Origin of the sequence: Shinella sp. BE166, assembly GCF_051201095.1 — a bacterium.
In the GTDB taxonomy this organism is placed as follows: domain Bacteria; phylum Pseudomonadota; class Alphaproteobacteria; order Rhizobiales; family Rhizobiaceae; genus Shinella; species Shinella lacus.
This window is the reverse complement of sequence record NZ_JBPEHL010000017.1, coordinates 1-113,830: the sequence shown is the minus strand read 5'-3', so window position 1 is coordinate 113,830 and position 113,830 is coordinate 1. Positions and strand designations below refer to the sequence as shown.

General features: G+C 64.2%; 99 protein-coding genes. 49 read left to right on the top strand and 50 right to left on the bottom strand.

The genetic code is table 11. The features are described 5' to 3' along the window. The first annotated feature begins 86 nt into the window (after positions 1–86). Positions 87–1,196 carry a 3-isopropylmalate dehydrogenase gene (gene leuB, locus J2Y63_RS29180; protein WP_256120486.1) on the top strand — a complete coding sequence of 370 codons (1,110 nt, stop codon included), beginning with the start codon at positions 87–89 and terminating at the stop codon, positions 1,194–1,196. A gap of 123 nt (positions 1,197–1,319) precedes the next feature. Continuing rightward, positions 1,320–2,018 (top strand): phosphatase PAP2 family protein, encoded by a 699-nt coding sequence (locus J2Y63_RS29175; RefSeq protein ID WP_435268985.1) that lies wholly within the window; start codon positions 1,320–1,322, stop codon positions 2,016–2,018. Positions 2,019–2,076: 58 nt separating this feature from the next. Here J2Y63_RS29175 and J2Y63_RS29170 read toward each other — a convergent pair whose 3' ends face one another. Further along, positions 2,077–3,966: an MFS transporter gene (locus tag J2Y63_RS29170; protein WP_435268984.1), complete on the bottom strand. Its 1,890-nt coding sequence runs from the start codon at positions 3,964–3,966 to the stop codon at positions 2,077–2,079. Positions 3,967–4,458: 492 nt separating this feature from the next. Between J2Y63_RS29170 and J2Y63_RS29165 the strand changes: the two genes are divergently transcribed. Further along, complete coding sequence (locus tag J2Y63_RS29165; RefSeq protein ID WP_435269002.1) at positions 4,459–5,493, top strand: aspartate-semialdehyde dehydrogenase; 1,035 nt, start codon at positions 4,459–4,461, stop codon at positions 5,491–5,493. Positions 5,494–5,729: 236 nt separating this feature from the next. Beyond that, positions 5,730–6,551 carry a lytic murein transglycosylase gene (locus J2Y63_RS29160; RefSeq protein WP_256120483.1) on the top strand — a complete coding sequence of 274 codons (822 nt, stop codon included), beginning with the start codon at positions 5,730–5,732 and terminating at the stop codon, positions 6,549–6,551. A 56-nt stretch (positions 6,552–6,607) separates the two neighbouring features. On the opposite strand, the gene J2Y63_RS29155 is transcribed toward J2Y63_RS29160, so the two are convergent. Both J2Y63_RS29155 and pdxY read right to left on the bottom strand, forming a co-directional pair. Next, complete coding sequence (locus J2Y63_RS29155) at positions 6,608–7,249, bottom strand: carbonic anhydrase (RefSeq protein ID WP_435268983.1); 642 nt, start codon at positions 7,247–7,249, stop codon at positions 6,608–6,610. A 91-nt stretch (positions 7,250–7,340) separates the two neighbouring features. Continuing rightward, positions 7,341–8,216: a pyridoxal kinase PdxY gene (pdxY, locus tag J2Y63_RS29150; protein WP_256120481.1), complete on the bottom strand. Its 876-nt coding sequence runs from the start codon at positions 8,214–8,216 to the stop codon at positions 7,341–7,343. A gap of 277 nt (positions 8,217–8,493) precedes the next feature. On the opposite strand from pdxY, the gene J2Y63_RS29145 reads away from it, so the two are divergent. Both J2Y63_RS29145 and J2Y63_RS29140 read left to right on the top strand, forming a co-directional pair. Next, positions 8,494–13,275, top strand: coding sequence for an NAD-glutamate dehydrogenase (locus tag J2Y63_RS29145; RefSeq protein ID WP_435268982.1), 4,782 nt, complete (start codon positions 8,494–8,496; stop codon positions 13,273–13,275). Between the two features lie 89 nt (positions 13,276–13,364). After that, positions 13,365–14,744, top strand: a complete 1,380-nt coding sequence (locus J2Y63_RS29140) for an MFS transporter (protein ID WP_435268981.1) — start codon at positions 13,365–13,367, stop codon at positions 14,742–14,744. 188 nt (positions 14,745–14,932) lie between these two features. On the opposite strand, the gene purH is transcribed toward J2Y63_RS29140, so the two are convergent. The 4 genes from purH to htpX form a co-directional block, all read right to left on the bottom strand. Further along, positions 14,933–16,543, bottom strand: a complete 1,611-nt coding sequence (gene purH / locus J2Y63_RS29135) for a bifunctional phosphoribosylaminoimidazolecarboxamide formyltransferase/IMP cyclohydrolase (RefSeq protein ID WP_435268980.1) — start codon at positions 16,541–16,543, stop codon at positions 14,933–14,935. 100 nt (positions 16,544–16,643) lie between these two features. After that, positions 16,644–18,326, bottom strand: a complete 1,683-nt coding sequence (locus J2Y63_RS29130) for a heparinase II/III family protein (protein WP_435268979.1) — start codon at positions 18,324–18,326, stop codon at positions 16,644–16,646. Between the two features lie 116 nt (positions 18,327–18,442). Then, entirely contained in the window at positions 18,443–19,858 is a 1,416-nt protein-coding gene (locus tag J2Y63_RS29125; RefSeq protein ID WP_435269001.1) for an RsmB/NOP family class I SAM-dependent RNA methyltransferase, read from the bottom strand. Beyond that, on the bottom strand, positions 19,849–20,811 hold the full coding sequence (gene htpX / locus J2Y63_RS29120) for a zinc metalloprotease HtpX (RefSeq protein WP_256120476.1): 963 nt from the start codon (positions 20,809–20,811) through the stop codon (positions 19,849–19,851). Before htpX ends, J2Y63_RS29125 begins: the two co-directional genes overlap by 10 nt. 158 nt (positions 20,812–20,969) lie before the next feature. Here htpX and J2Y63_RS29115 point away from each other — a divergent pair, with 158 nt between their 5' ends. Next, a complete protein-coding gene (locus J2Y63_RS29115) occupies positions 20,970–21,167 on the top strand; it encodes a DUF1674 domain-containing protein (RefSeq protein ID WP_256120475.1) in 198 nt (65 codons plus the stop codon). A gap of 223 nt (positions 21,168–21,390) precedes the next feature. Here the strand turns inward: J2Y63_RS29115 and acs are convergent, their stop codons facing one another. Further along, complete coding sequence (gene acs, locus J2Y63_RS29110) at positions 21,391–23,346, bottom strand: acetate--CoA ligase (protein WP_435268978.1); 1,956 nt, start codon at positions 23,344–23,346, stop codon at positions 21,391–21,393. A 234-nt stretch (positions 23,347–23,580) separates the two neighbouring features. Between acs and J2Y63_RS29105 the strand changes: the two genes are divergently transcribed. Continuing rightward, complete coding sequence (locus J2Y63_RS29105) at positions 23,581–24,282, top strand: DUF1013 domain-containing protein (protein WP_256120473.1); 702 nt, start codon at positions 23,581–23,583, stop codon at positions 24,280–24,282. Between the two features lie 184 nt (positions 24,283–24,466). On the opposite strand, the gene J2Y63_RS29100 is transcribed toward J2Y63_RS29105, so the two are convergent. Then, on the bottom strand, positions 24,467–26,371 hold the full coding sequence (locus tag J2Y63_RS29100) for a propionyl-CoA synthetase (RefSeq protein ID WP_435268977.1): 1,905 nt from the start codon (positions 26,369–26,371) through the stop codon (positions 24,467–24,469). Between the two features lie 136 nt (positions 26,372–26,507). Next, positions 26,508–27,167, bottom strand: coding sequence for a YggS family pyridoxal phosphate-dependent enzyme (locus J2Y63_RS29095; RefSeq protein ID WP_435268976.1), 660 nt, complete (start codon positions 27,165–27,167; stop codon positions 26,508–26,510). 198 nt (positions 27,168–27,365) lie between these two features. Between J2Y63_RS29095 and leuS the strand changes: the two genes are divergently transcribed. The 3 genes from leuS to holA are packed head-to-tail and all read left to right on the top strand — an operon-like array spanning position 27,366 to position 31,549. Next, a complete protein-coding gene (gene leuS, locus J2Y63_RS29090) occupies positions 27,366–29,996 on the top strand; it encodes a leucine--tRNA ligase (protein WP_435268975.1) in 2,631 nt (876 codons plus the stop codon). Then, entirely contained in the window at positions 29,983–30,507 is a 525-nt protein-coding gene (lptE, locus tag J2Y63_RS29085) for an LPS assembly lipoprotein LptE (protein WP_435268974.1), read from the top strand. The genes leuS and lptE overlap by 14 nt, the downstream gene beginning before the upstream one ends. Positions 30,508–30,514: 7 nt before the next feature. Further along, entirely contained in the window at positions 30,515–31,549 is a 1,035-nt protein-coding gene (gene holA, locus J2Y63_RS29080) for a DNA polymerase III subunit delta (protein ID WP_435268973.1), read from the top strand. A 16-nt stretch (positions 31,550–31,565) separates the two neighbouring features. Here the strand turns inward: holA and J2Y63_RS29075 are convergent, their stop codons facing one another. The 8 genes from J2Y63_RS29075 to hemE form a co-directional block, all read right to left on the bottom strand. Further along, positions 31,566–32,456 (bottom strand): ParB/RepB/Spo0J family partition protein, encoded by an 891-nt coding sequence (locus J2Y63_RS29075; protein WP_435268972.1) that lies wholly within the window; start codon positions 32,454–32,456, stop codon positions 31,566–31,568. 24 nt (positions 32,457–32,480) lie between these two features. Continuing rightward, a complete protein-coding gene (locus J2Y63_RS29070; protein ID WP_435268971.1) occupies positions 32,481–33,275 on the bottom strand; it encodes a ParA family protein in 795 nt (264 codons plus the stop codon). Positions 33,276–33,291: 16 nt separating this feature from the next. Next, positions 33,292–33,924: a 16S rRNA (guanine(527)-N(7))-methyltransferase RsmG gene (gene rsmG / locus J2Y63_RS29065; RefSeq protein ID WP_435268970.1), complete on the bottom strand. Its 633-nt coding sequence runs from the start codon at positions 33,922–33,924 to the stop codon at positions 33,292–33,294. Next, entirely contained in the window at positions 33,921–35,795 is a 1,875-nt protein-coding gene (gene mnmG, locus J2Y63_RS29060; RefSeq protein ID WP_435269000.1) for a tRNA uridine-5-carboxymethylaminomethyl(34) synthesis enzyme MnmG, read from the bottom strand. The genes rsmG and mnmG overlap by 4 nt, the downstream gene beginning before the upstream one ends. A gap of 76 nt (positions 35,796–35,871) precedes the next feature. Continuing rightward, the gene (gene mnmE / locus J2Y63_RS29055) at positions 35,872–37,197 is read right to left on the bottom strand and encodes a tRNA uridine-5-carboxymethylaminomethyl(34) synthesis GTPase MnmE (protein ID WP_435268969.1); all 1,326 of its coding nucleotides are present in this window, start codon (positions 37,195–37,197) and stop codon (positions 35,872–35,874) included. Between the two features lie 124 nt (positions 37,198–37,321). After that, complete coding sequence (gene rho, locus J2Y63_RS29050) at positions 37,322–38,587, bottom strand: transcription termination factor Rho (protein WP_256120463.1); 1,266 nt, start codon at positions 38,585–38,587, stop codon at positions 37,322–37,324. 188 nt (positions 38,588–38,775) lie between these two features. Next, positions 38,776–39,315: a protoporphyrinogen oxidase HemJ gene (gene hemJ, locus J2Y63_RS29045; protein ID WP_435268968.1), complete on the bottom strand. Its 540-nt coding sequence runs from the start codon at positions 39,313–39,315 to the stop codon at positions 38,776–38,778. Continuing rightward, positions 39,312–40,346 (bottom strand): uroporphyrinogen decarboxylase, encoded by a 1,035-nt coding sequence (gene hemE, locus J2Y63_RS29040; protein ID WP_435268967.1) that lies wholly within the window; start codon positions 40,344–40,346, stop codon positions 39,312–39,314. The genes hemJ and hemE overlap by 4 nt, the downstream gene beginning before the upstream one ends. 404 nt (positions 40,347–40,750) lie before the next feature. Between hemE and J2Y63_RS29035 the strand changes: the two genes are divergently transcribed. From J2Y63_RS29035 to dnaQ, 5 genes are read left to right on the top strand one after another with little or no spacing between them, the layout of a single operon-like run. Then, positions 40,751–41,572 (top strand): pyruvate, water dikinase regulatory protein, encoded by an 822-nt coding sequence (locus J2Y63_RS29035; protein ID WP_256120460.1) that lies wholly within the window; start codon positions 40,751–40,753, stop codon positions 41,570–41,572. A gap of 27 nt (positions 41,573–41,599) precedes the next feature. Next, positions 41,600–42,196 (top strand): Maf-like protein, encoded by a 597-nt coding sequence (locus J2Y63_RS29030; protein ID WP_435268966.1) that lies wholly within the window; start codon positions 41,600–41,602, stop codon positions 42,194–42,196. Then, entirely contained in the window at positions 42,189–43,049 is an 861-nt protein-coding gene (locus J2Y63_RS29025) for a shikimate dehydrogenase (RefSeq protein ID WP_435268965.1), read from the top strand. The genes J2Y63_RS29030 and J2Y63_RS29025 overlap by 8 nt, the downstream gene beginning before the upstream one ends. Further along, entirely contained in the window at positions 43,046–43,636 is a 591-nt protein-coding gene (coaE, locus tag J2Y63_RS29020) for a dephospho-CoA kinase (protein ID WP_435268964.1), read from the top strand. The genes J2Y63_RS29025 and coaE overlap by 4 nt, the downstream gene beginning before the upstream one ends. Then, positions 43,636–44,340, top strand: coding sequence for a DNA polymerase III subunit epsilon (gene dnaQ, locus J2Y63_RS29015; RefSeq protein WP_435268963.1), 705 nt, complete (start codon positions 43,636–43,638; stop codon positions 44,338–44,340). Before coaE ends, dnaQ begins: the two co-directional genes overlap by 1 nt. An 85-nt stretch (positions 44,341–44,425) precedes the next feature. On the opposite strand, the gene secB is transcribed toward dnaQ, so the two are convergent. Together secB and J2Y63_RS29005 are read right to left on the bottom strand one after the other, a co-directional pair. Beyond that, the gene (gene secB / locus J2Y63_RS29010; RefSeq protein ID WP_256120455.1) at positions 44,426–44,902 is read right to left on the bottom strand and encodes a protein-export chaperone SecB; all 477 of its coding nucleotides are present in this window, start codon (positions 44,900–44,902) and stop codon (positions 44,426–44,428) included. Positions 44,903–44,996: 94 nt separating this feature from the next. Next, on the bottom strand, positions 44,997–45,467 hold the full coding sequence (locus J2Y63_RS29005) for an FxsA family protein (RefSeq protein WP_435268962.1): 471 nt from the start codon (positions 45,465–45,467) through the stop codon (positions 44,997–44,999). A gap of 144 nt (positions 45,468–45,611) precedes the next feature. On the opposite strand from J2Y63_RS29005, the gene J2Y63_RS29000 reads away from it, so the two are divergent. The 5 genes from J2Y63_RS29000 to gyrB all read left to right on the top strand — a co-directional run bounded on the left by J2Y63_RS29000 (position 45,612) and on the right by gyrB (position 50,941). Then, complete coding sequence (locus tag J2Y63_RS29000) at positions 45,612–46,316, top strand: Tim44/TimA family putative adaptor protein (protein WP_256120453.1); 705 nt, start codon at positions 45,612–45,614, stop codon at positions 46,314–46,316. Positions 46,317–46,329: 13 nt separating this feature from the next. Next, complete coding sequence (gene mltA, locus J2Y63_RS28995; protein ID WP_435268961.1) at positions 46,330–47,445, top strand: murein transglycosylase A; 1,116 nt, start codon at positions 46,330–46,332, stop codon at positions 47,443–47,445. After that, entirely contained in the window at positions 47,432–47,998 is a 567-nt protein-coding gene (locus J2Y63_RS28990; protein ID WP_435268960.1) for a Smr/MutS family protein, read from the top strand. Before mltA ends, J2Y63_RS28990 begins: the two co-directional genes overlap by 14 nt. Continuing rightward, positions 47,995–48,375: a helix-turn-helix domain-containing protein gene (locus J2Y63_RS28985; RefSeq protein WP_256120450.1), complete on the top strand. Its 381-nt coding sequence runs from the start codon at positions 47,995–47,997 to the stop codon at positions 48,373–48,375. Before J2Y63_RS28990 ends, J2Y63_RS28985 begins: the two co-directional genes overlap by 4 nt. 133 nt (positions 48,376–48,508) lie before the next feature. Next, positions 48,509–50,941, top strand: coding sequence for a DNA topoisomerase (ATP-hydrolyzing) subunit B (gyrB, locus tag J2Y63_RS28980; RefSeq protein WP_435268959.1), 2,433 nt, complete (start codon positions 48,509–48,511; stop codon positions 50,939–50,941). A gap of 42 nt (positions 50,942–50,983) precedes the next feature. On the opposite strand, the gene J2Y63_RS28975 is transcribed toward gyrB, so the two are convergent. Next, positions 50,984–51,577, bottom strand: coding sequence for a nitroreductase family protein (locus J2Y63_RS28975; protein ID WP_435268958.1), 594 nt, complete (start codon positions 51,575–51,577; stop codon positions 50,984–50,986). 163 nt (positions 51,578–51,740) lie between these two features. Between J2Y63_RS28975 and gabD the strand changes: the two genes are divergently transcribed. Then, positions 51,741–53,192, top strand: coding sequence for an NADP-dependent succinate-semialdehyde dehydrogenase (gene gabD, locus J2Y63_RS28970; RefSeq protein ID WP_435268957.1), 1,452 nt, complete (start codon positions 51,741–51,743; stop codon positions 53,190–53,192). Between the two features lie 68 nt (positions 53,193–53,260). After that, on the top strand, positions 53,261–54,058 hold the full coding sequence (locus J2Y63_RS28965) for an aldolase/citrate lyase family protein (protein WP_435268956.1): 798 nt from the start codon (positions 53,261–53,263) through the stop codon (positions 54,056–54,058). On the opposite strand, the gene J2Y63_RS28960 is transcribed toward J2Y63_RS28965, so the two are convergent. Together J2Y63_RS28960 and J2Y63_RS28955 are read right to left on the bottom strand one after the other, a co-directional pair. After that, positions 54,052–55,143: a mannitol dehydrogenase family protein gene (locus J2Y63_RS28960; RefSeq protein WP_435268955.1), complete on the bottom strand. Its 1,092-nt coding sequence runs from the start codon at positions 55,141–55,143 to the stop codon at positions 54,052–54,054. The genes J2Y63_RS28965 and J2Y63_RS28960 overlap by 7 nt on opposite strands. Before the next feature lie 10 nt (positions 55,144–55,153). After that, complete coding sequence (locus J2Y63_RS28955) at positions 55,154–56,032, bottom strand: FCD domain-containing protein (RefSeq protein ID WP_435268954.1); 879 nt, start codon at positions 56,030–56,032, stop codon at positions 55,154–55,156. A 190-nt stretch (positions 56,033–56,222) separates the two neighbouring features. Here J2Y63_RS28955 and J2Y63_RS28950 point away from each other — a divergent pair, with 190 nt between their 5' ends. From J2Y63_RS28950 to J2Y63_RS28910, 9 genes are all read left to right on the top strand, one after another. Beyond that, positions 56,223–57,242 (top strand): aldo/keto reductase, encoded by a 1,020-nt coding sequence (locus tag J2Y63_RS28950; RefSeq protein WP_435268953.1) that lies wholly within the window; start codon positions 56,223–56,225, stop codon positions 57,240–57,242. Positions 57,243–57,269: 27 nt separating this feature from the next. Beyond that, positions 57,270–57,716, top strand: coding sequence for an RbsD/FucU family protein (locus J2Y63_RS28945; RefSeq protein ID WP_435268952.1), 447 nt, complete (start codon positions 57,270–57,272; stop codon positions 57,714–57,716). Between the two features lie 209 nt (positions 57,717–57,925). After that, complete coding sequence (locus tag J2Y63_RS28940) at positions 57,926–58,912, top strand: ABC transporter substrate-binding protein (RefSeq protein WP_435268951.1); 987 nt, start codon at positions 57,926–57,928, stop codon at positions 58,910–58,912. 88 nt (positions 58,913–59,000) lie between these two features. Beyond that, positions 59,001–60,554 (top strand): sugar ABC transporter ATP-binding protein, encoded by a 1,554-nt coding sequence (locus tag J2Y63_RS28935; protein ID WP_435268950.1) that lies wholly within the window; start codon positions 59,001–59,003, stop codon positions 60,552–60,554. A gap of 87 nt (positions 60,555–60,641) precedes the next feature. Next, positions 60,642–61,616, top strand: coding sequence for an ABC transporter permease (locus tag J2Y63_RS28930; RefSeq protein ID WP_256120439.1), 975 nt, complete (start codon positions 60,642–60,644; stop codon positions 61,614–61,616). Between the two features lies 1 nt (position 61,617). Then, positions 61,618–62,634 (top strand): zinc-binding alcohol dehydrogenase family protein, encoded by a 1,017-nt coding sequence (locus tag J2Y63_RS28925; RefSeq protein ID WP_435268949.1) that lies wholly within the window; start codon positions 61,618–61,620, stop codon positions 62,632–62,634. Positions 62,635–62,831: 197 nt separating this feature from the next. Further along, positions 62,832–64,121: a polyhydroxyalkanoate depolymerase gene (gene phaZ, locus J2Y63_RS28920; RefSeq protein ID WP_435268948.1), complete on the top strand. Its 1,290-nt coding sequence runs from the start codon at positions 62,832–62,834 to the stop codon at positions 64,119–64,121. 128 nt (positions 64,122–64,249) lie between these two features. Beyond that, entirely contained in the window at positions 64,250–64,687 is a 438-nt protein-coding gene (locus J2Y63_RS28915) for a DUF2852 domain-containing protein (protein WP_435268947.1), read from the top strand. 100 nt (positions 64,688–64,787) lie between these two features. Next, complete coding sequence (locus tag J2Y63_RS28910) at positions 64,788–65,549, top strand: M48 family metallopeptidase (protein ID WP_435268946.1); 762 nt, start codon at positions 64,788–64,790, stop codon at positions 65,547–65,549. A 13-nt stretch (positions 65,550–65,562) separates the two neighbouring features. Here the strand turns inward: J2Y63_RS28910 and J2Y63_RS28905 are convergent, their stop codons facing one another. Then, positions 65,563–65,757 (bottom strand): YqaE/Pmp3 family membrane protein, encoded by a 195-nt coding sequence (locus tag J2Y63_RS28905; protein WP_256120434.1) that lies wholly within the window; start codon positions 65,755–65,757, stop codon positions 65,563–65,565. 141 nt (positions 65,758–65,898) lie between these two features. Here J2Y63_RS28905 and J2Y63_RS28900 point away from each other — a divergent pair, with 141 nt between their 5' ends. Genes J2Y63_RS28900 through J2Y63_RS28880 form a run of 5 tightly spaced genes read left to right on the top strand, consistent with a single transcriptional unit; the run spans position 65,899 to position 70,950 of the window. Then, entirely contained in the window at positions 65,899–66,573 is a 675-nt protein-coding gene (locus J2Y63_RS28900; protein WP_256120433.1) for a phosphoribosylanthranilate isomerase, read from the top strand. Continuing rightward, on the top strand, positions 66,570–67,790 hold the full coding sequence (trpB, locus tag J2Y63_RS28895; RefSeq protein WP_435268945.1) for a tryptophan synthase subunit beta: 1,221 nt from the start codon (positions 66,570–66,572) through the stop codon (positions 67,788–67,790). Before J2Y63_RS28900 ends, trpB begins: the two co-directional genes overlap by 4 nt. Position 67,791: 1 nt before the next feature. After that, entirely contained in the window at positions 67,792–68,631 is an 840-nt protein-coding gene (trpA, locus tag J2Y63_RS28890; RefSeq protein WP_435268944.1) for a tryptophan synthase subunit alpha, read from the top strand. Between the two features lie 39 nt (positions 68,632–68,670). Next, on the top strand, positions 68,671–69,582 hold the full coding sequence (gene accD, locus J2Y63_RS28885) for an acetyl-CoA carboxylase, carboxyltransferase subunit beta (RefSeq protein ID WP_435268943.1): 912 nt from the start codon (positions 68,671–68,673) through the stop codon (positions 69,580–69,582). Positions 69,583–69,606: 24 nt separating this feature from the next. Further along, positions 69,607–70,950 (top strand): bifunctional folylpolyglutamate synthase/dihydrofolate synthase, encoded by a 1,344-nt coding sequence (locus tag J2Y63_RS28880; RefSeq protein WP_435268942.1) that lies wholly within the window; start codon positions 69,607–69,609, stop codon positions 70,948–70,950. A gap of 53 nt (positions 70,951–71,003) precedes the next feature. Here J2Y63_RS28880 and trxA read toward each other — a convergent pair whose 3' ends face one another. From trxA to J2Y63_RS28820, 12 genes are all read right to left on the bottom strand, one after another. Beyond that, a complete protein-coding gene (gene trxA / locus J2Y63_RS28875; RefSeq protein WP_160861395.1) occupies positions 71,004–71,324 on the bottom strand; it encodes a thioredoxin in 321 nt (106 codons plus the stop codon). A 107-nt stretch (positions 71,325–71,431) separates the two neighbouring features. Next, positions 71,432–74,983, bottom strand: coding sequence for a double-strand break repair helicase AddA (gene addA / locus J2Y63_RS28870; RefSeq protein WP_435268941.1), 3,552 nt, complete (start codon positions 74,981–74,983; stop codon positions 71,432–71,434). Continuing rightward, positions 74,976–78,161, bottom strand: coding sequence for a double-strand break repair protein AddB (gene addB / locus J2Y63_RS28865; protein WP_435268940.1), 3,186 nt, complete (start codon positions 78,159–78,161; stop codon positions 74,976–74,978). Before addB ends, addA begins: the two co-directional genes overlap by 8 nt. Further along, complete coding sequence (locus J2Y63_RS28860; RefSeq protein WP_435268939.1) at positions 78,158–78,892, bottom strand: nucleotidyltransferase family protein; 735 nt, start codon at positions 78,890–78,892, stop codon at positions 78,158–78,160. The genes addB and J2Y63_RS28860 overlap by 4 nt, the downstream gene beginning before the upstream one ends. A gap of 13 nt (positions 78,893–78,905) precedes the next feature. Beyond that, entirely contained in the window at positions 78,906–80,402 is a 1,497-nt protein-coding gene (gene tsaE / locus J2Y63_RS28855; RefSeq protein ID WP_435268938.1) for a tRNA (adenosine(37)-N6)-threonylcarbamoyltransferase complex ATPase subunit type 1 TsaE, read from the bottom strand. Positions 80,403–80,406: 4 nt separating this feature from the next. Next, complete coding sequence (locus J2Y63_RS28850; RefSeq protein WP_435268937.1) at positions 80,407–82,953, bottom strand: ATP-binding protein; 2,547 nt, start codon at positions 82,951–82,953, stop codon at positions 80,407–80,409. Positions 82,954–83,154: 201 nt separating this feature from the next. Beyond that, positions 83,155–84,555 carry an adenosylhomocysteinase gene (gene ahcY, locus J2Y63_RS28845; RefSeq protein ID WP_435268936.1) on the bottom strand — a complete coding sequence of 467 codons (1,401 nt, stop codon included), beginning with the start codon at positions 84,553–84,555 and terminating at the stop codon, positions 83,155–83,157. A gap of 167 nt (positions 84,556–84,722) precedes the next feature. Then, positions 84,723–84,995, bottom strand: a complete 273-nt coding sequence (locus tag J2Y63_RS28840; RefSeq protein ID WP_256120422.1) for an HPr family phosphocarrier protein — start codon at positions 84,993–84,995, stop codon at positions 84,723–84,725. A gap of 15 nt (positions 84,996–85,010) precedes the next feature. Beyond that, entirely contained in the window at positions 85,011–85,412 is a 402-nt protein-coding gene (locus tag J2Y63_RS28835) for a PTS sugar transporter subunit IIA (RefSeq protein WP_256120421.1), read from the bottom strand. 149 nt (positions 85,413–85,561) lie between these two features. After that, on the bottom strand, positions 85,562–86,017 hold the full coding sequence (locus tag J2Y63_RS28830) for an HPr kinase/phosphorylase (protein WP_435268935.1): 456 nt from the start codon (positions 86,015–86,017) through the stop codon (positions 85,562–85,564). After that, a complete protein-coding gene (locus tag J2Y63_RS28825; protein ID WP_435268999.1) occupies positions 86,014–87,804 on the bottom strand; it encodes a stimulus-sensing domain-containing protein in 1,791 nt (596 codons plus the stop codon). The genes J2Y63_RS28830 and J2Y63_RS28825 overlap by 4 nt, the downstream gene beginning before the upstream one ends. Positions 87,805–87,893: 89 nt before the next feature. Beyond that, a complete protein-coding gene (locus J2Y63_RS28820) occupies positions 87,894–88,625 on the bottom strand; it encodes a response regulator transcription factor (RefSeq protein ID WP_256120419.1) in 732 nt (243 codons plus the stop codon). Positions 88,626–88,938: 313 nt separating this feature from the next. Here J2Y63_RS28820 and J2Y63_RS28815 point away from each other — a divergent pair, with 313 nt between their 5' ends. From J2Y63_RS28815 to J2Y63_RS28800, 4 genes are all read left to right on the top strand, one after another. Continuing rightward, positions 88,939–90,549: a phosphoenolpyruvate carboxykinase gene (locus J2Y63_RS28815; protein WP_435268934.1), complete on the top strand. Its 1,611-nt coding sequence runs from the start codon at positions 88,939–88,941 to the stop codon at positions 90,547–90,549. A gap of 114 nt (positions 90,550–90,663) precedes the next feature. Beyond that, positions 90,664–91,098 carry an alternative ribosome rescue aminoacyl-tRNA hydrolase ArfB gene (gene arfB, locus J2Y63_RS28810; protein ID WP_435268933.1) on the top strand — a complete coding sequence of 145 codons (435 nt, stop codon included), beginning with the start codon at positions 90,664–90,666 and terminating at the stop codon, positions 91,096–91,098. Between the two features lie 107 nt (positions 91,099–91,205). After that, a complete protein-coding gene (gene lysM / locus J2Y63_RS28805; RefSeq protein ID WP_435268932.1) occupies positions 91,206–91,718 on the top strand; it encodes a peptidoglycan-binding protein LysM in 513 nt (170 codons plus the stop codon). Between the two features lie 24 nt (positions 91,719–91,742). After that, positions 91,743–92,360 (top strand): alpha-ketoglutarate-dependent dioxygenase AlkB family protein, encoded by a 618-nt coding sequence (locus J2Y63_RS28800; protein ID WP_435268931.1) that lies wholly within the window; start codon positions 91,743–91,745, stop codon positions 92,358–92,360. An 18-nt stretch (positions 92,361–92,378) separates the two neighbouring features. Here the strand turns inward: J2Y63_RS28800 and coaA are convergent, their stop codons facing one another. From coaA to J2Y63_RS28760, 8 genes are all read right to left on the bottom strand, one after another. Next, positions 92,379–93,374 (bottom strand): type I pantothenate kinase, encoded by a 996-nt coding sequence (gene coaA, locus J2Y63_RS28795; protein ID WP_256120414.1) that lies wholly within the window; start codon positions 93,372–93,374, stop codon positions 92,379–92,381. After that, positions 93,374–93,694, bottom strand: coding sequence for a phosphoribosyl-ATP diphosphatase (locus J2Y63_RS28790; RefSeq protein WP_319323645.1), 321 nt, complete (start codon positions 93,692–93,694; stop codon positions 93,374–93,376). Before J2Y63_RS28790 ends, coaA begins: the two co-directional genes overlap by 1 nt. 10 nt (positions 93,695–93,704) lie before the next feature. Beyond that, positions 93,705–94,481 (bottom strand): imidazole glycerol phosphate synthase subunit HisF, encoded by a 777-nt coding sequence (gene hisF, locus J2Y63_RS28785; RefSeq protein WP_319323646.1) that lies wholly within the window; start codon positions 94,479–94,481, stop codon positions 93,705–93,707. Next, positions 94,478–95,212, bottom strand: coding sequence for a 1-(5-phosphoribosyl)-5-[(5-phosphoribosylamino)methylideneamino]imidazole-4-carboxamide isomerase (gene hisA / locus J2Y63_RS28780; RefSeq protein ID WP_435268930.1), 735 nt, complete (start codon positions 95,210–95,212; stop codon positions 94,478–94,480). Before hisA ends, hisF begins: the two co-directional genes overlap by 4 nt. A gap of 1 nt (position 95,213) precedes the next feature. Further along, on the bottom strand, positions 95,214–95,855 hold the full coding sequence (gene hisH, locus J2Y63_RS28775) for an imidazole glycerol phosphate synthase subunit HisH (RefSeq protein WP_435268929.1): 642 nt from the start codon (positions 95,853–95,855) through the stop codon (positions 95,214–95,216). A 1-nt stretch (position 95,856) separates the two neighbouring features. Next, on the bottom strand, positions 95,857–96,327 hold the full coding sequence (locus J2Y63_RS28770) for a DUF2628 domain-containing protein (protein ID WP_435268928.1): 471 nt from the start codon (positions 96,325–96,327) through the stop codon (positions 95,857–95,859). 25 nt (positions 96,328–96,352) lie between these two features. Next, positions 96,353–96,946: an imidazoleglycerol-phosphate dehydratase HisB gene (gene hisB, locus J2Y63_RS28765; protein ID WP_256120408.1), complete on the bottom strand. Its 594-nt coding sequence runs from the start codon at positions 96,944–96,946 to the stop codon at positions 96,353–96,355. A 157-nt stretch (positions 96,947–97,103) separates the two neighbouring features. Continuing rightward, the gene (locus tag J2Y63_RS28760; protein ID WP_256120407.1) at positions 97,104–97,232 is read right to left on the bottom strand and encodes a hypothetical protein; all 129 of its coding nucleotides are present in this window, start codon (positions 97,230–97,232) and stop codon (positions 97,104–97,106) included. A 227-nt stretch (positions 97,233–97,459) separates the two neighbouring features. Between J2Y63_RS28760 and hslV the strand changes: the two genes are divergently transcribed. From hslV to J2Y63_RS28735, 5 genes are all read left to right on the top strand, one after another. Beyond that, entirely contained in the window at positions 97,460–98,017 is a 558-nt protein-coding gene (gene hslV, locus J2Y63_RS28755; RefSeq protein WP_256120406.1) for an ATP-dependent protease subunit HslV, read from the top strand. Then, the gene (locus J2Y63_RS28750) at positions 98,007–98,549 is read left to right on the top strand and encodes a GNAT family N-acetyltransferase (RefSeq protein WP_435268927.1); all 543 of its coding nucleotides are present in this window, start codon (positions 98,007–98,009) and stop codon (positions 98,547–98,549) included. The genes hslV and J2Y63_RS28750 overlap by 11 nt, the downstream gene beginning before the upstream one ends. Next, positions 98,546–99,856, top strand: coding sequence for an ATP-dependent protease ATPase subunit HslU (gene hslU, locus J2Y63_RS28745; RefSeq protein ID WP_435268926.1), 1,311 nt, complete (start codon positions 98,546–98,548; stop codon positions 99,854–99,856). Before J2Y63_RS28750 ends, hslU begins: the two co-directional genes overlap by 4 nt. A gap of 193 nt (positions 99,857–100,049) precedes the next feature. Continuing rightward, entirely contained in the window at positions 100,050–100,985 is a 936-nt protein-coding gene (locus J2Y63_RS28740) for a DUF1402 family protein (protein WP_435268998.1), read from the top strand. A gap of 56 nt (positions 100,986–101,041) precedes the next feature. Next, positions 101,042–102,451, top strand: coding sequence for a cytochrome P450 (locus J2Y63_RS28735; protein WP_435268925.1), 1,410 nt, complete (start codon positions 101,042–101,044; stop codon positions 102,449–102,451). Here J2Y63_RS28735 and J2Y63_RS28730 read toward each other — a convergent pair. Next, positions 102,396–102,947, bottom strand: coding sequence for a hypothetical protein (locus J2Y63_RS28730; RefSeq protein WP_435268924.1), 552 nt, complete (start codon positions 102,945–102,947; stop codon positions 102,396–102,398). The genes J2Y63_RS28735 and J2Y63_RS28730 overlap by 56 nt on opposite strands. 123 nt (positions 102,948–103,070) lie before the next feature. Between J2Y63_RS28730 and J2Y63_RS28725 the strand changes: the two genes are divergently transcribed. Together J2Y63_RS28725 and J2Y63_RS28720 are read left to right on the top strand one after the other, a co-directional pair. Then, the gene (locus J2Y63_RS28725) at positions 103,071–105,074 is read left to right on the top strand and encodes a hydantoinase/oxoprolinase N-terminal domain-containing protein (RefSeq protein ID WP_435268923.1); all 2,004 of its coding nucleotides are present in this window, start codon (positions 103,071–103,073) and stop codon (positions 105,072–105,074) included. A 138-nt stretch (positions 105,075–105,212) separates the two neighbouring features. Continuing rightward, positions 105,213–107,372 (top strand): malate synthase G, encoded by a 2,160-nt coding sequence (locus J2Y63_RS28720; protein ID WP_435268922.1) that lies wholly within the window; start codon positions 105,213–105,215, stop codon positions 107,370–107,372. Between the two features lie 75 nt (positions 107,373–107,447). Here the strand turns inward: J2Y63_RS28720 and J2Y63_RS28715 are convergent, their stop codons facing one another. Next, positions 107,448–108,107, bottom strand: a complete 660-nt coding sequence (locus J2Y63_RS28715; protein ID WP_256120399.1) for a L,D-transpeptidase — start codon at positions 108,105–108,107, stop codon at positions 107,448–107,450. A 79-nt stretch (positions 108,108–108,186) separates the two neighbouring features. Continuing rightward, complete coding sequence (locus J2Y63_RS28710) at positions 108,187–108,510, bottom strand: hypothetical protein (protein WP_435268921.1); 324 nt, start codon at positions 108,508–108,510, stop codon at positions 108,187–108,189. On the opposite strand from J2Y63_RS28710, the gene J2Y63_RS28705 reads away from it, so the two are divergent. Continuing rightward, a complete protein-coding gene (locus J2Y63_RS28705) occupies positions 108,494–109,024 on the top strand; it encodes an MmcB family DNA repair protein (RefSeq protein WP_435268920.1) in 531 nt (176 codons plus the stop codon). The two genes, J2Y63_RS28710 and J2Y63_RS28705, sit on opposite strands and share 17 nt — an antisense overlap. Positions 109,025–109,027: 3 nt before the next feature. On the opposite strand, the gene J2Y63_RS28700 is transcribed toward J2Y63_RS28705, so the two are convergent. The 3 genes from J2Y63_RS28700 to hrpB all read right to left on the bottom strand — a co-directional run bounded on the left by J2Y63_RS28700 (position 109,028) and on the right by hrpB (position 113,475). Next, positions 109,028–109,600 (bottom strand): ActR/PrrA/RegA family redox response regulator transcription factor, encoded by a 573-nt coding sequence (locus tag J2Y63_RS28700; RefSeq protein ID WP_256120397.1) that lies wholly within the window; start codon positions 109,598–109,600, stop codon positions 109,028–109,030. Positions 109,601–109,677: 77 nt separating this feature from the next. Continuing rightward, positions 109,678–110,979, bottom strand: coding sequence for an ActS/PrrB/RegB family redox-sensitive histidine kinase (locus tag J2Y63_RS28695; RefSeq protein WP_256120396.1), 1,302 nt, complete (start codon positions 110,977–110,979; stop codon positions 109,678–109,680). 27 nt (positions 110,980–111,006) lie between these two features. Continuing rightward, on the bottom strand, positions 111,007–113,475 hold the full coding sequence (gene hrpB / locus J2Y63_RS28690) for an ATP-dependent helicase HrpB (protein WP_435268919.1): 2,469 nt from the start codon (positions 113,473–113,475) through the stop codon (positions 111,007–111,009). Positions 113,476–113,830 lie beyond the last annotated feature (355 nt).

Below are 113,830 nucleotides of genomic sequence, written 5' to 3'. Positions count from 1 at the left end.
CAAAAATCTTTCGTCCCGGCGATTTTCCTTGAACGGAAGTTGCGCTAAGAAGCGCGCGACCATTCCATGACATCAAGGAAAATGCCATGACAGCGCGTACCCTCCTTCTCCTGCCCGGCGACGGCATCGGCCCGGAAGCCATGGCGGAAGTCCGCAAGATCATCGCCTATATGAATGCCGAACTCGGCGCCGGTTTTGAGACCGACGAAGGCCTCGTCGGCGGCTCGGCCTATGACGCCCACGGCGCGGCGATCTCGGAAGGCGACATGGAGAAGGCGCTTGCAGCGGATGCCGTGCTGTTCGGCGCCGTCGGCGGCCCGAAGTGGGATGACGTTCCTTATGAAGTCCGCCCGGAAGCCGGCCTGCTGCGCCTGCGCAAGGACCTGAAGCTGTTTGCAAACCTGCGCCCGGCCATCTGCTACCCGGCGCTCGCCAATGCCTCCTCGCTGAAGGCCGAGCTCGTCGAGGGCCTCGATATCCTGATCGTGCGCGAACTCACCGGCGGCGTCTATTTCGGCGAGCCGAAGGAGATCATCGATCTCGGCAACGGCCAGAAGCGCGGCATCGACACGCAGGTCTACGACACCTACGAGATCGAGCGCATCGCCGGCGTCGCCTTCGAACTCGCCCGCACGCGCGGCAACCGCGTCTGCTCGATGGAAAAGCGCAACGTCATGAAGTCCGGCGTGCTGTGGAACCAGGTCGTGACCGAGACGCACAAGCGCGCCTATTCCGACGTGCAGCTGGAGCACATGCTGGCCGATGCCGGCGGCATGCAGCTTGTGCGCGCTCCCAAGCAGTTCGACGTCATCGTCACCGACAACCTGTTCGGCGACATGCTCTCCGACGTCGCCGCCATGCTCACCGGCTCGCTCGGCATGCTGCCGTCCGCCTCGCTCGGCGCGCCGGACGCGAAGGGCCAGCGCAAGGCGCTCTACGAGCCCGTGCACGGCTCGGCACCGGACATTGCCGGCAAAGGCATCGCCAACCCGATCGCCATGATCGCCTCGTTTGCCATGTGCCTGCGCTACTCCTTCAACATGGTCGCGGAAGCCGACAACCTCGAAAAGGCGATCGCCGACGTGCTCGACAGCGGCGTGCGCACCGGCGACATCATGTCGGAAGGCAGCCGCCAGGTCGGCACGACCGAAATGGGCGACGCCATCCTCGAAGCGTTCAAGAAGCTCTCGGCCTGAGACGGATATCTTCGCTGAAAAGGCTCCCGGCGCAGGCGCTCAGGGAGCCTTTTTCGTTTGCGCTCCCTTGAAATGCCGGCTGCCGCCAACACATGGAAGCGACGCTGTTTTCAAAGGATGACCATGAACCGATCGTTTGCGACCTCCTCGCTCTGGATCCTCGCCACCACCGTGCTCCTCGTCGTGGCCCTCGTGCCCTTCGATCCCACGCTCTCCGAGCGCGCCCAAGGCCTTCCGGGCGGCATCGTCACCTTCAACGAGCGCATCACCGATTTCGGCACGTTCAGCTGGATGATCTACGGCTCCGGCCTGGTTGTCATCCTCGCCTATATCGTGCACCGGGTCAGCCGCAACGAGACGCTGGCGGGTCGCGCCCGCACGGCGCGGCGGCTGTCGCTCTATTTCCTCGTGACGATCGGCGCGACGAGCGCACTGGTGCATCTCTTCAAGCTGATCGTCGGGCGGGCGCGGCCGGAACTCTTCTCCGAACTCGGAGCCTACAGCCTGACGCCCTTCGCCTATGACAATCTCTATGCGAGCTTCCCGTCCGGCCATTCCGCCGCCGTCGGCTCGTTTTTCGGCGCCTTTTCCATGCTGGCGCCGCGGCTGCGGCCGCTGTTCCTCGTCGGCGCGCTGATGATCGGCATCTCCCGCGTCATCGTCGGCGCGCATTATCCGAGCGACGTCGCCGCCGGCCTGCTGCTCGGCCTCTGGACCGCCGTCGCCACCGCTTTCGTCTTCGCCCGCAGGGAATGGCTCTTCCGCTTCAACGAGCACGGCTGGCCGTTGCCGAAGGCGCTGCTGCCACCCAAGCCCCAATAAAGAACCCGGCCCGTGTTGCCACGAGCCGGGTCCGCCATGAACAATCGGAAGGGGGAGATCAATCCATGGCGTGGATGTCGCGGTCCTTGGTTTCCGGCAGGAACAGGAGACCGATGACCAGCGTGATGCCGGCGAACACGATGGGATACCAGAGGCCGTAGTAGATATCGCCCTGGGCGGCGCTCATCGCGAAGGCCGTTGCCGGAAGCAGACCGCCGAACCAGCCGTTACCGATATGGTAGGGCAGCGACATGCCGGTGTAGCGGATGCGGGTCGGGAAGAGTTCGACCAGCAGGGCGGCGATCGGGCCGTAGACCATCGTGACGTAAATCACGAGGACCGTCAGCACAGCGATGGTCATGATCCAGTTCACATTTGCCGGATCGGCGACCATGGTGAAGGCACCGCCCTTGTCGACCGTGTAGACCGCCATCTCGGTGACGCCGGCGGCTTCTTCGGCCGTCAGCAGCTTGGCGGTGACGAGGTCGGCAGCGGGCGTCGTCGCCTTCTCGCCGGCGCGGATGGCGGCAGCATCGAGCGCGAGTTCCGGGTTGGCCGTGACGAAGGCGTCGAGCTTGGAGTCCGGCACCTTGATCGCACCGCGCACCAGCGGGTAACCGCCTGCCTGCAGGGCAAGGTTGGTTTCCTTCTGGAAGGCAGCGTCGAGCGCCTTGGCCTGGTCGGCCGAAGCGATGGCGTCGTAGCTGTTGATCGTCTTGTCGCCGATCTGGACGGTCGCAGCCGTACCGGCAGCCGCCGTGGTGACGACGTCATAGGGCACCGAGTTGCGGGTCAGGAACGACGTCGCGATATCGCACGAGGTGGTGAACTTCGCCGTGCCCGTCGGGTTGAACTGGAACTTGCAATCGCCCGGGGCGGCGGTGACCGTCGCGCGGATCGATTCCTGCGCCTGAGCGAGCGCCGGGTTGCCGGCCCAGGTCATGGCCTTGAACAGCGGGAAGTAGGTGAGCATGGCGAGCAGCAAGCCGGCCATGATGATCGGCTTGCGGCCGATCTTGTCCGACAGCCAGCCGAACAGCACGAAGAAGCCGGTGCCGATGAGCAGCGAGCAGGCGACCATGATATTGGCCGACTGGCCGTCCACCTTCAGCACGCCGGTCAGGAAGAACAGCGCGTAGAACTGGCCGGAATACCAGACGACGGCCTGGCCGACGACGGCGCCGAACAGCGCCAGCAGCGCGATCTTGGCGTTGCGCCACTGGCCGAAGGCTTCCGTCAGCGGTGCCTTGGAGCCCTTGCCCTCTTCTTTCATCTTCGCGAAGGCCGGCGATTCGTTCATCTTCAGACGAATCCAGACGGAAACGCCGAGCAGGATGGCCGAAAGCAGGAACGGAATGCGCCAGCCCCATTCGGCGAAGGCTTCCTTGCCGAGAATGAACTGCACCAGCAGGATGACCACCAGTGACAGGAACAGGCCGAGCGTCGCCGTTGTCTGGATCCACGAGGTGAAGTAACCGCGCTTGCCGTCCGGGGCGTGTTCGGCGACGTAGGTCGCGGCACCGCCATATTCACCACCGAGCGCCAGGCCCTGGAGCATGCGCAGGATGATGAGGATGATCGGAGCAGCGATGCCGATGGTGGCAGCACCGGGCAAAAGGCCGACCACGAAGGTCGAGAAGCCCATGATCAGGATGGTGACGAGGAAGGTATATTTGCGGCCGACGAGGTCGCCGAGGCGGCCGAACACCAGCGCGCCGAACGGACGCACGAGGAAGCCCGCAGCAAAGGCCAGAAGTGCGAAGATGTTGCGCGTCGTTTCCGGATACTGGCTGAAGAAGGTGGCGCCGATATAGATCGCCAAGGAACCGTAAAGATAGAAATCATACCACTCGAAAACAGTGCCGAGCGAAGAGGCGAAGATCACCTTCTTCTGCTCGCCGGTCATGGGCGTCGATTTGGCCGCGCCCACTGTCGAAACATTTGCCATTTCATTGTCCTCCACAAAAACGGCGTATCGGGCAGCCCATGATCGTCCGGAGTTTCTCCCTTAAAACCCAGGACAGGGTGCGCCTGATTGGAAGGATGGCAGAAAAAGAACTGTGACAGCAGCGCTGCTTTGGGCTTATGACTTTGGGTGTACGACTTTGGTCGAAGATGAAACGTCTTCGCCGAAGCGCCGCTTTGCGCACGCGCAAGGCTTGACTCTTCGTGAGATGAGCGTATTCAGCACCCACGCAAAGGAACCGCCATGTCCCGCCTTGGTCTCACCATCGCCAGCATGATCGATCCGGCCTTCAACGCCGGACGGGTTCGCCATTGCGCATCCATTTCCAAAACAACGGCCAAAACGACGACGAAAACCGTCTGACGTCTCTGGCCCACCGCTCTCTCCCCGGTATGGCCGGGGACCGAAACCCGCGTCGAGGCCGGCGGGTTTCCCTCCAGAACCCGCGGAGAGACAGAGAAAGAGAGCATGAGTATGGGTTTCAAGATCGCAATCGCCGGCGCGACCGGCAATGTCGGCCGTGAAATGCTGAACATCCTGGCCGAGCGCGGCTTCCCGGCCGACGAAGTCGTCGCCCTCGCTTCCAGCCGTTCGCTGGGCACCGAAGTCTCCTTCGGCGACAAGACGCTGAAGGTCCAGAACCTGGAAAACTACGACTTCTCCGACACGGACATTTGCCTGATGTCGGCCGGCGGCACGGTTTCCCAGAAGTATTCGCCGAAGATCGGCGCCAAGGGCTGCGTCGTCATCGACAATTCCTCGGCCTGGCGCTACGACGCCGACGTTCCGCTGGTCGTTCCGGAAGTGAACCCTGACGCCATCACGATGTTCACCCGCAAGAACATCATCGCCAACCCCAATTGCTCGACCGCCCAGCTCGTCGTCGCGCTGAAGCCGCTGCATGACCGCGCCACGATCAAGCGCGTCGTCGTCTCGACCTACCAGTCCGTCTCCGGCGCCGGCAAGGAAGGCATGGACGAGCTCTTCCAGCAGACCCGCGCCGTCTTCGTCGCCGATCCGGTCGAATCGAAGAAGTTCACCAAGCGCATCGCCTTCAACGTCATTCCGCACATCGATTCGTTCATGGAAGACGGCTACACGAAGGAAGAGTGGAAGGTTCTGGCCGAGACCAAGAAGATCCTCGACCCGAAGATCAAGGTGACCTGCACGGCCGTGCGCGTGCCCGTCTTCATCGGCCACTCCGAATCGGTCAACATCGAGTTCGAAAACGAGATCACGGCGGACGAGGCCCGCGAGATCCTGCGCGAGGCGCCGGGTTGCCAGGTCATCGACAAGCACGAGAACGGCGGCTACATCACGCCATACGAATCGGCCGGTGAAGACGCCACCTACATCTCGCGCATCCGCGAGGACGCGACCGTCGAAAACGGCCTCAACATCTGGGTCGTCTCCGATAACCTGCGCAAGGGTGCCGCGCTCAACGCCATCCAGATCGCGGAACTGCTCGTCGCCCGCGGCCTGATCAAGGCGAAGAAGCAGGCTGCCTGATCACGGGAGCGGACGGTAAAATTGGAGTGTTTCCGCGTTTCTGGCAAATGTGGCAACGTTCCGGTAACCAATTTTAAATAAAAGTCCCGGTTGTTCCGTTTGAGAACGATCGGGACTTTGCTTTGAACCATGCCGGCGGACAGGCCGGAACGGCTTCACGGCAAGGTGCGATGACAGGAACGGCGGGGCATGGCATGCTCCCGCAGCGGAATTTGATTTAGATCACGGGGTTTTTCATGGGCATGACACGGAGCGTGGCCAAGGTGCTGGCCGCAATGATCGCCACGGCAGCAGTGCCGGCGGCGGCTGAAGCTGCCAAGTGCGGCAACGATGCAGGCGGTTTTCCGGCCTGGGTAGAGGCATACAAGGACGAGGCCGCCGGCCGCGGCATCAACCGCGCGACGCTGGACAAGGCATTCGCCAATGTCAGCTATGCCCGCGCGACGATCCGCGCCGACCGCGGCCAGAAGAGTTTCAAACTCTCCCTCGAACAGTTCATGCAGAAGCGTGGCGGCCAGGCGATCATCCGCCGCGGCAAGGGCCTGAAGAAGCAGAACGCAGCACTGTTCGAGCGCATCGAGGGCCGTTACGGCGTGCCGGCCGGCCCGCTCTTGGCCATCTGGGGCATGGAAACCGGCTTCGGCGGCTTCCTCGGCAAGGAACACACGATCTCGGCCGTGGCGACACTCGCCTATGATTGCCGCCGTTCGGAATATTTCACCAATCAGCTCAACGCCACGATGCAGCTTGTCCAGAAGGGCATTCTCTCGACGTCCGCACGGGGTGCCGCGCATGGCGAAATCGGCCAGACGCAGTTCCTGCCGGCAAACGTGCTGAAATACGCCGTCGACGGCGACGGCAACGGCCGCATCGACCTTGTCGGCTCGAAGGCCGACGCACTCGCCTCCACCGCGAACTTCCTGCGCGGCCACGGCTGGAGCGCCGGCGGCGGCTACCAGCCGGGCCAGGGCAATTTCGGCGCCCTGCAGGGCTGGAACGCGGCCAGCGTCTACCAGCGCGCGATCGCCATCATCGGCGCGGAAATCGACGGCGAATAAGTCGGGACAAGATCGAATGCAGGAAACCCGGTGCGAGCTTCGCGCCGGGTTTTTCTTTACGTGCCCGGGCGCACGAAATCGCCGGTCTTGGCGTCCATGATCCAGAGCTCGCCGGTCGAAATGTCGAACCATGAGCCGTGCAGCTGGATGCGGCCCTTTTCTTCCAGGATGCGCACGCAGGGGAAGGTTCTGAGATTGGCGAGCGAGTTGCGGATCGAGACGCGCTCGAGCGCACGCTGGCGTTCCGCCTGCGTCAGGAGTTCGGCACCCTGGATCTGTTCGGCGACGGGCCTCAGCATGCCCATCCACTTGCCGATGAAGTCGCCGGGCGAGAGCGGCTCGGCATCGAGCGCGAGCGCTGCCGAAATGCCGCCGCAGCGGCCATGGCCCATCACCACGATATCGCTGACCTTCAGCGACTGCACCGCAAATTCAAGCGCCGCCGACGTCGAGTGGTACTGCCCGTCCGGCTCATAGGGCGGCACGAGGTTGGCGACGTTGCGAATCACGAAGAGTTCGCCCGGTCCGCTGTCGAAGATCGTCTCGGGTGCTGCCCGGGAGTCACAACAGGCAATCACCAGCGTCTTCGGCTTCTGGCCGGTCTCGGCCAGCGCCCGGTAGCGCGCCGACTGTTCGGCATAACGGCCGGACATGAAATTGCGGTAGCCATTCAGAAGACGGTCGGGAAAGCTGTTCATGGTGTCAAAATACCCCCGTGCAAACGATCTGCCGGATGAGGCCCCATCCGGATGTGCATAAACCACTCCGCACGGGATGGCGCAAGACGATTCAGGGCCGTTTGGTCTGCGCCGGATGCAGGAGGCGGCGCATGTGCACCATGGCCATGGGCGTGGAAATGCTGCCGGCATCCTGTTCCAGCGTCAGCTCGTCCGCACCGCGCTTGGCGGTGCGCGCGACGATCTCGAAGACGCTGGCCGTCGCCATCATCAAGGCCCGTTCTTCCGCCAGGCCTTCCATCAGCCGGGAGAGGAAGATCGCCGAAAGCAGGTCGCCGGTGCCGTTCGGCGGGTTGGGCACAAGGCGGTGTTCCGCCAGAAGCGCGCTGCGCCCGGAAAGATAGAGATTGCCCGTACTGCCCGCCATCAGCGGCAGCGAAGAGGTGACCAGCATGCGCGACGGGCCGAGCGACAGCGCCGCCTCCATGACCGCCGCATTGGTTTCCAGCGGCGCGCCGGAAAGCCAGGCCAGCTCGAACCGGTTGGGCGTGGCGATCGAGGCGAGCGGAATCAGCCGGTCGCGGATCGCCACCGCCGTCTCTTCCGCGATATAAAGGCCGCTCTCATCGCCGCAGACCGGATCGCACATATAGAGAAGGTCCGGATTTTCCGCCTTGAGCCCCGACACAAGGCGCGCCACGGAAGCCACCTGCGCGGCACTGCCGAGATAGCCCGACAACACCGCCTTCACCTCGCCGCGCCAGGGCGCGCGCAAAAGGTCGGAGATCATCGCATCGAAATCCTCGGCTGAGATCGCCACGCGGGTCGATTTTCCGTGTCCCGGATGCCAGGGCAGGATGACCGTCGGCAGCGCCCAGACCGGGTGCCCGAGCGTCTCGAGCGCGAAGACGGCGGCGCGGTTGCCGACCGTGCCGCGCACCACATGGCTCGAAATCACGATGACCGTGCCCTTGTCGCTCTCGTTCATAAGCCGGCTCCCTTTCGTCCCGTCGAGTGATGACAAGGGGGTCCGAGCCTGTCAACGCCCGCCCTGCCATCCACCTCTCGCGCGACACCGCCGATCGCCCCGCATGACCGGTTTGTGACGTCTTTTCGTCAAAAAAACCGGAATTCCTGGGCGAAACGACAGTGTAACTGACCTATTCCGGACAAAATCGATTGAATTTTCTGACGATTCCACAAATTTCGTCGCAGGTATTTTTTCTTCTGCTAACGTCCGGCCATCGGATTCGAGGGAGAATTCCATGGGTGCCCGGACCAACGTGAAACGAGAAAAACACATCGAAGCCGCAAAGGCTGCAGCTGCCGCCCTCGGCGCAAAAACACTAAACCCCGACATCCTGTTCGGGCGTGCCAGCAAGGACGACATCGAGCTTTATACCGGCCCGATGCTGGCGGTTGCCGCCGCCCATGCCATGGCCGAAATCGAGGCCTGGGACGGTGCCACGCCGCGCGTCACCGTCACCACGCTGCCGGAGGTTCGCCCGGAGGGCGAGCCCGTCTCCGTGCTCTCGGTCACCGACCGCAACCAGCCGTTCCTCTACGATTCGGTGATGGGCGAAGTGACGAGCACACACCGCGACATCCACCTCGCGGTCCACCCGATCCTCGTCGTGACCCCCGGCGAAACGCCGAAACTCTTCTCGCCGGACGAGGAAAGCGACCCGGCACACCGGGTCAGCCATATCGAGATCCACCTGTCGGAACTCGCACCGGGCGAGGCCGCCTTGCTCGTCGAGCGCGTGAACACCGTGCTGAACCAGGTTCACCAGGCCGTCGACGACTGGCCCGCCATGGTGGAAAAACTCGACAGCGCCATGGCCGACATGGAGCGTTACGCCAAGGCCAAGGCCGACAAGGATGAAGCCCTCGCCTTCATGACCTGGCTGCGCAGCAACAACTTCACCTTCCTCGGCATGCGGGAATACAGCTATTCCGGCAAGGGCGAGCAGGCGACCGTGGAGCGCGGCGGCGAAGGGCTCGGCATCCTCTCCGATCCCGACGTGCGCGTGCTGCGCCTCGGCAAGGACGCCGTGACGACGACGCCGGAAATCCTCGAATTCCTCGAAGGCCCGGATTTCCTGATCGTCACCAAGGCCAATGTGAAATCCCTCGTGCACCGCCGCGCCTATATGGATTATATCGGCCTGAAGCGGTTCAACGAGAAGGGCAAGGTGATCGGCGAACTGCGCATCGTCGGCCTCTTCACCTCTACCGCCTATACGCATGCCGCCGGCCAGATCCCGCTTTTGCGTTCCAAGGTGGCTCAGGTCATCGAGCATTTCGGCTACGACCCGAAGAGCCATTCCGGCAAGATGCTGATCAACACGCTGGAATCCTACCCGCGCGACGATCTCTTCCAGATCGACACCGGCCTGCTCGCCACCTTCTGCGAGCAGATCAACGAACTGTCCGACCGCCCGCGCATCCGCGTGCTGCCGCGCATCGACCGGTTCGACCGCTTCGTCTCCGTCATCGTCTACGTGCCGCGCGAACAATATGATTCCGACGTGCGCGAAAAGATCGGCAACTATCTGAAGTCGGCTTACGATGGCCGCGTCTCCGCCTATTACCCGGCTTTCCCGGAGGGTGGGCTTGCCCGCGTGCATTTCATCATCGGCCGTTCCGGCGGCAAGACGCCACGCATTCCGCAGCCGAAGCTGGAACAGGCCGTGCGCGAGATCGCCACGCGCTGGACGGATCGCTTCGAAACGCTCTCCGGCGGCGATGGCCTGCGTCTGGTCACCGATCGCGGCTACCAGGAGGACTTCATGCCCGCCGAGGCCCATGCCGACCTCGCCCTCATTTCAACGGCGACGCCGGACGACCCGATCCGCATTTCCTTCTACCGCAAGGCCTGGAACAACGACCTCAGCACGGTCGAGCTGAAGATCTTCCATGCCGGCGAGCCCGTTTCGCTGTCGCGCCGCGTGCCGCTGCTGGAAAACCTCGGCTTCAACGTCGTCAGCGAACAGACGCACGACCTCACGGTCGCCGGTTTCGACGGTGAACAGCGCCGGGTCATCCTGCACGACATGGAGCTCAAGCACCGCGACGGCATCGAGATCAATCTCGACAAGCTGAGCCCGATGCTGGAGGAAGCGTTCCTTGCGGCCTGGCATGGCGAGGTCGACGACGACGCGCTGAACCGCCTCATCCTGACCGCTGGCATTTCCGCCCGCGAGATCATGGCGCTGCGCACCTATTCGCGCTACCTGCGCCAGACCGGCATTCCCTATTCGCAGGGCTATATCGCCGATACGCTGAACAAGTACCCGCCCATCGCCGCCAACCTCTTCCGCCTGTTCAAGACCCGCCTCGACCCGAAATTTTCGGATCGCCAGCGCGAGAAGAAGACCGGCGAGACGGCCACGGCGATCGAAGAAGCGCTCGCCAACGTGCCGAGCCTCGACGAGGACCGCATTCTCCGCCGCTACGTCAACGCCATCCAGGCGACGCTGCGCACCAACTATTTCCAGCGCGACGCCGACGGCAAGCCGCGCAAGACGCTGGCGATCAAGCTCGATCCGAAAGCGCTGGACGGCCTGCCGGAACCACGGCCCTTCCGCGAGATCTTCGTCTACGGCGCCGAGGTGGAAGGCGTGCACCTGCGCTTCGGCAAGGTCGCCCGCGGGGGTCTCCGCTGGTCGGACCGCGCGCAGGACTACCGCACGGAAGTGCTCGGCCTCGTGAAGGCGCAGCAGGTCAAGAACTCGGTCATCGTGCCGGTCGGCGCAAAGGGCGGCTTCTATCCGAAGCAGCTTCCCGCCGGCGGCAGCCGCGATGCGATCTTCAAGGCCGGCACCGAGGCCTACAAGACCTATATCCGCACGCTGCTCTCCGTCACCGACAACATCGTCGGCCAGGACGTCGTGCCGCCGGCCGATACGGTCCGCCTCGATGGCGACGATCCCTATTTCGTCGTCGCGGCCGACAAGGGCACGGCGACCTTCTCCGACACGGCGAACGGGTTGGCGCAGGAAGCCGGCTTCTGGCTCGACGACGCTTTTGCCTCCGGCGGTTCGGCCGGCTACGACCACAAGAAGATGGGCATCACGGCCCGCGGCGCCTGGGAGACGGTCAAGCGCCACTTCCGCGAGATGAACATCGACATCCAGAAGACGCCCTTTACCGTCGCCGGCGTCGGCGACATGTCGGGCGACGTCTTCGGCAACGGCATGCTGCTGTCGCGAAAAATCCGGCTCGTGGCCGCCTTCGACCACCGCGACATCTTCATCGATCCGAATCCGGATACCGATACGTCCTTCGCCGAGCGCCGCCGCATGTTCGCTTTGCCGCGCTCCAGTTGGCAGGATTATGACCGCTCGGTGCTCTCCAAGGGCGCGATGATCATTCCGCGCACGGAGAAATCCGTGACGCTGACGGCTGAAGCCATGGCCGTCATCGGCATCGACAAGGCCAAGGCGACGCCGTTCGAGATCATGACGGCGATCCTCAAGGCGCCGGTCGACCTGATGTGGTTCGGCGGCATCGGCACCTATATCCGCGGCCAGAACGAGACGGACGCGGAGGTGGGCGACCGCGCCAACGACCCGATCCGCATCGTCGCTGACGATCTTCGTGCAAAGGTGATCGGCGAGGGCGCCAACCTCGGCGTCACCCAGCGCGGCCGCATCGCCTTCGCCATGAAGGGCGGACGCTGCAACTCGGATGCCATCGACAACTCGGCCGGCGTGAATTCGTCGGACGTCGAGGTCAACATCAAGATCGCGCTCGCCTCCGCCATGCGCGACGAGCGGCTGACGCGCGCCAAGCGCAACGTGCTGCTCGCCTCGATGACGGACGAGGTGGGCCACCTCGTGCTGCGCAACAACTACCTGCAATCGCTGGCGATTTCGCTGACGGAAAAGCAGGGTGCCGCCAACCGCGCGCCGCTGACACGCCTGATGGACCGCTTCGAGGCCGCCGGACAGCTCAACCGCAAGGTCGAGACGCTGCCCGACGACCGCACGGTCGCCGAGCGCTACCAGGCCGGCAAGCCGCTGACCCGGCCGGAGATCGGCGTGCTGCTCTCCTATGCCAAGCTCGTGCTGTTCGATGAACTCGTGCATACCGGCCTGCCGGACGAGCCCTATTTCGAGCCGACGCTGATCAGCTACTTCCCGGCGAAGATGCAGAAGACTTATGGCGACGACATCCGCTCGCATCGCCTGCGCCGCGAGATCATCGCGACGATCCTCGCCAACGAGGTGATCAACCGCGGCGGCCCGGCCTTCATCAATTCGCTGACCGACGGCACCGGCTTCGGCCCGGCGGATGCCGTGAAGGCCGCCGTCATCGCCCGCGATGGCTACGGCCTCGCAGCCCTCTATGCCGGTGTCGACGCGCTCGACACGCTGGTGGCGGGTGCCGTTCAGAACGAACTCTACGAGGAGATCGGCCGCATCTACGCCACCGTTACCAGCTTGCTGCTGACGACCGGTGCGGTGTCCGGCCCGCTGGACCAGGCGGTGCACAAGCTCAAGCAGGCACTGAAGCAGCTTCGCCCGCAGCTCTCGACGCTGATCTCGGAAGCCGCCGGCGACGAGGCACGCCGCAAGGCCCACGCCTATGAGGACGAGGGCGTGCCGGCGGACCTGGCGGAGGAGATCGCCACGCTGTCCATGCTGACCTTCGTGCCGGAGGTGATGCTGATCGCATCGGCGACCGGCGACACGCTCGGCAAGACGGCGCAGACCTTTGCCGGCATCAGCGCGGCGCTCAATATCGGCCGACTGCTTTCCGCGGCAAGCCGCATCCCGACCGGCGATCTCTACGAGTCGCTCGCCCTGCAGCGCAGCCTCACCGACATCGCCAATGCCCGCCGGGATCTCGCGAGCGTCGTGCTGACCGGCCACAAGGGCGAAAAGGCGCCGCTTGCGACCTGGCAGCAGGCCGACAAGGAACGGCTCGCCCGCGTGACGGCAAACCTCTCGGCGCTGACCGAAACGGGCGAAGCCACGCTCGCCAAGGTGAGCGTCGCCGCCGGCATCCTGAGCGACCTTGCACAGGCACGGTCGAAGTGACAAAGTCCCGTGCCGGCTGATGGAGCGAAGGCTCCGTTAGCCGGCATCGGACGGGCGCACAGTCGTCGCCCCCGCGAATTGGAGGGGCGATGACGATCGCGACGGAAAGCCGGGAGCCGCGCACAAGCCGGGCCGGCATCACGGGCTGGATGCTGTTCGACTGGGCGGCGCAACCCTTCTTCACGGTCATCACCACCTTCATCTTCGGCCCCTACCTCGTCTCGCGCCTCACCGAGGACCACGCCGCTGGCCAGGCGGCCTGGAGCTATACGCTCACCCTTTCCGGCACCCTGATCGCACTGCTCGCCCCCATCATGGGCTCGATCGCCGACGCCTCCGGCGCGAGAAAACCCTGGATAGCTGTCTTTGCGGTGATCAAGATCCTGTCGCTCGCCGCACTCTGGAATGCCGCACCGGGCTCGGGCCTGCTGTTCGCCATGGCGATGATCGTGCTGGCGACAGTCGCGGCCGAATTCTCCATCGTCTTCAACGATTCGATGATGCCGCGCCTCGTGCGTCCCGAGGATGCCGGCCGCATCTCCAACATCGCCTGGGGCCTCGGCTATCTCGGCGGCATGATCGTGCTGATCGCCGTCGTCGCGCTCCTCGCCGCCAATCCCGAGACCGGCAAGACGGCAATCGGCATCGCCCCGCTCTTCGGCCTCGACACTGCCGCCGGCGAGGACGCCCGCATCACCGGGCCGATCTCGGCGCTGTGGTATCTCGTCTTCATCCTGCCGATGTTCTTCTTCACGCCGGATCAGGAGAAAGGATTGCCGATCGCCGCTGCCGTGCGCGCCGGCCTCGCCGATCTTTCCGCGACGCTGCGCGATCTTAAGAAGAAGCCCGGCATCCTGCGCTTCCTCATCGCCCGCATGATCTACCAGGACGGCGTCAACGGCCTGCTGGCGCTCGGCGGCACCTTCGCCGCCGGCATGTTCGCCTGGCAGACCTTCGAACTCGGCATCTACGGCATCATTCTCAACGTGGTGGCGATCGGCGGCTGCCTTTATGCCAGCCGGCTGGACAAGCGGCTCGGCTCCAAGACCGTCGTGGTAATGAGCCTCGTCTGCCTGACCATCGCCACCGTCGGCATCGTCTCCACCGGCCCCGGTTTCACCCTGTTCGGCCTGATCCCGCTGCCGACCGCCGATTCCGGCGGCCTGTTCGCCACCGCCGCGGAAAAGGCCTATATCCTCTACGGCCTGCTGATCGGCGTCGCCTTCGGCCCCGTCCAGGCCTCGGCCCGCTCCTATCTCGCGCAAAGCATCCATCCGGACGAGGCGGGCCGCTATTTCGGCCTCTATGCCCTGTCCGGCCGCGCCACGTCGTTCCTCGCGCCACTCTCCGTCGCCCTCATCACCACCGCGACGGGTTCCGCCCGCATCGGCATGATGGCGCTGATCGCCTTCCTCGTCGTCGGCTTCCTGCTCCTGCTGCGCACGCCCTATCCGGCCAACAAGACCTGAAACGCAAAACGCCCCGCAAGCGGGGCGTCAGCTTCATGACAACCTTGCCGCACCCCCAACGTCATCCTCGGCCTTGAGCCGAGGATCCACGTCTCGTCCGCTGCGGTGGATGCTCGGGTCAAGCCCGAGCATGACGGAGGAGGGGTTGCGGTTAACGCCGACGTTTTAAGCCCCGCGAAGAATCCGGCTCAATGCCGGAAGTGGCGCATGCCGGTGAAGACCATGGCGACGCCGGCCTCGTCGGCGGCGGCAATCACTTCCGCATCGCGCATCGAGCCGCCGGGCTGGATAACGGCCGTGGCGCCCGCGGCGATTGCCGAAAGCAGGCCGTCGGCGAAGGGCAGGAAGGCTTCCGAGGCAACGGCCGACCCGCGCGTCAGCGGCTCGGCAAGGCCCATCGCCTTTGCGGCGTCCTCGGCCTTCAGGCCGGCGATGCGGGCGGAATCGACGCGGCTCATCTGGCCGGCGCCGATGCCGGCGGTCTGGCCGTCCTTGGCATAGACCACGGCGTTCGACTTGACGTGCTTGGCCACCTTGAAGGCGAACTTCATGTCCACCAGCTCCTGCGCCGTCGGCGCGCGCTTGGTGACGACCTTGAGTTCGAGATCCTCGACCATGCCGTTGTCGCGGCTCTGCACGAGCAATCCGCCGGAGACCGTCTTGGCGGAAAGGCCGGGCGTACGCGGATCGGGCAGGGCACCGGTCACCAGCAGGCGAAGGTTCGGCTTGCCGGCAATGACGGCGCGCGCCTTCTCATCCGCATCCGGCGCGATGATGACCTCGGTGAACAGCTTGACGATCTCCTCGGCCGTCTCGCCGTCGAGCGTCGAATTGAGCGCGATGATGCCGCCGAAGGCCGAGACCGGATCGCAGGCGAGCGCCCGCGCATAGGCATCCTTCAGCGTCTTGCCGGTGGCTACACCGCAGGGATTGGCGTGCTTGATGATCGCGCAGGCCGGGCCGTTTTCCGGCATGAACTCGGCGACGAGCTCGAAGGCGGCGTCCGTATCGTTGATATTGTTGTAGGAAAGCTGCTTGCCCTGCAGCAGCGTCGCCGTCGCGACACCGGGACGGTTCTCGCCGGTGACGTAGAAGCCCGCCTTCTGGTGCGGGTTCTCGCCGTAGCGCATCTCTTCCTTCAACACACCGCCGAGCACGCGGTGGCGCGGCATGGCGATGTCGAGCACTTCGGCAAACCAGTTGGAGATCGCGGCGTCATAGGCTGCCGTGCGGGCATAGGCCTTGGCCGCGAGACGCTGGCGGAAGGCATAGGAGGTTGCGCCGTCGGCGAGTTCCTCGATGAGGGCAGGGTAGTCGGCCGGGTCTGTGACGATGGTCACATAGGCGTGGTTCTTGGCGGACGCGCGGATCATCGCCGGGCCGCCGATGTCGATGTTTTCGACGGTCGTCGGGTAGTCGCCGCCCTTGGCGCGCACCTCTTCGAACGGGTAGAGGTTGATGACGGCGAGGTCGATCGCGCCGATGCCGTGCGCCTTCATCGCCTCGACATGTTCCGCGTCATCACGGATCGCCAGCAAGCCGCCATGCACGGCGGGATGCAGCGTCTTGACGCGGCCGTCCATGATTTCCGGAAAGCCCGTGACCTCGGAAACGTCGGTCACCGCGAGGCCGGCGTCGCTCAGCGCCTTGTGCGTGCCGCCGGTCGACAGCAGCCGCACGCCCTTTTCGGCAAGGGCGCGGGCGAGATCGACGATGCCCGCCTTGTCGGACACGGACAGCAGCGCCGTGCGGATGGCGACGCGATCGGGGGCGGGGATTTTCTTGGAAATGACGGCCATGGGGCGCTCCGTTCTGCGGCCCGGGAGGGAGGGGCCGGATGGTCATGCGCCCCGTTATCACAGGCGCGCCCGCGAGAAAACCGCGAAACGTCCTGACGTCTCAGCGTTGTCGCGCCAGCGACCATTGAATTTCCGCCACCCTGGCCAGCGGCATGGTGAGCGTCAGTTGGCGCGAGGCGCGCACGCCGGAGGGATCGGCGAAGAAGACGTCCTCCTCCTCTTCCACCGGCACATCGACGCAGGTCAGCGCCCAGGCCTCGCCATCCACCGCGATGAGCCGCGTCTCGTTGGCGGAGACCCGGTAGAGCTGGATGGTCGGGTGGATGTGGAAGCGTACCACCGCCGTGCCCTTCTCGATGGCGCCATCCGGGTCGCTCGGCTTGTAGAACCGTTCGCGGCCGCGAATCTCGCTGCCCGTCGCTGCGACAAGGATGTCGCGCTCATAGAGCAGGCCGAAGCGCTTGAGGTAGCCGTCATGGGTCGCCGTCACGCTGTCGGCGCCGGACTGGCGCTCGGCACGCGACACATCGACCTTGGAAATACCGCCGACGACGATCGGCCCGATGAAGCGCGAGGTGGAGATGCGTGCGGAAGACGTGTCGTTGAGCGTCGCGACCGAATGGGCCGCCGTGGTGCGCGACAATTGCCGCAGCGCCTCGCCGGCAAAGCGCGGCCGGCCGGAATTGACGATGAAGCGGTTCTTCCCCGACGACATTTCGAGGGACAGCGCGCCGGCGGCGGCCGTTGCCGAAAGATCGACCGAGCGCGGCACCCCGGTATCCATCAGCACGACCGTCTCCTTCACCGCCAGGCGATCGTAATTGCTCGACGGCAGGGCCTTGAAGGGCGACCCGCCGGTCTCGTCGTAGCGCAGCGCCGACATCAGCTCGTGCGCCAGTGTATAGGTCGCGCCGTTGAACAGCGCGAGTTCGCCGCCCTGGTGGCGGAAGAAGCGCAGCGCCGGATAGATGCGGTCGATGGAGGGAATGAGCTGCGCCGGCATGTCATGGCCGAGATTGACATAGGTCTGGCGCAGCGGCAGCAGGTCGAGCAGCACGTCGAGGGCTGCCCGCGGATTGCGTGAGCAATGGCCGCCATCGGGAAGGATCTGCCGGTCGAGCTCCTCGTCGAGATGGCGCGCGGCCTTGCGCATGCGCGAGGGGGAGGCCGGCATGGCGATGGAGGCCATGGCGAGCGCGATGCGCACCCGAAGCCGCGGCTCGCCATCACGCGTCGTATCGGCGACGTGGCGAAGGTAGCGCACCTGGAAGGCGAGGCTCTTCAGGAAGCGGCGATAGAAGGGGTAATCGGCATCCTTCAGCACGACCGGCGAATGGGACAGCCACGCAATGATGCGCTGCGCCGCGACATCCGGCCGCCAGGCCAGCCCGCCGATGTAACGGCCGTGGCTCTGCAACCAGTCATCGACGATGAAGCGGGCCGTCAGCGCCGCCTTTTCCGGATCGACGAGGCGCATATGGCGAAGCCAGCCGAAGGAATGCAGGCGGACGGCGAATTCTTCCGAGGGAAGCTCCAGCGCGAAGGGTGATTCGCCCTCGCATTCGAGAATGCGCCCGGCGAGCGGAAAGCGACCCCCGACGATTTCTTCGCCGGCAAAGAGGTCGGCCGGATGCAGGTCCGTCGGCGCAACGATCAGCCGGTCCGGCGTACCGCCGGAAAAGCGCATGGCGCTGATTCGTCCCAAGGCAAGCCTACGCGAGAAACGGCGCCAACCCTCACGCATATACAGATAGAGTAGCCGCTGCCTGTCGGAAAGCTGCATGGTTAACGAATGCCTCCTGAACCTATAGGTAGGCTGAGGAGGCAAGCGGCGTCAATTCATCGACTGCTGATGGGCTGTTGATGACTTCGGAAGCATTTCGGGGCGATTTTTCCAGCTCAGCCGCCATGGCTGAGCCGTACGGCGTAAAACCCGTCCACGCCGCCGGCATGCGTGTCCGTCGCGGGCAGCATGGCAGGCGTGGTGCGGAATTCGCCGCGGCGGGAGATCGCCGCCTCCAGGCCCGGCCAATCGGCTGGGTCGACGGGCTCGATGCGCCAGCCCGGATTGTCGGCGAGAACGCGGGCGATCATCTCCTCGCCCTCGATCGGATCGAGCGAGCAATTCGAAAACACCAGCTCGCCGCCGGGCTTCACGAGCGTCAGCGCATGGCGCAGCAGGCGCTCCTGCAACCGGGCAAGCTTTTCGATATCCTCCGGACCCTTGGTCCAGAGCACGTCGGGATGGCGGCGGATCGTGCCGGTGGAAGAGCAGGGCGCGTCGAGCAGCACGGCGTCGAACAGTTCGTCCGGCCGGTAATCCGCCATATTGGCTTCCACCACGGTCGCGGAAAGGCCGAGACGCTCCAGATTGCCGGCGAGCCGCTTCAACCGGTTGGCGGACTGGTCGAGCGCCGTCACCACGGCACCCGCCGCGGCAAGCTGCGCGGTCTTGCCGCCGGGCGCGGCGCAGAGATCGGCGACACGTTTGCCGGCAAGGTCGCGGAAGAGTTTTGCCGGCAGGCTCGCCGCCGCATCCTGCACCCACCATTCACCGGCCTCGAAACCTTCGAGCGCCGGAATGGCGCCCGAGGCGACAGGCAGGCGGACGGAGCCGGTGGGCAGCACGAGGCCGCTGAACCTCGCGGCCCAGCCGTCCGGATCGGATTTGACTGTCAGATCTATGGTGGAGGGTTGGAGCAGCGCGTCGTTGATACGCGCGGTGTGCTCGCGGCCGTAGATGGCGACGAGACGCTCATGGAACCAGGGCGGAATGACGGGGACCGTGCGGGTGGCCGTCAGATGCGAGGCCTTTTCGCGTGCCAGGCGCCGCAGCACGGCGTTGGTGAGGCTGGCGAAGCGGCGGTTGCGCGGGTCGATCTGGGCCTGTTCGACCGCGAGATCAACGGCGGAATGATCCGGCACGTCGAGATAGAGGATCTGCGCGGCGGCGACCGTCAGCACATGGTGCAGCGCGCGCGCGCCCTCCGGCAGCGGCGTGCCGACCAGCGTGTCCATGATGGCATCGATACGCGGCAGGTGGCGCAGCGCCGTGTTGAGGATGGCGCGGACCAGGGCGCGGTCGGCATCGTTGAGCTGCCGGTAGGCCGGATTGCCGTTTTCGAAGTCGAGCATGCCGTCAAGCGGCGTCCTGCGGTCCACCACGGCGGCAAGGATCTTGGCGGCGGCCTGGCGGGCGCGCAGGCCGGGCTTTTCCGGATAGCCCACATCCGCCTCGGGCGCCTTCGGCCCGCGGCCGCCGGCATTGCGTTTCGGATGCGCTCTGTGTTTCGTTCTGTCGTCGTTCAAGACCAGGGACCTTTGGGTGGTTCGGAACCACCGCGTCCCCAGCCCGTCGTCGGAACGGAGCGCGATTTGCGGACGGGATTATCAGCCCGGACCGGCTCCGTCGAGCGCGCTTGCATGCCGCGGGCCATTTCCTCGAGCGCAGCGATGCGGTTTTCCGTGTTCGGATGGGTCGAAAACAGGTTGTCCATGCGCTCGCCCGACAGCGGATTGATGATGAACATATGCGCGGTCGCGGGATTGCGCTCGGCGTCATCGTTCGGCACGCGGCCCGCCGCGACGGCGATCTTCTTCAGCGCCGAGGAGAGCCACAGCGGGTTGCCGCAGATTTCCGCGCCGCGCTTGTCGGCCGAATATTCGCGCGTCCGACTGATCGCCATCTGCACCAGCATGGCGGCGAAGGGGGCAACGATCATCGCGATCAGCACACCGATGAAGCCGAGCGGATTGTTGTTCTCCCGGTTGCCGCCGCCGAAGAACATGGCGAAGTTGGCGAGCATGGAGATCGCGCCGGCAATCGTCGCCGTCAGCGTCATGGTCAGCGTGTCGCGGTTCTGGATATGCGCCAGTTCATGCGCCATCACGCCCGCCACCTCCTCGTAGCTCAGCGCCTGGAGAAGGCCGGTGGAGGCGGCGACAGCGGCATTCTGCGGATTGCGGCCGGTGGCGAAAGCATTCGGCTGGTCGCTGTTGATGACGAAGACGCGCGGCATGGGCAGGCCGGCACGCTTGGCGAGGTCGCGCACGATGCCGTAATATTCCGGCGCGGAACGCTCATCGACCTCCTTCGCCCCGTACATGGACAGAACCATGCGGTCGGAATTCCAGTAGGAGAAAAAATTCATGGCGATCGCGACAAGAAGCGCGATCATCATGCCGCCCTTGCCGCCGATGAGCAGGCCCACGCCCATGAAAAGCGCCGTCATGAAGGCGAGAAGCATGGCTGTGCGAACGATGTTCATACGGTTACGGCTCCTGTTGGGTCTCTTGGCCCGGTTGCTCTTCCCTGTTGTCAAGGGAGTGTTTCACGTGAATCAACGCTTTCCACAGCGTCGTCGCGCTTCTATATGATGGTAAGCGAACAGGAATTCTTCAATATCCGGGAAGGATGCCGATTTTCATGCAGAACGACAACGACAATCATTCTGACGGCCGCAAAGTGCTTCCGCCCGCCGCCCAGCGCGCCCTCCAGGAAGCCGAGGAACGGCGCAAGGCCGAGAAAACCGCCGAGCCCGCCCCCGAAATCGGCGGCCGTGGCGGCGCCGACCCCGCGCGCTTCGGCGACTGGGAAATCAAGGGCCGGGCGATCGATTTCTGAGAGGGCGGAATCCGGCTCAAGATAATGTGGCTCCCACCGGAGCCAGCTACCTCTCCCTCGTCATGGTCGGGCTTGACCCGACCATCCACACCACCCGCCGCATGGATCCTCGGGTCAAGCCCGAGGATGACGGAAGAGGGGAGGAGACAATTTTCCTGCAAACGACCGTTCAACGAAAACGGCGGCCAGAGGCCGCCGTTTTGTTTTATGCCGGTTGGCTCGCTCAGCCGGCGGCCTTGTTCTGCCGGTTGGCGATCAGGTCGTCCACGACGGCCGGATCGGCGAGCGTCGAGGTGTCGCCGAGCGAACCGAAATCGTCCTCGGCGATCTTGCGCAGGATGCGGCGCATGATCTTGCCCGAGCGGGTCTTCGGCAGGCCGGGCGCGAACTGGATCTTGTCCGGCGTGGCGATCGGGCCGATCTCCTTGCGCACATGCTTGACGAGGTCCTGGCGCAGCGTGTCGTTGCCCTCTTCGCCGGCCATCAGCGAGACGTAGCAATAGATGCCCTGGCCCTTGAGGCTGTGCGGATAGCCGACGACGGCGGCTTCCGAAACCAGATGGTGCGAGACGAGGGCCGATTCGATTTCCGCCGTGCCGAGGCGGTGGCCGGAAATGTTGAGCACGTCGTCGACGCGGCCGGTAATCCAGTAATAACCGTCCTCGTCGCGGCGGCAGCCGTCACCCGTGAAATATTTGCCCTTGTAGGTCGCAAAATAGGTTTCGACGAAGCGCTTGTGATCGCCGTAGACGCTGCGCATCTGGCCCGGCCAGCTATCGGTGATGCAGAGATTGCCGTCCGCGGGACCTTCCAGCACATTGCCCTCATTGTCGACGAGCTCCGGCTTGATGCCGAAGAAGGGGCGCGTCGCGGAGCCGGGCTTCAAGTCCGTCGCACCCGGCAGCGGGGTGATCAGGATGCCGCCGGTCTCCGTCTGCCACCAGGTATCGACGATCGGCGAACGGCCTTCGCCGACAACGTTGTAATACCATTCCCACGCTTCCGGGTTGATCGGCTCGCCGACCGAGCCGAGCAGGCGGATCGACGAGCGCGACGAGCGTTTCACGAAGGCATCGCCAGCGCCCATCAGCGCGCGGATCGCCGTGGGCGCGGTGTAGAAGATGTTGACCTTGTGCTTGTCGACCACTTCCCAGAAGCGGCCGGCATCCGGGAAGTTCGGCACGCCTTCGAACATTAGCGTGGTGGCGCGGTTCGCCAGCGGCCCGTAGACGATGTAGGAATGGCCGGTGACCCAGCCGACATCGGCGGTGCACCAGTAGACGTCGCCGTCCTGGTAGTCGAAGACGTATTTGTGCGTCATCGAGGCATAGACGAGGTAACCGGCCGTGGTGTGCAGCACGCCCTTCGGCTTGCCGGTGGAACCCGACGTATAGAGAATGAAGAGCGGATCTTCCGCCTTCATCTTTGCCGGCGGACAATCGCGCGGCACGGTCAGCACTTCCTGATGGTGCCAGATGTCGCGGCCGGGCGCCCAGCCGGTCTTGCCGCCGGTGCGGCGCACGACGAGCACCTTGTTGACGATGACGTGCTGCTTGGCGGCGATGTCGATCGCCGTATCGGTGTTTTCCTTGAGCGGGATCGGCTTGCCGCCGCGCACGCCCTCGTCGCAGGTGACGACGAAGGTCGATTCGCAGTCGACGATACGGCCGGCCAGCGCATCCGGCGAGAAGCCGCCGAACACCACGGAATGGATGGCGCCGATGCGCGCGCAGGCGAGCATCGCATAGGCCGCTTCCGGGATCATCGGCATGTAGATGGTGACACGGTCGCCCTTCTTGACGCCGTGCTTCTTCATCACGTTCGCCATGCGGCAGACGTGCTCGTAGAGCTCGTTATAGGTGATCTTCTTGTCGATATAGGGATTGTCGCCTTCCCAGATGATGGCGACGTCATCGCCGTGCGCCTTGAGGTGGCGATCGATGCAATTGTAGGAGACGTTGGTGATGCCGTCCTCGAACCACTTGATCGGGACCTTGCCGTTAAAGGACGTGTTCTTGACCTTGGTATAGGGCTTGAACCAGTCGATCCGCATGCCGTGCTTGTCCCAGAAACGCTCCGGGTTCTCGACGCTCTCGCGATACCATTTCTGATAGGTATCGTTGTCGATCAACGCACGGTTTTTCGCGGATTTCAGGACCGGATAGGTCTTTGCGGACATTCATGCCTCCCTTGACTGCGCATGCGCGGGAAGCCGCATTCTCCTTCGGCCCCGCACCTCCTGCGCCATACATATCAGGTCAAATCACCCGGGCAATTAGACAAAGGTCATTTGTCTCTTGAAGAATTGCATTTCTGCGACAGTGGCGTTATAGAGGGCCGAATTCCCGGAACATAGTGGTTAACTACCCCACGACCCGCGACACCGGCGCGGACGGACAGAAGGACTATATGCATGGCTCAGCAGCTCCTCATGCCAAAGGCGACCGCGGTCTGGCTGGTCGACAACACGGCGCTGTCGTTCGACCAGATCGCCACATTCTGCAAACTGCATCCGCTTGAAGTGAAGGCGATCGCCGACGGCGAATCGGCCCAGGGCATCAAGGGTCTCGACCCGATCTCCACCGGCCAGCTTTCCCGCGAGGAGATCGCGCGTGCGGAAGGCAACCCGTATCACAAGCTGAAACTTTCCGAACCGAAGGTCCGCGTGCCGGAATCCAAGCGCAAGGGTCCGCGTTACACGCCGGTCTCCAAGCGCCAGGACCGCCCGAACGCCATTCTCTGGCTCGTGCGCAACCATCCGGAACTGAAGGATGCGCAGATCTCGCGTCTCGTCGGCACGACCAAGTCGACGATCGAGCAGATCCGCGAGCGCACCCACTGGAACTCCGCCAACCTCGCGCCGATGGACCCGGTGACGTTGGGCCTGTGCTCGCAGATCGACCTCGACCTCGAAGTCGAACGCGCCTCGAAGGGCCGCCCGCTGCCGACCGCCGCCGAACTCGGCGCGACGCTGGAAGCCGCCCGCGAAACGGAAAAGCTGCCCTACAGCACCGATGTGGAAGAGGAGAAGGAAATCGACGCCGATGCCGTCTTCGCCAAGCTCAAGTCGCTGAAGTCGGCAACGCCCGACGAGGACGAAGACGAGCGCTTCTAAGCGCCGCTCCATCGCAGATCTTAAACCGGCCGCCCAAAGCGGCCGGTTTTTTTATTTGGGAACCTACCAACCCCACGACGTCATCCTCGGGCTCGACCCGAGGATCCACCGGCTTGCTCGACGTGCTGGATGGTCGGGTCAAGCCCGACCATGACGGAGGAGAGATATGTGCGCGCCGGAATCCCTAGCCGATCCGGCGCGTCGACAGCGCCTCGGCGATCTCGTCGAGAATAGCCGGATCGTCGATCGTCGCGGGCATCTTCCAGTCCTGCTTGTCGGCGATCTTCTGCATGGTGCCGCGCAGGATTTTTCCCGAGCGCGTCTTCGGCAGGCGTTTCACGCAGAGCGCCGTCTTGAAGGCGGCGACCGGGCCGATGCGCTCGCGCACCAGCGCGATCACCTCCTGCTCCACAAGCGATGATTCACGTGAAACACCGCTCTTCAAAACGAGGAAGCCCGCCGGCAGCTGGCCCTTCACCGCATCGGCTACGCCGATGACCGCGCATTCGGCGACGTCCGGATGGCTGGCGCAGACCTCCTCCATTGCCCCCGTCGAAAGCCGGTGGCCGGCGACGTTGATGATGTCGTCGGTGCGCGACATGATGAAGACGTAGCCGTCCTCGTCCACATAGCCGGCATCGGCCGTCTTGTAATAGCCGGGGAACTCGGCAAGGCAGGTGGTGTGGAACCGCTCATCGGCATTCCAGAAGGTCGGCAGGCAGCCCGGGGGCAGGGGAAGCTTGATGGCGATGTTGCCGAGCGTGCCCGACGCCACCTCATGGCCGGCATCGTCCAGCACATGCAGCTCGTAGCCTGGCATCGGCACGGTGGGCGAGCCGTGTTTCACGGGCAGCCGATCGAGGCCGAGCGGGTTGCCGACGATCGCCCAGCCCGTCTCCGTCTGCCACCAGTGATCGACCACCGGCACGCCGAGCACGGCCTCCGCCCAGCGGATCGTCTCCGGATCGGCGCGCTCGCCCGCCAAAAACAGCGCCCGCAGGCTGGAGAGGTCATGGCGTTTCACCAGCAGCCCCTCCGGATCCTCCTTGCGGATCGCGCGGAATGCCGTTGGTGCTGTGAAGAGCACGGAGACCTTGTACTCCTCCACCACCCGCCAGAAGGCCCCGGCATCCGGCGTGCCGACCGGCTTGCCCTCGTACAGCACCGTCGTGCTGCCGTTCAAAAGTGGCGCATAGACGATGTAGGAATGGCCGACGACCCAGCCGATATCGGAGGCCGCCCAGTAGACTTCACCCGGCTCCACGCCGTAAAGCGCCCGCATCGTCCAGGCGAGTGCCACCATGTGCCCGCCATTGTCGCGGATGACACCCTTCGGCTGGCCGGTCGTGCCGGATGTGTAGAGGATATAAAGCGGGTCGGTCGCGGCGAGTGACGCGCAGGGGATTTCCCGCGCCGCGGCCCGCGCTGCCGCCAATGCCGCTCCGAGATCGACATCGCGTGCATCGTGAAGCTCCGCGACCAGCTCCGGGCGTTGCAGCACGAGGCAATGATCCGGCTTGTGCCGCGCCAATTCGACTGCCGTATCGAGCAGCGGCTTGTAGGCGACCACCCGGTTCGGCTCCACGCCGCAGCTTGCGGTGACGACGAGTTTCGCCGTGGAATCGTCGATGCGTGCCGCCAGCTCGCTTGCGGCAAAACCGCCGAAGACCACCGAATGGATCGCCCCGATGCGCGCGCAGGCGAGCATGGCGAAAATCGCCTCCGGGATCATCGGCATGTAGAGAATGACGCGGTCGCCCTTTACGACGCCATGATCGACAAGCACGGCCGCCATGGCATTCACCTGCGCAAGCAGGTCGGCATAGCTGTAGCGCGCCTTGCGGCCCGTCACCGGACTATCGTAGATCAGCGCCGCCTGATCGCCGCGTCCCGCGGCCACATGCCGGTCGACGCAATTGTGGCAGGTATTGCCCACGGCATCCGGAAACCAGCGCCCATAGACGCCCTGCGCGCCATCGAAAATTTCCACCGGTTCCATGAACCAGTCGATCGCCCGCGCGGCCTCCGTCCAATGCGTCCTGTGATCGTCCTTCCAGGCCCGGTAGGTTTCGGCATATGTTTTCGGCATCGTTTCCTCCCACCCGACCGCGAAACGGCCGGTTTCTCCTATGAAGAGAATAGGGAAGGGCGCGCGATGCGCAAAGCCAGACGAAAGCCTGAGACGGCAGGCCGCCGTCTTGCGCTTCGTCAAACCGGAAGCGCGATCAGCGCGTCCCGAAGATCGCCGAGCCGACGCGCACGCTGGTTGCGCCAAGGCCGATGGCAACATCGTAGTCGCCCGACATGCCCATCGAGAGCTTTTCGAGGCCGCAGCGTTCAGCGAGTTTCGCCAGCAGCGCGAAATGCGGCCCAGGATATTCCTCCGCCGGCGGAATGCACATCAGCCCTTCGATCGAAAGGCCGAGTTCGTTGCGGCAGAAGGCAACGAAGGCAACCGTATCGTCCGGCGCAATGCCGGCCTTCTGCGGCTCAAGGCCGGTATTGACCTGCACATAGAGCCGCAGGCTGCGTCCCTGCCGCGCCATCTCGGCGGCGATGGTGCGGGCGATCTTCTCGCGATCGACCGTCTCGATGACGTCGAACAGCGCCACGGCCTCGGCCGTCTTGTTGGATTGCAGCGGGCCGATCAGGTGCAGCTCGATATCCGGCGTCTCCGCGCGAAGACCCGGCCACTTGCCCTCCGCCTCCTGCACGCGGTTCTCGCCGAAGACGCGCTGGCCGGCCGCGATCGCCGGACGGATGGCGTCCGCGTCAAAGGTCTTCGAGACCGCGACCAGCGTCACCGCCTGCGGCTCCCGGCCGGCCTCGCTGGCGGCCTTGCGCATTCGGTTGCGAACGTCTTCGAGACGGTCCTGCAGGTCCATGGTCATTCTCCCTTCGGCATCATGCTCCGGACCTAGCCAAAATGGCGCCGCTTGCCAAGCCGCGGGCGATGCGACACAGCCCCGCGGAGCCCACAAAACTTGACGCTTCGGCGGTTTCATGATGAAGGTCTCGCCACTATATTCGCATGGGCGAACCGCCCTCCAAGACTCCCAAAAGACTTCCGGAACATCAAAGACATGGCCACCGAACGTTACAATCCGCGCGATGCCGAACCCCGCTGGCAGGCAAAATGGAACGAAGAAAACGTCTTTCTGACCAAGAACGACGATCCGCGCGAAAAGTACTACGTGCTTGAGATGTTCCCCTATCCGTCGGGCCGCATCCATATGGGCCATGTGCGCAACTATGCCATGGGCGACGTGGTTGCCCGCTACAAGCGTGCGCGCGGCTTCAACGTGCTGCATCCGATGGGCTGGGACGCCTTCGGCATGCCCGCCGAAAACGCCGCCATGCAGAACAAGGTCCACCCCAAGGGCTGGACCTACGAAAACATCGCGACGATGCGCGGGCAGCTGAAGTCCATGGGCCTGTCGCTGGACTGGTCGCGCGAATTCGCCACCTGCGACGTCGAATATTACCAGCGCCAGCAGCATCTCTTCCTGGATTTCCTGGAAAAGGGCCTGGTCTACCGCAAGCAGTCCAAGGTCAACTGGGACCCGGTCGACCACACGGTTCTGGCCAACGAACAGGTGATCGACGGCCGCGGCTGGCGGTCCGGCGCGCTGGTCGAACAGCGCGAACTCACCCAGTGGTTCTTCCGCATCACGGATTTCAGCCAGGACCTGCTTGATTCGCTGGACACGCTCGACCAGTGGCCGGAAAAGGTCCGGCTGATGCAGAAGAACTGGATCGGCCGCTCGGAAGGCATGCTGATCCGCTGGGAGATCGCCGAAAGCGCCGGCCTTACGGGCGAAAAGGACGTCACTGTCTACACGACGCGTCCCGACACGCTGTTCGGCGCCTCGTTCCTGGCAATCTCCGCCGACCATCCGCTGGCCAAGGACGCCGCCGCGCAGAATCCCGACATCATGGCCTTCTGCGAGGAGTGCCGCCGCGCCGGCACCTCGCTGGCCGCCCTCGAAACCGCCGAGAAAAAGGGCATGGACACGGGTATCCGCGTTCGCCATCCCTTCGACGCGAGCTGGGAACTGCCGGTCTATGTCGCGAACTTCGTGCTGATGGATTATGGCACGGGCGCCATCTTCGGCTGCCCCTCCGGCGACCAGCGCGACCTCGACTTCGCCCACAAATACGACCTGCCAGTCGTGCCCGTCGTCATGCCGAAGGACGCCGACGCTGCGACCTTCGCGATCGGCGACGAGGCCTATGTCGGCGATGGCGTGATGATCAATTCCCGCTTCCTCGATGGTCTCAGCACCGAAGACGCCTTCGAGACCGTGGCGAACCGCCTGTCGGCCGCGACCCTCGGCAATGCGCCGCAGGGCGAGCGCAAGGTGAATTTCCGCCTGCGCGACTGGGGCATTTCGCGCCAGCGCTACTGGGGCTGCCCAATCCCGGTCATCCATTGCGACGATTGCGGCGTGGTTCCCGTGCCGAAGGCCGACCTGCCGGTAAAGCTGCCGGACGACGTCACCTTCGACAAGCCCGGCAACCCGCTCGACCGGCACCCGACCTGGCGCCACGTCGCCTGCCCGCATTGCGGCAAGGACGCGCGGCGCGAGACGGACACGATGGACACCTTCGTCGATTCGTCCTGGTATTTCGCCCGCTTCACCGCGCCCTGGGAAAACAACCCGACCGATCCGGCCGCCGCCAATGCCTGGCTGCCGGTCGATCAATATATCGGCGGCATCGAGCACGCGATCCTGCATCTGCTCTATTCGCGCTTCTTCAGCCGCGCCATGCAGGTCTCGGGCCATCTCGACGTCAAGGAGCCCTTCAAGGGCCTCTTCACCCAGGGCATGGTCGTGCACGAGACCTATAGCCGCGGCGAGGGCGCCAAGCGCGAATGGGTGACCCCCGCCGAAATCCGCATCGAGGAACTGGACGGCAAGCGCCGCGCCCTGCACCTCGAATCCGGCGAAGAAATCGCCATCGGCTCGATCGAGAAGATGTCGAAATCGAAGAAGAACGTCGTCGACCCGGACGATATCATCGCCTCCTACGGCGCCGATACCGCCCGCTTCTTCGTGCTCTCCGACTCCCCGCCGGACCGCGACGTCATCTGGTCGGAAGCCGGCGTCGAAGGCGCGCACCGCTTCGTCCAGCGCGTCTGGCGCCTTGTGTCGGAAGCCGCCGTCGCCCTGAAAACCGCCGAAAGCCGTCCGGGCACAGAGGGCGACGCGCTCGCCGTCTCGCAGATCGCGCACAAGACGCTGAAGGCCGTGCAGGCCGACTACGACAAGCTCGCCTTCAACAAGGCCGTCGCGCGCATCTACGAATTCGTCAATGCGCTCGCCGCGCCGCTGGCAACCGCTGCTGCCGGCAAGGCCTCGCCCGAGCTCGCGTCCGCGCTGTGCGAGGCCGTCGGCATCCTGATCCGCATTGTCGCCCCCATGACCCCGCATCTCGCCGAAGAGTGCTGGCGCGAGATCGGCGGCGCCGGCCTCGTCGCCACAACCGGCTGGCCGGCCTACCAGGACAGCCTGGTCGCCGACAACGAGGTCACGCTGCCGGTGCAGATCAACGGCAAGAAGCGTGCGGATTTGACAATCGCCCGCGATGCGGACCAGAGTGCGGTCGAAGCGGCCGTGCTGGCGCTCGAAGCCGTCCAGGCCGCGCTCGCCGGCCAACGCCCCAAGAAGATCATCGTCGTACCGCAGAGGATCGTGAATGTTGTTGTCTGACGGAACCGGCCTCTCGCGGTTTGCCAAGGCGCTTGCCGGCCTCGCCATCCTCGGCGCGCTCGCCGGCTGCCAGGTGCGGCCGCTCTATTCCACGGGAAGCGGCACGGAAGGCAAACTTGCCTCCGTGTCCATTTCAGAAGCGAATGACCGCGTGGAACAGAAGGTTCGCAACGACCTGATATTCCTCCTCGCGGGCGGTGCCGGCGAGCCGCAGAACGCGATCTATCACCTCGAAATGAACGTCACCGTCCGCAACATTGGCGTCCTCATCGACGTTGCCGACGATATTCCCCGCGCCGGCCGCATCGTCGTCGCGGCGGACTATAACCTCGTGAAAACCGACTCCGGCGAAACGCTGGCCTCCGGCAAACGCTCGTCCGTCGCGCTGGTCGATTTCCCGGTACAGGAATTCGCAAAGCTGCGCGCCGTGCGCGATGCGGAAAACCGCGCCGCACGCGAGCTGGCAGAACTGATCCGCGCAGACGTCGCCGCCGCGCTCGGCCGTCGCTGAGCCGGCTATGGCAGAGGTCAAGTCGCACGAATTCGATGGTTTCCTGAAACGGAAGCCGCTGCCCGTGCGGCTTTTCCTCATCTACGGTCCCGACCGCGGTCTCGTTTCCGAGCGCGCCGCGGCACTCGCCGCGAACAGCGGCGTCGATCTCGCGGATGCCTTCTCCGTCGTGAAACTCGACGCCGGCGAGGTCGGCAACCAGCCCGGCCGCCTGATCGACGAAATGAACGCCATCGGCCTCTTCGGCGGCGATCGCCTCGTCTGGATCCGCAATGCCGGCAGCGAAAAAGGCCTCGCCGACGCGCTCGAAATCCTCGCCGGCATGCCCACCGGCCCTTCGACGCTCATCATCGAGGCCGGCGACCTGAAGAAGGGCGCTGCGCTGCGCAAGGCGGCCGAAACGAGTAGCCAGGCCGCCGCCATCGCCTGCTACGCTGACGACGGACGCGCCTTGCAGGCTCTCATCGACCAGGAACTCGCCACCGAAGGCCTGCGGATCTCCCCCGCTGCCCGGGAACGCCTGGTGGAAACGATCGGCGGCGACCGGCTCGCCTCCCGCAATGAAGTGCGCAAGCTCGCCCTCTATTGCCGCGGCAAGGAGCTGATCGAAGAACAGGATGTCGAAGACATTGTCGGCGACGCCAGCGCAATCTCGACGGACGACGCCATAGACGCGATCCTCAAGGGCGACCGCGACGGTTTCATGCACGCCATCCAGAAGATCGTCTCCTCCAAGACACCGATCTTCCTCGTCCTGCAAGGCTGCCTCAGACAATTCCAGCTGCTGGAGCTGATGCGTGCCGAAATGGATGAAAAACGCGCGCCCGCAGCGCAGGCCATGGCGACGCTCGGCCGCCATCTTCATTTCCGGCGCAAGCCGATCATCGAAAATGCCCTGAAAACCTGGGCCGGTCCCGCCATCCGCCGTGAAACCCAGCGCCTGCAAGCGGCGATCCTGCAAAGCCGGCAACGCCCGGCATTGGAAGATACGATCGCCATGCAGACCATGCTGGCAACTGTCCTTCAATCTGCCCGGCGCTGAATCCGGCTAAGGAATTTTAGCGCCGTTCCAGAAGCCGGCAGATTTCCTCAAGCTGCTCCAGCGTCTTGTAGGCGATGCGCAGATGGCCACCGCTGCCCTTGTGGTTCACGGATACATCGAGACCGAGAACGTCGGACAGCGTGCGCTCCAGCGCCAGCGTATCGGCATCCTTCTCGTCCTTGCGCGCCGTCTGGCCGTGGCCTGGATCGGTCTGCGCCTTGATATCGTTCTGGGCCAGCCGCTCCGCATCGCGCACCGACATGCCCTTCGCGACAACCGCCTTGGCCAGCGCAATCGGATCCGATGTCGGGATGAGCGCGCGCGCATGACCGGCGGAAAGGGTACCAGAGGCAAGCATTTCACGCACGGGCTCCGGCAGCTTCAGCAGGCGAAGGCTGTTTGCCACGTGGCTACGGCTCTTGCCGATGATTTCGCCGAGATCGTTCTGCGTGTAACCGTGGTCGGCGATCAGAAGCTCATAGCCCATCGCCTCTTCCAGCGGATTGAGATCCGAACGCTGGACGTTTTCCACGATGGCGATTTCCAGCGCCGTACGGTCGTCCACGTCACGAATGATGACCGGTATCTCGATCAGCCCGGCGAGCTGCGCCGCCCGCCAGCGCCGTTCCCCGGCGATAATTTCAAAACGATTGTCGGCAATGGTGCGCACCACAACCGGCTGCACGATCCCGTGCTGACGGATGGACGACGCCAGGTCCTGCAGCTCCGACTCGTCGAAATAACGCCGCGGGTTGCGCGGGTTGCGACCAACGAATTCGATCGGCACTTCCCGGTCCGGATTGAGCGCCGGGCGTGCGCCGACATCGGCGGCCGGAAGCTGGTCCATTTCGCCGATCAGGGCTGCAAGGCCGCGGCCGAGACGCCGCTTTGAGTTGTCATCGTTCATCGGTTCTACTCACGGATACTGAATTCAGGCCGCCTTACGCTGCCTCTCACGCTGGATCACCTCGGAAGCAAGCTGAAGATAGGCCTGGCTTCCGGCGCATTTGAGGTCATAGAGGATTGCCGGCTTGCCATAGGACGGCGCTTCGGAGACCCGCACATTCCGCGGAATGAGCGTATGGTAGACCTTCTCGCCGAGATGCGTGCGCACGTCGTTGACGACCTGCTGCGCCAGATTGTTGCGCGAGTCGAACATGGTGAGCACGATACCCTGGATATCAAGGCGCGGATTGATCGTGCGACGCACCTGATCCACCGTCTCCAGCAACTGGCTGAGACCCTCCAGCGCAAAAAACTCGCATTGCAGCGGCACCAGAACGGAATGCGCGGCAGCGAGAGCGTTCATCGTCAGAAGATTGAAGGACGGTGGGCAATCGACGAGCACGTAAGAGTAAGACAGCGCCTCATCGGAGGCCAAAGCGCGCTTCAGTCGGAAAACGCGGTCATTCTGCTGCGCGATCTCCATCTCGACCCCGAGCAGGTCCATGGTCGAAGGGATAATTGAGAGGTTCGGCACAGCCGTCTGCAAGACCGTCTCGGCAACACCGTGGCTACCGATCAGCAGATCATAAGAGGAAAACTCGCGGTTCCGGCGATCGATACCGAGACCGGTGCTGGCATTGCCCTGGGGATCCAGGTCGACGATCAGTACACGCTCACCAATCGCGGCCAGCGCGGTCGCCAGATTGATCGCGGTCGTCGTTTTGCCGACGCCACCTTTCTGGTTTGCAATGGTAATGATTCGGTTCTTTTCGCCTGCCATGGACATCCGCCGATCACTAAATTGTTCGCGAGAGCTTCGAAAGTTCGAGCACAACGGAATCCGGCTCGACAATGCTGGCGTGTTTTACCAGATCGAATCTCCACCGACCAAGCGCTTTATCGATCTCCCGCTGGTAATCCCGGCCTTTGTGAAGAAAAAAACGCAAATCGGCATTCCGCTCCGCCCATGGCAGTCCGAAATCCATCAACAGGTCGAGGTCGGCAAGCGCGCGGGCAGATATGGCATCACAATGTGCAATCACCGCCGGAGCGTCCTCGATGCGAATCGCATGGACGGATGCGCGGGCGCCGGTTTCCAGAATGGCAGTGCGCAGGAACGCTGCCTTCTTGTTGTTGCTCTCGACAAGATGAACCCAACCATCCCCTGAGCCTGCGAGCAGAATGCCGGTAACGATCCCCGGAAAGCCCCCGCCACTCCCAAGGTCGACCCAGGTTCGGGGGCCTGGGCAAAGCGAATAGATTTGCACGCTATCGACAATATGGCGGCGCCACACCTCCGAAAGCGTGGAGGGTGCAACCAGATTGATGGCCTTCGCCCATTTCTGGAAAAGCGCAACAAAGGCGTTCAGCCTGTCTACAGTTTCACGTGAAACATTCAGACCATTCAGTTCCGACGGCAGACGGTTCATGGGTGTGCAACTCGCTGGACCGGTGCAGGGAGGCGTTTAAGATAGGCGAGCAAAAGGGTAAGCCCTGCAGGCGTCATACCGTCAACACGTGCGGCCTGAGCGAGATTCGAAGGCTTCGCCACCGCCAGCTTCTGCCGCAGTTCGATGGAAAGGCCAGGCAAAGTGCTGAAATCGAAATCGTCCGGAATTATCCGTCCTTCCTCGCGTCGCGCCTCCGCAATGTCTGTTTCCTGACGGTTCATATAGACGGCATAGGCTGCTTCAATCTCGATGGCGTCCCGAATGCGCGGCGAAAAGCGCCCGAGCTCAGGCCACACCGCAGCAAGCCGCGCGTAATCGATATCGGAATAGGCGAGTAGCTCATAGGCATTGCGACGCACCCCATCCTGATTGATCCTCAAGCCATGACCCGCCGCCTCATTCGGTGACAGTTTAAGATTGTGAAGCTGTGCCCGGGCCAATCCCATACCCTCGGACCATTGGCTAAAGCGTAGCTCCCGCTTGGTGCCTACGATGCCCAGACTCACACCAACCGGAGTCAGCCGGACATCCGCGTTATCGGCGCGCAGAGAAAGACGATATTCTGCGCGCGAGGTGAACATGCGGTAGGGCTCCGTCACACCACGGGAGGTGAGATCGTCGAGCATGACGCCGATATAACTTTCGGTTCGGCTAAAGACGTGCCCCTCTGCACCCGAAGCGCGTCGCGCAGCGTTCAAGCCGGCGACAAGCCCCTGTGCCGCGGCTTCTTCATAACCGGTCGTGCCGTTGATTTGACCAGCCAGAAAAAGGCCAGGCTGCCGTTTGACTTCCAGCGTGGCCGACAATTCGCGAGGGTCTACGTGATCATATTCAATCGCATAACCGGGTTGCAGGATTGTAACCCGCTCCAGGCCCGGGATTGTGCGAATGAACGCATCCTGCACGTCGGCAGGAAGGGATGTAGAAATGCCATTGGGATAGACGGTGTCGTCGTCGAGACCTTCGGGTTCCAGGAAAATCTGGTGGCCGTCGCGTTCGCCGAACTTGACGATCTTGTCTTCGATCGACGGGCAGTAACGGGGACCGACGCCTTCGATCTGGCCGGAATACATGGCGGATTTGCCGATGTTCTCCTCGATAATGCGGTGAGTTGCTGGCGTCGTTCTCGTCACGCCGCATTCGATCTGCGGCGTAGTAATGCGATCCGTCATGAAGGAGAACGGCACAGGATCTTCGTCCGCGGCCTGGCGCCCTACGGCATTCCAATCAATGGTGCGGCCATCGAGCCGGGCCGGCGTGCCGGTCTTCAGGCGCGCCAACTTGAATCCGAAACGTTCAAACGTCGCAGAGAGTCCAAGTGACGGCTCTTCGCCCACGCGACCGGCCGGAATCTTTTCGTTGCCGATATGAATAAGGCCCCGCAAGAACGTGCCGGTGGTGATAACAATCGCGCCACAGTCAAGGCGGCGGCCGTCCTTCATCACAACGGCATCAATCGTGCCGTCCTTAATTTCAAGATCGAAGGCATCACCTTCGATCACGTCCAGGCCAGATATCGCCGCGATTTCGGCTTGCATAGCCTCGCGGTAGAGCTTTCGATCGGCTTGGGTTCGAGGACCGCGTACTGCCGGGCCTTTGCGGCGGTTCAGCAAGCGAAACTGGATGCCGGCACGGTCTGCCACCCGCCCCATCAGGCCGTCCAAGGCATCCACTTCGCGAACAAGGTGGCCTTTCCCGAGACCACCGATCGCCGGATTACAGGACATGACGCCAATCGTCGCCGCCTTGTGTGTGAGCAAAGCCGTCTTGGCGCCGGCGCGGGCAGCCGCTGCGGCGGCTTCCACGCCGGCATGGCCGCCGCCGACCACGACAACATCATAATTCTTTATCATCGTCATGTTGGACCTACCTGTTTCACGTGAAACGCTCAAAGCGACTCGTGTACGTTGTGCTGTTTCACGTGAATCATTTGCCTATACAAAATTCTGAGAAAATGACGTCGAGTAGATTTTCTACATCGACACGTCCAGTTACGCGACCGAGAGCTTGTCCTGCCAAGCGAAGATACTCTGCTTGCACGTCCAAGCCAGATCCTCCGGCACCTAATGCGAGCTGTACCTGCTCCCGAGCCATAGTGAGGTTTAGAGCATGCCTCTGTCGAGTTGGAAGCGCTAGGGCGCCGCCGGCCTCGAGATTTGGCAGATGCAGGCCGAGGAGATCGAGCAGTTCCGGTATGCCTTCACCTGTCCGTACGGAGATAATAACATCGGCATCAGATTTTGGCCAAGAAGCATCTCGCGAGTCAGCCTTTGTCTGGACGCGGATAATAGGTGCGTCATAGCCTTGAACAAATTCATGCCAATCCGGTTTGTGCGCCGCAGACAGTAAAAGGACCAGATGGGCTTCGGCCATCGAGAGCTGCGTGCGGCGAATGCCTTCTCGCTCAACAATATCGTCGGTCTCTCGCAGGCCGGCCGTATCGTAGAGCCGTACGGCAAAGCCTGCAAGATCGAGATCGACGTGCAGGACGTCACGCGTGGTTCCCGGGACGTCAGTGACAATGGCGACGTCGCGTTTTGCCAAGTAGTTCAGCAGACTCGACTTCCCGGCATTGGGGGCGCCGACGATGACGACTTTCAGTCCGTCTCGCACGATTTCTCCGGTACGTGCTTCGGCGAGATGGTTAAAGATTTCTTGATCGAGTTTCTGCATGTCGTGCCAGATTTGGCTTGCGACAGAGCCGGGGACATCGTCCTCGTCTGCGAAATCCAGTTCGGCTTCGATCATCGCGCGGGCATGCGTCAAACGTTTCGCCCACGAATCGTACAGTCTGGAGAGGCCACCTGAAGCCTGTTCCGCCGCGAGACGACGTTGCATTTCGGTTTCGGCGGCGATCAGGTCGGCGAGGCCCTCGACCTCGACCAGGTCCATGCGGCCGTTCAAGAACGCACGGCGGGAGAATTCGCCGGCTTCTGCGGCGCGCAAACCTTCCATGCCTTCCAGCGCGGCCAGAACGGCTTTTACGGTCGCGCGTCCGCCATGAATCTGGACCTCGCCGCAATCTTCTCCCGTAAAAGAACTTGGTGCTGGGAAAAACAGTATGAGGCCATCATCGAGTTTTTCGCCGTTGCGGTTCCGAATCGATTGTAGCGATGCCCGCCGCTCGGGCGGAATACGCCCACAGAGAGACTGGATTGCCTGGCCGCTCGCGGGACCGCTGAGGCGAATCACGGCGACACCGGAGGGCAAGCCGCCGCTCGACAGTGCGAAGATCGTATCGGAGGTGTTCATATGTTCAACATTCCGGGTACGAATCGATTCTTCTGTTTCGGTAAAGAATCGATTTTCTCTCGTGAAACGAAAATGGTCCCGTCTTGCAACGGGACCATGCGGTTAAGCGAAAATGAAGACCGAATTAGGTGTTCATCGAGTCGAAGAAATCGCCGTTGCTCTTCGTCTGCTTCAGCTTGTCGATCAGGAACTCGATCGCATCCGTGGTGCCCATCGGAGACAGGATGCGGCGGAGAACGAAAATCTTCTGGAGGTCCTGGCGTGGAACCAGCAGGTCTTCCTTGCGGGTGCCGGACTTGAGGATGTCCATTGCCGGGAAGATGCGCTTGTCGGCGACCTTGCGGTCCAGCACGATTTCTGAGTTGCCGGTGCCCTTGAACTCTTCGAAGATGACTTCGTCCATGCGGCTGCCGGTGTCGATCAGCGCCGTGGCGATGATGGTCAGCGAGCCGCCTTCTTCGATGTTACGGGCGGCACCGAAGAAGCGCTTCGGGCGCTGCAGCGCATTGGCGTCGACACCGCCGGTCAGGACCTTGCCGGAGGACGGTACGACCGTGTTGTAGGCGCGGCCGAGGCGGGTGATCGAATCGAGCAGGATGACGACGTCGCGGCCGTGTTCGACAAGGCGCTTTGCCTTTTCGATGACCATTTCGGCGACCTGGACGTGGCGCGTCGCGGGCTCGTCGAAGGTCGAGGAGACGACCTCGCCCTTCACCGAGCGCTGCATGTCTGTCACTTCTTCCGGCCGCTCGTCGATGAGCAGCACGATGAGATAACATTCCGGATGGTTCGCCGTGATGGAATGGGCGATATTCTGCAGGAGAACCGTCTTACCCGTGCGCGGCGGCGCGACGATCAGGCCGCGCTGGCCTTTGCCGAGCGGTGCCACGAGATCGATGACGCGCGGCGACAGGTCCTTCGAGGTCGGGATTTCGAGTTCCATCTTGAAACGCTCGTTCGGATAGAGCGGCGTCAGGTTGTCGAAATGGACCTTGTGGCGGATCTTTTCCGGATCGTCGAAATTGATCGTGTTGACCTTGAGGAGCGCGAAATAACGTTCGCCTTCCTTGGGGCCGCGGATCGGGCCTTCGACCGTATCGCCGGTCTTCAATGAGAAGCGGCGGATCTGGGAGGGCGAGATGTAGATATCGTCCGGGCCCGGCAGGTAGTTCGCATTGGCGGAGCGCAGGAAGCCAAAACCGTCTTGCAGCACTTCCACGACGCCTTCGCCGATGATTTCGACCTCTTGCTCGGCCAGCATCTTCAGGATGGCAAACATGAGTTCCTGTTTGCGCATCGTGCTCGCGTTTTCGACCTCAAGCGATTCGGCAAAGGCGAGGAGATCGGTCGGAGTCTTGTTCTTGAGGTCTTGTAGCTTCATTTCGGCCATGAATGGTCCATGCTGGTGGTCGTCGGGATGGGAAAAGGCGTGCGGGTCAAGGACGAACTGCGCGGGGTCCGGTGCAGTCCACTGAACGAAGTCACATGCCACGAGAGATGAGATGCGCGGAAAATAGCTGTTCCGGTCGATGCTCGCAAGGGGGCTTGGGAATTTCGTCGGTTTTGTTGCGGACGGCCTCAGAACGGTTTGACGACGACCAGCACGACGATGAGGATCATCAGGAGCGCCGGCGCCTCGTTCCAGAACCGCCACTGCCGGCCGGTCTTGGTGTTGCGGTCTTCGGCGAAAGCTTTTACGGCGCAGCCGTAATATTGGTGGACGCCGGTCAGGAGCACGACGAAGGCGAGCTTGGCATGCAGCCATCCGCCCTGGAAACCGTAAACCGACCAGGCGAGATAGAGGCCGAGCAGCCAGGCAAGGCCCATCGCGGGCTGCATGATGACCCGGTAGAGCCGACGTTCCATCACCTTGAAGGTTTCCGACTGGGCGGAACCGACGGGTGCATCGGTGTGGTAGACGAAGAGGCGCGGTAGGTAGAGCAGGCCCGACATCCAGGAGATGACGGCGATGATGTGCAGCGCCTTGATCCACAGGTAGAGGTCATCCGGCGGATAGGCAATCAGGACGCCCGCCAGCAGGGCGAAAAGCGTGAGCGCGACGGCGGCGCGCAGCCGCGCGCGGCGCCCCGCACTTTCGCCCGTCTGCTTCTCGCTCACCGGGCTTCTCCACGCACCCGTGCCACGAGGCGGGCAACGTTTTCGGGATCCGCCTGCGGCGTGATGCCATGGCCGAGATTGAAGATCAGCGGGCCGTTGCCGAGGGCTTGCAGGATGGCGTCGATGCCGTCGTCGAGCGCCGCACCGCCTGCAACGACCCGCATCGGATCGAGATTGCCCTGGATAGGACCGTCCTTCTGCAACTCCGCGGCGACGGAAAGCGGCACCGACCAGTCGAGGCCGATGGCATCCGCGCCGGTCTGCTGCCGGTAGGATTTCAGGAGCAGGCCTGCTCCCTTGGCAAAGGCGATGATCTTGGCCTGTGGGCGGCGGGCTTTGACCGATGCGATGATCCGCTGCACCGGGCGCACGGCGAAATCGGCGAATTCCCGCTCACCGAGAACGCCGGCCCAGGAATCGAAGATCTGCACCGCATCGGCGCCGGCATCGATCTGGGCGACCAGGTAATCAGCCGAGAGTTCCGCAAGCACGTCGAGCAGGCGTGCGAAGGCGCGCGGCTCGCGATAGGCGAAAAGCCGAGCCGGCGCTTGATCGGGCGTGCCATGACCGGCGATCATGTAGGTCGCAACGGTCCAGGGGGCGCCGCAGAAGCCGAGCAGCGCCGTTTCCTCGGGGAGGGTCCGGCGGATGCGAGAGACCGCGTCCATGACCGGTTGCAGGTGATTTGCGACAGTGTCGCCCTTCAGGGCCAGGATGCCGTCGACGTCGATCGGATCGAGCCGCGGGCCATGGCCCTCTTCGAAGCGCACGTTGCGCTTCAGCGCATCCGGAATGACGAGAATATCGGAAAACAGGATCGCCGCATCGAAGCCGTAACGCCGGATCGGCTGGAGGGTCACCTCCGTTGCCAGCTCCGGCGAATAACAGAGATCGAGGAAACTCCCTGCTCGTGCGCGCACTTCCCGATATTCCGGCAGGTAACGCCCGGCCTGGCGCATCAGCCACAGGGGAGGGGGGGAGACCGTCTTGCCATTCAGCACATCGACGATCTTCCGGCTTTTCACTGACACCGCAGGGCTCTCCCAATAAAGAAATAATCTCTTTTAAGAAGGTTTCTATTTCTTAGAGTCGGTGACTATCAAGGATTAAATCCTCTCCACAGGAAGCCGGCTTGCGCACACAGGCATCGGAAAAGTCCGTGGCTGTGTGATGTTTTCGGCCACAAAACGGGGAAAACCGGATTCCATCCATGGAATCAAAACGATCCGGCGGCGCTCAAAAAAGCCTTCCTGTGGATGAGTTGTGGAGAAGCGCGACACTTTGCCCGTCGGTGAGTCTTATCCACATGGCTGCCCGATCCCTCTCCCGCTTTGCGCCATTTGTGGATAAATCGGCACTTGTCCTCTTGCCTCGGGACCCCTCCCGTTCTTAGCTCGTGGCTGTCCCGGTTCATCAACAGGGGGCGGAGGATATTGTGGAAAGCACCAAAAACTACTTCCATCTCCACCTGATTTCGGACTCGACGGGCGAGACACTCATTGCGGCGGGCCGCGCCGTGGCGGCGCAGTTCCAGTCCTCGCAGGCGCTGGAACATGTCTATCCGCTGATCCGCAACCGCAAGCAGCTGATGCCCGTGCTCGATGCCATCGACGGCGCGCCGGGCATCGTGCTCTACACGATCGTCGACCGGGACCTGTCGCAGATCATCGACCAGCGCTGCCGGGAGATGGGCGTGCCCTGCGTCTCCGTGCTCGAACCGGTGATCGATCTGTTCCAGTCCTATCTCGGTGCGCCGTCGCGCCGCCGGGTGGGCGCGCAGCATGTGATGGATGCCGATTATTTCGCGCGCATCGATGCACTGAATTTCACGATGGACCATGATGACGGGCAATTGCCCGCCGATCTGGACGAGGCGGACGTCATTCTCGTCGGTATCAGCCGGACGTCGAAGACGCCGACGAGCATCTATCTCGCCAACCGCGGCATCAAGACGGCGAATGTGCCGATCGTGCTCGGCGTGCCGCTGCCCGACCGGCTTTCGAGCGCGACGAAGCCGTTGATCGTCGGCCTGATCGCCACGACGGACCGGATTTCTCAGGTGCGGCAGAACCGGGTGCTCGGCCAGGCACAGGGCTTTCGCGGCGAGGATTATGTCGACCGGGCACAGATTTCCGAAGAGCTGAAATTTGCCCGCGCGCTCTGCACGCGCCACAACTGGCCGATCATCGATGTCACGCGCCGCTCGATCGAGGAAACAGCGGCGGCCATCGTTGCTCTTCGGCCCAAGCTCCGCTAACGCGAGGCGCATAATGGAGATCTCTCGATGACGCCGCTGATCCTCGCCTCGCAAAGTCCCTTCCGGCGCATGCTGATGGAGAATGCCGGACTGGCCTTCGAAACGCGGGCCGCCGAGATCGACGAGCGCGCGGTGGAAGCTGCACTCGCGGTGCGCAATCCCACGCCGCCCCAGGTCGCCGAGGCGCTGGCGATCGAAAAAGCGCAGGATGTGGCGCGCCGCTGTCCGGGCTCGCTCGTCATCGGTTCGGACCAGACGCTTTCGCTCGATGGCCGGGTGTTTCACAAGCCGGCGGACATGGCCGAGGCAAAGTCGCATCTGACGGCGATGTCCAGACGCACCCATGCGCTGAACTGTGGCATCGCGCTGGTGCGGAACGGTCAAACCCTCTGGAGCCATGTCTCCATCGCGCATCTCACGATGCGTCCGCTGTCCGCATCTTTCATCGATCGTCATCTTGCGCGGGTCGGCGAGCGGGTGCTGGCGAGCGTCGGCGCCTATCAGCTCGAAGGGGAGGGCGTGCAGCTGTTTGAGCGGATCGACGGCGATTATTTCACCATTCTCGGCCTGCCGCTGCTTCCGTTGCTGGCTAAACTTCGCGAACTCGGTGCCATCGATGCATGATTCACGTGAAACATTCGGCCGCCAGGCCTTCGTTACCGGCTATCCGGTCAAACATTCGCGCTCGCCGCTGATCCATGGCTATTGGCTGGAAACGCTGGGTTTGACGGGTTCCTACACGCGGCAGGAAGTGAAGCCTGAGGATTTTGCCGGCTTCCTATCCCGGTTGAAAAGCGGTGAATCCGGCTTCGCCGGCGGTAACGTCACCATCCCGCACAAGGAGCTGGCGTTTCGCCTGGCCGACAAGCCGGATGCGCTGAGCGAGGAACTCGGCGCCTCGAACACGCTCTGGCTGGAGGAGGGCGTGCTTCATGCCACCAACACGGACGGCTTTGGTTTCCTCGCAAATCTCGATGCGACAGCGCCGGGTTGGGACGGGACGGACCGGGCCGTCATTCTGGGAGCCGGCGGCGCCAGCCGGGCGATCATCCAGGCGGTGCGTGACCGGGGTGTCGGGGAAATCCATGTGGTGAACCGCACCGTCGAGCGCGCTGAGGAGCTGGCCGCCCGTTTCGGGCCGAAGGTGCACGCCCATGCCATGCCGGCCTTGGCCGAAGTCTCGAAGGGTGCCGGGCTCTTCGTCAACACGACCTCGCTCGGCATGGACGGCGAGGCGGCGCCGGATTTCGATTTCTCGCCGCTGGCGGGCGGGGCGGTGGTGACGGATATCGTCTATGTGCCCCTGATCACGCCGATCCTTCGGCAGGCGGCGGAGCAGGGTTTTGCCACGGTGGATGGTCTCGGCATGCTGCTGCACCAGGCGGCCCCCGGCTTTGAAAAATGGTTCGGCACGCGGCCGGTCGTCGATGCGGCGCTGCGCCAACTGATCCTCGCCGACATGGAGACGCATGCATGATCGTGCTCGGCCTCACAGGATCGATCGGCACGGGCAAGTCGACGACCGCGGCGATGTTCCATGATTTCGGCGTGCCGGTGCACGATGCGGATGCGACGGTGCACGATCTCTATCGAAGCGAGGCCGTCGCCCCCGTCGCCGCGCATTTTCCGGAGGCGCTGAAGGATGGCGTCATCGACCGCAAGGCGCTCTCTACGGTTCTGGCGCAATCGCCAGAACGGTTCCGCGAGCTGGAAGCGATCATCCATCCGCTGGTCCGGGCACGGGAAAAGGCCTTTCTCGATGCCGAGCGGCAGAAGGGCTCGGCGCTCGTCCTGCTCGATATTCCGCTGCTCTACGAGACGGGCGGCGAGGCGCGTGTCGACAAGGTCGTTGTGGTGACCTGCGATCCGGAGACCCAGCGCCAGCGCGTGCTCGCCCGCCCCGGCATGACGGAGGAAAAATTTGCGCTCATCCTGTCGCGGCAGATGCCGGATGCGGAAAAGCGCCGGCGCGCCGATTTCCTTATCCATACGGACGAGGGGCTTGAAGCGGCGCGCAAACAGGTGGAAGAGGTAATCAACACCTTGAAGGGACGACGGGACTGATGCGCGAGATCATCTTCGATACGGAAACGACCGGCCTCGACAGCAAGCTCGACCGCGTCATCGAAATCGGCGGCGTCGAGCTGGAAAACCATTTCCCGACCGGCAAGACCCTGCACCTCTATATCAATCCCGGCGACCGCAAGGTCCATCCCGATGCGCTCGCGGTGCACGGCATCACGGACGAATCGCTGAAGGACAAGCCCGTCTTCGCCGACGTGGTGGAGGCGATCCTGGACTTCTTCGGCGAGGCCCGCTGGGTGGCGCACAATGCCAACTTCGACATGGGCTTCATCAATGCCGAGCTCGACCGGCTCGGCCGGCCGCCGATCCTGCAGGAGCGGGTGACGGACACGCTGGCGCTGGCGCGCCGGAAACACCCGATGGGGCCGAACTCGCTCGATGCGCTCTGCCGGCGCTACGGCATCGACAATTCGCACCGCACGCGCCACGGCGCGCTGCTCGACTCCGAACTGCTCGCCGAAGTCTATATCGAGATGATCGGCGGCCGGCAGGCGGCCCTTGGCCTCGGTTCGGCGGAAAGCGGCCGCAAGACGCTGGTCGAGACGGAAGACGAGGTCATCCAGCCGCTCGGCGTGCGGCCGAAGCCGCTGGCGCCGCGGCTGACCGAGGAAGAGCGTGCCGCCCATGCGGCCATGGTCGCCACGATGCGCGACAAGGCGATCTGGGCGAAATACGAAGCCTGACGCCAAGCGAATCAAAAGAATCTCGGCAAAGAAAAACCCCCGGCCACTGGTAGCCGGGGGTTTTTCCTTTGAAGTCGATGGGGCCTTAGTTGGCCTGAACCTTCGCCTTGACCTGTTCTTCGGCCATGCGCTGGGTGAACATCTGCGCAAAATCGATCGGGTCGATCATCAGCGGCGGGAAGCCGCCGTTGCGGGTGGCGTCGGAGATGATCTGGCGGGCGAAGGGGAAGAGCAGGCGCGGGCACTCGATGAAGAGCACCGGCAGCATGTGTTCCTGCGGGAAGCCGGTGACGCGGAAGACGCCGCCATAGGCGAGCTCGGCATTGAACAGCATCTTGTCGCCGTCCTTGGCCTCTGCGTTCAGCGAGAGGATGACGTCGAAGTCCGTTTCCGACATCGGGTTGGCATTGACGTTGACGCTGATATTGATCGCCGGGGCCTTGTCACGGGCCTGGAGCGACCGTGGTGCACCGGGGTTTTCGAAGGAGAAGTCCTTCACATACTGCGCCAGGATGTTGAGCGAGGGGCTCGCGGCGTTGTTCTCGGTTGCTGCGTCGGTCATGGAAAGATCCTCGGGGACTCTGGAAAGTCAGGCCATCTAGCATTTCGGCCCCGGCCTTACAACCCTGGGCCTTCCGGCCCGCCACCCTTTGCCCTCAGGGCCGGTCGTCGCGCTGGAAGTCGGTTTCGTCGAGTTCGATCGTGCGCTGCGGGCCGGTTTTCGGCCGGTTGCCTTGCCCGTTATCTGGCCGCGCGCCGCCGATATCGACCACGACGACGTTGCGCATCAGCCGGTTCCAGAGAAAGGTGCGCACCGGCGGCAGAAACAGCGCGAGGCCGACGACATCGGTGAGGAAGCCGGGGATCAAAAGCAGGATGCCGGCAACGACGATCATCGCACCGTCGAGCAGCTCCTTACCGGGCGCGCGGCCGGTCTGTGCCGATTGCCGCAGCCGGGTCAGCACCCCGAAGCCCTGGATGCGCATCAGCACGATGCCGACGACGGCCGACAGCACGACCAGCGACAGGGTGGAAAAAAGCCCGATCCGCCGCCCGACCAGAATGAAACAGGCGATCTCCGCGAGCGGCAGCAGAAGAATGAAGAAAGGAATAAGAAGTCTCAGCATGCCCCGTAATCTCGCACAGATTCGCGCGTGCCGATACTGGCGGCACGGTTTCGGCCGCTTTCACGTCATCGCCATTTGAATGATCGGTCTTTGCGGACTATATGGGGAAGGAACAAGAAAAACCAAAACGGCTGCGGATCGATAATGGGCTCATTCGACTTTGTAACGATTTTCTTCCTGGTGGCTGCGGTTGTCATCTTCCTGCAGCTGCGCAGCGTGCTCGGCCGGCGTACCGGCAGCGAGCGCCCGCCGTTCGATCCGTACTCCAAGCGCGAGACCGTAAGCGAGGCTGATTCGGCCGATCGCGGCAAGGTGGTCACGCTGCCGCGGCGCGATGGCTCGGACGAAGAGGAAAATCCCTACGCCTCCGTCGATGGCTTTGCCGCCCCCGGCACGCCCCTCAACGAGCAGCTGCGCTCGGTGGTCAAGGTCGATCCTTCCTTCAACCCGAAGGAATTCGTCAATGGCGCCCGCATGGCCTATGAGATGATCGTCGTCGCCTTTGCCGATGGCGACCGCAAGGCGCTGAAGAACCTGTTGTCGCGCGAAGTCTACGAGGGCTTCGACGCCGCCATCTCCGAACGCGAGAGCAAGGGCGAGGTCGTGCGCTCCAGCTTCGTCGGCATCGAGAAGGCCGATATCGTCAGCGCCGAGGTCAAGGACAGCGAAGTCAACGTGACGCTGCGCATCATCAGCCAGCTGATTTCCGCCACCTATGACAAATCGGGGGCGCTGGTCGAAGGCGATGCGGAGACGGTGGCCGAGGTCAACGACCTCTGGACCTTCGCCCGCGATATCCGCTCGCGCGACCCGAACTGGAAGCTGATCGCCACCGAATCGGAAGGCTGAGCGGGGCCAAGCCATGGAGTATCGCCTGGTTCCGGCCCGGTTTTCGGCGCTTCCCGGCTGGGACGAGGACGACCCGACGCCGCTGATGGCGGCGATGGACCGCTGTCGCGACCACGTCCGCACCGTAAAGCCCTACAAGACAGGCTCGCTCGGCATCACCGCCGGCGAGCTTTTGGTGTTGCTGGATGCGGCAGCAGACGAAAAACCGCAAGGCCCGGCGGCGGTGCGCGCTTTCTTCGAGGCGCATTGCGTGCCGTTCCTCATCGAGAAGGCGGATGGCTCCCCCGGTTTCGTCACGGCCTTCTACGAGCCGGAAGTGGCGGTGCGCGCCGCGCCGGATGCGGAGTTTCGCTATCCCTTCTATGCCCGGCCGGACGACCTGGTCGATATCGACGACGCCAATCGCCCGGCCGGTTTCGCGCCGGGTTTTGCATTTGGGCTGCAAAAGGCTGGAGAGATTGTCGAGCATCCGGATCGCGGCGAGATCGAGCGGGGCTACCTCGCCGGCCGCGGGCTGGAAATCGCCTATGCGCGCTCCAAGGTGGATGTGTTCTTCGCCCATGTGCAAGGTGCTGCCCGTCTCGTCTATCCGGACGGTGCGATGAAGCGCGTCACCTATGCGGGCAAATCGGGCCATCCTTTCTCGCCGATCGGCAAGCTCCTGATCGATCGCGGCGAAATCGACGCCGCCACCGTCTCCATGGCCTCGATCCGCGACTGGCTGGCGCGGCATGAGGATCAGGTGGACGAGGTGCTCTGGCACAACCGCTCCTTCATCTTCTTCAAGGAAGCGGCTGTCGAGGATCCTTCGCTCGGGCCGATCGCCGCCGCCAAGGTGCCGCTCGTTGCCGGCCGGTCGCTGGCGGTCGATCGGCTGATCCACACCTTCGGCCTGCCCTTCTTCCTGTCGAGCGACAGCCTCACCCACATGGATAGCTGCAAACCCTTCCGGCGGCTGATGCTGGCGCTTGATACCGGCACCGCGATTGTCGGCCCGGCGCGGGGCGACATTTTTACCGGTTCGGGGGATGCGGCGGGGGCGCTGGCGGGCCATGTCCGCAATGCCGCGACCTTCCACATCCTCATCCCCAGGGCGGCGGCGGAGAGATACCTCCATGCCGAAGGATAAGGCGCTCTCCAGCGAAGACCGCATCCTCTGGGGCAAGGTGGCGCGCAGCACGCGGGCAATGCCCGGCAAGCTCGATGCCTTGACGGAGTTCGAGGCCGCCTTTGTCGAAAAGCCCGAGGCGCAGAAGCCGCCGGAGCCGGAACCGAAGAAGAAGCCCGGCAAGGCGGCCGACGGCATCGTGCTCACCCCGTCGCGCGACAGGGAGGTCCGGCACCATCCGATGGAGCGCCCGGTCAAGCGCAAGATCGCCAAGGGGCACCTGGCGCTCGAAGCGCGCATCGACCTGCACGGCATGATCCAGAGCGAGGCGCACGGCTTCCTGCTCGGCTTCCTCATCAAGGCGCATGAGCGGGGCCTGCGCCATGTGTTGGTCATCACCGGCAAGGGCACCTCGCTCGGCAGCGACGGTGCCTTGAAGCGGGCGGTGCCGCTGTGGTTCTCGCTGCCGGAGTTTCGCCCGCTGATCTCCTCCTACGAGCCGGCGGCCCGCAACCATGGCGGCGAGGGCGCGCTCTATGTGCGGCTTGCCCGTCATCCGGGGGAGAAACGATGACGACACCCTTCGGCAAGGCCGTGCGGCACCTGCGCGACCGCAAGGGCGTCTCGCAGAAGGAGATGGCGCTGGCGCTCGGCGTCAGTCCGGCCTATCTTTCGGCGCTGGAGCACGGACGGCGCGGAACGCCCAGCTTCGATTTCCTCCAGCGCGTCGCCGGTTATTTCAACGTGATCTGGGACGAGGCGGAAGAACTTTTCCGCATTGCGCAGATTTCCGACCCGCGCGTCGTGGTCGATACGGCCGGCCTGCCGCCGGAATATACGGCCTTTGCCAACCGGCTTTCGGCCGAAATCGGCAGCCTGCCGCCCGAGACGGTGCGTCGCCTCGCCGGCATTCTCGAAAAAGCATGCAATTCCCGGGCAAAACCCCGTTGATCCCCTGAATTCTGCCGTGTTTACCCCCTCTCTGATTTGGAACTTCAGGGCAAAATCCCTATATTCGCAAGACCCGGAAAGCCGTGATTCGCCGCGCTTCCCGTCTTCCGCGACAACCTGGAAAGACTTCTGAATGACTGACACACCCGAGACCGAAAACGGCCCGGCCGAGTATGGCGCAGATTCGATCAAGGTCCTGAAGGGGCTTGATGCGGTGCGCAAGCGCCCGGGCATGTATATCGGTGACACGGATGACGGTTCGGGTCTGCATCACATGGTCTACGAAGTCGTCGACAACGCGATCGACGAGGCGCTGGCCGGCCATGCGGATATCGTGACCGTCACGCTGAATGCGGACGGTTCCGTGACGGTCACCGACAACGGCCGCGGCATCCCGACCGACATCCACAAGGAAGAAGGCGTTTCGGCGGCCGAGGTCATCATGACCCAGCTCCACGCCGGCGGTAAGTTCGACCAGAATTCCTACAAGGTTTCGGGCGGCCTGCACGGCGTGGGCGTTTCGGTGGTGAATGCGCTCTCGGTCAAGCTGAAGCTGAAGATCCGCCGCGCGGGAAAAATCCACGAGATGAGCTTCACCCATGGCGTGGCCGACAGCCCGCTGGTGGTGACCGGTGATTGCGGCGACGAGACCGGCACGGAAGTGACCTTCCTGCCCTCGTCGGACACCTTCACCAACATCGAATTCGTCTATTCGACGCTGGAGCACCGCCTGCGCGAACTGGCCTTCCTGAATTCCGGCGTGCGCATCCTGCTCACTGATCGCCGCCACTCGGATATCAAGCAGGACGAGCTGATGTATGAGGGCGGCCTCGAAGCCTTCGTGCACTATCTCGACCGCGCCAAGAAGTCGCTGGTCTCCAAGCCCATCGCCATCCGCGGCGAAAAAGACGGCATCACCGTCGAAGTGGCCATGTGGTGGAACGACAGCTACCACGAGAACGTGCTCTGCTTCACCAACAACATCCCGCAGCGCGACGGCGGCACGCATATGGCGGGCTTCCGCGGCGCGCTGACCCGCCAGGTCGTCTCCTATGCCGATACGTCCGGCATCATGAAGCGCGAAAAGGTGACGCTGCAGGGCGAGGATTGCCGCGAAGGGCTGACGGCGGTGCTGTCGGTCAAGGTTCCGGATCCGAAATTCTCCTCGCAGACCAAGGACAAGCTCGTCTCGTCCGAGGTTCGCCCGGTTGTCGAAAACCTCGTCAACGAGGCGCTCTCCACCTGGTTCGAGGAACATCCGTCGGATGCCAAGATCCTCGTCGGCAAGGTGGTGGAAGCAGCCGCCGCCCGCGAAGCCGCGCGCAAGGCCCGCGAACTGACGCGGCGCAAGGGCGCGCTCGATATCTCGTCGCTGCCCGGCAAGCTCGCCGACTGCTCCGAGCGTGACCCGGCCAAGTCCGAAGTCTTCCTCGTCGAGGGTGATTCGGCCGGCGGCTCGGCCAAGCAGGGCCGCTCGCGCGAAAACCAGGCCATTCTTCCGCTGCGCGGAAAAATCCTGAACGTCGAGCGCGCGCGCTTCGACAAGATGCTGTCCAGCCAGGAAATCGGCACGCTAATCACCGCGCTCGGCACGTCGATCGGCAAGGACGAGTTCAACGCCGACAAGCTGCGCTACCACAAGATCATTATCATGACGGACGCCGACGTCGATGGCGCGCATATCCGCACCCTGCTGCTCACCTTCTTCTTCCGGCAGATGCCGGAGCTGATCGAGCGCGGCCATCTCTACATCGCCCAGCCGCCGCTCTATAAGGTGGCGCGCGGCAAATCGAGCCAGTACCTGAAGGACGAAAAGGCGCTGGAAGAGTACCTGATCAATGCCGGTCTCGACGATGCGACGCTGGAGTTGGGCTCCGGCGAAGTGCGCGCCGGCCAGGATATCCGCGAGCTGATCCAGGATGCGCTGCGCCTGCGCACGCTGATCGATGGCCTGCATTCGCGCTACAGCCGCTCGATCGTCGAACAGGCGGCGATTACCGGGGCGCTCAACCTCGAACTCAGCCATGACCGCGACGCCTTTGCCGCCAAGGCGCAGGAGGTGGCCCGCCGCCTCGACCTGATCGCCGAGGAGACCGAACGCGGCTGGACCGGCTCGGTCGCGACGGACGGTGGCCTGCGCTTCGAGCGCATGGTGCGCGGCGTCAAGGAATTCGCCCATATCGACATGGCGCTGATCGGTTCGGCCGATGCCCGCCACATCGACCAGCTCTCGGCGCGGTTCCTGGAAACCTACACTGTGCAGCCGGTGCTGCGCCGCAAGGATGGCCAGGTGGAAATCACCGGTCCGCGCGCCCTGCTCGACGCGGTCTTCGCCGCCGGCCGCAAGGGCCTGTCGATGCAGCGCTACAAGGGTCTCGGCGAGATGAATGCCGAGCAGCTCTGGGAAACGACGCTCGATCCGAACGTCCGCTCGCTGCTGCAGGTGCGGGTTCCGGATGCGACGGATGCCGATGGCCTCTTTGCCCGCCTGATGGGCGACGAGGTGGAGCCGCGCCGCGACTTCATCCAAGAAAACGCCCTCAGCGTTGCCAACCTCGACATCTGATCCCTAAAGAGCCGCCGCGAGGCGGCTCTTTCATTTCAGGGGTCAGGCGGAAAACCGGCCTTCGGAAACGAACTCTTCGACCGCCTTGCGCCCGCTCGGCACCTCGCGTTTCATCAGGTCCTCCGGCAGCGTCTCCTTGGGCGCGATCTTGCCGATGGCGACTGCCGCCTCCACGCGAAAACCTTCCGGAACGTCCAGAACCTGCATGGCCTTCGCGCGGTCGATGCCGCCCATGCCGTGGGCGTGGTAGCCGGCATGGATGGCCTGGAGGGCGAGATAGGCCCAGGCGGCGCCCGTATCGAAAGCGTGGGTATAGGCCGGCCGCATCTCGCCGTCGGCATTCTTGCGGTGGGTCTGGGAGATGATCACGGCGAGCACGGCGGCCTTGTCCGCCCAGCGGCGGTTGCCCTCGTCGAGCGTCTGGTAGATCGTCTCGAAGGCCTCGGTGCCGCGATGGCCGTAGACGAAGCGCCAGGGCTGGCCGTTGGCGGCCGAGGGTGCCCAGCGCGCCGCCTCGAACAGCGACAGCAGCGTCTCCTGCGGCATGGCCTCGCCGGTGAAGGCGCGCGGCGACCAGCGGTCGAGGAAAATGGGGTCGATGGCGTGATCTGCGGTGCGGCCGGTCTTGTCAGTCATTGCAGTCCTCGAATGTGGGTTTTTTCCGGGGCAACTCTAGACCCGGCGCCCGCCGGCGCGAAGCGGTAAAATCACGTCTCTGTCGCATTGTCGAACGGGGGGCGGAGGCAATATAACGCTTGGCGAACACGTCAGAACGGCATCGCGAAATGGGAGATATCCGATGAGCTTCAAAGACCCGAGCCTGCTTCGCCAGGCAGCCCTGGTGGGCACCCGCTGGATCGAAGCGGATTCGAGCGGCATAGCGGTGAAGAACCCCGCGACCGGCGAACTCGTCGGCTACGTGCCGAAACTGGGCGCAAAGGAGACGAAGGAAGCGATCGACGCCGCTGCCGCCGCCCAGAAGGGCTGGGCCGCCCGCACCGCCAAGGAACGCTCGGCCGTGCTGCGCAAGTGGTTCGATCTGATGATCGAGAACAAGGACGACCTCGGCCGCATCCTGACGATGGAACAGGGCAAGCCGCTGGCGGAAGCCACCGGTGAAATCGTCTATGGCGCAAGCTTCGTCGAGTGGTTCGCCGAAGAGGCGCGCCGCGTCTATGGCGACATCATCCCCGGCCACCAGAAGGACAAGCGCCTGCTGGTGATGAAGCAGCCGATCGGCGTCGTCGCGGCGATCACGCCCTGGAATTTCCCGAATGCCATGATCACCCGCAAGGCAGGCCCGGCCTTTGCCGCCGGCTGCGCCATGGTGCTGAAGCCCGCCTCGCAGACGCCGTTCTCCGCCATTGCCATAGCCATCCTCGCCGAGCGCGCCGGCCTGCCCGCCGGCCTGTTCAGCGTCATCACGGGCTCGGCCCGCGAGATCGGCGCGGAGATGACCGCCAACCCGATCGTGCGCAAGCTCACCTTCACCGGCTCGACGGAAATAGGCGCCGAGCTTTACAAGCAGTGCGCCCCGACCATCAAGAAGCTCGGCCTCGAACTCGGCGGCAATGCGCCCTTCATCGTCTTCGACGATGCGGATCTCGATGCGGCCGTCGAAGGCGCGCTGATCGCCAAGTTCCGCAACAACGGCCAGACGTGCGTCTGCGCCAACCGCATCTATGTGCAGGATGCGGTCTATGACGCCTTTTCCGAAAAGCTCGCCACCGCCGTCGGCAAGCTGAAGACCGGCAACGGTTTTGACGAAGGCGTGGTGCTCGGCCCGCTGATCGACCAGTCGGCGCTGGAAAAGGTCGAGGAACACGTTTCCGACGCGCTGAAGAAGGGCGGCCGGGTCGTGCAGGGCGGCAAGCGCCATGCGCTCGGCGGCACCTTCTACGAGGCGACCGTCATCGCCGACGTGACGACCGACATGGCCGTCGCCCGCGAAGAGACTTTCGGGCCGGTCGCGCCGCTCTTCCGCTTCAAGGACGAGGACGACGTCATCGCCCAGGCGAACGACACGGAATTCGGCCTCGCCTCCTATTTCTACGCCAAGGAACTGTCGCGCGTCTTCCGCGTCGCCGAGGCGCTGGAATATGGCATGGTCGGCGTCAATACCGGCCTGATCTCCACGGCGGAAGCGCCCTTCGGCGGCGTCAAGCTGTCCGGTCTCGGACGCGAAGGCTCGAAATACGGTATCGAGGAGTTCATGGAAGTCAAATATGTCTGCCTCGGCGGCATTGCCTGAGCAGCATTGATTGTGAAGACCCGGCCGGCATCACGCCGGCCGGTTTCCGTTTTGAGAGGGAAAAGATCGTGGCAGCACCCAGAAACGCCTTCAAGGCAGCCCTTCGCGAAGGCCGGTTCCAGCTCGGCCTGTGGGTGGCGCTCGGCAGCGCCTATGCCGCGGAAATCCTCTCCGGCAGCGGCTATGACTGGCTGCTGATCGACGGCGAACATGGCCCGAACGACATGCCGCTGATCAGCGCGCAGATCGGCGCGCTGCGTCATTCGCCGAGCCACGCCATGGTGCGCCCGCCGATGGGCGAGGCCTGGCTGTTGAAGCAGCTACTCGATCAGGGTGCGCAGACCTTCCTCATTCCGATGGTCGAATCGGCGGCCGAGGCGGAGGCGCTGGTGCGCGCCGTACGCTATCCGCCCCATGGCATTCGCGGCGTCGGCGCCGGCCTCGGGCGCGCGAGCGATTTCAACCGTGTGCCGGACTATCTCGCGACCGCCAATGACGAAATCTGCCTGATCGTGCAGATCGAAAGCCGGGCGGGCCTTGCCGCGATCGACGAGATCGCCGCGGTGGAGGGCGTCGACGGCCTGTTCATCGGCCCGTCGGACCTCGCAGCCGACATGGGCTTGCTCGGCGATCCCGGCGCGCCGGAGGTGCTGGCGGCGATCACCGATGCCTTTCAGCGCATCAAGGCGGCGGGCAAGGCGCGCGGCATCATGACCGTGTCGCTGCCGCAGGCCGAAATCTACCGCGATCTCGGTGCGGATTTCATGGCGATCGGCACCGACGTCACCTGCCTCGTCTCCGCGGCAGACGGCCTGCGCCGCCGCTTCCTGGGTGAGGAGAAGACCGGCGAACGCAGCGGCTACTGAGCGGCCGCGATGGCCGTGAGCCTGGGCATCGGCACGTCCGGCGTCCAGGCCTTGAAGTCGACGATGCGGCGAACCAGCTTTTCCGCATGGTGGTTGGCGATCTCGCGCATGCGGTGTTCGAGAAACGGATTGTCGAAGCGCTCCAGCGTTGCCGCGACATAGTCTTCCGCCTGTTTGCCCAGTCCTTTGGCGGCGAAACCCGGAATCACCTCATCACGATAGATCGTTAGAAGCCTCTCGCGAATGCCGGTATCGCGAAGAATCACTTTTACCGTCTCGTCAGCCGGCCGGTTTTCCTTCATCCAGATATCCGCCAGCACCGTATGACCGAGATTGAGGATGTGCAGCTTGAGCTTTTCGTAGGGCGTCAGGTCGTCGACGACGAGAACGTTTGCGTGTCTGCACGGCACCGTCAGGCCCGGCTGGTTTTCGATCGCCCAGAGCGCATAGGGTTCCGCAATCGCGCCGGCCGGCTTGATGGGCTCGGAAACGATCCGGTCGACCAGAGTATTCGCCCAGATCACCTTCTCCGATAGCCAGGCCGAGAATGCGGAATCCGGGTAACGATCGGCTTGCAGCCCGAGCACGAGCCGCTTCAGCACCTCGCCGTTTCGCGAGATGAGTTCGCAGGGCAGCATGGTAACCGGGCGTTCGCCCGCCTGAAAGCGGGCATGCAGCAGCGCCAGCAACTTCCCCGGAAAGGAGGCCGGCACGGTGCCGGCGAGATCGACCGGCCCGATCCTGTAGCCGGTATCGCCGGTATTGGAGAGCACGACCTCGGCCTCGTCGCAAAAAATCCGGATGACCTCGTCCCAGTCGCTCGCCGCCGAAAGCGTACGCGCGACGCTGGTGACGCGCTGTTCGCGGTTGATCTCCCGGCCGTCCTTGCGCCCGCGCACGATCACCGGAAAGCCGCCCGGTGCTGCAAGGGCCGCAAGCCGGCCGGCGCGCTCCGGCGAGCCCGTCGTCTGCACGACCGTGATGCGGCCGAGCGCCTCGCCCTTCTCCAGCGCTTCGCCGACGAAGAGATCCGCATGGGCCTGCAAAAAGCGGCTGGTTCCGAATTGCAGGATGGGTGTGCGCATGGCGGTCTCGTCAGTTGATGGATTGCAGCAGGGTTTCGCGCGCCGATTTCAGGTGGCGCCGGCAGGCATCCTCGATCTGCGAGGGATCGCGCGAGCGCAGCGCCGCGATATAGACGAGGTGTTCCTCCATGGCCCGCGCATTGCGCTGGCGGGCATTCGTCTTGTTCCACTGGTAGTGATAGTGGAAGACGATGGCGATGACGTCGTAGAAATCGACGATGAAACGGTTCTTCGAAGCGCGGTGCACCAAGAGGTGGAAGCGCTCGTCCAGCTCGGAAAAATCCAGGTAACGATTTTCGATATCGCCGAGAATGGAATGGTGCACCGCCTCGATCGCATCGAGCTCCAGCCAGGCGGGATGCTCTGCCGGCAGGCGCGCGAAGGCGGCGGCCGAGCGCAGCTCGAACATTTCGCGCACCTCCGTCAGTTCCAGCGCGAACTCGCGGGTAAAGCCCTTCAGCACCCAATGGCTGTTCGGCCGCTTCTCGATGAGGCCGAAGCGGCTGAAGCGGATGAGGAATTCGCGCACGCTGGTGGTGCCGATGCCGATCTCGCGCGCCAGTTCCAGCTCGTTGATCTGCATACCCGGCTCCGCGCCGCCGGCGAGAATCCGGCGCATGAAGCTGCGCTCGATGATTTCGGAGAGCGAATCCGTCTCTTCCGTCGGAAAATAGTCAGAGGCGAGCGGCTTGCGCAGCACAATCTTGCGGCGCTTCTCCCAGGCGAGCAGCCCGACATCTTCAAGCCGGGTCAGGATCGCGCGCACGGTCGTGCGGCTGACGCCGAGCGCGGCGCCAAGCTCGGGCTCCGAGGGCAGGCTTGCCGATTGCTCGAGCAGCTTGACGCAGCGATTGAAGGCGTCCTTGAAGACGTTGTTCTGTTTGGCCATGGGTGCCGCCGGTTCCTGGGATGTCGCGTCCCTTAATGGCTGATCGGGCAAATGACCAGGCGACCAGCCGCATCGCGTCCGCCGTCGGCATCCTCCGTTTCCTCCTTCGTGCATATTACCCATTGACGACGATCTGTCTATTGCCGATAAAAGACAAATGCCGGCGAGAGGACGCCGGCCGGGAGGATGCATGAAGACGCGGACCATCGGCAGGACAGGCCTGGCCGTGACCGAATATGGTTTCGGCACCGCAGCGCTTGGCGGGCTCTACCGGGCCTGCCCTCGCGACGCGGCGATGGCGACGCTCGATGCCGCCTGGCAGGAGGGCGTACGCTATTTCGACACCGCGCCCTGGTATGGCTTCGGCCTGGCGGAGCGCCGCACCGGCGATTTCCTGCGCGACAAGCCGAAGGGCAGCTACGTGCTGTCCAGCAAGGTCGGCCGCATCATGGTGCCCGTTGCCGACGACAAGGTGCCGGCCTACGGCTATGTCGATCCGCTGCCCTTCGATGTGCGCTACGACTACAGCTATGACGGCATCATGCGCTCGGTCGAACTCAGCCATGCGCGGCTCGGGCTGAACCGTATCGACATGCTCTATGTGCACGATATCGGCGTCTATACGCATGGTGCCGAGCGCAACGCCTTTCACCTGCGCGCGCTTCTCGACTCCGGCTTGAAGGCGCTGGACGAACTCAAATCCTCCGGCGCCATCAAGGCCTACGGGCTTGGCGTCAACGAGGTGCCGGTCTGCCTGGATGTGCTGCGGCATGCCGATCTCGACTGCATCCTGCTTGCCGGGCGCTATACGCTGCTCGACCGTTCCGCGGCCGCGGAACTTCTGCCGCTCTGCGAGGAGAAGGGCACCTCCCTCGTGGTGGGCGGCGTGTTCAATTCCGGCATCCTGGCGACGGGGCCGGTCGAAGGCGCGCATTTCGACTATATGCCGGCAACGCCGGAGGTGGCGGGCAAGGTGCGCGCGATGATGGAGATCGCGCGCGGGCAGCATGTGCCGCTCGCCGCACCGGCGCTGAAATTTCCGCTGGAGCATCCTTCCGTCGCCTGCGTGCTTCTCGGCACGGCGAAGCCGGAAAGCCTTCACCGCAATATGGCGCTCGCGCGCATGACGTTTTCGAAAGACATTTATCCGGCTTTCGAGCCGCATATACTCGTTGCGCCGGAACTGGGAGACGACGCCGTCCGGCAATGATTTCGATCTGGGAGGATCGGCAGAACCATGTTGAAGGGTATTCATCCGCTGCTCGGGCCGGACCTGCTGTACGCGATCTCGACCATGGGCCATGGTGACGACATCGTCATCGCGGACGCGAATTTTCCGTCGAGTTTTCTCGGCCCCGAGGTGATCCGGGCGGACGGCGTCGATGCGGTGTCGATCACCGAGGCCATCCTTGCCCATATGCCGCTCGATACTTTCGTGCCCGAGGCCGCCTGGCGCATGGAGGTCGTCGGCGATCCAGCGGCGGTGCCGGACATCTGCGTCACCTTCCAGGATCTCGTTCGTCGATTGGCCGGCGACTTCACGGTGCATGCTGTCGAGCGCTTCGCCTTCTACGAGATGGCGAAGAAGGCCGCCTATATTGTCGCCACGACGGAATTCCGGCTTTATGGCAATATCATTCTGAAAAAGGGTGTCGTGCACCCGCATGAGGTCTACCGGGTCTGAACGCCTGCAGCCACCGTTTGGGAGGACGGATGGCGATGACTGGAATGCCTGAAAGGACACGGTTTTTTGCAAGGGATTGCTTGCTTGCCAAGGAGGGCAGGCGGGTATAGCGTGAAGCAATACTGTTTTTTATCGATAAAAGATCGAGTTGTCCGCTTCCTGCGACGCGATCGCATAAGCAACAGGGAGCACTAGAGAGGAGAAATCTGATGAGCATTGTAAGATCGCTTCTGTCTCGCCGCGCCTTTACGGCGCTGGCGGGTGCCGCAGTCCTCGCCACCATGGCCCCTGCCGCGTCCTTCGCGCAGGAGGTCACCATCCCGATCATCGTCAAGGACACCACGTCCTTCTACTGGCAGATCGTGCTTGCGGGTGCCCGCGCCGCCGGCAAGGATCTCGGCGTCAATGTGCCGGAGCTCGGCGCGCAGTCGGAATCCGACATCAACGGCCAGATCAGCATCCTCGAAAACGCCGTCGCGGGCGGCCCGGCCGCCGTCGTCATCTCGCCGACGGAGTTCAAGGCGCTCGGCAAGCCGGTCGATGAAGCGGCGAAGTCCGTGCCGATCATCGGCATCGACTCGGGCGCGGATTCCAAGGCCTTCACCTCGTTCCTGACGACCGACAATGTGCAGGGCGGCCGCATCGCCGCCGATGGCCTCGCCGCGGCGGTCAAGGCCGCGACGGGCAAGGAAGAGGGCGAGATCGCCATCATCACCAGCCTGCCGGGCGTCGGCTCGCTCGACCAGCGCCGTGAAGGCTTCCTGGATGAGATCAAGACCAAGTATCCGGGCCTCAGCGTCGTTGCCGACAAATATGCGGACGGACAAGCGACCACCGGCCTCAACATGATGACCGACCTCATCACCGCCAACCCGAACCTCGTCGGTGTCTTCGCCTCCAACCTCATCATGGCGCAGGGCGTGGGCCAGGCGATCGCGGAAAACAAGCTCGGCGACAAGATCAAGGTCATCGGCTTCGACAGCGACGAAAAGACCGTCGGCTTCCTCAAGGAGGGCGTGCTCGCCGGCCTCGTCGTGCAGGATCCGTACCGCATGGGCTATGACGGCGTGAAGACGGCGCTCGCCGTTTCCAAGGGCGAGAAGGTGGAAACCTTCGTCGATACGGGCGCCAACCTCGTGACCAAGGAAAACATGGCCGATCCGAAGATCGATGCCCTGCTGAACCCGAAGATCTGATCGGTTTCACGCAGCGCGTTTGACGATCTCCCGCCCGGGCCGCATGATCCGGGCGGGACGCTTTCCACGCAGTCGGGAGGAGACAGCGATGAGCAGCCTTGAAGAGCTCAGCCATCGGCACGAAGACGAGGCGAAACTCGCCGAATCCGAAACGGTGCCGCGCGGCGCGCCGATCCTCGAACTGCGCGGGCTTCAAAAGAAATACGGCCTCGTCGAAGCGCTGAAGCCGGCGACGGTGACGTTCCTGGCGGGCGAAATCCACGCCATCGTCGGCGAGAACGGTGCCGGCAAATCGACGCTGATAAAGCTCCTTACCGGGGTTATCCGGCGCACGGCGGGCGAGGTTTTCTGGTGCGGCAAACCCGTGCAGCTCGCGACACCGACCGAAGCCATCAAGCGCGGCATCAATGCCGTGCACCAGGAGGTCGTGCTCTGCGCGCATCTCTCCGTCGCGGCGAACATGTTTCTCGGCGACGAGATGGATCGCTACGGCCTGATGCGCAAGGGCGCCATGGAGCGTGCGGCGCAGGCCGTGCTCGACGATCTCGGCTTCCTGCTGCCGGCGGGCGCCCTGCTCGGCAGCCTCACCATCGGCCAGCAACAGCTCGTCGCCACCGCCAAGGCCGCCATGCGCGGCATCCGCTTCCTCATCTTCGACGAACCGACCGCCTACCTGACGCGCCAGGAATCCGCCCAGCTTTTCCGGCTCATTCGCCGGCTACGCGATCAGGGCGTGACCATCGTCTATATCAGCCACCGCATGGAAGAGGTCTTCGAGCTTGCCGACCGTGTCTCGGTCCTGCGCGACGGCACCCATGTCGGCACGCGCCTTATCAGCGAGACCAACGACAACGAGCTGATCGCGCTGATGATCAACCGCACGATCGAGCAGATCTACCACAAGGAAAAAGTGCCGATCGGCAAGGCCATCGTCGAGACGAAGGGGCTTTCGGGACCCGGCTTCGAGGATGTGTCTCTGACGGTGCGTTCCGGCGAAATCGTCGGTCTTTATGGGTTGATTGGTGCCGGGCGCAGCGAATTCGCGCTCGGCCTCTATGGTCGCCAGCCGCTTTCCGCCGGCGAAGTTTTCTGGGATGGCAAGAAGGTCGACATCCGCAATGAACGCGACGCCATGGAGCTCGGCATCGCGCTGGCACCGGAAAGCCGGCGTGACCAGGGTCTCTGCCTCAACCTGCCGATCGGCCTCAACATCAACCTGCCGATCCTCAAGCGGTTGAGTTCGGGGCTCCTGATCCGCAAGGGCGACGAGGCGGCGAATGCCGACCAGCAGATCCGCAACCTCAGCATCAAGACGCCGTCGCGCCGCGTGCTCGCCTCCGCCATGTCCGGCGGCAACCAGCAGAAAATCGTTATCGGCAAGTGGCTCAGCCACGGCGCCAGGCTGTTCATCTTCGATGAGCCGACGGTCGGCGTCGATGTCGGCACCAAAGCGGAAATCTACCGCCTGTTCGGCGAACTCCTGAAAAAGGGCGCCGGCATTATCCTGATCTCGTCCTACCTGCCGGAGGTCTACGAGCTTTCCGACCGGCTGCATGTGTTCCGCGGCGGCCGGCTCGTCGCCAGCCACGACCACCGGGCGGCCTCGCACGAGGACGTCCTGACCCAGGCCATCGGCATTTAGAGCAATACCAGCAAAAGTGCGAAGCGGTTTTGCGTCCGGGATTGCGTGAAAACATGCAGTGCCGCCGCGCGACAAAGGAGAAGAAACATGAGCGTGGAGACGACGACGGAAAGCGCACCGGCACCGAAGAAGGGCACGAACATCCTGCTCGGCCTGACGCTGCTCGGCCTTTTGCTGTTCCTCTGGCTGCTGCTCGGTCTGTCGACCAATGCCTTCTGGTCGCCGAACAATATCAGCAACCTGCTGCGCCAGGGCGCCATGACGGCGATCCTGGCCGTTGGCCAGACCTTCGTGATCATCACCGCCGGCATCGACCTCTCGGTCGGCGCCATCGTCGGCTTCACCAGCGTCATCGTCGCCTGGTTGCTCCAGGCGGGCGTGCCGCTCTGGGCGGCGATCATCCTGACGCTGCTGATGGGCGTGGCGATCGGCGCCTTCCATGGTTTCGGCATCGTGCGCATGGGCCTGCCGCCCTTCATCATCACGCTCGCCACGCTCACCTCGCTGCGCGGCATCGGCCTGCTCATCACCAACGGCTCGACGATCTCGATCAACCATGAAGGCTTCACCAACTTCTCGCGCACCGATTTCCTCGGCGTGCCGAGCCTGTTCTGGATGGTCATCCTGGTGGCGATCCCGGCCTTCGTCTTTCTGCACCTCTCGCGCTGGGGGCGTTATCTCTTCGCAGTCGGCTCGAATGCCGAGGCGGCGCGGCTTTCCGGCGTCAATGTCAACCGCACGATCTATCTCGCCTATATCCTGTCCGCCACCTGCGCCGCCTTCGTCGGCCTGCTGCTCGCCTCGCGCATCGGCATCGGCAATGCCACGCAGGCGGAGGGCTGGGAATTGCAGGCGATCGCCTCCTCGGTTATCGGCGGCACCAGCCTGTTCGGCGCGGTCGGTTCGGTGCACGGGCCGCTGCTCGGCGCCTTCATCCTGGCGACCATCAACAACGGCGCGAACCTCCTGAACGTCAACTCGTTCTGGCAGCGCATCATCACCGGCTTGCTGATCATCGTCATCGTCTATTTCGACCAGCTGCGCCGCCGCGGAAGCCGTTGAGATGAAGACAATCGTCTGTGTCGAGCCCGGCCGCCTGGAGGCGGTCGAACGGGAGAATCCGGCTACGCTTGCCGAAGGGTGGGTGCGCCTCGCCATCAGCCATGTCGGCATCTGCGGCACCGACTATCATATTTTCGAGGGCAAACATCCGTTCCTCGAATACCCGCGAGTCATGGGCCACGAAGTCTCCGCCACCGTCGTCGATCCCGGCACGAGCGCGTTTGCCGTCGGCGCTCCCGTCGTCGTCAACCCGTATTTGTCCTGCGGCACCTGCGTCGCCTGCCGGCGGGGCAAGCCGAACTGTTGCATGGCGATCCGCGTGCTCGGCGTACACACGGACGGCGCCTTCTGCGAGGAGATCGCGCTCCCGGCGGACAATCTTTATCCGGCTGAGGGTCTATCGTTGGAAGCGGCCGCGACCGTCGAGTTCCTGGCGATTGGTGCCCACGCGGTCCGCCGTTCGCAAGCGTCGGCCGGGTCTCGGGCGCTGGTCATCGGCGCCGGCCCGATCGGCCTCGGCACCGCGCTCTTCTCGCGTATCGCCGGCCATGCAGTGACGCTGATGGACACGTCCGCCGAACGCCTCGCCATTGCGGCGGAGCGTTTTGGTTTCGCAAGCGGCATTCTCGCGGGAGAGACAGCCGCCGAAGGGGTATCCACGGCGACCGGTGGCGACGGTTTCGATGTCGTCTTCGACGCGACGGGCTATGCAAAATCGATGGAGGCGGCCTTCGCCTATGTCGCCCATGGCGGCGCCCTGGTGCTCGTCAGCGTCGTCAAGGACGAGATCCGTTTTTCCGATCCGGAATTCCACAAGCGGGAGATGACGCTGGTCGGCAGCCGCAATGCCACGCGCGCCGATTTCGAGCATGTCATGGCAAATATCCGCGCCGGCCAGGTGCCGGTCGAAGCGCTCGTCACGCACCGCACCACGCTCGACCGCGTGCCCGTGGACCTCGCCCGCTGGGCGACGGAAAAATCGGGTCTCATCAAGGCCATTGTGCGCGTTGCAGCATAGGGCGGCGTGATCTCGCACCCGCCGGATTTGTTCATGTCCGCGAAAGGTCTGGGGCCTACCATGCTCTTGGACCGGTCGGTTCCGGTCTGTTGCTCCGCAGCGAAAACGTGTTAGTCTTTCGCACCTGCGGAAACCGGGATGATCCGGACGAGGCGGCCATTCCGGCCTGCACTGTCCAAGACGGGGTGTCGCGTTCAATGTATTATCAGCTCTATGAAATGAACCATGCGATGATGGCGCCCTGGCGCGCCGTCGCGGACCAGATACGGATGGCGTTCCGCAACCCGCTCAATCCGGTCTCGCACACCTATTTCGGCCGCACCATGGCCGCGGGCTTCGAGGTCCTCGAACGCTCCACCCGGCGCTACGGCAAGCCTGAATTCGACCTCCCGACCACGCTCATCGACGGCAAGACCATTTCCGTGCATGAGAAGGTTGTCTGGAAGCAGCCCTTCTGCAATCTCGTGCATTTCGAGCGCTGTTTGCCGGCCGGCCACCGCCGCGATCCGAAAGTGCTGATCGTCGCGCCGATGTCCGGCCACTATGCGACGCTGCTGCGCGGCACCGTCGAAGCGCTGCTGCCGCATGCGGAAGTGCACATCACCGACTGGATCGACGCGCGCATGGTGCCGCTCTCCGACGGCACCTTCGATCTCGACGACTATATCGACTATGTCATCCAGATGCTGCATGCGCTGGGGCCGGATACCCATGTCATCGCCGTCTGCCAGCCGGCCGTGCCGGTGCTGGCCGCCGTTGCCGTCATGGAAGCCGATGACGATCCGCTGTCGCCCTCGACCATGACGCTGATGGGCGGGCCGATCGACACGCGCATCAACCCGACCGCCGTCAACAAGCTGGCGGAAGAAAAGCCGATCGACTGGTTCCGCGACAATGTCATCATGCCGGTGCCGTGGCCGCAGCCGGGCTTCATGCGCATGGTCTATCCGGGCTTCCTCCAGCTTTCCGGTTTCATGTCGATGAACCTCGACCGCCACGTCGTCGCCCACAAGGAGTTCTTCGCCCATCTCGTGAAGAACGACGGCGATGCGGCCGAAAAACACCGCGATTTCTACGACGAATACCTGGCGGTCATGGACCTGACGGCGGAATTCTATCTCCAGACGGTCGAGACCGTGTTCATGAAACATGCGCTGCCGAAGGGCGAGATGATGCACCGCACGCGTCCCGTCGATACGGCGGCGATCCGCAAGGTGGCGCTGCTCACCGTCGAAGGCGAGAACGACGACATTTCCGGCGTCGGCCAGACCCAGGCGGCGCAGACCATCTGCACCAACATTCCGGACGACATGCGCATGCACTACATGCAGCCGGATGTCGGCCATTACGGGGTCTTCAACGGCTCGCGCTTCCGCAAGGAAATCGCGCCGCGCATCCTGTCCTTCATCGCCGAGCATGCCCGCAGCGAGAAGGCAAAGGCGGTGCCGCGTGTCATCAAGGGCGGAAAATCAGGCGCTGCCGCCTGATTTTCTGGGCCGCTTTCAGGCACTTGCCCGAATTTACCGGGCATTGTCTTGAACGCGATCCGTGCTCTGCCCACATCGGAATCATCGGAAACCAGGGTGGTTTCCGCCGATCGTGAGGAAGATTGCACATGAACCAGTCAGCGCTTATCCGTCCGGACTGGACGCCTGCGACCATCGCCCTGATGGTGCTCGGCTTCGTGGTGTTCTGGCCCCTCGGCCTAGCCATGCTTGCCTACATCATCTTCGGCGATCGCCTGAAATCCTTTAAGAAAGATGCCAACGAAACGGTTGATGGCCTGTTCGCCTCCTGCCGCAGCAAATGGGGTGGCCGCCGCGGCGGTTCCTCGTTCCGCAGCGCCACCGGCAATGTCGCCTTCGACGACTGGCGCGATGCCGAATTGTCGCGCCTCGATGAGGAGCGCCGCAAGCTCGACGAGATGCGCGAAGAATTCGATTCCTACGTCCGCGAGCTTCGCCGCGCCAAGGACCAGGAGGAGTTCGACCGCTTCATGCGCGAACGCCGCGCCTCCGGCCACGGCGACGTCCCGGGCTTCCCGGCGACGTGAAGCCGGTCTCCGGCTTCTTCGTGACGACCGACCGGCGCCTCGTGCGCCGGTTTTTCGTTGAGGCGTTTCAGTCGGGCCCGAATCGGCTATGAAAGGTGCCATGTTCTCCTCGCTTCGCAAGCCCCGCAAGGCCCTGAAGACGCCGCCTCCGCCGGAGACGCGCGAACTCGACGTCAATGGCCGGCGCCTGCCGCTGACCATCCGGCGCGACCTGCGCGCGACCCGGCTGACGCTGCGCATCGAGCCCGGCGGCCGGGCGCTGCGCATGACGGTGCCGAATGGCGTACCGGAGCGCGATATCCGCGATTTCCTCGATCGCCATCAGGGCTGGCTGATGACGAAGCTCGCCAAGTTCCGCTCGACCAACGAGCTGGCCGACGGCGGCTATGTCATGATCCGCGGCGTCTCGCACCGCATCGAGGCGACGGGCCGGCTGCGCGGCCTGACGGAGGCCCTGATCATCGAGGACGAGGCGGTGCTGCGCGTCGGCGGCATGGAAGAAAGCATCCCGCGCCGCATCAGCGATTTTCTGAAGAAGGAAGCGCGGCTGGAGCTCGATCGACTGGTCGCGGTTCACGCCGGCCGCGTCGGCAAGAGGGTCAAGTCGCTGACGCTGCGCGACACGCGCAGCCGCTGGGGCTCCTGCTCGGTGGATGGCGCGCTCAGCTTCTCCTGGCGCATCGCCATGGCGCCGCCGCATGTGATCGATTATCTCGCCGCGCACGAAGTGGCGCATCTGCGCGAGATGAACCACAGCCCGGCCTTCTGGACGCTCTGCGAGCAGCTCTGCCCCGGCATGGAAGACGCCAAGCGCTGGCTGAAGCGCAATGGCAGCCTGTTGCACGCGGTGGACTTCGGCTGACGCTATTCAGAATTCAGCGACGATCAGCGAGGGCGTCGCGGATTTTCTTGTCGGTATTATACTGCCCGAGCGCATAGACGGCCCAGATGGCGGCCGGCAGCCAGCCGATCAGCGTGATCTGCAAAATGAGGCAGATAATGCCCGCGATCGGCCGCCCGATGGTGAAAAACACGAGGAAGGGCAGAAGGATGGCGATGATGAGCCGCATGGAGGTCTCCGGTCGATGTCTTTTGTGAATATGGGTCCGCCTGGCGCCCATGCAAGGGTGCCGGTTTGGTTGCCGGTTTCGGGCGATCCACCGCCGTCTTTCGGCTCGACTCTTCGGGAAAATCGTGCGACTTCCCTCCCCATGAAACTCGACATTAAAATCTGCGGACTGAAGACCGAGGAGGCCGTCGACAAGGCCGTTTCGCTCGGTGCCAGCCATATCGGCTTCATCTTCTTTCCCAAGAGCCCCCGCAACATTGAGCCGTCGGATGCCGGGCGTCTGGCAGACCGCGTGCGCGGCCGCGTTAAAATTGTCGCCGTCACGGTCAATGCCGACAATGACACGCTCGACGAGATCGTCGACCAGCTCTCGCCGGACATTCTCCAATTGCACGGCAGCGAAACGCCGGAACGCGTGCTGAACGTCAAAGCGGTCTATGGCCTGCCGGTCATGAAGGCCCTTTCGGTGCGCGACGCGGATGATCTGAAGAAGGTCGAGCCCTATATCGGCATTGCCGATCGCTTCCTGTTCGATGCCAAGCCGCCGGCGGGCTCCGAGCTTCCGGGTGGCAATGGCGTGTCCTTCGACTGGACGCTGATGCATTTGCTTGACGGAAGCGTCGATTACATGCTTTCCGGTGGGTTGAACAAGGATAACCTCGCCGAGGCCATCGAGCTCACCGGCGCGCCGGGCATCGATGCCAGTTCCGGGCTCGAAAGCGCCCCGGGCGTCAAGGATCTCGGCCTGATCGAAGCGTTTTTTGAAGCGGCAAGAAAAGCGGAACGCGAGACCGCCGTCGCAGGGAGAGGCAAGTGAACCAGTCACCCAACCTGAATTCGTACCGGGAAGGTCCGGACGAGGACGGCCGTTTCGGCATTTTCGGCGGTCGTTTCGTTGCCGAAACCCTGATGCCGCTGATCCTCGAGCTTCAGGAAGAATGGGACAAGGCGAAGACCGATCCCGCCTTCCAGGCCGAACTCAAGCATCTCGGCACCCATTATATCGGCCGCCCGAGCCCGCTTTATTTCGCCGAACGGCTGACGGAGCATCTTGGCGGCGCAAAAATCTATTTCAAGCGCGAAGAGCTGAACCACACCGGTTCGCACAAGATCAACAATTGCATCGGCCAGATCCTGCTCGCCAAGCGCATGGGCAAGACGCGCATCATCGCGGAAACTGGTGCCGGCCAGCACGGCGTGGCGTCTGCCACCGTCGCCGCGCGCTTCGGCTTCCCCTGCGTTGTTTATATGGGCGCGACCGACGTCGAGCGTCAGGCACCGAACGTCTTCCGCATGAAGCTGCTCGGTGCGGAGGTTCGCCCCGTCACCGCCGGCAGCGGCACGCTGAAGGACGCCATGAACGAGGCGCTGCGTGACTGGGTCACCAATGTCGAGGACACCTATTACCTGATCGGCACCGCCGCCGGCCCGCATCCCTATCCGGAGCTGGTGCGCGATTTCCAGGCGGTGATCGGCACGGAAGCCCGCGAGCAGATTCTCGAAGCCGAAGGTCGCCTGCCGGATATGGTCATCGCGGCCGTTGGCGGCGGTTCCAACGCCATCGGCATCTTCCATCCCTTCCTCGACGACAAGAGCGTCCAGATCGTCGGCGTCGAAGCCGGTGGCAAGGGCCTCGATGGCGACCTGCACTGTGCCTCGCTCACCGCCGGTTCGCCGGGCGTGCTGCACGGCAACCGCACTTATCTGCTGCAGGATGCCGACGGCCAGATCAAGGAAGGCCACTCCATCTCCGCCGGCCTCGACTATCCCGGCATCGGCCCCGAGCATGCTTGGCTGCACGAGATCGGCCGCGCCGAATATGTGCCGATCATGGACGACGAGGCGCTGGAAGCCTTCCAGCTTCTGACCAGGCTCGAAGGCATCATTCCGGCACTGGAGCCGAGCCACGCCATTGCCGAAGTCATCAAGCGTGCGCCGAAAATGGGCAAGGACCAGATCATCCTGATGAACCTCTCCGGCCGCGGCGACAAGGATATCTTCACCGTCGGCAAGATCCTCGGCATGGAGCTTTAAGATGACCGCACGCATGGACAAACGTTTTGCGGATCTCGCGGCCGTCGGCCGCCCGGCCCTCGTGACCTATTTCATGGGCGGCGATCCGGATTATGCGAGCTCGCTGGAGATCATGAAGGCGCTGCCCAAGGCCGGTTCCGACGTCATCGAGCTCGGCATGGCCTTTTCCGACCCCATGGCCGATGGCCCCGCCATCCAGCTCGCCGGCCAGCGCGCGCTGAAGGCCGGCCAGACGCTCGCCAAGACGTTGCAGATGGCCCGCGACTTCCGCCGGGAAGACGATGCGACGCCGATCGTGCTGATGGGCTACTACAACCCGATCTATATCTACGGCGTCGACCGCTTCCTCGACGACGCGCTCGATGCCGGCATCGACGGCCTGATCGTCGTCGACCTGCCGCCGGAAATGGACGACGAACTCTGCATTCCCGCCGTCGCCAAGGGCGTCAACTTCATCCGTCTCGCAACGCCGACGACGGACGAAAAGCGCCTGCCGACCGTGCTGAAGAACACCTCCGGCTTCGTCTACTATGTCTCGATGAACGGCATTACGGGTTCGGCCCTGCCGGATCCGTCGCTGATCGGCGGTGCCGTCGGCCGCATCAAGGCGCATACGGCGCTGCCGGTCTGCGTCGGCTTCGGCGTGAAGACGGCGGAACATGCGCGCGCCATCGGTGCCGCCGCGGATGGAGTCGTCGTCGGCACGGCCATCGTCAACCAGATCGCCTCCAGCCTCACCGCGGATGGCAAGGCCAGCGCCGCCACCGTTGCCGGTGTCGAGACGCTGGTGATGAGCCTCGCCTCGGGCGTGCGTGCATCGCGCCTTGCGGCGGCGGAATAAAGTCCCCACATGGGACGGGATAAAACGGGAGTCTAGACCGTGAACTGGATCACGAACTACGTTCGGCCCAAGATCAACTCGATGCTTGGCCGCCCCAACCGGGATGTTCCGGAAAATCTCTGGATCAAGTGCCCGGAAACCGGCGAGATGGTGTTTCACCGCGATCTCGAGGAAAACAAGTGGGTCATCCCGGCTTCGGGCTACCACATGAAGATGCCGGCGAAGGCGCGTCTCAAGGACCTCTTCGATGACGGCGTCTACGAGTCCCTGCAGCAGCCGAAGGTGGCGCAGGACCCGCTAAAATTCCGTGATTCGAAGAAATACACGGACCGCCTGCGCGACAGCCGCACCAAGACCGACCTGGAAGACACGATCCTCGCCGGCGTCGGAAAGATGCGCGGCGTCAAGCTCGTCGCTGTCGTGCACGAGTTCGCCTTCATGGGCGGCTCGCTCGGCATTGCCGCCGGCGAGGCCATCATCAAGGCCTTCGAGCGTGCCATCGCCGAAAAGTGCCCGCTTGTCATGTTCCCCGCCTCCGGCGGCGCGCGCATGCAGGAAGGCATCCTCTCGCTGATGCAGCTTCCGCGCACCACGGTCGCGGTCGAGATGCTCAAGGAGGCCGGCCTTCCCTATATCGTCGTGCTTACCAACCCGACGACCGGCGGCGTCACGGCCTCCTATGCCATGCTGGGCGATATCCACCTTGCTGAGCCGGGTGCTGAAATCTGCTTTGCCGGCAAACGCGTCATCGAGCAGACGATCCGCGAAAAGCTGCCCGAGGGCTTCCAGACGTCGGAATACCTGCTGGAACACGGCATGGTCGACCTCGTCGTCAAGCGTCACGACATTCCCGACACGCTGGCGCGTCTTCTGAAGATCCTGATGAAGAAGCCCGCAACGGTGTCCTTGCCGGTCGTCACGAACGGCGCCGTCGCCATCGCGGCGCAGTAAAAAGCCGCACCGCGCGAGGGCAGCATGTCGATGGTCACGGTCAGCGAAGCGGCAGCGGAGATCGAAAAACTTCTCGGTCTCCATCCCAAGGGGTTCGATCTTTCGCTGGACCGGATCACGCGGCTCCTGTCCGCGCTCGGCGATCCACATCTGAAACTGCCGCCGGTCATCCATGTGGCCGGCACCAACGGCAAGGGCTCCGTCACCGCCTTCTGCCGCTCGATCCTGGAGGCGCAAGGCCTCGGCGTCCACGTCCACACGTCTCCGCACCTCGTCAACTGGCACGAGCGCTACCGTATCGGCGTCAGGGGCGGCCGGGGTCAGCTGGTGGAAGACGCCGTGCTGGCCGATGCCGTGCGCCGCGTGGCGGAGGCCAATGGCGGGCAGAAGATCACCGTCTTCGAAATCCTGACGGCCGTCACCTTCGTGCTCTTTTCCGAGCACCCGGCGGATGTGGCGATCATCGAGGTCGGCCTCGGCGGCCGCTTCGATGCAACCAATGTCATGCCGCGCCCCGCCGTTTGCGTCATCATGCCGATTTCGCTCGACCATCAGGCCTATCTTGGCGACCGTGTCGAACTGATCGCGGCGGAAAAGGCCGGCATCATGAAGCGCGGCGTGCCCGTCGTCATCGGCTACCAGTCGGAAGAGGCCGCGCGCGACGTGCTGATCGAGACGGCCGAACGGCTCGGCTGCCCGCATGCCGTCTACGGCCAGGATTTCATGGCACATGAGGAATATGGCCGCCTCGTCTACCAGGACGAATTCGGCCTTGCCGACCTGCCGCTGCCCCGCCTGCCGGGCCGCCACCAATATGGTAATTCCGCCGCGGCGATCCGCGCCGTCAAGGCCGCCGGCTTCGCCATCTCCGAGCACGCACTGGAACTGGGCCTTGCCCGCGTCGAATGGCCCGGCCGCCTGCAACGCCTGACGGACGGCGCGCTGATGCGGCTTGCGCCGCGCGGCAGCGAGATCTGGGTCGATGGCGGGCACAATCCTGGTGCCGGGCAGGTCATTGCCGAGACGATGGCGAATTTCGAGGAACGCGATCCGCGTCCGCTCTTCCTCGTTACGGGCATGATCAACACGAAGGACCCGGTCGGCTATTTCGAGCCGTTCCGCGGCCTCGCGGAACGCGTCTTCACCGTGCCGATCCGCGGCTCGGATGCCGGCCTAGACCCGGTGTCGCTCGCCGATGACGCAGCGCGCGCCGGCCTAGAGGTCGAGCCGCTCTCGACGGTGGCCGATGCCATTGCCGAAATCGGCCGCATTACCGAGGAAGACTCGGTGCCGCCGCGCATCCTGATCGGCGGCTCGCTCTATCTCGTCGGCGATGTGCTCGCCGACAACGGCACGCCCCCCACCTGAAACGAAAAAGCCCGGCGCGAGGCCGGGCTTGAAGGGTATTCCGTCGCGGCCGATCAGGCGGCGCTGGAAATCCAGGAAGAGAGCGCGGTCTTCGGGGCGGCACCGACCTTGATGTCGGCCACTTCGCCGCCCTTGAACATGGCGAGCGTCGGGATCGAGCGCACGCCGAACTGCGCGGCCAGTTCCGGGTTCTCGTCGATGTTGAGCTTGGCGACCTTCACCTTGCCGGCGAGTTCGGTGGCGATTTCTTCGAGCGCCGGGGCGATCATCTTGCACGGACCGCACCATTCAGCCCAGAAATCGACGACGACCGGCTCTGCGGAATTCAGAACTTCGGCCTGGAAATTGGACTGGTCGACTTTAACGGTAGCCATGAGGCTCTCCTTGAACGGTGATTGTTGTACAAGATGTGATGCCGCCGGCCTCCCGTTTCAAGGGCCGGCATCGCCCTTCCGGGCAATGGATCGTCCCGCCCGGTATCTCACTTTGAGCGCAGTTCGGCAAGGCTCGCTTCCATCAGGCCGGCATCGAGCCAATAGGTTTTCGCCGCCTCGGTATAGATCAGCCCGCAGCGGATCTCGCGGCCGGGATAGAGCGGGCCAAGGATCGCACGATAGATCGCAAGCTGCGCCCGGTGCTCGAACGGAATGTCCTGAAGAGACCCCGGCGGCACGCGGTTCGTCTTGAAATCGACGATCTCGACCGCCGTTTCAGTGACCGCCATGCGGTCGATCCGGCCGGAGACGGCAAAATCCCGACTGCCGAGCGTCAGCGTGCCCATGATCGACACTTCCGCCCGGGCTGCGGGGGAAAAGATCGTCGCCAGGCTCTCGTCATCGATCACCGCTAGCGCGGCATCCACCAGAGCATCGCGCGCACTCTCCGTCCAGGTGGCGGCTGCACGCTCAAGATAGCGCCGCGCCGCCGCCGGCCGGTCCGCAGGCTCGAAGGCCGGCAGGACTTGCAGGAAACGGTGCAGGATGCGCCCGCGCTCCAGCGCAAGGCCGGCCCCCGGAACGCCGCCTTTCCGCCCGAACAGCGCCGAGGGCACCAGCAGGTCCGCAGCATCCGTCTCGATCACCGCCGCCGCACCCGAGGGGCTCAGCGGCCGCGGCAGCGACTTTTGCGGCGGCAAGGGCTGTCCGAGCGCGTCCGGCAACACCGTCTTCGCCTTTTCCTCGACACCCGCCGTCGCGACCTCACCGACATCAGCCGCACCGGCCTCGCGCCAGGCAAAGCCCTGCCAGCTCTCGCCTGCCGTCGAAAAAGTCGTTTCCACGCAGCGATCGCCATCGGCGGAAAGCGCGCCGGCGATCATCGGGTGCCAGGTTTCCTTGTTCTCCTGCCGGCCGCGATAGCCGCAGACGACCAGCCGATCGGCCGCGCGCGTCATCGCGACGTAGAGCAGGCGGCGATATTCCTCCTCGGCGCTCTCGCGGATGCGGTTCGCATCGACCTCGGTCAGCGCATTGCCAAGGTCCTTCAGAGGCAACCATGCCGGCAAGGCGCCGGCAGGGGTCGAGAGGAAGCGCAGTTGCGGCATATGGCTGGGGCTGAAGGGTTTTGCCCCGCCATCGACGAGAAAGACCACCGGCGCCTCCAGGCCCTTGGCGGCATGCACGGTCATGATGCGGATTTCGCCGCGCGCCTTGTCCTGCTCGCGCTTTACCGTCGGCGCTTCGAGTTCCAGCGTCGAGACGAAGGCCTGGAGGCCGGGCAGGCCGTTCTCCTCCTGCTCCAGCGCGAAGGTCAGGAATTCGTCGATGATCTCGCCGGCCTCTGCGCCGAGCCGCGCGAGAAACGCCCGCCGCCCGCCGCCGGCACCGAGAATGCGGGCATAAAAATCGTGCACCGCCTGGCTGCGCGCATCGCGAATCACGCCGTCGAGCCGCTTGACGATGCGGCCGAGCGCCTCATCCGTCGCCGCCGCCTCTTTGAGCCGCGCCCAGAGGGTCTGTTGCTCCCCGCGGCGTGCGGCCAGCGCAAACAGCGCATCCTCGTTAAGGCCGAACAGCGGGCTTTTCAAAAGCGCCGCCAGCGAAAGATCGTCCTCTGGCAGCACGGCGAAGCGACCGAGCGCTATCAGGTCCTGCACGGCAATGTGTTTCGTCAGCACCAGTCGGTCCGCCCCGGCCACGGGCAGGCCGTGGCGTTGCTTCAGCGTGCGGGTCAGCGCGTTGACGAAGGCGTCGCGCTTGCGCACCAGAACGATGACGTCGCCAGCCGCCATCGGCCGCGCCTTGCCCTTCTCCGTCACCGTCTCGCGGCCGATCCATGCGGCCAGCGTATCGGCAATGCGCCGCGCCAGAACATTGATCGGCGCCTCCTCGGCCACCGCGTCGAAGGGCGCCGTCCAGTCCTCCTCGTCGAGGCCCGGCGGTGCGGCGATGACTTCCCAGATATCCACGGCCCCCGGCTCCCGCCCGCGATTGGAAGCGTGCACGATATCGCTGTCGTCAGGTGTCAAACCGCGCGCATTGGCGGCATCGAGAAAGACCCGGTCGACCGCCGACAGCACGTCGCGCGTCGAACGGAAGGAGAGCAGCAGGCGGATTGGGCTGAAGGCCGTGTCGGCAGCCAGCGTGCGGCGCGAAACTTCCCGGCCTTCCTCTGCAAAGCGTTCCGGCCGCGCGCCTTGGAAGGAATAGATCGACTGTTTTTCGTCACCCACCGCGAAGATCGTGCGCCCGGTCCCGCGCGCTGTTTCGCCGGCGAAGAAATCGTCCGTCAGCGCCTTGACGATCTGCCATTGCCGCGGGCTGGTATCCTGCGCCTCGTCGACGAGGATATGATCGATGCCCTGGTCGAGCTTGTAATGCACCCAGGCGCTCACCTTGTCGCGGGTGAGAAGTGTCGCGGTACGGTCGATCAGGTCGTCGAAATCGAGCAGGCTGCGCGCCCGCTTCAGGTCCTCGTAGTCGCCGATCAGCCGCTCGGCGATGACCAGCGCCGCGAGCGTCGCCTCATACATGCGGAACCGCCGCAGCCGGTCGTCGCAGGCGATCACATGGGCCTGTGCGGCCAGAAGCGCCTCTTCCAGATAGGGCGCGCTATCGCGAACCTTTTTCGAGAAGAAGGAGCGCTCCAGGCTGCGCGGCGAACCCGTCGTCGTGAAGAAGAGATCGTAGAGCGCCGCACGCCGCTCTTCGGCATCCGTGAGCCGCATGATGCCGCGCAAGCCGGCCGCGGAGGTTTTCACGGTCTCGCTGCCGAGGCTTTCCGCTGCGGCGAGATACGAATCGAGCGTCGCCCCCTGCAAGCCGTCGAGTGGCCAGAAGGCGGCGAGAACGTGCTCAGCCGTCTCGTGCGGCGCAAGCCCGATCTCGCGGCGCAGCACCGCCTCCACGCCGCCCGCCCGCGCCGCGGTGTCGAGAAATATCCGGATCGGCCCACGGCTCACCACGATATCGGAAATCAGCCGTTCGAGGCCGGTGTCGTCGGCGATGTCGAGCACCGTGGCGAAGGCGCCGGCAAGACCCTGGTCGTCCTCGCTGGTCGTCGCCGTCAGCAGCGTGCGGCGCGCATCGGCGAGCAACACGGCGGCAGCCCGGTCGTCGAGCACGGAAAAGTGGCCGGCGACATTGGCTTCCAGCGGAAACTGGTGCAGCAGCGCCTCGCAGAAGGCGTGGATGGTCTGGATCTTCAGGCCGCCCGGCGTTTCGAGCGCCCGCGCAAAGAGGCGCCGGGCTTCGGCGAGCTTGAAGAGATCGGGCCGCTCGCCCTCGATCGCCGTTACACGATCGGACAGCTCGGCGTCCGACAGTGTCGCCCATTCGGCAAGCCGCTCGAAGACGCGGTTCGACATTTCCGAGGCTGCCGCCTTGGTATAGGTGAGGCAGAGGATGGCGGAAGGCCGGCAACCAGCCAGCAGCAGCCGGATGACCCGCTGGGTCAGCACATGCGTCTTGCCCGAGCCGGCATTGGCGGACACCCAGGCCGAACGGCCGGGATCGGATGCCGTCGCCTGTTTTTGCGATGTCCAGCTCAGCCAGGCCGCGGGGTCGGCGGAGGCGGGGCGATCTTCCTCAAGCATCGTCGCCCTCCTCGCCATTTTCCGCCGACGACCATTCGGCGACGCGCGCCAGATGGTCGTATTCCCCGCCATAGTCGCGTTCCTGCTCGGGAATGAGCCGGGAGGCGAAGCCGTAACGGCCCTCGATCAGGCCGGTCAGCAGCTTTTCCAGCTCCGTCAACGATTCCTCGGCCAGGTCGCCTGCCGATTTCGGCGTCGCGTTGGCGGATTTGGCGTGTTCGTTGTTGACCTGCTCGGCCTTGAAGCGTCCGCCGGGTTTGAGGCGCACATAGAGAAGGTTCGCCGGCTCACGCAGGCCCGGTCCACGGAAAGCGCCGCGCCGGATGGCCGCCGCTTCCAGCGCGAGCTGCGGATCGAGCAGCGCACGGGCGACTTTCAGCGACGGCGTGCTGCCGGTCTTGTAGTCGAGAATATCGGCGCTTCCGTCCGGTAGAATGTCGATCCGGTCGGCGATGCCGGTAAGCCGGATGCCGGCCACCGAAAGGTCGAGCGAGGCCGGAACCTCCGTCAGGCTTTCGCGCACCGCGCCTGCGCGTTCGAGGTGCCATTTGACGAAGGCGCGCGCGACGGCGGCAAACCGCGGCCGCCAGACGGCGTCGATATGCGGCGGCAGGGCGACGATGTCGAACTCCTCGTTCAGGATGCGGGTGACGAGGGAGAGCGGTTCGCCCGTCTTTTCCTCGCGCACGAAACGGTCGATGATGCGGTGGTAGAGCGAGCCGCGCTCTGCCGGCCCCGGATCGAGGTTGAAGGACGCGATCGGATCGAGGCGCAGGATATGCCTTGCATAGATCGCGTAGGGGTCGCGCCGCAGGCGGCCGATCTGGCTGAAGGAATATTTGCGCGGCTGAAGCTCGGCCGGCGGGCGCGGTGCCGGACGGGCGGCCGTCGGCACGGAGGGGCCTTTGTCGATGGCATTCGCCCAGTCGATGAAGTCCTTACCGCGCCGGCGCAGGTCGGCCGTCAGCGCCGGGCCGCCGACGGCGATGAGCCGTTGCAGCCAGCGCGAGGCGACGGTCGGCGCGGTGCCGTTGCGCAGCGCCCGCGTCAGCACGAGTTTCGGCGCGGCGGCGGCCATCTGCAGGTCGTGCCCGAGCTGGCCGATGCGCCGTTCCGGCGGCTCCAGGCCGATTTCCACCTTCATGATGCGCGAGAGGAAGGCGTCGTTCGCCGCCTGTCCCGGCCAGGTGCCCTCGTTCAGCCCGCCGATCACCACCGTATCGACGCTCTGGAGGCGCGATTCGAGCGCGCCGAAAATGAAGACGCGCGGATGGCGCATGGAGCGCGGCTTGACGCTTTCGCTCGCCGCCAGCGCCTCGATGATGTCGCACCATTGCGGCCCATCGGCCTCGATCTGCCCATCCGTCTCGATGACGCTCTTGAGCAGGTTCGCAAGGCTGTCGCCGGCCTCGCCGGACCACAGCGCCGCAAGGTCGCCGCGCTCGTCCAACGCCACCGCCTCCAGCGCGCGGCCGGTCCGCTCTGACCAGTCGGACAGCGCCAGCCTGGAGGAAAAGCGCCGTCCCGTGCGGCTTTCGTGAAAGAGCACGCCGGCCAGCGGCTCGACGGCGGCCGCGACGCGTTGCGCGAGATCGCGGGCAAGCGGGATCGCATGTTCCGGCAGGGCGGTGCGCCAGACGGGCGGATGGCGGTCCGTTGCCTGCCGCTCCAGTGCGGCGTCGAGCAGCGGTTCGAGCGTGGAAATGTCGATTTCGGCGGTGCCGCCGCGCAATGCCGTCAGCTCCAGCGCGGTCACGGCGTCGCGCAGATCCGTGGTGGACAGCCCGAAGCAGGCGAGGGGATGTTTCAGGAGGGCGACGAGCGGCACCGGATCGCCGGGCCGAAGTGCGGCCTCGACGAGCAGCCGCAGAAGCGTGCCCTGCGGTGTGGAGAGCAGCGGCGTGCCGGCCGAATCGTCCGCCTCGATGCCGAAGCGGGCAAGCTCCGCCGCAACACGCCGGCCAAGCTTACGATCCGGCGTGATCAGCGCCGCCTGCGCGTCTTCGCCATCCTCCAATGCGAGGCGCAGCGCGATGGCAATCGCCAGCGCTTCCTCCCGTTCATTGGCCGCCTCGACGAGCGAAACGTCGTGAAACGCCTGCGCCATGCGGCCAGCGTCGATCGTGCCGCGGATATCGCCCCAGCCCGATGTCGCCTGCGTCGGCAGGAAGGCGCTGGAGAGAATTTGCGTGCGGTATTCGAGGGAATCGGGCGGCGTGCCGAGCGGCTCCACATCGTTGCGCGTACAGCCCATGCGGGCGAGCAGGCGGTGGAGGCCGTATTGCGGATGGCTGCGGGCGGCCGCGTCGGGTTTTTGCGCGCCCACCGCACCTGCCTGATGGCCCACGAGCAGCCATTCCGTATCGGACATGAAACGGTCGAGCCCCGGCAGGATGACGACGCCGTTCGGCAGGTTCGCCACGGCGGCGATCAGCCCGGCCGTGGCGGGAATGGAGCCCGTCGAGCCGGCGATGATGACGGGGCCGGCGTGCGGCGTGGCGCGGTAGCGCTCGGTCTCGGCATGCAGCGTCGCATTGCGCCGCAGCGAGGGCGAGGAGCGGTTGAGTTCGGTCAGCCGCGCCGGCCAGTATTCGCTGGCGATTTTCAGGAATTCGGCGGTGAGCTGCCACCAGAGCGCATGGTTGGAGACGTCGAGATTGTCGAGCGCCGACCAGTCGAGCTCTTCCGTTTCCATCGCGTCGATGATCTCGGCGAGGTTGCGGGCGAGCCACACGGCATCGGCCGGGCTTGCGGGCGCCACCAGCGGGCTTTCGGCATGCACCGAGGTGACGGCGGCCGGCAGGCGGTTGCGCCAGGCGAGCACGAGGCGGGCGAGTTCGATGAGACGCGTCGGGCCGGAGAGCGGCTCGGCCATGTCGAGCAGCGCCGGCGCCACCTCGTCGAAGAAGCCGCTGTCGTCATCGGTCTCGCCGAGCGCGCGGATGACCGGCAGGATGGCCGAGCGCCCGCCGAGCAGGTCGACGAGTTCCGAGCGCAACACGCGGGCGGAACGGCGCGTCGGCACGTAGACCGTGACGTCGGCCAGCGCCAGCGGATTGGCGGGATCATAGGTGAAGCCGGGCACGAGCCGACCGTCGAGGAGGGTCGCGGCCACCGTTTTCAGGAAGGGCAGGCTCGCCGGGATGGAATAGACGCGGCCGCCCCGGGCCCCCGTCACGCCGCCGCCTCGCGGTACGCGCCGATGACGGCCTCCGCCTGGCCGATCGCCTCCGGCGTGCCGACGGTGATCCAGTGGCCTTCGAGCACGATGCCGTGAAGCCGGCCCTTCTCGATCGCACGGTCGAAATAGACGTTGAGGTTGAAGACGTCGTCGGGCGCGTCATCGAGCAGCGCCGGCATCATGGCGATGGCGCCGGCATAGACGAACGGCGTGCCGTCGCCCTCCTGGTAGCGCGCGAGCCGCCCCGCCGCGTCCATGGAAAAATCCTTCTTGCCGTTGTGGCCGGTCGTGTCCTCCAGCTTCACGCAGAGCATCAACATGTCCATGCGCTCGGGATCGAAGGTCTCCACGAGCCGGTCGAGATTGCTCGGCCCGCTGGGCGCCTCGCCGATCCAGAACAGGTCGGCATTCATCACGAGCACGGGGGCGCGGCCAAGCAGTTTCAGGCCTTTGGCGAGGCCGCCGCCGGAATTCATCAGCCGGTCCGTCTCGTCGGAGAGGATGATTTCCGGCGCTTTGCGCGTCGCGAGGTGTGCGATCATCTGGTCCGCAAAGTGGTGCACGTTGACGACGGCGCGCTTGACGCCGGCCTGCGCCAGCGCGTCGAGCCCGTAGTCGATCATCGGCTTTCCGGCGATCGGCACCAGCGGCTTCGGCATTGTGTCGGTGATGGGGCGCAGGCGCGTTCCGAGGCCGGCGGCCAGCACCATGGCGTCTTCGATCTTCATCTGGTTTCCGCGCTTATGATTCGGTCGCGAGGATTCCAGCCTTTCTGCACCAGTCGCGCAAGGGGGCGAGATCGGGATGGCTGAGCGCGCGCTCCAGATTGCGGAATGTTCGCGGCATGTGGCGCATATAGGCGGGCTTGCCATCGCGCTGCATGAGGCGCACCCAGAGGCCGATGAGCTTGCAGTTGCGCTGCGCCGCCATGACATGCCAGTCGCGCAGGAACCGTTCGCGGTCGAAGCCGGCGTCTTTCTCGCGCAGTGTCAGATAGTGGTCCAGCACATCATCCGCCACGCCCTCCGGCATATCGACGCGGGCATCCTGCCCCAGCGAGGCGACGTCATAGGCCGAAGGGCCGATCATCGCATCCTGGAAGTCGATGATGCCGACCCGGTCGGTGCCGGTCGCCTCCGGCCGCCAGATGATGTTCGGCGAATGGAAGTCGCGCAGCAGAAGATTGTGCTCGGCGGCGGAGAGGCTTTCGATCAGTGCGTCCCAGATGGCGATATAGTCGCGGCGTTCGTCGTCGCTTGCCGGCGTGCCGCGCTTCCAGGGCAGATACCAGTCGGTAAGCAGGCTCACCTCGATCTGCATGGCGTCGCGGTCGAAATCCGGCACGGTATGGATGATGCCATCCGCCACGGGAAGATCGCGCTCGAAGGCCTGCCCATGCATATGCGCCAGGCAGGCGGCACTTTCGCGGTAGCGTTCCGCGATCGGCACGCCGTCTTCATCCAGCACGCCAGCGGTGCCGAGGTCCTCGATCAGCAGGATGCCTTGCTCGATATCCGTCTGGTAGATGGCCGGCGCGCGAAGACCCTTTTCGACGAGGGACCGCGCAATCGCGATGAAGGGCCGCACATCTTCGGCGATATGGGCGATCTGCTGGTAATATTTGCCACGGGCAAGGATCGGGCCGGGCGTGTGCCGCGACGAATCCATTAGCACGAGACGTTTGTCGCCGGCATAGATGTGCTCATAGGCGCGAATGGAGGCGTCGCCCGTCAGGTGGCGGCGAGTCGCATTTCTGTAGCCGGCTTCGTCGAGGAAGCTGCGGATCGCCAGCGACCGTCGAATCCGGGCAAGGGCCGGTGCCGGCCCGTCGATCTCCACGCGCCGGCCGTCGCCCTCGTGCAGGAAGCGCAGCGTGATGCCTTCCGCCGGCAACGCGCCAGAACCTTTTTCCGGCCATTCCACCAGGCAGATGCCGTCGGACAGCGCTTCGTCGAAGCCGAGTTCGTCGATCTCGGCGGCGTCCGCGATGCGGTAGAGGTCGAAATGCGCGACGGGAATGCGCAGGTCGTAGCTCTGGACCAGCGTGAAGGTCGGGCTCGGCACCTCCAGCATCGCGTCGTCGGCGATGGCGCGGATGATCGCGCGAGCGAGGGTCGATTTGCCGGCCCCGAGATCGCCATGGAGCGCGACATAGTCGCCGCGCTTCAGCGCCAGGGCAAGATCCTCGCCGAAGCGGATGGTGGCGGCTTCGTCGGCGAGAAAGAGGTCGAGCGCCATGGACCTATTCCGCGGCGGCGAACGACGTCATCGTCGCGGAAGGCAGGCGGCAGGTGACGACCGTGCCGCGGCCCTCATGGCTGTCGATCGTCACGCTGCCATGGTGCAGGCTGACGAAGCTTTCGACGATGGAGAGGCCGAGACCGGCACCGCCATGGCGTCCGTGGCTTTCGAAGCGGTTGAACACCGTCTTCAGCACGTCCTGTGGAATGCCCGGCCCGCGATCGGAGACGGTGAAGACGAGGTCGCTGCCGTCTCGCCAGCATTTCAGGCCGATGGTGCTGCCGGTCGGCGCGAAATTCGCGGCATTGCCGAGCAGCTTGATGAGGATCTGCTTCAGCCGCTGCTGGTCGGCGACGATCGTGCCGAGATTGTCCGGTGCCGTGATTTCCAGCGTAACCTGCGCCTCGTGCAGGCGGTCGGCGAATTGCATCGACACGTCGTCGAGCAGGTCCGTCAGGTTGATCTCGCTGTAGTCGAGTTCCATGATGCCGGCATCGACGGTGGCGAGGTCAAGAATGTCGTTGACGATGGTGAGCAGCACCGCCGAGGACGTGGCGATGTGATCGACATATTCGGATTGCCGGTCGCTGAGTTCGCCCATGCTCGGCGTCTTCAGGAGATCGGCGAAGCCGATGATGTTGGTGAGCGGCGAGCGCAGCTCGTATGAGACGTGCTGGACGAAATCGTTCTTTAGCGCGTCGGCCTTGCGCAGCGCGTCGTTCTTTTCCGTGAGTGCGCGGCTGACGCGCACGCTGTCGGTGATGTTGACGAAGGTCAGCATCGTCTGGGCGTTGGAGAGCGGGATCACCGCGAAGTCGAGCACCAGGCCGGTGCGCAGCTCCAGAACGCCCTGGCAGGAGGGCCGCTCGTCATCGAAGCTGGTGATGATATGCGCAAAGCGCTTCCAGCCGTCCGGCTTGTCGTAGGAGGGAGCGCAGGCCTGTTCGATGGCGCGGATATGAGTGCCGGATTTCGCTTCCGCCTCGCTGATGCCCCAGAGCGCCCGGAAGGCCGGGTTGGAGAGGCGGATGCGGCCGTCCGGGCTGAACACCGCGACACCTTCGGCGAGGTGGTCGATCGTCTCGTCCTGCACCTGCACCAGCGTATTGTAGCGGGTTTCGAGATCGACCTTTTCCGTCAGGTTCTCGAAGACCCAGGTGGCGCCGCCCTGCGGACGCGCCGTCGCGAAAACGCGCAGCGTCTGGCCGTTCGGCAGGTGCCACAGGTCGGTCTGGGTGTCGATGGCGCGGTAGACGGCGAGTGCCGTATCCTTCCACTGTTTCCAGTTCAGCTGTTCCGGCAGTTTGCCTGCCGCGCGAAGCCGGTCGAGCAGCTCGCCATTGCCGGGCTTGCGCTCCAGGAAGGCGGTCTCGATGTCCCACATGCGCTGGAAGGCCTGGTTGTAGAATTGCAGGCGCTGTTCGCCGTCGAAGATCGCGACGGGGGTGGCGAGATGGTCGAGCGTCTCGGCGTGGCTCTTCAGCGTGCGCACAAGCTCTTCGCGCACGGCCTCGACGTCGGAGACGTTGATGGCGATGCCGGCGGAGCCGCTGGAGCTGCGCGCATCGACGACGTCGAAGAAGCTGCGGTTGCCGCTGACGACGGTCGAGACCTTGTCGTGGAACGGCGTGTCGTAGGTGCTGGAGGCGCGGATCTTTTCGCGCGCGATGGTCGGCAGCAGTTCGCGTCCCTCGCGCACGGCGCTTGCCGCATCCTTCGCCTCGACGGCCTCGGCGTAGGCCTCGTTCACCCAGGCAAGCGAGCCATCCGCTGCGCGCTGCCAGACGGGCAGATCGATCTGGTCGAGCAGGCCCTGCAGCGTGGTCAGCGCCTGCACCAACCGGTCGCGCTCGAGCTTCAGCTCGGCGGCTTCGGCGCGCAGGTTGTTGAGGGCGACGAAGCGCACGAAGGCCTGTCCGCCGGACACCCGGCCCTGCGCCTCGATGACCTCCTCGCGGCTGGTCTCGATGATGAGGTCGAAACTCTGCGCCTGCGAGCGCAGCCGCTCGACGGCGCGCTCGATCTCGACGGCGGAACCGGATTTCAGCCAGCGACCGAAGGCGAGGAAATCGCGATCGGCCTGCGGCGCGCCGGTTTCGGCCGGCAGCTGGCCGAGGAATTCCGGCTTGTCGGAAAGGCCGTCCCACACGACGATGCGGCGGTTCTTGTCGCCGATCAGCGCCTGAAGGCGCGAAATATTGTGGCGCGAATCAGCAAGATGTGCCTTCAGCTCGCGGTTTTCCGCTTCCATGCGGCCGCGCTGGCGGACCATCCAGATAGCGGAGACCATCGCCGCCGACATCACGCCGAGCAGCATGGAAACGGTGACGATTTCCGTCGTGGCGAGATAGGGGCCGGCGGCGTGGGCTGGGCTGGCAAGCGCGCTCAGCGCCGAGCCGGCAGCGAGAGCGCCCGCTAAACGGCGCATGCCGCGGGCCATTAACCATGTTTCAATTCTGTTCGTTCTGGCAGGCGCGAAGGAACGCACCATGCCCCGTTCCGGTAGGGCTAAAGCCTGCCCGGAACGGCCTCGTTTCATGTCCGACATCATCCCCGGTATGTCCCCGTCCGTTTGCCGCCTGATCGACAAGACATCCCATCCGGCGCGAAAGATCCGCATCTGCGCGCCGAATCAACTGTTTAAGGATACGTGTTTCCCGAATCGTCGGAAAGGGACAGGCCCAAAAAAGAGGCGGCGCGCCTTGTCAAGCGCGCCGCCTCTAGATGTTGTGGATAATCCGGGTAAGGATCAGTACCTGTAGTGCTCAGCCTTGAACGGACCGGTCGTCGTCACGCCGATGTAACCGGCCTGCTCGTCGGAGAGTTCGGTGAGCTTCGCGCCGAGCTTGGCGAGGTGAAGCCGTGCGACCTTCTCGTCGAGCTGCTTCGGCAGCACGTAGACTTCGTTCTGGTAGGCATTGCCCTTGGTGAAAAGCTCGATCTGGGCCAGAACCTGGTTGGAGAACGAGGCGGACATCACGAACGACGGGTGGCCGGTGGCGTTGCCGAGGTTGAGCAGGCGGCCTTCCGACAGCAGGATCATGCGGTTGCCCTTCGGGAACTCGACCATATCTACCTGCGGCTTGATGTTCGTCCACTTGAAATTGCGCAGCGACGCGACCTGGATCTCGTTGTCGAAGTGGCCGATATTGCCGACGATCGCCATGTCCTTCATCTCGCGCATATGCTCGACGCGGATGACGTCCTTGTTGCCGGTGGTCGTGATGAAGATGTCGGCCGAGGACACGACGTCTTCGAGCTGCACGACTTCAAAACCGTCCATGGCGGCCTGCAAAGCGCAGATCGGGTCGATTTCCGTGACCTTCACGCGGGCGCCGGCGCCTCTGAGCGATGCGGCAGAACCCTTGCCGACGTCGCCATAGCCGCAGACGACGGCGACCTTGCCGGCCATCATCACGTCGGTGCCGCGGCGGATGCCGTCGACCAGCGATTCCTTGCAGCCGTACTTGTTGTCGAACTTTGACTTGGTGACCGAGTCGTTGACGTTGATCGCCGGGAAGGGCAGCAGGCCCTTCTGCTGGAGCTGGTAGAGGCGGTTGACGCCGGTCGTGGTTTCTTCGGTCACGCCCTGGATGGCATCGCGCTGCTTGGTGAACCAGCCGGGCGTTGCGGCAAGACGCTTCTTGATCTGTGCGAAGAGGATTTCCTCTTCTTCCGAGCCCGGATTGACCAGGATGTTCTCGCCGGCTTCCGCGCGGGCGCCGAGCAGGATGTACATGGTGGCGTCGCCGCCGTCGTCCAGGATCATGTTGGTGAGGCCGCCATCGGCCCACTGGAAGATCTTGTCGGTGTATTCCCAGTATTCGGTGAGGGTTTCACCCTTCACGGCATAGACCGGGATGCCGGCAGCGGCGATCGCGGCGGCGGCGTGGTCCTGCGTGGAGAAGATGTTGCACGAGGCCCAGCGCACGTCGGCGCCGAGTTCGACCAGCGTCTCGATGAGAACGGCGGTCTGGATGGTCATGTGCAGCGAGCCGGTGATGCGCGCGCCCTTGAGCGGCTTGGCGGCGCCGAACTCTTCGCGGCAGGCCATCAGGCCCGGCATTTCGGTTTCGGCGATCTGAATTTCCTTGCGGCCGAAATCGGCAAGCGCGATGTCGGCGACGTGATAGTCCTGCGTGGTGGTCATGGAGGTCTCCAGCCTTCTGAGCAATTCCAGCAAAGCGTCAGCGGTTTTGCATTCGGAATTGCGGAAAAAGAAAATGTTCTTCGCGTGGTGGCGCTTTCCCTATCAGGAAACGGCCGCTGGAGCAACATGATATAAAGAAGTCTTTATATCCTTATATCGACGCGAATTTACATTTCCTCGCCGAACCGGTCGGCAATCAGCGCGTCGAGCGCATCGAGCACCTGCTGCGCTTCGGCGCCCGTTGCCGTCACCTGCACGCAGCAGCCGGGGCTGGCGGCCAGCATCATCAAGCCCATGATCGAGGTGCCGCCGACCGTCATGCCGTCCTTGGAAACCGTCACTTCGGCGTCGAAGCCGTCGACCGTCTGGACGAATTTTGCCGAGGCGCGGGCGTGCAGGCCGCGCTTGTTGATGATGAGAAGCTCTTTCGAGACGGTCATGGACGGCAGGAAACCTTATTTGCCGCTCAGCACGCGGCTGGCCACGTTGATATATTTGCGGCCGGCCTCCGACGCGTCGATCAGCGCCTTTTCCATGTTGTTCTCGCCGCGGATGCCGGCAAGCTTGATCAGCATGGGCAGGTTGACGCCGGCGATCACCTCGATGCCCTCGCCGGTCATCACGGAGATCGCAAGGTTCGAGGGCGTGCCGCCGAACATGTCGGTGAGGATGATGACGCCATGGCCCTGGTCGGCCTTCATGACCGCTTCCAGGATGTCCTGGCGACGCTGGTCCATGTCGTCCTCGGGGCCGATACAGACGGTCTCGATCGCCTTTTGCGGACCAACGACATGTTCAAGGGCGTGCCGGAATTCCTCCGCCAGCTTGCCATGGGTGACAAGCACCAGTCCGATCATCAGCAGTCGCTCCAGTTTCCCAACTCAAACGGACGGCGAATACCGCAATGCACCAATTCCGTCCACCGTTGGGGTGGCCATCATGTCAATGAAAAGGCCAAGTGCAAGCCCAAAATGCCTGATTTCGGTTTTTGACGGGGCTTTTGCGGTCAACTTTTGAGGATTTCCGGATGCAGTGCGGTCAATGTTGCGAAGGCGGTGCAACCCGGAAAGAGCGGCAGCCGCGTCAGAGGCAGGAAGACGGACGGCAGGACCTCGGCGGTTTCCCCCTCCGGCGGCAGGCGCTCGGCAAATGGCGGCTCCAGCGGGCGGATCGCCCGGGAAAGCACGACCGCCTCGATCGTCGCCACCTTGGCGATGCGGGCGCCCCGGACTTCCGCAAGCCCGGCAATGCTGGCCGGCGCCCGGGCGAAGATACGCCCGCCCGCCTGATGGATCAGGACCTGGTCGTCGCTGACGAGCGCGGAAAAGAGACCGCGGCCGCGCGCCTCTTCGATGCAGTGCAGCGCGATAGCGCTTTTGCCCGCCCCGGAAGGGCCGAGAAAGAGAAGCCCCGTCGTGCCGATGACGATCGCCGTACCGTGCACGTTGGCGGGCGGCGTCATTTCTGGTTGCCGGTCGGCAGCGACAGCGTGAAGCGCGCACCGCCGATCGTGCCGGTCGCCTTGTCGAGGATGTTTTCGGCCTTCAGCGTGCCGCCATGGGCCTCGGCGATTTGCCGCGAGATGGAGAGGCCAAGGCCGGAATTCTGGCCGAAACCTTCGCTGGCCGGGCGGTCGGTGTAGAAGCGCTCGAAGATGCGGTCGATGTCTTCCGCCTGGATGCCGGGGCCGTTATCCTCGATCTGGATGAGGCAGCGGTCGTTTCGCCCACGCGACAGGCGCACGACGATGCGCCCGCCGGGGTCGGGCACGAAGGACCGCGCATTCTCGATCAGGTTGGTGACGATCTGGCCGATGCGCAACTCGTAACCGCTGATCTCGAACTTGGTCTTCGGGTTGTCCTTGCGGTCGACGACGAAATCGAGGGAGACCGTCTTCTTTCGGCTGTTGACCTGACGGGTAATGTCGATGATCTCGCCGAGCAGCTTTTCGAGGTCGACGGTGCGCGCATCGCTGCGGGCAAGCTCCGCATCGAGCCGCGAGGCGTCGGAAATGTCGCTGATCAGCCGGTCGAGGCGGCGCACGTCATGCTGGATGATGTCGAGCAGGCGCTTCTTCGATTCGTCCGTGCGGGCGAGCGGCAGGGTTTCCACGGCGCTGCGCAGCGACGTGAGAGGGTTTTTCAGCTCGTGGCTGACATCCGCGGCAAAACTCTCGATCGCGTCGATACGGTCGTAGAGCGCCGTCGTCATCTGGCGAAGCGCGATCGAAAGGTTGCCGATCTCGTCCTGGCGCACGGAGAAATCCGGGATTTCCTCGCGCTCCTTGGCGCCGCGCCGCACGCGGATGGCCGCCGCCGAGAGCCGGCGCAGCGGATTGGCGATGGTGCTGGAGAGAAGCAGCGACAGCGCGATGTTGACGAGGCCGGCGACGCCCGCGACGCGCATGATGGCAAGGCGCTCGGCATGCACGATCTTGTCGATATCGCCCGCCTGCGTGGAGAGCAGCAGCACTCCGAGCACGGCGCGGAAACGCTGCACGGGCACGGCGACGGAGACAATCAGCTCGCCCTTGTCGTTGACGCGCACGACGGCGCCACGCACGCCCGTCAGCGCGTTCATCACTTCCGGATAGATCGAGCCGTCGCCGCCGGGCGCTTCCTTGTATTGCGGCAGGTTGCTCGGCTGGAGAATGCGGTTGAACCAGACGTTCATGCGCTCGATTAGGCTGGTGCTTTCAGGTTCCACCGGCGGCAGGTCGAAGCGCAGCACCTGGCCCTGCGTATAGAGATGGCGCGAATCGAGCAGCAGGTTGGCGTCGGTATCGTAGATGCGGGCGCGCGTGCGTGTCGGCGAGATCAGCCTTCGCAGAACAGGTGCCACACGCTCCGGATTGATCGGGAATTCGAGATCCTCGTCGTTCGGCAGCGGCGTAATGCTCTGGCCGGCCTGCAATTCCAGCAGCTTTTCCGGGTCGATGGTGATCGAGTTGGTGTCGACCGAGGCCGAGGCGGAGATGGCGCCCGCGATAATCTCGCCCTGGGTCAAAAGGCTTTCGACACGCGCGTCGATCAGCCCCTCGCGGAACTGGTTGAGATAGAGGATACCGGCGACCAGCACGACGAGTGCGACGAGGTTGAAGAACAGGATGCGGCGCGTGAGGCTGGAAAAGACCGCATTGCCGAAGATCCGGCGCGCCAGCGTGAAGGGATGCGTCCAGCGGCGGCGCAGCGAGCGCGGCGCGGGCCGGCCCTCGACGTCTTCCCCATCCCTTTCCGGCGTTGTCTGCAACAAGCGGGTCTACCTTCCATGCGCACGGCACAAGGCCGCCGACCGCGGCATGCCATTGCCGCCGCGGTTCATGCAAGCGAAATCGCGCCTCAGGCGGTCTCGCGAAAACGGTAGCCGACGCCGTAGAGCGTTTCGATCATGTCGAAGTCGGTATCGACCATCTTGAACTTCTTGCGCAGCCGCTTGATGTGGCTGTCGATGGTGCGGTCGTCGACATAGACCTGCTCGTCATAGGCCGCATCCATCAGCGAATCGCGGCTCTTCACGACGCCCGGGCGCTGGGCCAGCGAATGCAGGATAAGGAATTCGGTGACGGTGAGCGTGACAGGCTCGCCCTTCCAGGTGCAGGTGTGGCGCTCCTGGTCCATGACGAGCTGGCCGCGTTCCAGCGAGCGGGCCGCGATTTCGCCGGCCTTGGCCGCATTGCCGGTGCCGCCGGAGGCGGCGGCCGCCTCGCGGCTGGACGCCCGGCGCAGGATCGCCTTGACGCGCTCGACGAGCAGGCGCTGCGAGAAGGGCTTGGTGATGAAGTCGTCGGCGCCCATCTTGAGGCCGAACAGCTCGTCGATCTCCTCGTCCTTCGAGGTGAGGAAGATCACCGGAATATCCGACTTCTGGCGCAGCCGCCGCAACAGCTCCATGCCGTCCATGCGCGGCATCTTGATGTCGAAGATGGCAAGATGCGGCGGGCGGGCGAGAAGCCCGTCGAGCGCCGAGGCGCCGTCCGTATAGGTCTCGACCTTGTAGCCCTCTGCCTCCAGAGCGATCGACACGGATGTCAGAATATTCCGGTCGTCGTCAACGAGTGCGATCGTCTGCATCCTGCTAGTCTCCATATTCATCGGCGCCTTTCCCGACCTCGGATCGTCTTCCTGTCCTGGATGTGATGCGCCTCCTTGGGGGTAAAGGTGGAACAAATTGTGGCAAAGATAAAGGGAGACGTTTCAGCCGCACCGGGCGAGTCATTTTTAAATCGATTATTCAAACGATTAAAAAAGTAACATAATTCTTTAAATCGATTAAATAATTGATATCATTACCAAATTTGCATTTTCCTCTTGTCTTTGTGACAGTCCCGAATTAGCTTCCCGGAAAATCCACACCATTCTTGTCGCCTTGGAGGAAAACTGGACCATGCAGGAACTTGGCGTTCGCAACCCCGCTCAGGGGCTCACCGCGATGGGTATCCATACTAACGGCACGGTCCGGTACAACTTTGCAGCAGAGGCTCTTTACGAAGAGGCGCTCGGCCGTGGCGAAGCTGTCAAGACCGCGCATGGGGCGCTGCGTGCCCTCACCGGCCAGCACACCGGCCGCTCGCCGAAGGACAAGTTCGTCGTGCGCGACGAAAACACTGAAGGCGCCATCTGGTGGGACAACAACAAGGCCGTGTCGCGCGCACATTTCGACGCGCTGCATGCCGACATGCTGGCGCACGCCGTCGACCGTGACCTCTTCGTGCAGGACCTCATCGGCGGCGCCGATGCCGACTATGCCCTGCCGACCCGCGTCGTCACCGAGCTCGCCTGGCATTCGCTGTTCATCCGCAACCTGCTCATCCGCCCGCAGGAAGCCGACCTCGCCGCCTTCGCGCCGAAACTGACGATCATCGACCTGCCGACCTTCAAGGCCGACCCGGAGCGCCACGGTGCGCGCACCGAAACCATGATTGCCTGCGACCTGACGCGCGGCATCGTGTTGATCGCCGGCACCTTCTATGCCGGCGAGATGAAGAAGTCGGTCTTCACCGTTCTGAACTGGCTGCTGCCATCGGAAAAGGTCATGCCGATGCACTGCTCGGCCAATGTCGGCCCGGATGGCGATGCGGCCGTGTTCTTCGGCCTGTCCGGCACCGGCAAGACGACCCTGTCGGCCGACCCGAACCGCACGCTGGTCGGCGACGACGAGCATGGCTGGGGCGAGAACGGCATCTTCAACTTCGAAGGCGGCTGCTACGCCAAGACGATCCGCCTTTCGGCTGAAGCCGAGCCGGAAATCTATGCGACGACGCAGCGTTTCGGCACCGTTCTGGAAAACGTCGTGCTCGACGCGAACGGCGTTCCGGACTTCAACGACGGCTCGCTGACGGAAAACACCCGTTGCGCCTATCCGCTGGATTTCATTCCGAATGCCAGCGACACCGGCCGCGCGCCGCATCCGAAGACCATCATCATGCTGACGGCCGATGCCTTCGGCGTGATGCCGCCGATCGCGAAGCTCACGCCCGACCAGGCCATGTACCACTTCCTCTCCGGCTACACCGCCAAGGTCGCGGGCACGGAGCGTGGCGTGACCGAGCCGGAAGCCACCTTCTCGACCTGCTTCGGCGCCCCCTTCATGCCGCGTCACCCGACGGTCTACGGCAACCTCCTGAAGGAACTGATCGCCGAACACGGCGTCGATTGCTGGCTGGTCAACACCGGCTGGACCGGCGGTGCTTACGGCGAAGGCCGCCGCATGCCGATCAAGGCGACCCGCACGCTGCTGGCGAGCGCGCTCGACGGCTCGCTGAAGGACGCGCTGTTCCGCCGCGACGACAATTTCGGCTTCCAGGTTCCCGTCTCGGTGCCGGGCGTGGACACGAAGATCCTCGACCCGCGCTCGACCTGGGCAAACGGTGCCGCCTATGACAAGCAGGCCCAGAAACTCGTCGACATGTTCATCGCGAACTTCGAAAAGTTCGAAAACCATGTGGACGGCGGCGTGCGTGACGCGGCGCCCGGCCTGAAGATCGCGGCCGAATAAGGTTCTTTGCGATGATTCACGTGAAACCCGGTCCTCGCGACCGGGTTTTTCGTTGCCGGCGCCGGCTTCCCGTTTCCCTGATCGCCCGCTAAAACGGCGTGGAAAGGAACATCCATGGCCAGCGACCCCCTCTACATCAAAAGCTCCATCACGATTGCCGGTTGGGAGCTGACCGAACAGTTCGTGCTGGCCGGCGGTCCGGGCGGCCAGAACGTCAACAAGGTCTCGACGGCGGTGCAGCTGTTCTTCGACCTGCGCAACTCGCCCTCGCTGGACGAGCGGGTGAAGGCGAATGCCGAAAAGCTCGCCGGCCGCCGGCTTTCCAAGGAGGGCGTGCTGCTGATCGAGGCGAACCGCTTTCGCAGCCAGGAGCGCAACCGGGAGGACGCGCGCGAGCGGCTGAAAGAGCTGATCCTGAAAGCCGCCGAACCGCCGCCGCCGGTGCGCCGGAAGACCAAGCCGACGAAGGGTTCGGTGGAACGCCGGCTCAAGGAAAAATCGGGCCGTTCCGACGTAAAACGCAATCGGGCGAAGCCTGGCGGCGAATGATTGCCGCAACTTGGCCGTTTATGAATAAGAGTGAAACGAGACCTTTCCTTCGCGGAAAGGCTCTGCTTTAGTTCAAAAAAACAGACCAAAAAAATCGGGAGGTAGTCATGGGTCTCTTCAGCTTTATCAAGAACGCCGGCAAGAAGCTCGGCATCGGCGACGACGAAGCGCCGGAAGCGAGTGCGGTCAAGAAGGAGCTCGATTCCTTCGATCTCGGCACGCAGAAGGTCGAAGTCTCCGTCGAGGGCGACAAATGTGTGCTGAAGGGCGTGGTCGCCGACCAGACGGCCTTCGAAAAGGCGGTCATCGCCGTCGGCAACACGCTGGGCATTTCCAAGGTCGAAGCCGCCGATCTCAAGGTCGTGCCGGCCGATTCCGGCCTGAAGCTCGAAAAAATCGACCTGGCGGAACTCCTGAAGGTCTCCGGGCCTGCCAATGACCCGACCCTGCACACGGTCAAGAAGGGCGACAACCTGTGGAAGATCGCCGAGGCCTATTACGGCAAGGGCAAGGGCGCCAAGCACACCCTGATCTTCGACGCCAACCGCCCGATGCTCTCCCACCCGGACAAGATCTATCCCGGCCAGGTGCTGCGCATTCCGGACCTGGCGGAAGCGTGAGCCGCATTCGGCACGAGATGCGCCGTGGCTGAGCGTGGCCTCGCCCCGGGGCTGCGCTATTTCCCCGACCATTTCGATCGCTCGGCGCAGGAGGCGCTTGTCGCGGCCATAAGAGAGGTCGTGGCCGAGGCACCCCTTTTCGTGCCGCGCATGCCGAAGACCGGCAAGGCGATGTCGGTGCGCATGACCAATTGCGGCCCGCTCGGCTGGGTGACCGACAAGGACGACGGCTACCGCTACCAGCCGACCCATCCCGAGACCGGCCGCCCCTGGCCCGCCATTCCCGAGGCGCTTCTCGCCTTGTGGGAGGCGGTTGCCGGCTTTGAAAAGCCGCCGGAAGCCTGCCTCGTCAATTTCTACGACCCAGATGCGAAGATGGGGCTGCACCAGGACCGCGACGAAAGCGAATTCGGCGCGCCCGTCGTGTCCGTATCGCTGGGGGATCAGTGCCTGTTTCGCGTCGGCGGCGTTTCACGCAGCGATCCGACCCGTTCCTTCCGGCTGTCCAGCGGCGACGTCTTCGTGTTCGGTGGCGAGAGCCGGCTGATCTTTCATGGCGTCGACCGCATCTATCCCGGCACATCGACGCTGTTGAAGAGTGCCGGGCGGATCAACCTGACGCTTCGCCGCGTCAATCCGTAACCTTGGCCGTAAGCCGGCTCACAACTTGCGCAGCGCCACCGTTTCGATGAGGTGATTCTCGCCCTTCTGCAGGATCAGGTCGGCGCGCGGGCGCGTCGGCAGGATGTTCTGGTGCAGGTTCTTCAGGTTGATATTGTGCCAGAGGCCTTCCGCGATCGCCAGCGCGGCCGTCTCGCTGATCGTCGCGTAGCGGTGGAAGTAGGAATCCGGGTTCTTGAAGGCCGTGTCGCGCAGCCGCATGAAGCGGTCCACGTACCAGGTGTGAATCAGGCTCTCTTCCGCGTCGATATAGATCGAGAAATCGAAGAAGTCGGAGACCATCGGCACGATCTTGCCGTCGGCCGGCAAGTTGCGCGACTGGAGGACGTTGATGCCCTCGAAGATCAGGATATCCGGGCGGTCGATGGTGCGGAAGGCGTTGGGCAGCACGTCATAGGTCAGGTGCGAATAGGTCGGCGCCTTGACGTTCGGCTTGCCGGCCTTGATCGCCGAGAGGAAGCGCAGAAGCGCGCCGATATCGTAGCTCTCCGGAAAACCCTTGCGGTCCATCATGTCTTCGCGCTGGAGCACGGCGTTTGGATAGAGGAAACCGTCGGTCGTCACGAGGTCGACCTTCGGGCTCGACGGCCAGCGGGCGAGCAGCTCCATCAGGATACGCGCCGTGGTCGACTTTCCGACCGCGACCGAGCCGGCAATGCCGATGACATAGGGCGTCTTCGCCTCGTCAGAGAGGCTGAGGAAGCGCTTGCGCTGCTCGAACAGCATCTGCGAGGATTCGACATGGGCCGAGAGCAGGCGCGACAGCGAAAGATAAATGCGCCGCACCTCGTCGAGATCGATCGGGTCGTTCAGCGAACGCAGCCGCTGCACCTCGTCGCCCGTGAGCGTCAGAGGCGTGTCGGCCCGGAAATGCGCCCATTCGTCTGCCGAGAAGAAGCGGTAGGGAGAATAGTCGCGGTTGCCGAAATCGTCCGGAATATCCGCCTGGTCCTTGTCGCGCGCTGCCTGGATCATCAACTTTTCCGGCTGGCCTTCTCCACTAGGCCGGACTGGCTTGTGCGCCGTTCCAGCTCCCCCATGACATCTTGTAGCGCCACGCCACCGATTTTCAATACGACCATCAGATGATAGAGCAAATCGGCCGTTTCGCTCGTCAAGGCGGCCTTTTCGCCCTCGATTGCCGCGATGACGGTCTCGACGGCCTCTTCACCGAGCTTTTTTGCCGCTTTTGCCTGTCCGGCCGCGACGAGCTTTGCCGTCCAGGATGCGCTCGGATCGGCCTGCGAGCGGGCGTCCACGATGCGCTCCAGATCGGCAAGGGAAAAATCGGTCATCGCTCTCTCCTCAGTCGAGCCGCATGGCAATGCCATGCTCCGCCATGTAGCGCTTGGCTTCGCCGACGGTATAGGTGCCGAAGTGGAAGATGGAGGCGGCGAGCACCGCCGTCGCATGGCCGTCGCGCACGCCCTCGACGAGGTGGTCGAGATTGCCGACGCCGCCCGACGCGATGACCGGCACCGAAACCCGGTCGGCAATGGTGCGGGTCAGCGCGATGTCGTAGCCGCCCTTCTGGCCGTCGCGGTCCATCGAGGTCAGCAACAATTCGCCGGCGCCGCGCTCCACCATCTTTTCGGCGAAGGCGACGGCGTCGATGCCGGTCGGCTTGCGGCCGCCATGGGTGAAGATCTCCCAGCGGTCCTCCTCGCCCTCGGCCGAAACCTTCTTCGAATCGATCGACACGACGATGCACTGGTTGCCGAACTTGTCGGCGGCTTCGGCGACGAAATCCGGATTGGCGACGGCGGCCGAATTGATCGAGACCTTGTCGGCGCCTGCCAGCAGCAGCTTGCGGATATCCGCGACCGCGCGCACGCCGCCACCGACGGTGAGCGGCATGAAGCAGTGCTCCGCTGTGCGCGCCACCACGTCGAAGATGGTGTCGCGGTTGTCGGCCGACGCGGTGATGTCGAGGAAGCAGAGTTCGTCGGCACCGGCCGCATCATAGGCCTTGGCCGATTCGACGGGATCGCCAGCATCGACCAGGTTGACGAAGCTGACGCCCTTGACGACGCGGCCGTCCTTCACGTCGAGGCAGGGGATGACGCGGGCTTTCAGGGTCATGCGGCACCTCCCCGGATAACGGCAAGCGCTTCGGCTGGGTCGATCCGGCCGTCATAGAGTGCCCGGCCGGAAATCGCGCCTTCGAGCTTGCGGGCATCCGGCGCGACGAGGCGGCGGATGTCGTCCATCGAGGCAAGGCCGCCGGAGGCGATGACGGGAATGGAGACGGCATCGGCGAGTTCCAGCGTGGACGCCCAGTTGATGCCGGCGAGAATGCCGTCGCGGTCGATATCCGTGTAGATAATTGCCGCGACGCCCGCGCCCTCGAATTTCCTCGCGAGCTCGATCACGCCGAGTTCGGAGGCTTCCGCCCAGCCCTCGACGGCGACCTTGCCGCTCTTGGCATCGATGCCGACGGCGACTTTTCCGGGGAACTGCTTGCAGGCCTCGATGACGAGCGCCGGGTCGCGCACCGCGACGGTGCCGAGGATGACGCGGGAGAGGCCGCGCGACAGCCAGCTCTCGATATGGTCGAGCGTGCGAATGCCGCCGCCGAGCTGCACCGGGTTCTTCGTTGCCTTGAGGATCGCGTCGACGGCGGCGCCGTTGACGCTTTCCCCGGCGAAGGCGCCGTTGAGATCGACGACGTGCAGCCATTCAAAACCCTGGTCTTCAAAAGCTTTCGCCTGGGCGGCCGGGTCGGGATTGTAGACGGTGGCCTGGTCCATGTCGCCGAGCTTGAGGCGCACGCACTGGCCGTCTTTCAGGTCGATGGCGGGAAAGAGGATCATGTTACGGCTTCCAGCGCAGGAAATTGGTGATGAGGGCAAGGCCGAGCGTCTGGCTCTTTTCCGGATGGAACTGTGCGCCGGCCTTGTTGCCATTGGCGACGAAGGCGGTCATCGGGCCGCCGTAATCGACGGTCGCGACCACGTCGTCCGGATTTTCGGCGGCGAGATGGTAGGAGTGCACGAAATAGGCGTGCAGCGTCTCCGGTATGCCGTCGAACAGCGGGTGCGCGTCTTTGCGGTCCAGCGTATTCCAGCCGATCTGCGGGATCTTCAGGCTCGCATCGTCCGGCGTCATCAGCACGACGTCGCCCTTGATCCAGCCGAGGCCCTCGGTCGTGGTCTTTTCCAGCCCGCGCGAGGACATGAGCTGCATGCCGACGCACACGCCGAGGAAGGGGCGGGCCTTCGTCTCGACCGTCTCGCGCAAAGCCTCCACCATGCCGGGCACGGCATCGAGGCCGCGGCGGCAATCGGCATAGGCGCCCACGCCGGGCAGCACGATGCGGTCAGCGCTGGCGACGCGCTCCGCCTTGTCCGTCAGGTCGATCTCGGCGTCGATGCCAGCCTCGCGGGCCGCGCGTTCGAAGGCCTTGGTGGCCGAGCGCAGGTTGCCCGAGCCGTAGTCGATGATTGCAACGCGCATGTCAGCGTCCTTCCCCGAAACCGACCAGGCCAAGCATGGGAGCGTGCCGGCGCGTGGAGGTTTCCGATGCCGGCAGGGAAACGGTGTGACGTGTCTCCGGTTCGCCTGCCTTGATGTCCATGTAGTAGATCTCTTCCGCCGTTGCACGGTCGTCGGCCGATATGACGGCATCGACCGTCCAGCCCGCCCGCCTGAGACCGGCGACGATCATCGTGGGGCCTTCAAGCGCCACGAGAAGACTGGTCGCAAGGCAAATCCCGACGCCGGCAAAGCCGAAGACGGCATGCTCAGAGAGGACTGAACCCAGCGACTGTATGGCGAAGACAAGGGCTGCGGCCAGCCAAGCACGATGCCACAGCAGCCAGATGTACGGTAAAAAGAACGCGATCCACGAAAAATGATCACGGATGATCCGGGCGTTTTCGTCCTGGGATTTCGCACCCGGCGGTATCAGAAAGAGGAACGTGGCCATCGACAGGCCTCCAGATAAGCCGTGGTTAGGCCAGCGAACCCTTCGTCGAGGGAACGCGGCCTGCCTGGCGGGGATCGATCTCGGTCGCGGTGCGCAGCACACGCGCGACGGCTTTGAAGCACGTCTCCGAGATGTGATGGTTGTTGGCGCCGTAGATGTTCTGGATATGCAGCGTGATGCCGGCATGCTGGGCGAGCGCGTTGAAGAATTCGCGCACCAGCTCGGTGTCGAAGGTGCCGATTTTTGGCGCGGAGAAAGCGACGTTCCAGACCAGGAAGGGGCGGCCGGAAACATCCACCGCGGCGCGCGTCATCGTCTCGTCCATGGCGAGATCCAGCGAGGCGTAGCGGGTGATGCCGCGACGGTCGCCGAGTGCTTTCGCGATCGCCTGGCCGATGGCGATGCCGGTGTCTTCCACCGTGTGGTGATCGTCGACATGCAGGTCGCCTTCGGTCTTGATCTCCATGTCGATCAGCGAATGGCGCGAGAGCTGGTCCAGCATATGATCGAAGAAGCCGACGCCCGTCGAAATGGTCGATGCGCCGGTGCCGTCGATGTTGACGGCGACCGATACGGAGGTCTCGTTCGTCTTGCGCGAAACGCTGGCGGTGCGGCTCATTGCAGTCTCCGGTAATTTTACCGCCGCTCCTTAACAGGGCTCTTCATAAAACGCCAGTCTGCTGAGGCTTTCGGGAGGCAGGCCAAAAGCGCTCTGCCGGTTGCCCGGCAGTGGGTATAGGCCTTGAAAGAACGAAGCCGGCTTTCGCCGGCACCATTCACTTCTTTTTTGTCGAGCTTTCGCTGTTCTTGACCTGCGAACCCAGCGTCGGCGCGGCCTTTTCGACGGCCTTGTCCTTCTTGGGTTTTCGGGTTTCCTTGTTGCTGCGGACCTGACCTTTGGCCATTGCCGTTTTCCTCCAGTTGATGGGAGACCATAACCCACGCATCGTGGAGAGAAATCAAGGCCTTTTTTGAGCCGTACAATCCCTGATCGACGGCGCTGCGCAAACCGACGCGGCGCCACGTTTGCAATTGCGCAAACGCCGCTTACATAGAGGACAACGAGGCCGCCTCGCTGGCGGCGACACGCCCGGGATGCCGGGCCTTTGCAGGTCTATCCAAAGGTCTATCGATGAGTGAACACAATCCTTACGCTTCCATGCACGCCACGACGATCATCACCGTCCGCAAGGACGGCAAGGTGGTCATGGCGGGCGATGGCCAGGTGAGCCTTGGCCAGACGGTGATGAAGGGCAATGCGCGCAAGGTGCGCCGCCTTGCCAAGGGCGATGTGATCGCCGGATTTGCCGGCGCCACCGCTGATGCCTTCACGCTGCTCGAACGGCTTGAAGCCAAGCTCGAACAGTACCCCGACCAGCTGATGCGCGCTGCCGTCGAGCTTGCCAAGGACTGGCGGACGGACCGCTACCTGCGCCGCCTGGAAGCCATGATGCTGGTCGCCGACAAGTCCGTCACGCTGGCGCTCACCGGCAACGGCGACGTGCTGGAGCCCGAACACGGCACCATGGCGATCGGCTCCGGCGGCAACTATGCCTATGCCGCCGCCCGCGCACTGATGGACACGGACAGGTCGGCCGAAGACATTGCGCGCCGCGCCATGCAGATTGCCGGCGACATCTGCGTCTATACCAACCACAATGTCGTGGTGGAGACGCTGGATGCCGCTTGATCCCGCCCGGATCGGCTTTTCTCCCGTGGGAGAGAAGCATTACCCGCTGCTTCTCGCATGGCTGAACGAGCCGCATGTGCGAGAATGGTGGGGCGATCCCGACGAGGAAATCGGCTTCATCCGCGAGATGGTGGAGGGCAGGGACACGACGCGTCCCTTCGTCATCACCCTCGACGGGGAGCCGGTCGGCTATATTCAAGTCTGGTTTCTCGGCCACCACCAGAACGAGGAGTGGACGAAGGACAACCCCTGGCTCCTGGAGCTCGCGCCTGAGGCTGTCGGCGTCGATCTTTCGATCGGCCACGCGGACAAGCTTTCGCAGGGCATCGGCTCCGCGGCGCTTACCGCCTTCGTCGCCTATCTGCGTGGGCTCGGCCACGAGACCATCATCATCGACCCCGATCCCGCCAATGCGCGCGCGGTTCGTGCCTATGCCAAGGCCGGCTTCCGGCCGGTTCCGCAACTGGAAGGCCGCACCGGCGCCGAGGCGCTGATCATGCAATTCGACCCGAAAGCGAACGAGATACCATGACCAACTTTTCCCCCCGCGAGATCGTCTCCGAACTCGACCGCTACATTATCGGCCAGCACGACGCCAAGCGCGCCGTCGCCATCGCGCTCCGCAACCGCTGGCGCCGCCACCAGCTGGAGCCGGACCTGCGCGACGAGGTGATGCCGAAGAACATCCTGATGATCGGCCCGACCGGCGTCGGAAAGACCGAGATTTCCCGCCGTCTGGCGAAGCTTGCCGGCGCGCCCTTCGTCAAGGTCGAGGCCACCAAGTTCACCGAGGTCGGCTATGTCGGCCGCGATGTCGAGCAGATCGTGCGCGACCTCGTCGAGGTCGGCATCGGCCTGGTGCGCGAGAAGAAGCGCGCCGAGGTGACGGCCAAAGCCCATATGAATGCCGAGGAACGGGTGCTCGACGCCCTCGTCGGCGCCACCGCCTCGCCGGCGACGCGCGACAGTTTCCGTAAAAAGCTGCGCAACAACGAGCTGGACGACAAGGAAATCGAGGTCGACGTTGCCGATACCGGCGGCGGCATGCCCGGCGGTTTCGAGATTCCCGGCATGCCGGGCGCCAATATCGGCGTGCTGAACCTGTCCGAAATGTTCGGCAAGGCGATGGGCGGCCGCACCAAGAAGGTGAAGACGACGGTCAAGGACAGTTACAAGATCCTGGTCGACGACGAGTCCGACAAGCTGCTCGACAACGAGCAGATCCAGCGCGAGGCCATCCGCTCGGCCGAAAACGACGGCATCGTCTTCATCGACGAGATCGACAAGATCGCCGCGCGTGACGGCGGCATGGGCGCGGGCGTCTCCCGCGAGGGCGTGCAGCGCGACCTGCTGCCGCTGGTCGAAGGCACGACGGTCGCCACCAAGTACGGGCCGGTGAAGACGGACCATATCCTCTTCATCGCGTCGGGCGCCTTCCATGTCTCGAAGCCCTCGGACCTGTTGCCGGAACTCCAGGGCCGCCTGCCGATCCGCGTCGAGCTGAAGGCGCTGACGAAAGAGGACTTCCGCCGCATCCTGACGGAGACGGAGGCAAGCCTCATCCGCCAGTACAAGGCGCTGATGGAGACGGAAGGCGTCACGCTGGACTTCACCGAGGACGCGCTCGATGCGCTCGCCGATGTCGCCGTGCAGCTCAACTCCAGCGTCGAGAATATCGGCGCGCGGCGTCTCCAGACGGTGATGGAGCGGGTGCTCGACGAGATCTCCTTCGAGGCGCCGGATAAGCCGGGCAACAACCTCGTCATCGACGCGGAATATGTCCGCAAACATGTCGGCGCGCTGGCGGCCAATACGGACCTCTCGCGCTACATTCTGTGACGTTTCGGCACCGGTGGCGGCAGATGCCGCCGCCGGTGCCGGATTTTTGACGGGAAGGGGCCTCGACAGCAACGGTGTCGCGGCCTAGGTCATTGCCACGCCTTGGCATCATTCCGACATCATTGCGTTGCATCGGTCTCGCGCCATTCGCCGATATTGTGATCAGACGGGAACCGGAACCGTGCGACAGCTCATCCCTGTGCTTGCCCTAGCAGCCACCCTTTTTGTCCAGAGCCAGACCGTGGCGCTGGCGATCGACGTGGTGCCGTCCGGCAACCGCAATGCCGAGCAGCCGAACATTCCGGGCGCCTCGGTGCGCCGCACCAAGGCGGGAAAAACCTCCTTCGACGCGAAATACGAGAAGGTGCGCGATCTTCTCGCCAATGACGGCGAGCTGACCGGCAAGATCAAGTCGGTGGCCGGCAAATATGGCATCGACCCCATCCACATGGTCGGCGCCATCGTCGGCGAGCACACCTACAACGTCGACGCCTATGACCGGCTGCAGAGCTATTATGTGAAGGCGGCGTCCTATACCGGCTCTTTCCGCTTCGCCTATGACGGCGAATCCGTCGCGGATTTCGTCGATCGCCCCGAATTCTCGAAATGCGCCGACAAGAAGGGCTCCTATTCGCTCTGGACCTGCCGCGAAACGGTGTGGAACCGGAGCTTCAAGGGCCGCACGGTCGGCGGCACGTCCTTCCCGAACAACCGCTTCAGCGCGGTGTTCTTCCAGCCCTTCTATGCCGGCCAGACCTTTGGCCTCGGCCAGATCAACCCGCTGACGGCGCTGACCCTGACCGACGACGTCGCGCGCATTTCCGGCTACGAGCGGCTCGACGAGGCGGACGCGGCCAGCGTCTACAAGGCCATCATGGATCCGGACATCTCGCTCGCCTATATGGCCGCCTCGATTCGCCGTTCGATCGATGCCTACAAGAAGATCGCCGGCGTCGACATTTCGAAGAACCCGGGCCTGACGGCGACACTCTACAATATCGGCAACCCGGATGCCCGCGCCGCCACCTTCGCCGCCCGCCGCGCGAGCGGTGAGGCGACCTGGCCGGAAGAGAACTATTACGGCTGGCTGATCAACGACAAGCTGGCGGAGCTGCGCTCGCTGCTCTAACTTTCGCCTACCTGTCGGCCCAGTCTGTGCACGAGCCGAGCCCAAGGAGGCAGATCATGGACATGCGTCCCGAGCCGTTCGAACCGCCGGCGCCCATTCCGCGCACGGTGCCGCCGTCGAAGCTCGAGATCATCCGCACCGTGTTCCGCAATCCGCTGGAACTCTGGGGCGAGCCCTCCTATACGCTGCCCTGGATCATGACGAGTTTCTTCGGCGAGAAGACGCTGATCGCCAACGATCCCGGCCTCATCAAATACCTGCTCGTCGACAATGCGCAGAACTACAAGATGGCCGTGGTGCGCCAGCTCGTGCTGCGCCCGATCCTGCGCGACGGCCTGCTGACGGCCGAGGGCGCCGTGTGGCGGCGGTCGCGCAAGGCGGTCGCGCCGATCTTCACGCCGCGCCATGCCAAGGGTTTTGCCAGCCAGATGCTGGCGCAGTCGGAGAAATATGCCGAAAAATACGAGGGCGCCGACGGCACGATCTTCGATATCGGCAACGACATGACGGAGCTCGCCTTCGCCATCCTCTCCGAAACGCTGTTTTCCGGCGAGATCGTCACCTCCTCCAACAATTTCGCCGATGACGTGGACGACCTGCTGCACTCCATGGGCCGCGTCGATCCGATGGATCTTTTGCGCGCCCCCGCCTGGGTGCCGCGGATCACGCGGATCGGCGGCGCGAAGGTGCTTGGAAAATTCCGCCGCATCGTGCGCGATACGATGGAAATGCGGCAGAAGCGCATGGAAAGCGGTGCCGACAAGGCGCCGAACGATTTCCTCACGCTGCTCTTGCGTGCGGCGGGTCTGGATGGGCTCAGCATGGAGGAGATCGAGGACAATATCCTCACCTTCATCGGCGCCGGCCATGAGACGACGGCCCGCGCGCTCGCCTGGACGCTCTATTGCGTTTCCAACAGTCCGCATGTGCGCGACGCCATGGAGGCGGAGATCGACCAGGTGCTGGCGACGGGCGCCGATCCGGTGGAATGGCTGGAGCTGATGCCCTGGACGCGCGCCGCCTTCGAAGAGGCGATGCGGCTCTATCCGCCGGCGCCCTCGATCAACCGCGAGGCGATTTCCGACGACGTCTGGACGAGCCCGAAGGGCGAGCGGGTCGAGATCCCCAAGGATGTCACGATCCTCGTCATGCCCTGGACGTTGCACCGCCATTCGCTGCTCTGGCAGAAGCCGAGGGCCTTCATGCCGGAACGCTTCCTGCCGGAGAACCGCGACAGCATCCACCGTTTCCAGTACCTGCCCTTCGGTGCCGGCCCGCGCATCTGCATCGGCGCGACCTTCGCCATGCAGGAGGCGATCATCGCGCTCGGCGTGCTGATGCACCGCTTCCGCTTCGACATGACGGAGGATACGAAACCCTGGCCGGTGCAGCGCCTGACGACGCAGCCTTCTAACGGACTGGCGTTGCGGGTGACGGCTCGTCGGCGCGCTTCTTGCCCTTCTTGATCGTCTTGATCGAGGCGCAGGTCGCGTCCGGGTTCTTGCAGGGCTGGTAGACGACGATCTCGCTGCCGCTGCCGTCGTCCCAGACGGCCTGCACGGCGATCGTCTGCGCCTCGCCGGGCTTCAGGCCGAGATAGAGCCAGTTCTGGCTGTCGTCCGACGGCAGGTTGAAGGGCAGCTCCGGATCGCATTTGGCGAGCGGAAAACGCTGGTCGAGCGTCTCGGAATTGACCGAATAGCGGATTTCCGACAGCCGGCAATGCATGGTCTGCAAGGCGGTGAAATAGATGAGCTGCTGGTCGGCGAAGTTGCGGAACTGCACCCAGCCCGTCTGCTTGTTGGCATCCAGCATCGCCTTGTAGATCGAAACGGCCGGGATCTGCGCCTCGTACTGCTCTTCGTCCTCTTCTTGGGCCAGCGCCGGCAGGCTGCCGGCAAGAAGGGCCGCACCGAGAAGAAGCGCCGCGGCAAGCGGCTTTCGGGTGGAGAAATCGATCACTGGCAAGCTCCCCGTTCTTTCACCGCATGTCGCCGGTGGAATGGTGGCAATTGGTTCGGACATGCAATAACACCATTCCAGGCCGCTTTGAAAAGGCCTGGCAGGAAGTCCGGAAGAATTCTCGTGGCAGACCAGTTGTTACTCGGCATCGATACCGGCGGCACCTATACCGATGCCGTGCTCTACAGTGAAACAAGGGGCGTCATCGCCCGCGCCAAGGCGCTCACCACGCGCCACGACCTTTCGGTCGGCATTTCCGGCGCGGTGGAAGCGGTGCTGGCCGAGGCGAAAGCCCCGGTTTCCGCCATCGGCCTCGTCTCGCTGTCCACCACGCTCGCCACCAATGCGCTTGTCGAAGGCCAGGGCGGCCGCGCCGGCCTGGTGATGATTGGCTTCGGCCCGGAGGACCTGAAACGCGACGGGCTTGCCGATGCGCTCGGCAACGATCCGGTGCTGTTTTTGCCCGGCGGCCACAATGTGCACGGCAACGAGACGCCGCTCGACATGACGGCGTTGGACGAAGCGCTGCCGACCCTGTCGCAGAATGTCTCCTCTTTCGCCGTCGCCGGCTATTTCGCCGTGCGCAACCCGGCGCATGAAGTGCGGGTGCGCGACCGAATCCGCGCCGTGTCGCACCTGCCCGTCACCTGCAGCCACGAACTCTCCTCCAAGCTCGGCGGCCCGCGCCGCGCGCTGACGACCCTGCTCAATGCCCGCCTCGTCTCGATGATCGACCGGCTGATCGGCGCCTGCGAGGATTATCTGGAACGCCGCGGTATCCATGTGCCGATGATGGTGGTGCGCGGCGACGGCGCGCTGATCTCGGCGGCCGAGGCACGGCTTCGCCCGATCGAGACGATCCTCTCCGGCCCCGCCGCAAGCCTGGTCGGCGCGCGGCACCTGACGGGGCTGGACGATGCCGTCGTCTCCGATATCGGCGGCACGACGACGGACGTGGCCGTGCTCGACAAGGGGCGGCCGAAGCTCGACGCGGAGGGCGCCGTCGTCGGCGGCTACCGCACCATGGTCGAGGCGGTCGCCATGCGGACCTTCGGGCTCGGCGGCGATTCGGAGGTGCGCATCAATGATCGCGGCCTGAAGGCGAAGATCGATCTCGGCCCGCGCCGCTTCCTGCCCTTGAGCCTCGCCTCCGCGCTGCACCCGGATGCCATCATTCCCGTGCTGGAGCGCCAGCTCCGGACGCCGCATATGGGCCGCCACGACGGGCGTTTTGCCGTGCGCACCGGCGTGCCGGAGCGGCTGGCGAGCGGCCTCCAGCCGCAGGAACAGGCGCTTTACGAAAAGATCGGCGCGGTGCCGCTGCCGCTCGACGGGCTGCTCGTCACCACGCTGCAAAAGGCGACGCTCGACCGGTTGGTCGCCCGCGGCCTCGTGCATCTCTGCGGCATCACGCCGTCGGATGCCATGCATGTGCTCGGCGGCCAGGGCCAGTGGGATGCCGCGGCCGCCCGCCTCGGCCTGGAGCTTGCCGCGCGCACCAAGGACGGCACCGGCCGGCCGATCGCCGAAAGCCCGGAAGTGCTGGCGCGCCTGCTGGTCGACCGGCTCACCCGCCAGTCGGCGGATGTCATCCTCTCCGCCTGCCTTGCCGATGACGGGGCGGCGATCGATCCGGCCAATTCCATCTCCATCGACCGCGCGCTGCATCGCGCGCACGGCATCGTGAAGTTCCGCATCGCGCTCGACCGGCCGCTGGTCGGCCTCGGCGCCTCGGCGCCAGTTTACTATCCCGATATTGCCGAGATGCTCGGCGCGCAGTCCTCCATTCCGGCGGATGCCGGCGTGGCGAATGCCGTTGGCGCCGTCGTCGGCCAGGTGCGCACCGTCGTCACGGTCTTCGTGACCATGCCGGACGAGGGCATCTTCATCGTCAATGGTGCGGGCGAGAGCGTGCGCCTCTTTGACGAGGCCGCCGCCTTTTCGCTTGCCAAGGAGCGGGCGATGACGGCGGCGTTGCATGCCGCCCGGGCCAATGGCGCGGACGAGCCGGTGGTGACGCTCGGCGAGGAGATCGACGCGCCGGAAGTGGAGGGCAGCCGCAAGCTCGTCGAAGCGCGTTTTACCGCCACGGCGAGCGGCCGGCCGCGCATTGCGGAAGAGGCGTAAAACGGACGAAAGGTATGATTTTATCCGATCGGGAATAAATTCTTTATGTCATTGCCGAATTGACTATGAATGAAAGCTCCGGAAAGTGACAGCATTCGGGATACTCCCCCATCGTCCCGTCATTCGGAGCCTTTTCAGATGACTTATACCGACAAAGCCGGTCTTTCGATCGACAGCGCCCTTCACGACTTCATCGTCACGGAGGCCCTTCCCGGCACGGGCGTGGACGCAGAACGTTTCTTTGCCGATTTTTCCGCCATCGTGCATGACCTCGCGCCGGAAAACCGCGCGCTGCTGGCGAAACGCGACGCGCTGCAGGAGAAGATCGACGCCTGGTATCGGGCCAACGGCGCGCCGTCGGACATGGCGGTCTATGAAGCGTTCCTGCGCGAGATCGGCTACCTGCTGCCGGAGGGCGGCGAATTCCAGGTGACGACGGAAAACGTCGATCCGGAAATCGCCAGCCTCGCCGGCCCGCAGCTCGTCGTGCCCGTCATGAATGCGCGCTACGCGCTGAACGCCGCCAATGCACGCTGGGGTTCGCTCTATGATGCGCTCTACGGAACGGATGTTATCCCGGAAACGGACGGCGCGGAAAAGGGCAAGGGTTACAATCCCAAGCGCGGCGAAAAAGTCATCGCCTGGGCCAAGGCCTTCCTGGACGAGGCCGCACCGCTGGCCGATGCCCGCTGGGCCGATATCACCGGCATCGAGGCCGGCGCGGAACTGCGCCTTACGGCCGGCGACCGTGCCGTCTCGCTGAAGCGGCCGGAGCAATATGCCGGCCATGCGGAGCACGAGGACTGGCGCCATGTGCTTCTCAGGAACAACGGTCTCGGCATCGAGATCCTCGTCAACCGCGACTGGGAGATTGGCAAGACCGATCCGGCCGGTATAGCCGGCGTCAATATCGAGGCCGCGCTGACGACGATCATGGACTGCGAGGATTCGGTCGCCGCCGTCGATGCTGAGGACAAGGTCCTCGTCTATCGCAACTGGCTCGGCCTGATGAAGGGCGATCTGAAGGAAAACGTCCGGAAGGGCGGCGAGACGATCGAACGCAAGCTCTACACTGACTTTACCTATACCGCGCCGGACGGCTCGCCCTTCGCGGTCAAGTGCCGCTCGCTGATGCTGGTGCGCAATGTCGGCCACTTGATGACCAATCCGGCGATCCGCGACCGCGAGGGCAACGAGGTTCCGGAAGGCATCATGGACGCCATGGTGACGGCACTTATCGCGCTGCACGATATCGGCCCGAACGGCCGCCGCAAGAATTCGCGCGAAGGCTCGATGTATGTCGTCAAGCCGAAGATGCACGGGCCGGAAGAGGTCGCCTTCGCGTCGAAGCTGTTCGGTCGCGTCGAGGCTGCCGTCGGCATGGCGCCGAACACCATGAAGATGGGCATCATGGACGAGGAGCGCCGCACGACGATCAACCTCAAGGAAGCGATCCGCGCCGCCAAGGAACGCGTCGTCTTCATCAATACCGGCTTCCTCGACCGCACCGGCGACGAGATCCACACCTCGATGGAAGCGGGCCCGATGATCCGCAAGGGCGATATGAAGCAGGCCGCCTGGATTTCCGCCTACGAGAACTGGAACGTCGATATCGGCCTGGAATGCGGGCTTTCCGGCCATGCGCAGATCGGCAAGGGCATGTGGGCCATGCCGGACCTGATGGCCGCCATGCTGGAACAGAAGATCGCGCATCCCAAAGCCGGCGCCAACACCGCCTGGGTGCCGTCGCCGACGGCGGCGACGCTTCATGCCACGCACTATCACAAGGTCAATGTCGCCGAGGTGCAGGCGGCGCTCCGGTCGCGCCCGCGGGCAAAACTCTCGGATATCCTGTCGGTGCCGGTCGCCGTGCGGCCGAACTGGACGCCGGAGGAAATCCAGCGCGAGCTCGACAACAATGCGCAGGGCATCCTCGGTTACGTCGTGCGCTGGGTCGACCAGGGTGTCGGCTGCTCCAAGGTGCCTGACATCAACAATGTCGGCCTGATGGAGGACCGCGCCACGCTGCGCATCTCCGCCCAGCACATGGCGAACTGGCTGCACCACGGCGTGGTGACGGAGGCGCAGATCGTCGAGACGATGCAGCGCATGGCCGCTGTCGTCGACGGGCAGAATGAAGGCGACCCGCTCTACCAGCCGATGGCCGGCAATTTCGACCGTTCGATCGCCTTCCAGGCGGCCCTGGAACTGGTGCTCAAGGGCCGCGCGCAGCCGAACGGCTATACCGAGCCGGTCCTGCACCGCCGCCGTCTCGAACTGAAGGCCGCAAACGCCTGATAAATCGGCCTGATAAAATAAAAAGAAGCCGCCGGATCGCTCCGGCGGCTTCTCCCTTAAGCGGATTTTTTCCGCTTACTGCTGGACGACGACGCGGGCGCCTTGGCCGGGACGCACGCGCTTGTAAAGGTCGATGATGTCCTGGTTCATCAGGCGAATGCAGCCGGACGATGCGGCCGTGCCGATGGACGCCCATTCCGGCGTGCCGTGCAGGCGGAACAGCGTGTCCTGGCCCTTCTCGTTGAAGAGATAGAGCGCGCGCGCGCCGAGCGGGTTCTTGAGACCCGGTCCCATGCCGTCCTTGACGTAGCGTGCGACGTCGGGCTTGCGGTCTGCCATTTCCTGCGGCGGATGCCAGGTCGGCCATTCCTGCTTCCAGGCAATGTAGGCCTCGCCCTTCCAGGCAAAGCCCGACTTGCCGACGCCGATGCCGTAGCGCACGGCCTTACCGCCGGGCAGCACGTAATAAAGGAAACGGTTCGGCGTGTTGACGATGATCGTGCCGGGCTTTTCCTTCGTCGCGTAATCGACGATCTGCCGGTGGAACTTGGTGTTCACGCGGGCGATCGGGATCGCCGGCAGAGCATAGCCGTTGTCCTCAACAGGGCCATAATCCGCGGTAAAGATAGCATTGGTTGCCACCTTTTCGCCCGGAAGGGACGTGGAGGAGGAGCATCCGGCGAGCGTGACGGCTGCTGCGAGGCCGCACAGAAGGAGGGCATTGCGGAAGCGCATGTGATTCTCTTGAATAGGGATTAAGAAGTTCCGAGACGCGGAACTTTTATCGACTATGGTTTATTTTCGATTAAACCAGTCAATGCAAGTCTGTGCGCTCCGGTGCGGGCTCCAGGCAAAGCAAAAAGACGGGTGATTGTTTTTTTGCAACAATAATGCCCGCCGATCGACCGCTTTCGCCGCATCCGTGCCATGCCAAGCACGCCTGCGCGGCCCGTTCAACGGTCTTCTCGCCCGCTGGCCCGAAGCCGCACAGGAACCGCCGGGCGCAGTTAACGGAGTCTTCCCGGCGCCGCGAATCAGGAGGCCGCCTTAACTTTTTCTCCGGCCGCAGAACCCGTCGGCCCGATTTCGCGATAAAATGCGATTCGCCGAGGTTGGACCCTATGACGATCGTTTCCATTCACAATGACAATCCGCTGCTCGACGGCCGCCAGTCGGACCGCGCCATGATGGTGCGCCGCGGCGTGCAGCGCATGCTGACGGAGATGCGCCATGCGGTGCTGCCCGAGCTGACGCTTGCCAGCGGCCGGCGCGCCGATCTCATCAGCCTGTCCGACAAGGGCGAGATCTGGAACGTCGAGATCAAGACGTCGATCGAGGATTTCAAGGTGGACCGCAAATGGCCGGATTACCGGCGCCATTGCGACCGGCTGTTCTTCGCCACCCACAAGGAGGTGCCGCTCGACATCTTCCCCGAGGATTGCGGCCTGATCCTGTCGGACGGCTACGGCGCGCATATGCTGCGCGAAGCGCCGGAACACCGCCTGCCGCCGCCGACGCGAAAGTCTGTGACCTTCGCCTTCGCCCGCGTCGCCGCGGGCCGCCTGCTGCTGGCGGAATTTTCCATGGATGCCCGGCGCGACGGGCCGGACATGTCCGCCATCGTCTCGGGAAGGCGCGACGAGCCCGCTTGAGGGTTATTTCGGCGCGCGCTTTGCCAGGATGCGCTGGAGCGTGCGGCGGTGCATGTTGAGGCGGCGCGCCGTCTCCGAAACGTTGCGGTCGCACATTTCATAGACGCGCTGGATATGCTCCCAGCGCACGCGATCCGCCGACATCGGGTTTTCCGGCAGTTCCACCCGCTCGCCCGGGCGCTGCGTCAGCGCGGCGAAGATGTCGTCGGCGTCCGCAGGCTTGGCGAGGTAGTCGACCGCGCCGAGCTTCACCGCGTTCACGGCGGTGGCGATATTGCCGTAGCCGGTCAGCATGATGATGCGCGTGTCGTCGCGGCGCTGGCGGATGGCGGCGATCACGTCGAGGCCGCTGCCGTCGCCGAGCCTCAGATCGACCACCGCATATTTCGGCGGGTTCGTCTTGGCCTTGGCGATGCCTTCCGCCACCGATTCGGCGGTGTCGACGGTAAAGCCGCGCGTCTCCATGGCGCGCGCGAGGCGGCGCAGGAACGGGCCGTCGTCATCGACGACGAGAAGCGAAGGGTCCGGCCCGATATCGTCGGTTGCCGTGATGGGTGTATCGCTGTTTTCTGCCATTTTTCGTCTTCCGGGGCCGATTTTCGTCCATTCTTGATCAGGATCAGCTTATCACCCGTAAGATGAGGCGGGTAAAGTCATTTTGCACCCTTTGCCTCCATGCGCGCCCGCGGCCAATCGACCGACACACGTGCGCCCGGCCGGTCGCCGGTGCGGTTGCCGAAGGTCAATTTGGCGCCGGAGCGTTCCAGCAGCGTCTTGGCGATGAACAGCCCCAGCCCCAGCCCGCCCGCCCGCTCGTCGCGCTGGCGCTTGGTGACATAGGGATCGCCGATGCGCTGGAGAATATCCGCCGCATAACCGTCGCCGTCGTCCTCGATGACAATAGTCACCCGTTCCGCCGTGTGGCTGACTGTAATGGTCACCTCCTCGCGCGCATGGTCGACGGCGTTTTCCAGAAGATTGCCGAGGCCATAAAGGATGCCGGGATTGCGGTTGCCAACCGGCTCGCTCGCCCGCTCGCCGTTTTCCACCAGGTTGAGCCGGATGCCGAATTCGCGATGCGGCGCCAGCACCTCTTCCAGAAGCGAGGATAGCGGCAGCACCCGCATATGCGCCTCGTCCTCGGCCGACAGCGTGGTGAGCCGGCGGAGAATATCGCGGCAACGCTCGCTCTGGCTGCGCAGCAGCTGCACATCCTCGCGAAACCGGTCGTCCGTGCCGAGCTCGCGCTCCATCTCGCGCGCCACGACGCTGATCGTGGCGAGCGGCGTGCCGAGTTCATGCGCCGCCGCTGCCGCGAGACCATCGAGCTGCGAGAGGTGCTTTTCACGCTGGAGGATGAGTTCGGTCGCCGCCAGCGCATCGGAAAGCTCGGCCGCCTCGCGTGATACGCGATAGGAATAGAAGGCGGCAAAAGCCGTGGTCGAAACGATAGCGAACCACAGGCCGGCCGTCAGGATCGGCGGAACGATGAGCACGGTGCCGGGAAACCACGGCAGCGGAAACGGCGTGAAGGCCATCGCCGTAATGCCGAACACCGAGAGCAGCCCGAGCGGCAGGCTGAATCGGATCGGCTGCAGCGAGGACGAGATGATGACGGGCACGCAGACGAGCGGGGCGAAGGGATTGGCCAGCCCGCCGGTGATGAAGAGCAGCGCCGTCAGCTGGCAGAGGTCGAAGGCGAGCAGCAGGAAGGCGGAAAGCGGCGTCAGCCGGTGCGCCGGCGGAAAGCGCACCGCGAGGAAAAAGTTCACCGCCGCCAGAAGCGCGATCAACACGGAGGCCGGCAGCAGCGGCAGCGGAAATTCGAGCCACAGCCCGACGACGATGACCGTGATCGACTGCCCGGCCACCGCCAGCCAGCGCAGCCGGATGATCGTCTCGAGGCGCAGGCGCCGGCCGGAGCCCTCGAAGTCGATATCCTGATAGAATGCCATCCTGCCGTCCTTTCCGCTCTTTTCCTATCATGTGCCGCGCGGCTTGACGCGCGTCGTCGGCATGGCCTCGGCCGGGTCCTCCGGCCAGGGGTGCCTCGGATAGCGCCCGCGCATGTCCGCGCGCACATCCCGCCAGGAGCCCGCCCAGAAACCGGGAAGGTCGCGCGTCGTCTGGATCAGCCGGTGCGCCGGCGATTGCAGTTCGAGAAGCAATGGCAGCCGCCCGCCCGCGACGGACGGATGCTGCTTCAGCCCGAACAGTTCCTGCACGCGGATCGCCAGGACAGGCTCGTCGCCATCGTAGCGGATCGGGTGGCGCTGGCCGGTCGGCGCCTCGAAATGGGTGGGCGCCAGCCGCGCGAGATCGCGCTGCACCTCATAGGGCACCAGCGCCATCAGCCCCTCCTGAAGCCGTGCGGAGGAAATATCGTCGATGCCGCGTGCCGTTTCCTGGAAGGGCACGAACCAGGTTTCGAGCGCGGCGAGCAGCGCGTCGTCGCTTGTATCCGGCCAGGGTTGGCCGATCGAGCGATGCAGGAAGCCGATCCGGTCGCGCAGTTGCGCCGCCTCGCGGGAAAACGGCAGGACCTGGATGCCGAGCTGGCGAACACCATCGGCGAGCGCCAGCGCCGACTTCGGCCCGCTCGGCTTAGGAAGGGGCGTCTCTTCAAGGATCATCGCGCCGAGGCGAACCACTCTTCGCGCCCGCACCTGCCGGCTGGCGCGGTCGAAGACGCACTGGTCCTCGCGCACGATCTTTTCCGCAAGCCCGGCTTCCACCTCGGCGCGGTCGATTTCCGCTGCGGCAAGAATGCGCTGGCGCCCGGCCTGTCCGGTGAGATCGGCCACGACGATCATCTCCGCTCCGGCAAGCCGCTCGGTCTCTGGCAATTCGGCGCCGCGCCCGTTTGCCATGACGAACCGCCCCCGGCCGCTCCGTTGCAGGGCGACCCGATCGGGAAAAGCATGCAGCAGCAGCGCGCCCGGCATGCTCGCAGCACTCCCTTTGGCCTTGCCGAAACCGTCCGCCATGCGCTGCGCCAGCCGCCGCGCCGCCTCCGCGCGTTCGCCGCGCTCGTTGGAAAAGCGCCGCAAGCGCTCCTCAATGTCGATGGCCGGGCCGCCGAGCCCCTGTTCGGTGAGCAGCACGGCAAGCCGCGCGGCCGCAGCCTGTTCGCCATCCTCCGCCGCATGCAGGATCATCGCGGCCAGCCGCGGCGGTAGCGCCAGCTCACGGATGCGCTTACCGGCCGGCGTCAGCGCGCCGGCCTCGTCGAGCGCGCCGAGCAGGCGCAGCAGGTTGCGCGCCTCTTCCACCGCCGCCGCGGGCGGCTGGTCGACGAGGCGAAGCGCGGCGGGATCGCTCACCCCCCAATGGGCAAGGTCGAGCATGAAGCCGGAAAGGTCGCCCGAAAGGATCTGCGGCAGCGTGAAGGCCGGCAGCGCCGCCGTCTGCCCGGCATGCCACAGCCGGATCGCGATGCCCGGCTCCGTTCGCCCGGCGCGCCCGGCGCGCTGGTCGGCGGAGGCGCGCGATACACGCACCGTCTCCAGCCGCGTGATGCCGGTCGCCGCCTCGAAGACCGGCAGGCGCTGCAGGCCGCTGTCGATGACGATGCGCACGCCGTCTATGGTGATCGAGGTTTCGGCAATCGACGTTGCCAGCACGATCTTTCGCATGCCGGCAGAGGTGGGCTGGATCGCGGCGTCCTGTTCCTTCTGGCTCAGGTTGCCGAAGAGCGGCACCACCGTCGTCTCCGCCCCGAACCGGCCGTCAAGCCGCTCCGCCGTGCGGGTGATCTCGGCCTGTCCCGGCAGGAAGGCGAGGATCGACCCGCTCTCCTGGCGATGCGCCTCTATAATGGCGCGCGCCATACTATCCTCTATGCGCTCGCCGGCCGGCCGGTCCTGGTAGCGGACGTCCACGGGAAAGGCGCGCCCCTCGTTGACGATCGCCGGCGGATGGTCGAGCAGCGCGGACACGCGCTCCACATCGAGCGTCGCTGACATGACGAGGATGCGCAGGTCCTCGCGCAGCGCCGCCTGCACGTCGAGCGCCAGCGCCAGGCCGAAATCCGCATCGAGCGAACGCTCGTGGAATTCATCGAAAAGCACGGCGGAAATGCCGGGCAATTCCGGATCATCGAGGATCATGCGGGCGAAAACGCCTTCCGTCACCACCTCTATACGGGTCTTCGCGGAAACGCGGTTGTCGAGCCGCATGCGGTAGCCGACCGTGTCGCCGACCCGTTCGCCGAGAAGGGCGGCCATGCGGCCCGCCGCCGCGCGCGCCGCCAGCCGGCGCGGTTCGAGCAGGATGATCCGCCCGTCGCCCCGCCAGGCCTCGCCGAGAAGGAAGAGCGGCACCAGCGTCGTCTTGCCGGCGCCGGGCGGCGCGGAAAGCACTGCGCGTGTCCCCGCGGCAAGCGCTGCACCCAGCGCAGGCAGCGCCTCGGTGACGGGCAGGCGCGGCAACGTATCGATGACCGACGCCATTCCTAGAGAAACCCGTCGGTGAAAGTGGCGCCTATATAGAGGGCGGACATGCGTCTCTCCGGTCTCGTTTCCCTGCCTGAATAGCCCGCCGGCGGTGCCGAGAGAAGAGGCGCATAAAGACCGCGCGGGGAGCCGGAACGTCCGTCATGGTTTTGTCATGCGGTTTTACCGTTTGGACAAGATTTTTGCCGGTGTTTCGATGCCCCCAAGGCGGGCAGGCGTTAACCAAAACAAGAAAGCTCTATCTTTTCAACACGTTATCACTTTTTTGATTTTTCTTGTTTTGAGCTGTTGACGTGTTCGTATAGGTGGGCTTATAACCCGCTCATCGAACGAGAGCGGCGGCGCTTCTGGC

What these genes read in the sequence shown, in the direction of transcription:
- leuB (WP_256120486.1), top strand. Translation starts at nt 87, where the DNA reads ATGACAGCGCGTACCCTCCTTCTCCTGCCCGGCGACGGCATCGGCCCG.
- J2Y63_RS29175 (WP_435268985.1), top strand. Translation starts at nt 1,320, where the DNA reads ATGAACCGATCGTTTGCGACCTCCTCGCTCTGGATCCTCGCCACCACC.
- J2Y63_RS29170 (WP_435268984.1), bottom strand. Translation starts at nt 3,966, where the DNA reads ATGGCAAATGTTTCGACAGTGGGCGCGGCCAAATCGACGCCCATGACC.
- J2Y63_RS29165 (WP_435269002.1), top strand. Translation starts at nt 4,459, where the DNA reads ATGGGTTTCAAGATCGCAATCGCCGGCGCGACCGGCAATGTCGGCCGT.
- J2Y63_RS29160 (WP_256120483.1), top strand. Translation starts at nt 5,730, where the DNA reads ATGGGCATGACACGGAGCGTGGCCAAGGTGCTGGCCGCAATGATCGCC.
- J2Y63_RS29155 (WP_435268983.1), bottom strand. Translation starts at nt 7,249, where the DNA reads ATGAACAGCTTTCCCGACCGTCTTCTGAATGGCTACCGCAATTTCATG.
- pdxY (WP_256120481.1), bottom strand. Translation starts at nt 8,216, where the DNA reads ATGAACGAGAGCGACAAGGGCACGGTCATCGTGATTTCGAGCCATGTG.
- J2Y63_RS29145 (WP_435268982.1), top strand. Translation starts at nt 8,494, where the DNA reads ATGGGTGCCCGGACCAACGTGAAACGAGAAAAACACATCGAAGCCGCA.
- J2Y63_RS29140 (WP_435268981.1), top strand. Translation starts at nt 13,365, where the DNA reads ATGACGATCGCGACGGAAAGCCGGGAGCCGCGCACAAGCCGGGCCGGC.
- purH (WP_435268980.1), bottom strand. Translation starts at nt 16,543, where the DNA reads ATGGCCGTCATTTCCAAGAAAATCCCCGCCCCCGATCGCGTCGCCATC.
- J2Y63_RS29130 (WP_435268979.1), bottom strand. Translation starts at nt 18,326, where the DNA reads ATGCAGCTTTCCGACAGGCAGCGGCTACTCTATCTGTATATGCGTGAG.
- htpX (WP_256120476.1), bottom strand. Translation starts at nt 20,811, where the DNA reads ATGAACATCGTTCGCACAGCCATGCTTCTCGCCTTCATGACGGCGCTT.
- J2Y63_RS29115 (WP_256120475.1), top strand. Translation starts at nt 20,970, where the DNA reads ATGCAGAACGACAACGACAATCATTCTGACGGCCGCAAAGTGCTTCCG.
- acs (WP_435268978.1), bottom strand. Translation starts at nt 23,346, where the DNA reads ATGTCCGCAAAGACCTATCCGGTCCTGAAATCCGCGAAAAACCGTGCG.
- J2Y63_RS29105 (WP_256120473.1), top strand. Translation starts at nt 23,581, where the DNA reads ATGGCTCAGCAGCTCCTCATGCCAAAGGCGACCGCGGTCTGGCTGGTC.
- J2Y63_RS29100 (WP_435268977.1), bottom strand. Translation starts at nt 26,371, where the DNA reads ATGCCGAAAACATATGCCGAAACCTACCGGGCCTGGAAGGACGATCAC.
- J2Y63_RS29095 (WP_435268976.1), bottom strand. Translation starts at nt 27,167, where the DNA reads ATGGACCTGCAGGACCGTCTCGAAGACGTTCGCAACCGAATGCGCAAG.
- leuS (WP_435268975.1), top strand. Translation starts at nt 27,366, where the DNA reads ATGGCCACCGAACGTTACAATCCGCGCGATGCCGAACCCCGCTGGCAG.
- lptE (WP_435268974.1), top strand. Translation starts at nt 29,983, where the DNA reads ATGTTGTTGTCTGACGGAACCGGCCTCTCGCGGTTTGCCAAGGCGCTT.
- holA (WP_435268973.1), top strand. Translation starts at nt 30,515, where the DNA reads ATGGCAGAGGTCAAGTCGCACGAATTCGATGGTTTCCTGAAACGGAAG.
- J2Y63_RS29075 (WP_435268972.1), bottom strand. Translation starts at nt 32,456, where the DNA reads ATGAACGATGACAACTCAAAGCGGCGTCTCGGCCGCGGCCTTGCAGCC.
- J2Y63_RS29070 (WP_435268971.1), bottom strand. Translation starts at nt 33,275, where the DNA reads ATGGCAGGCGAAAAGAACCGAATCATTACCATTGCAAACCAGAAAGGT.
- rsmG (WP_435268970.1), bottom strand. Translation starts at nt 33,924, where the DNA reads ATGAACCGTCTGCCGTCGGAACTGAATGGTCTGAATGTTTCACGTGAA.
- mnmE (WP_435268969.1), bottom strand. Translation starts at nt 37,197, where the DNA reads ATGAACACCTCCGATACGATCTTCGCACTGTCGAGCGGCGGCTTGCCC.
- rho (WP_256120463.1), bottom strand. Translation starts at nt 38,587, where the DNA reads ATGGCCGAAATGAAGCTACAAGACCTCAAGAACAAGACTCCGACCGAT.
- J2Y63_RS29030 (WP_435268966.1), top strand. Translation starts at nt 41,600, where the DNA reads ATGACGCCGCTGATCCTCGCCTCGCAAAGTCCCTTCCGGCGCATGCTG.
- J2Y63_RS29025 (WP_435268965.1), top strand. Translation starts at nt 42,189, where the DNA reads ATGCATGATTCACGTGAAACATTCGGCCGCCAGGCCTTCGTTACCGGC.
- coaE (WP_435268964.1), top strand. Translation starts at nt 43,046, where the DNA reads ATGATCGTGCTCGGCCTCACAGGATCGATCGGCACGGGCAAGTCGACG.
- dnaQ (WP_435268963.1), top strand. Translation starts at nt 43,636, where the DNA reads ATGCGCGAGATCATCTTCGATACGGAAACGACCGGCCTCGACAGCAAG.
- secB (WP_256120455.1), bottom strand. Translation starts at nt 44,902, where the DNA reads ATGACCGACGCAGCAACCGAGAACAACGCCGCGAGCCCCTCGCTCAAC.
- J2Y63_RS29005 (WP_435268962.1), bottom strand. Translation starts at nt 45,467, where the DNA reads ATGCTGAGACTTCTTATTCCTTTCTTCATTCTTCTGCTGCCGCTCGCG.
- J2Y63_RS29000 (WP_256120453.1), top strand. Translation starts at nt 45,612, where the DNA reads ATGGGCTCATTCGACTTTGTAACGATTTTCTTCCTGGTGGCTGCGGTT.
- mltA (WP_435268961.1), top strand. Translation starts at nt 46,330, where the DNA reads ATGGAGTATCGCCTGGTTCCGGCCCGGTTTTCGGCGCTTCCCGGCTGG.
- J2Y63_RS28990 (WP_435268960.1), top strand. Translation starts at nt 47,432, where the DNA reads ATGCCGAAGGATAAGGCGCTCTCCAGCGAAGACCGCATCCTCTGGGGC.
- J2Y63_RS28985 (WP_256120450.1), top strand. Translation starts at nt 47,995, where the DNA reads ATGACGACACCCTTCGGCAAGGCCGTGCGGCACCTGCGCGACCGCAAG.
- gyrB (WP_435268959.1), top strand. Translation starts at nt 48,509, where the DNA reads ATGACTGACACACCCGAGACCGAAAACGGCCCGGCCGAGTATGGCGCA.
- J2Y63_RS28975 (WP_435268958.1), bottom strand. Translation starts at nt 51,577, where the DNA reads ATGACTGACAAGACCGGCCGCACCGCAGATCACGCCATCGACCCCATT.
- gabD (WP_435268957.1), top strand. Translation starts at nt 51,741, where the DNA reads ATGAGCTTCAAAGACCCGAGCCTGCTTCGCCAGGCAGCCCTGGTGGGC.
- J2Y63_RS28960 (WP_435268955.1), bottom strand. Translation starts at nt 55,143, where the DNA reads ATGCGCACACCCATCCTGCAATTCGGAACCAGCCGCTTTTTGCAGGCC.
- J2Y63_RS28955 (WP_435268954.1), bottom strand. Translation starts at nt 56,032, where the DNA reads ATGGCCAAACAGAACAACGTCTTCAAGGACGCCTTCAATCGCTGCGTC.
- J2Y63_RS28950 (WP_435268953.1), top strand. Translation starts at nt 56,223, where the DNA reads ATGAAGACGCGGACCATCGGCAGGACAGGCCTGGCCGTGACCGAATAT.
- J2Y63_RS28945 (WP_435268952.1), top strand. Translation starts at nt 57,270, where the DNA reads ATGTTGAAGGGTATTCATCCGCTGCTCGGGCCGGACCTGCTGTACGCG.
- J2Y63_RS28940 (WP_435268951.1), top strand. Translation starts at nt 57,926, where the DNA reads ATGAGCATTGTAAGATCGCTTCTGTCTCGCCGCGCCTTTACGGCGCTG.
- J2Y63_RS28935 (WP_435268950.1), top strand. Translation starts at nt 59,001, where the DNA reads ATGAGCAGCCTTGAAGAGCTCAGCCATCGGCACGAAGACGAGGCGAAA.
- J2Y63_RS28930 (WP_256120439.1), top strand. Translation starts at nt 60,642, where the DNA reads ATGAGCGTGGAGACGACGACGGAAAGCGCACCGGCACCGAAGAAGGGC.
- J2Y63_RS28925 (WP_435268949.1), top strand. Translation starts at nt 61,618, where the DNA reads ATGAAGACAATCGTCTGTGTCGAGCCCGGCCGCCTGGAGGCGGTCGAA.
- phaZ (WP_435268948.1), top strand. Translation starts at nt 62,832, where the DNA reads ATGTATTATCAGCTCTATGAAATGAACCATGCGATGATGGCGCCCTGG.
- J2Y63_RS28915 (WP_435268947.1), top strand. Translation starts at nt 64,250, where the DNA reads ATGAACCAGTCAGCGCTTATCCGTCCGGACTGGACGCCTGCGACCATC.
- J2Y63_RS28910 (WP_435268946.1), top strand. Translation starts at nt 64,788, where the DNA reads ATGTTCTCCTCGCTTCGCAAGCCCCGCAAGGCCCTGAAGACGCCGCCT.
- J2Y63_RS28905 (WP_256120434.1), bottom strand. Translation starts at nt 65,757, where the DNA reads ATGCGGCTCATCATCGCCATCCTTCTGCCCTTCCTCGTGTTTTTCACC.
- J2Y63_RS28900 (WP_256120433.1), top strand. Translation starts at nt 65,899, where the DNA reads ATGAAACTCGACATTAAAATCTGCGGACTGAAGACCGAGGAGGCCGTC.
- trpA (WP_435268944.1), top strand. Translation starts at nt 67,792, where the DNA reads ATGACCGCACGCATGGACAAACGTTTTGCGGATCTCGCGGCCGTCGGC.
- J2Y63_RS28880 (WP_435268942.1), top strand. Translation starts at nt 69,607, where the DNA reads ATGTCGATGGTCACGGTCAGCGAAGCGGCAGCGGAGATCGAAAAACTT.
- trxA (WP_160861395.1), bottom strand. Translation starts at nt 71,324, where the DNA reads ATGGCTACCGTTAAAGTCGACCAGTCCAATTTCCAGGCCGAAGTTCTG.
- addA (WP_435268941.1), bottom strand. Translation starts at nt 74,983, where the DNA reads ATGCTTGAGGAAGATCGCCCCGCCTCCGCCGACCCCGCGGCCTGGCTG.
- J2Y63_RS28860 (WP_435268939.1), bottom strand. Translation starts at nt 78,892, where the DNA reads ATGAAGATCGAAGACGCCATGGTGCTGGCCGCCGGCCTCGGAACGCGC.
- tsaE (WP_435268938.1), bottom strand. Translation starts at nt 80,402, where the DNA reads ATGGCGCTCGACCTCTTTCTCGCCGACGAAGCCGCCACCATCCGCTTC.
- J2Y63_RS28850 (WP_435268937.1), bottom strand. Translation starts at nt 82,953, where the DNA reads ATGTCGGACATGAAACGAGGCCGTTCCGGGCAGGCTTTAGCCCTACCG.
- ahcY (WP_435268936.1), bottom strand. Translation starts at nt 84,555, where the DNA reads ATGACCACCACGCAGGACTATCACGTCGCCGACATCGCGCTTGCCGAT.
- J2Y63_RS28840 (WP_256120422.1), bottom strand. Translation starts at nt 84,995, where the DNA reads ATGACCGTCTCGAAAGAGCTTCTCATCATCAACAAGCGCGGCCTGCAC.
- J2Y63_RS28835 (WP_256120421.1), bottom strand. Translation starts at nt 85,412, where the DNA reads ATGATCGGACTGGTGCTTGTCACCCATGGCAAGCTGGCGGAGGAATTC.
- J2Y63_RS28830 (WP_435268935.1), bottom strand. Translation starts at nt 86,017, where the DNA reads ATGACGCCGCCCGCCAACGTGCACGGTACGGCGATCGTCATCGGCACG.
- J2Y63_RS28820 (WP_256120419.1), bottom strand. Translation starts at nt 88,625, where the DNA reads ATGCAGACGATCGCACTCGTTGACGACGACCGGAATATTCTGACATCC.
- J2Y63_RS28815 (WP_435268934.1), top strand. Translation starts at nt 88,939, where the DNA reads ATGCAGGAACTTGGCGTTCGCAACCCCGCTCAGGGGCTCACCGCGATG.
- arfB (WP_435268933.1), top strand. Translation starts at nt 90,664, where the DNA reads ATGGCCAGCGACCCCCTCTACATCAAAAGCTCCATCACGATTGCCGGT.
- lysM (WP_435268932.1), top strand. Translation starts at nt 91,206, where the DNA reads ATGGGTCTCTTCAGCTTTATCAAGAACGCCGGCAAGAAGCTCGGCATC.
- coaA (WP_256120414.1), bottom strand. Translation starts at nt 93,374, where the DNA reads ATGATCCAGGCAGCGCGCGACAAGGACCAGGCGGATATTCCGGACGAT.
- J2Y63_RS28790 (WP_319323645.1), bottom strand. Translation starts at nt 93,694, where the DNA reads ATGACCGATTTTTCCCTTGCCGATCTGGAGCGCATCGTGGACGCCCGC.
- hisF (WP_319323646.1), bottom strand. Translation starts at nt 94,481, where the DNA reads ATGACCCTGAAAGCCCGCGTCATCCCCTGCCTCGACGTGAAGGACGGC.
- hisA (WP_435268930.1), bottom strand. Translation starts at nt 95,212, where the DNA reads ATGATCCTCTTTCCCGCCATCGACCTGAAAGACGGCCAGTGCGTGCGC.
- hisH (WP_435268929.1), bottom strand. Translation starts at nt 95,855, where the DNA reads ATGCGCGTTGCAATCATCGACTACGGCTCGGGCAACCTGCGCTCGGCC.
- J2Y63_RS28770 (WP_435268928.1), bottom strand. Translation starts at nt 96,327, where the DNA reads ATGGCCACGTTCCTCTTTCTGATACCGCCGGGTGCGAAATCCCAGGAC.
- hisB (WP_256120408.1), bottom strand. Translation starts at nt 96,946, where the DNA reads ATGAGCCGCACCGCCAGCGTTTCGCGCAAGACGAACGAGACCTCCGTA.
- J2Y63_RS28760 (WP_256120407.1), bottom strand. Translation starts at nt 97,232, where the DNA reads ATGGCCAAAGGTCAGGTCCGCAGCAACAAGGAAACCCGAAAACCCAAG.
- hslV (WP_256120406.1), top strand. Translation starts at nt 97,460, where the DNA reads ATGAGTGAACACAATCCTTACGCTTCCATGCACGCCACGACGATCATC.
- J2Y63_RS28750 (WP_435268927.1), top strand. Translation starts at nt 98,007, where the DNA reads ATGCCGCTTGATCCCGCCCGGATCGGCTTTTCTCCCGTGGGAGAGAAG.
- hslU (WP_435268926.1), top strand. Translation starts at nt 98,546, where the DNA reads ATGACCAACTTTTCCCCCCGCGAGATCGTCTCCGAACTCGACCGCTAC.
- J2Y63_RS28735 (WP_435268925.1), top strand. Translation starts at nt 101,042, where the DNA reads ATGGACATGCGTCCCGAGCCGTTCGAACCGCCGGCGCCCATTCCGCGC.
- J2Y63_RS28720 (WP_435268922.1), top strand. Translation starts at nt 105,213, where the DNA reads ATGACTTATACCGACAAAGCCGGTCTTTCGATCGACAGCGCCCTTCAC.
- J2Y63_RS28715 (WP_256120399.1), bottom strand. Translation starts at nt 108,107, where the DNA reads ATGCGCTTCCGCAATGCCCTCCTTCTGTGCGGCCTCGCAGCAGCCGTC.
- J2Y63_RS28705 (WP_435268920.1), top strand. Translation starts at nt 108,494, where the DNA reads ATGACGATCGTTTCCATTCACAATGACAATCCGCTGCTCGACGGCCGC.
- J2Y63_RS28710 (WP_435268921.1), bottom strand. Translation starts at nt 108,510, where the DNA reads ATGGAAACGATCGTCATAGGGTCCAACCTCGGCGAATCGCATTTTATC.
- J2Y63_RS28700 (WP_256120397.1), bottom strand. Translation starts at nt 109,600, where the DNA reads ATGGCAGAAAACAGCGATACACCCATCACGGCAACCGACGATATCGGG.
- J2Y63_RS28695 (WP_256120396.1), bottom strand. Translation starts at nt 110,979, where the DNA reads ATGGCATTCTATCAGGATATCGACTTCGAGGGCTCCGGCCGGCGCCTG.
- hrpB (WP_435268919.1), bottom strand. Translation starts at nt 113,475, where the DNA reads ATGGCGTCGGTCATCGATACGTTGCCGCGCCTGCCCGTCACCGAGGCG.